This window comes from Mycobacterium appelbergii, from assembly GCF_032883035.1.
Taxonomy (GTDB): Bacteria; Actinomycetota; Actinomycetes; order Mycobacteriales; family Mycobacteriaceae; genus Mycobacterium; species Mycobacterium appelbergii.
The window spans coordinates 1-114989 of record NZ_JAMQTH010000018.1; the positions used below are offsets into that span (position 1 = coordinate 1).

The window sequence follows — 114989 nt, forward strand, 5'->3', positions numbered from 1 at the left end:
GTCATCAGGAGTGCCTTGCCCGAAGGTCTCCCGCGCCTTCGACCACGTCGAATAGAACCCGTCAAGCACACCCACGGATGAACCCTCTCTACGGGACCTCGACTGTCAACCCGAGTATTTCAACAGGCCGCGACCCAGTTGACGGCAATTCGCGCCGTATCAGGCGTCGCGCCGGTTCAGCACGACAGCGGCAGCCACGAACGCCGCGGCAACCACGGCGACGAAATACAGCAGCGAGCCCATCTCGCCCCACGGGGTCGAATACGCGGGGAACAGCCATTCCACACCGAGATACCGGAACATGTTCGCGAACGGCAGCCACGGCCCGATCGCGGGCCCGGAGCTGGGCATGTTGCCCAGTAGGGGTTCGGCGACCAGCGGCCACAACAGCAGCACCGCCACGGCCCCCGCGGCGACACGCAGCAGCGCCCCCACCGCAACGCCGAGCACCGCGGCAAGTGCGGCGTAGAGCGCGATGCCGCCCGCGACCCCCCAGACCGCAGGATTGGCCAGCGACAGCTGCGCACCGACCATCGGTTCGGCCACCAACCGGGCCACAATCACTGCGGCGATCACCATCAGCGCCGCACACAATGAGGAGAACGCCGCGGCCACCACGGCCTTCGCCACCAGCACGGCGGTCCGATTGGGTGTGGCCAGAAACGTGGTGCGGATCAGTCCGCTGCGGTACTCCCCGGTGACCGTCATCGACGCCAGGATCATCAGCACCGGCACCCCGAACACCGCCACCCCCAGCGCGGCCTTCTGCGGTGGCAGCGCACTCAACCCGTAGGCCGACCAGCCTTGCAGGGCCGCGATCCCGAAGCTGAGCACGGCCACCCCGACCACCGACCACAGCGCCGAGCGGGTGGTGGACAGCTTGATGCGCTCGGCGTCGAACACCGCGAGCGTGCTCACGACTGCGCCGCCCGGTAGTCGACGGCGTCATCGGTGAGCTTCAGATATGCCTCCTCCAGTGAGGCCTGCCGGGTACTCAGCTCGTGCAGGGTGATCGCATTACGCGCGGCCAGGTCCCCGATCACCTCGATGGCGACGCCACTGACCACCAACCCGGCCCCGTCCGGATCGGTATCGGTCTCCAGCCCCGCATCGGTGAGCACCTCGGTGAGCCTCTCCAACTGCGGGCTGCGTACCCGCACGACACCAGCGGACGAACCGCTGACGAACTCGGCGACCGTGGTGGACGTGATCAGCTTGCCCTGCCCGATCACCACCAGGCGGTCGGCGGTGTTGGCCATCTCGGCGAGCAGGTGGCTGGAGACGAACACCGTCCGCCCCTCCGCCGCCAGCGTGCGCATCAAGGTGCGAACCCAGTGGATGCCCTCGGGATCCAGACCGTTGACCGGCTCGTCGAACAGCAGCACCGGCGGATCCCCCAGCAGTGCCCCGGCGATGCCCAACCGCTGGCTCATGCCCAGCGACAAGGTTCCTGCGCTGCGCTCCGCAACGCTGGTCAACCCGACCATCTCCAGAACCTCGTCGACCCGCGCGGTGGCGATCCGGTTGGTGGCCGCGATCCAGCGCAGGTGGTTGCGGGCGGTGCGATTCGGATGGACCTGTCGCGCGTCGAGCAGCGCACCGACGGTGCGCAGCGGATCACGCAGATCCCGGTACCGCTTGCCGTCGATGGTGGCGGTTCCCGCCGTCGGATGATCCAGTCCCAGGATCAACCGCATGGTGGTGGTCTTGCCTGCGCCGTTGGGCCCGAGGAAGCCGGTCACCACGCCTGGGGAGACCGTGCAGGTCAGATCGTCCACGGCGCGGTGGGATCCGTACTGCTTCGTCAGCCCGGTGAGTTCGATCATCGTTCCCATGGTCTCAGGGACGTCGACCCTGCGCACAGACCGCAGATCCGCGCGTTTCGACGATCTCACCACAGTCCCGGCGGATGCTCACAGCGCGGGACTGGATGCCTGTGCCCAGAACCGTTTCGGGATGCGGCCGGCCCGGCGGGCCAGGTAACCGGCGGTGACGGCGGCCGACATGGCCGCGGCCATCGTCGGTGGATCGGCGGCGCGGGTCACCGCCGAGGCCAGCAGCACGGCGTCGCAACCCAGCTCCATCGCCAGCGCGGCGTCGCTGGCGGTGCCGATGCCGGCGTCGAGCACCACCGGGACGCCGGCCTGTTCGACGATCATCTCGATGTTGTGCGGGTTGGCGATCCCCAGCCCGGTGCCGATCGGCGAGCCCAGCGGCATCACCGCGGCGCAACCGGTGTCTTCGAGGCGACGGGCCAGCACCGGGTCGTCGTTGGTGTAGGGCAGCACGATGAACCCGTCGTCGACCAGCTGCTCGGCGGCCTTGACCAGTTCGATGGCGTCGGGCAGCAGGGTGCGTTCGTCGGCGATGACTTCCAGTTTGACCAGATCGGTGCCGAGCGCCTCACGGGCCAGCTGTGCGGTGAGCACAGCCTCCGCGGCACCCCGGCAGCCCGCGGTGTTGGGCAGCGCCGAAATGCCCAACCGGTTGAGCAACTCCAGCACGCCGGTGCCGGATTCGGCGTCGACGCGGCGCATCGCGACCGTCGTCAACTCGGTGCCCGAGGACACCAGCGCCTCTTCGAGCACCGCGAGGTTGGGCGCCCCGCCGGTGCCCATGATCAGCCGGGAACCGAACTCGCGGCCCCCGATCGACAGTTTCGAAACCCCGGTCGCCAAGCCTGAATCAGCCACCTTGCACCGCCGTCACCACTTCCACCCGGGCCCCGTCGACCAGGGCGGTGCGCTCCCATTCCGAACGCGGCAACACCGACCAGTCCAGCGCGACGGCGATGCCCTTGTCGGGAAAGCCGCGGTTGACCAACATCGTTTCGATGGTGGTCGTGTCCTCCAGCTCGACAGTTTCGTCGTTTACCGTGATGGTGATCATTTCGCTCCCACACTCACCTCGAGTTCCGCCGCGATCCGCTCAGCGGTCCACGGCGCCAATAGAAATCCGTTACGGCCATGCCCGGCTGCCACCAGTGTGTGGCTGTCGAGCCGCTCGACGATCGGTAACCCGTCCGGCGTCATGGGTCGCAGCCCGGCGGCCGCCTCGGCCAGCTCGTACTCACCCAGGGCGGGCATCACCGCACACGCGTCATCGAGCAGATCCCGCACGCCGGTGACCACCGGGGCGGTGTCGCGGCCGTGCTCGTACTGGGTGGCGCCCACCACCACGCCGTCGGGCCGCGGCACCAGGTATACCTGACGTCCGTGCACACGGGCCCGAATCACCCGTTGCGGCACCGGCATACAGCCCTTGCGCCACCGTAGCCGCAGCACTTCCCCTTTGACCGGGCGCACCGGCAGGCCTGGCCACAGCGTCGGTGCGTCGATGCCGTTGGCGATCACCACCTCGTCGGCCTCCACCTCGGTCAGCGCAGCGACCGGACCGGACCACCGCACGCTGAGCCGCTCACAGTGCGCCGCCAGGGCGTCGACCACTGCCCGGTTGTCGACCGCCAGCTCCGTGGTCGCCCGGAAGCCGTGCCGGATGCCCTGCGCCAGCAGTGGTTCCACCTCACGCGCGGCGGTCGTCGGTTCGACGGGGTGGCCCTGAGCCGCCAGCCAATCGGCGACGGTACGCAGGTCGGCGGCGTCTGCGCGGTCGACGGCGACGACCAGCGATTCCCGCGCCGTCACCACCTCTGCAGGCAGCCCGTCCAGAAACCCGGTGTGCCACAACCGCAGCGACTCCAAGCCCAGCTGCAGCAACCGCTCTTCACCGGGCCAGCCCTCGCTGTGTGGTGCCAGCATCCCGCCGGCCACCCACGACGCACCGCGTTCGCGTGTGCAGTGCAGCTGTACCGTCCAGCCGTCCAGCGCCGCCCGGCGGGCGATGGACAGCCCGATCACACCGCCGCCGACGACGGCCAGTGTTCGTGCCATTTCCGCTCCCTTCGCCGGCATGACCCGGATCAGGTGTGACGGTAAGGGCTGGTCCGTGCCCACTCTCAGCCCCCGGTCCCGGGACTCCCGCGTTGCCCATCCACCCTACTCGGAGCCCAACCGCTAGCGTCGCGGTGTGGAACAACCAGCCCGACGACTGCAGCGCGCGACGCTGTACCTGTGCACCGACGCCCGACGTAAACGTGGTGACCTGGCCGAATTCGCCGACGCCGCGCTTGCCGGCGGGGTGGACCTCATCCAGCTACGGGACAAAGGCTCGGCCGGTGAGCAGCAGTTCGGGCCGTTGGAGGCGCGCCAGGAACTGGAGGCTCTCGAGGTGCTGGCCGACGCGGCCCGCCGCCACGACGCGTTGCTGGCCGTCAACGACCGCGCCGACATCGCGTTCGCGGCCGGTGCCGATGTGCTGCACCTCGGCCAGGATGATCTCCCCCTCGAGGTGGCCCGCGGCATCATCGGTGCGCGCCCCGTGATCGGCCGGTCCACGCACGACGCCGCCCAGGTGTCCGCCGCCGTCGAGGAAGCGGTCGACTATTTCTGCGTGGGGCCGTGCTGGCCGACACCGACCAAGCCGGGCCGCACCGCACCCGGGCTGGATCTGGTCCGTGCCGCCGCCGCGCTCGAGACCGCGAAACCCTGGTTCGCGATCGGCGGCATCGACGCGCAACGGCTGCCCGAGGTGTTGGCGGCCGGGGCACGCCGCATCGTGGTGGTCCGGGCGATCACGGCCGCTGACGATCCGCGCGCCGCGGCCGCGGCACTCAAGGCCGCGCTTACTGCGAACGGTTGACGAGCAGCGGAATCGTGCCCGTCACCTCCCGCAGCCGCTGCCAGCTGGCCGCGAAACCGGGATGCAGCGGCAGCTCGGCCACCTGGTCCTCGGCCACCCAGCGCAGCTCGGCGCTCTCGCGGTTCGGGATGGTCTCCAGCAGTTCGGGCGCATCGGCGATGACGGTGGTGTAGGTCCACTGGGTGCCGCCCGAACCGACCACCTCGGCGGTGACGACGGTGGTCCTGACGGTGAGTTGCTCGGCGAGCAGGCCGGCTTCCTCGTGGGCTTCCCTGACCGCGGCCTGCTCGACGGTTTCGTGGCTGTCGCGGGCACCGCCGGGCAGTGCCCACGTGCCGCCCTGATGACTCCACGGCGCGCGATGCTGCAGCAGTACCGCGGCGGCTCCGTCCGGTCCCGGCGCCCGCAACAGCAGCCCGGCCGCGCCGTGACGGCCCCAGAATCTGGTACCGCTGTCCGACATCACCCAGCCGTCACCGTCACCACGCACTCGTACAGGATAGGGAAACAACGCGCCGAATCGTCGCGCCTCGATTCAGCGCGAGCCGTACCACCAACTCTTAGAATTTTTTTATAGAGTTGACGTAGCCGTATGACAGCCGAAAAGCACCGAAACTGATGAGGTCCGCGCGCAGGTGACTGTGGAGTTGGCACACCCCTCGACCGAGCCGCTCGCGTCCCGGTCGCCCACCACTCCTGCGCATCCCCGTTGGTGGTTCCTGTGGACCACACCGGGCCGCATCCTCACGATCGGGCTGGTCCTGTCGGCGCTCGTCATCGCCAGCGCATTCGCGACCTCAACCACGGTCAACGACCGCCAGCAGGCACTGACCACCGTGCTCAACCACACCGAACCGCTGGCGTTCGCGGCGGGACAGCTCTACACCACGCTGTCGGTCGCCGACGCCGCCGCCGCGACAGCATTCATCGCCGGTGCCGAACCCCGCGATGTGCGGCAGCGCTACGAGCAGGCCATCACCGACGCGTCGGTCGCCGTCACCCGGGCATCCAGTGGCTTGACCGACGAACAGCTGGTTCAGCTGCTCGGCCGGATCAACGCCCGGCTGGCGGTCTACACCGGTCTGGTGGAGACGGCGCGCACCAACAACCGGGCGGGCAACCCGGTCGGGTCGTCGTACCTGTCCGAGGCGTCGTCAATGATGCAGCTGCAGATCCTGCCCGACGCGCAACGCCTGTATGAACAGACCTCGGCGCGGGTGGATGCCGAAACCACCGCGTCCACCCGTATCCCGGCTCCCGTGATGCTCGTGGTGCTGGCGACGTTGTTGTTCGGGGCATTCGCCAACCGGTGGCTGGCGCGTCGAACGCGGCGCCGGGTGAACATCGGGTTCATCGCGGGCGGCCTGGCGGTGCTGATCATGTTGATCTGGGTGACCACCGCGTTGGTGATCTCGACGTCGGACAGCCGCAGCGCCAAGGACACCGCCGCCGAATCCCTCAAGACGGTGACCAACCTGGCGATCACCGCGCAGCAGGCACGCGCCGACGAGACGCTGGCGCTGATCCGCCGTGGTGACGAGAACGTCCGCAAGCAGTCCTACTACCAACGCATCGACATGATGCAGCAGCAGCTCGCGTCGTATCTGGCGCATGACACCGGAATCGACAAGAGCGACCTCACCGATGCCGAGGAACTGTTGACCAGATGGCGGGCCGCCGACGATCGCATCAACGCCTACATCGCCGTCGGCAACTACCAGGCCGCCACCCAGGTGGCCCTCGGTACCGCCGAGGACGATTCCACCCCGGCATTCGACAAACTCGATGAGGCACTGACCAAAGGCATCCAGGAGAGCCGCAGCCAATTGCGCAACGACATCCTCAACGCCCGCCGCGTGCTGTCCGGCGCGACGGTCGGCGCGGCCGCGCTCAGCATCGCTGCCGCGGTGGCGGTCGCACTCGGGTTGTGGCCGAGACTCAGTGAGTACAGGTGATTTCCATGATGAGGCGGCTCTGGGTGCTCGTGCTCGTGGTCGTGGCAGTGCTCGCGGGTTGCAGCCAGACCGCGCCGGCCCTGACGATCCCCGCGTTGACGCTGGCGCCGCCCACCCCGGCGGGCATGAAAGAACTCCCGCCCGAACCCGTGCAGGTGCCGCAACCCGACAACAACGACTGCAACCTCACCGCCAGCCTGCGCCCGTTCAACAACAAGGCCGAGGCCGAGGCCGCGGTGGCCAACATTCGTGAACGCGGGCGGCTGATCGTCGGGCTCGACATCGGCAGCAACCTGTTCTCATTCCGGGACCCGATCACCGGTCAGATCAACGGATTCGACGTCGATATCGCCGGCGAGGTGGCGCGCGACATCTTCGGCACGCCGTCACAGGTGGAGTACCGCATCCTGTCGTCGGCCGACCGGATCGACGCACTGCAGGACAATCGGGTCGACATCGTCGTCAAGACCATGACCATCACCTGCGAGCGCAAGAAGCTGGTCAATTTCTCCACGGTGTACCTGATGGCCAACCAACGCATCATGGCCCCGCGGGGTTCCGCCATCACCCAGACATCCGACCTGTCCGGGAAGCGGGTGTGTGTGGTCGACGGCACGACCTCGCTGCAGCGGATCCAACAGATCAGCCCGCCGCCGATCATCGTCTCCGTGGTCACCTGGGCCGACTGTCTGGTGGCGCTGCAGCAGCGACAGGCCGACGCAGTCAGCACCGACGACTCCATCCTGGCCGGGTTGGTGGCCCAGGATCCGTATATGCACATCGTGGGACCGAGCCTCAGCCAGGAGCCCTACGGGATCGGGGTGAACCTCGAGAACACCGGGCTGGTGCGCGTCGTCAACGCGACCCTGGAACGGATTCGCCGCGACGGTACCTGGAATACGCTGTACCGCAAGTGGTTGACGGTGCTGGGCCCCGCGCCTTCCCCTCCGGTCGCGAGGTACATCGACTGATGAGTGAAACTGAAGATCCCGACGAGGGTCCCGGCACCCAGCCAGCCAGCTTCGAAGAACTCGGCATGGATTCGACATCCACCATGCGGCCGATGGCCACCCAGGCCGTCTTCCGTCCCGAGTTCGACGATTCGGACGATACTTCGCTTCGCACCGGCGACACCGAACCGCATGACCACCCGACCATCGCGACCCGCATCGTGTCCCCGATCCGGCGGCTGGGCGGCGGGCTCGTGGAGATACCCCGTGTGCCCGAACGGGATCCACTGACCGCGTTGATGACCAATCCGGTGGTCGCCGAGTCGAAGCGGTTCTGCTGGAACTGCGGGAGACCGGTCGGCCGGTCCAGCCCGGAGGGTCGCGCACTCTCGGAAGGCTGGTGCCCGCACTGCGGTAGCGCGTATTCGTTTCTGCCGCAGCTCTCTCCGGGCGAGACCGTCGCCGACCAGTACGAGATCAAGGGCTGCATCGCCCACGGCGGACTGGGCTGGGTGTACCTGGCTTTCGACCACAACGTCAACGAACGACCGGTGGTGCTCAAAGGTCTGGTGCATTCCGGGGACGCCGAGGCGCAGGCCATCGCAATGGCCGAACGCCAGTTCCTCGCCGAGGTGACGCACCCCGGGATCGTGAAGATCTACAACTTCGTCGAACACGACGACAAGCACGGCAACCCGGTCGGCTACATCGTGATGGAGTACGTCGGAGGGACCTCCCTCAAGCAGGCCCGGCGGACCCGGCTGCCGGTGGCCGAGGCGATCGGTTACATGCTGGAAATCCTGCCTGCACTGGGTTACCTGCATTCGATCGGCCTGGCGTACAACGATCTCAAGCCGGACAACATCATGATCACCGAGGATCAGCTCAAGCTGATCGACCTGGGCGCGGTGTCACGGCTCAACTCCTACGGATACCTGTACGGCACACCGGGTTACCAGGCGCCGGAGATCGTGCGCACCGGGCCGACGGTGGCCACCGACATCTATACCGTGGGTCGAACGCTGGCGGCGTTGACGCTGAATCTGCGCACCCGCAAGGGTCGCTACGTCGACGGATTGCCGTCCGAGGATCCGGTGCTGACCACCTACGACTCGTTCGGCAGGTTGCTGTCGCGGGCTATCGATCCCGATCCCCGACGCCGGTTCGCCAGCACCGACGAGATGGCCTCACAGCTGCTCGGGGTGTTGCGCGAGGTAGTGGCCACCGACAGCGGCGTGCCGCGGTCCGGCCTGTCCACGGTGTTCAGCCCGTCCCGGTCGACGTTCGGGGTGGACCTGTTGGTGGCGCACACCGACGTTTATGTTGACGGCCAGGTGCATTCGGAGAAGCTGACCGCGCAGGAGATCGTCCGGGCACTCCCGGTGCCACTGGTCGACCGGACCGATGTGGGCGCGCCGATCCTGGCGGCCAGTGTGCTCAGCCAGCCCGTGCACACGCTGGACCAGCTACGCGCAGCACGTCACGGCGCGATCGATTCGGAGGGTGTCGACCTCGCCGAATCCGTCGAGTTGCCGTTGATGGAGGCGCGTGCCCTGCTCGATCTCGGCGACGTCGCCAAGGCCACCCGCAAGCTCGACGACCTTGCCGTACGCGTCGGCTGGCGCTGGCGACTCATCTGGTTCCGCGGGGTGGCCGAGATGCTGTCCGCCGACTATGACTCGGCGACAAAGCATTTCACCGAGGTACTGGACACCCTGCCCGGCGAATTGGCACCGAAGCTGGCGCTGGCCGCCACAGCAGAACTGGCAGGCACCGCCGACGAGCTCAAGTTCTACCGAACCGTGTGGAGCACCGACAACGGCGTCATCTCGGCCGGATTCGGTTTGGCCAGAGCGGAATCGGTCAGCGGTAACCGCGACGCGGCGGTACAGACCCTCGACAAAGTGCCGCCCACCTCACGGCATTTCACCACCGCCCGACTCACCAGCGCGGTGACGCTGCTCTCGGGGCGATCCACCAGCGAGATCACCGAACAGCACATCCGCGACGCTGCCCGCCGGGTCGAGGCCCTGCCCGACTCGGAGCCGCGGGTGTTGCAGATCAGGGCGCTGGTACTGGGCACCGCAATGGACTGGTTGGCCGACAACTCCGCCAGCAGCAATCACATCCTGGGTTTTCCCTTCACCGAGCACGGTCTCAAGCTCGGTGTCGAGTCCTCACTACGAGCCCTGGCCCGGGTGGCGCCCACCCAGTCACACCGCTACGCACTGGTCGACCTGGCCAACAGTGTGCGGCCCATGAGCACCTTCTGACATCCCGCGCGCTATGGGGTGACCACTTCGACACAGGCTTGGGCGATGGCCAGTTCTTCATTGGTCGGGACCACCAGCACCGTGATGGCCGAGTCCTCGGTCGAGATCCGCCGCGGCTCACGGGAAGCCGACGCGTTGAGGTCCTCGTCGATCTCGATGCCCAGCCCCGTCAGACCAGTCAGTGCATCACGGCGCACCGTGACGGCGTTCTCGCCGACCCCAGCGGTGAAGCTGATGACATCGGTACGCCCGAGCACGGCGAGATAGGCACCGACGTATTTGCGTAACCGGTGAATGTAGACGTCGTAGGCCAACTGCGCTGCCTCGTCACCGGATCCGATGAGCTCACGCAGTTTGCGGAAGTCGTTCTCACCACCTAGCCCGAGGACTCCGGAGCGCCGGTTGAGCATCGACTCGATCTCTTCCACGCTCATCTCCGCGGTGCGCCACAGGTAGCTGATGATGCCAGGGTCGATGTCACCGGAGCGGGTGCCCATCACCAGACCCTCCATCGGGGTCAACCCCATCGAGGTGTCAGCCGGCCGTCCACCGGCGATCGCCGAAGCCGACGCGCCGTTACCCAGGTGCAGCACAATCTGATTCAGCGATTCGTAGGGTTTGCCCAGAAACTCTGCGGCTTGCCGGCTGACGTACCCGTGTGAGGTGCCGTGGAAGCCGTAGCGACGGATCTTCCAGCGCTCGGCGAGTTCGCGGTCGATGGCATAGCTGGCCGCCGCGGCAGGCAGGTCGTGGAAGAAGGCGGTGTCGAACACAGCAATATGCGGCAGATCGGGCAGCAGCTTGCGGGCCACCTCGATACCCAGCACCGCAGGCGGGTTGTGCAGCGGCGCCAACGGTGAGAGCTCCTCGAGCTTGGTCACCAGCGCGTCATCGATCGGTGTCGGGCGGTAGAACGTCTTGCCGCCGTGCACCACCCGATGCCCCACCGCCACCAGTCCGAGGGTGTCCAGGTGCAGCCCGTCGGCGGCGAGGCTGTCGAACGCGGACCGTAGCGCGGCATCGTGATCGGCGATCGGCCCCTCACCGATCTGCTCGACAATCCCGTCAGCGAGGAACTCCCCCGTATCCGGCTTCACCACCGCGTATTTCAGTGAAGACGAGCCGGAATTGACCACCAATACGGTCATCGTCCTGCTCCTCGCGTGCGCATCATCGTCCTGCTCCTCGCGTGCGCATCATGAACGGCCCTGCGCCTGAATCGCGGTGATCGCCACGGTGTTGACGATGTCCTCGACAAGCGCGCCGCGCGAAAGGTCGTTGACCGGTTTGTTGAGCCCTTGCAGCACCGGGCCGATGGCGATTGCCCCGGCGCTGCGCTGTACGGCCTTGTAGGTGTTGTTGCCGGTGTTGAGGTCAGGGAAGATCAGCACGGTGGCCCGCCCCGCCACCTCGGAGTCGGGCATCTTGGTCGCGGCGACCGAGGGTTCCACCGCGGCGTCGTACTGGATGGGGCCTTCCACCATCAACTCAGGCTCCCGCTGTCGAACCAGTTCAGTTGCGGCCCTGACCTTGTCGACGTCCGCACCGGTGCCCGAGGTGCCGGTGGAGTACGACAGCATGGCGACCCGCGGATCGATGCCGAACTGTGCGGCGGTACGCGCCGAGGAGATGGCGATATCGGCAAGTTGCTCAGCGGTGGGATCGGGCACGATGGCGCAGTCGCCGTATGCCAGCACCCGATCCTCCAGGCACATCAGGAAGATGCTGGAGACCGTAGAAACTCCGGACATCGTCTTGATGATCTCGAACGCCGGGCGGACCGTGTGCGCGGTGGTGTGCGTGGCCCCCGAGACCATGCCGTCCACCATGTCGTTGTGCACCAGCATGGTGCCGAAGTAGGAGACGTCGTGGATGATCTCGCGGGCCTGCTCAACGGTCACGCCTTTGTGTTTACGCAGCTCCGAGTACTGCTGCGCGAACTGGTCGCACAGCTCGCTGGTCCGCGGGTTGAGTACTGCGGCCGCCGTCAGATCAAATCCGAGTTCTGCTGCTCTGGAACGGATCTGGGCTTCATCGCCGAGGATCGTCAGATCGGCGACGCCGCGCTGCAGCAGCCGGCCCGCGGCCTTGAGGATGCGGTCGTCGTCGCCTTCGGGCAGCACGATGTGCTTGCGGTCTGCGCGTGCCTGGTCCACAAGTTGGTAGGTGAACATCTGCGGTGTGGTCACCGCCGGTATCGGGATACTCAGTTGCGCCAGCAGGTCGGTGATGTCGACATGGTCGTCCATCAGAGCCAGCGCGGTGTCGATCTTGCGTCGCGATTTCGAGGTGACCCGCCCGCGGGTATTCGCCACCCGGCTGGCGGTCTCGAACGTGCCGTAACCGGTCGCCACGATCGGCAACCGCTGTCCCAGCCCGGACACCAGCGACGCGATGGCCGGGTGCAGTTCGAGCCCGCCGTTGAGGATGATCGTCGACAGCGACGGAAACCCTTCTGCGGCATGTGCGCTCACCACAGCCAGCACAACGTCGGACCGGTCGCCGGGGGTGATGACGGCAACGCCCTCAGTGAGCCTCTCCAGCACATGCTCGGCCGTCATACCGGCGACCAGCACGCCCATCACCTCACGGGGCAGCAACTCGGGATCACCGGCAACCACCGTGCCGTCGACCGCCGCCTGTAATTCGGCCACCGACGGCGCGACCAGCAGCGGCTCCTCGGGCAGCACATAGGCCGGCGGTCCGAGCGGTTTCAACGCCTCGGCGACCGCTGTGAGCTGTGCCGGGTCGCAGCGGTTGGCGACTACGGCGGCGGCATGGGCGTGCTGATTGGCCAGTTCGGCCAGGCACAACTCGACGACATGAACGACTTCGGTGGGGGTACGCTCGGCAGCCTTGACCGCCAGCACCACCGGGGCGCCGAGGTTCACCGCGATGCGGGCATTCATGCTCAGCTCGCTGGGATTGGCCACATCGGTGTAGTCGCTGCCGACGATGAGCACCGCGTCACACTGCGCCGCGACCCGGTGGAAGCGGTCGACGATATCGGCGATCGCCGCGTCGGGATCCTCGTGCACACGCTGATAGCTGACACCGACACAGTCCTCGTAGGGCAGCCCGGCCGTGGTGCCTGCCAGCAGCAGCTCCAGGATGTAATCCTGCCCTCCGTCCATCCGCGTGATCGGCCGGAACACCCCCACCCTCGGCACGGTGGCGGCCAGCCGGTGCAGTATCCCCAGCGCGATCGTCGACTTACCGGTGTCACCTTCGGGCGAGGCTATGTAGATCGCGGTCGCGATGTTCCCATCCGGCACCGCTACAGCATTCCTCATCCGGCTGGCGACTGCCAGATGCGGTGGTCAGGGCAGGTCTGCGAGCGCCGCGGCGAATTCGGTGCAGAACCAGTCCACATCTGCCATCGAGAACACCATCGGCGGCCGCACCTTCAGCACGTTGCCATGGCTTCCGCACACCGAGATGAGCACCCGCCGCTCGCGCATGGCATTGACCAGGTGATGAGCTCCGGCTCGGTCGGGCGATGCGGTGTGGCGGTCGGTGACCACCTCCACACCGAGGTACAGCCCGGATCCACGCACCTCGCCGATACGAGGGTGCTCCGCGACGAGTCGGCTGATCTCCTCCCGCAGCGCGCCGCCGATGCGGTCGGAGTTGGCCATCAGGTGCTCGTCCTCGATGACGTCGAGCACCGCGCCTGCCGCCGCCATCGACACCGGATTTCCGCCGAACGTGTTGAAGTAGGGCACGGCCGTCGCAAACGCTTCCAGCACCCCGGCGCGGGCGGCCATCGCCGCAACGGGCAACCCGTTGGCCATCGGTTTGCCCATGGTGACCAGGTCGGGCACCACACCGTGGCGCGCGAAACCCCACATCGCCTCACCGGTGCGGCCGAATCCTGGCTGCACCTCGTCGGCGAGGAAAACCCCGCCGGCCGCCCGCACCGCCGCGACCGCGGGCCCTAGCACCGAGGGATCCGGGTAGATGCCGTCAGAGGCGAAGATGGTGTCGACGATCAGGCAGCTCACCCCGTGACCGGTGGCTTGCAGGTCGGCGATCGCGTCCTGCACCCCGGCCAGGAACCGGGGAGCCACCTCGGCGCCACCGCGGTAGCTGTCCGGTGCCGACACCGTCCGCACGTGCGGCCCGATGGTGGCGGCACCACCGAGGGAGGGTGAAATCTCCGTCACCGCTTGGGTATTGCCGTGATAGGCGTCGGCGGTGACGATGACTCCCCGTGCTCCGGTGTGCATCTGGGCGACTCGGAGCGCGAGGTCGTTGGCCTCGGATCCGGTGCAGGCGTACATCACCTGATCAGGTCCGTCCGACCCCGAACCGGACAGGGACTCCAGCAGCCGTCGCGAGTAGTCCACAATGCCCTCGTGCAGATAGCGGGTGTGGGTGTTGAGCGTTTCCATCTGCCGGGTGACCGCGGCGATGACATGTGCGTTGCAATGCCCGACGCTGACGACGTTGTTGTAGGCGTCCAGGTAGCGCACACCGTCCGCGTCGAACAGATGGCTGCCAATGCCGCGGACCAGGTGCACCGGCCGTTCATAGAACAGCCGGTACGCCGGCCCCAGCACGCGGCCGCGGGCCTCGATCAGCGCTTGGGTGGCCGGGTCGGCCGATGGGCCGCCCAGGTAGCTGTTGGAATCCATGATGTTGGAAAACCCCATGCCGCTACACCTTTCACTGTCAGGCCCGCGACGCCTACTCAGCGCTCATGCGCCTCCTCAAGAACTGTCCGGCCCAGGTCGGAATACCGTTGCGGATCCTGGTATTTCAGGAACAACGCGAGCAGCACACCGCCGATCCCGACGATACCCACGACATATGGGATCGCGGTGAATATCCAGTCAGATGCAGCCGAACCGGCGGCGAAGGATGCGTTCTTGGCCAACAGGTAGATGACGTAGAGCATCCCGGCCCCGCCGAGCAGCGGCGCCAGGAACGTGGTGAACCAGTTGGCCGTTTCGGGGTGCTGCTTGTGCACGTGGAAGTACGAGATCACCGAGAATGCCGCCAGCGCTTGGACGATCATGATCGCGGTGGTACCGAGCAGTGCCATCAGGCCGTAGAGCCCGGTGTAAGGATCACGTCCGGTGACGTCGAAGAACAACACCACCACGGTGGCGAAACCGGTCTGCACGAATCCGGCGATATAGGGCGATCCGTGCCTGGGGTGGGTCGCACCGACGGTCCTGCGCATACCGGGGATCACGTTCTCACGCCCGAGGGCGTACAGGTAGCGGGCGGCGCAGTTGTGGAATGCCATCCCGCACGCGAATGAGCCGGTCATCAACAGGATCTTGAACAGGTCGACGGCCCACTGACCGAGATGCTCGTGCACCGGGTTGAAGAAGATGTTGCCCGCGGTGGCTGAATCCTGGGCCAGCGCAATCGCATTCTGCGGGCCGGTGCCGACGATGGCCAGCCATGACACCAGCACATAGAACACGCCGATCCCGACCACCGAGCAGATCACCGCGATCGGGATGATCTTCTTGGGGTTGCGGGACTCTTCGCCGTACATGGCGCTGGACTCGAAGCCGACCCAGGACCAGAACGCGAAGAACAGACCGACGCCTGCCGATCCGGCGACCGCGATCATGTTCCCGTCGGCACCGGTGACGGACTCGGACAAACTGTGAAACCCGTTGATCGGGTTGAGTGATCCGAGTGACCAACCCTGCGGGCCGCCGCCGGTGAAGACGACCGACAACGCCATCATCGCCAGCATGATGATCTCGGTGATCAGGAAGACCCCGAGCACCTTGGCGGCGAGGTTGATGTCGAAGTAGGTCAGCACCGCGTTGATCGCAAGCATCACCACCGCGAACACGATCCAGGGCACGTCGACATTGAAGAACGAGGTGAACAGGTCATTGCCGAAGAACGAGAAGATGCCGATGAGCGACGCCTCGAAGACCATGTACGCCAACGCGGTGAGCAATCCTGCGCCAAGACCGACGACGCGGCCCAGCCCGTGCGATATGTAGCCGTAGAAGGCGCCGGTCGCGGTGATGTGCTTGCTCATGGCGGCGTAGCCGATGGCGAACAGTGTCAGCACGATGGTCGCGACGAAGTATCCGGCGGGCGCGTAGGCGCCGTTACCGAACCCGACCGAGATCGGCACGTTGCCGACCATCGCGGTGATCGGGGCGGCGGTTGCCACCGCCATGAACAACACGCCGACCAATCCCACCGCGTTGGGTTTGAGGCGTGCGATGGCGGGCGGCGCCGCCGGAGGATCGATGATCTCGCTCATTGTGGTCCCATCTGAGGGCAACTCCCGGACCGATATCTGGTCTGGTCTTTGAACGTCGCCGACGGCGCTGTGGAGCGACGGTGGCAATTGTTACCTCGCCCAGATCGCCTGGTCAACTTGGGATTAGCTGCGATTTAACGGTTTCGTTTCCGTCATGTTTCGGATCCGGACCTTATGCAACAGCGAGGTAAAACCGGCTGATTTGGTCTGCCAGACGAGCCTTTTCGATGCAATCATCTGGTGGTCATGGAGGAGTCAGCAGGCGGCGCCGTCGCCGAGGATGTGCGTCGTCGGATCCTGTCTATGCTGGCTCAGGGCACGCTGCGGCCGGGCTCCCGGCTGGGTACCGAGAGGGAGATGGCCGAGACGTTCGCGGTGTCGCGGTCCACGCTGCGCAGCGCGCTGCTGCCGTTGAGCCAGGCGGGTGTGCTCGAACGGCGCACCGGGCGCTCCGGCGGCACCTTCGTACGGGCTGACTTGGTGGAGCGCGGCGCCGCCGAACTGGCGGGATTACCGGCCCGATTGCACAGTGGCGGGCACACCAGTGCCACCAGGGTATTGGCCACAGACCGCAGACCGGCCACCTCCGTCGAGGCGCAGGCGCTGGAGATTCCCGGGGGCACAGATATTTTCATCATCCGGCGGTTGCGCTATGCCGATGGAGTGCCGCTTTCTGTAGATCTGGCCTGCCTGGTGGCAGAGCAGATGGAGGACTTGCTTGAGCAGCCACTGGGTGGCTCGCTCTACGAACTGTTTCGGGTGCGGTACGGCTTGGCGCCGACCACCACGACAGAAACCATCGAGGTGGTCAGCGCCAGCCCGCGGGAGGCGCAGTGGCTGGGCATCGGTCACCGCAGACCGTTGGTCGCCATCACCCGGATCACCCGGGACAGCGCTGACCGGCCGTTCGAGTACGCCTACGACCTGTTCCGCGCCGACCGGATCCGGCTGACCGCCACCAGCCGCGGCGCCGCTGGTGCGGTGGCGCGGCTGGTGAGCAGCGCCTGAGATCAGCCGAGTTTGCGCAGCCGCGGTTCCAGATCCTTCTTGAACAGGTCGAGGAAGCGACGCTGATCGTGGCCCGGAGCGTGGAACACCAGGTGGTTCAGCCCCCACTTCACGTACTGCCCGACCTTTTCGACGGCCTCGTCCGGATCGGATGCGACGATCCAACGCTTGGCGACCTGTTCGATGGGCAGTGCGTCGGCGGCCTTCTCCATCTCGATCGGGTCGTCGATGCTGTGCTTCTGCTCGGCGGTCAGCGACAGCGGCGCCCAGAACCGGGTGTTCTCCAGGGCCAGCTTGGGGTCGGGATCGTAGGAGATCTTGATCTCGATCATCCGGTCGATGTCATCGGAGTTGCGGCCCGCGGCCTCGGCGCCCTCTTTCACGGCCGGGATGAGCTTGTCCTTGTAGAGTTCCTCACCCTTGCCCGAGGTGCAGATGAACCCGTCACCGGCCCGCCCCGCGTACTTGGCCACCACGGGTCCGCCTGCGGCGACGTACACCGGGATGCCGCCCTCTGGCACGTCATAGATCGAGGCGCCCCGGGTGTTGTAGTACTCGCCTTCGAAGTCCACGCGGTCGCCCAGCCACAGCTCGCGCATCAGCTTGACCGACTCCCGCAGCCGCGCGAATCGCTCCTTGAACTCCGGCCACTCGCCGATATAGCCGGTGGCGATCTCGTTGAGCGCCTCACCGGTGCCCACACCCAGGAAGATGCGGCCCGGGTACAGACAGCCCATCGTCGCGAAGGCCTGCGCAATCACCGCCGGGTTGTACCGGAAGGTCGGGGTGAGCACCGAGGTACCGAGCACCAGGCGCTCGGTCCGCTCGCCCACCGCGGTCATCCAGGCCAGCGAGAACGGCGCATGCCCGCCCTCGTGCCGCCACGGCTGGAAGTGGTCACTGACCGTCGCGCTGTCCATACCTGCCGCCTCAGCCAGCACTGCGAGCTCAACGAGCTCGCGCGGCGCGAATTGTTCGGCAGATGCCTTATAGCCCAGTTTCAATTCAGGTTTGAGATTAGCCACAGTGTCATTCCTACTCCAATGCCTACACTCGCGGCATGGCAGCAGCCCTGACCGCGATCACCGACCGTGTGCATTTCGCCCAGACCGACCTGGTCAATTGGACGTTGGTGACCGACGACGACGGCGTGATCCTGATCGACGCCGGGTTTCCCGGACAACGCGACGAGGTGCTGGGTTCGGTGCGCCGGCTCGGCTTCGGGATCGACGACATCCGCGCCGTCCTGCTCACCCATGCGCACATCGACCATCTCGGAACCGCCATCTGGTTCGCGAAAAACCATGGCACCCCGGTGTTCTGCCACACCGACGAGGTCGCCCACGCCAAACGCGACTATCTCGAGCAGGCCGCACCGGCTGACGTCATCCGCCACATCTGGCAGCCGCGGTGGTTGAGGTGGTCGGCCACGATCACCGCCAAGGGCGGGATGAACCATGCCGGGATACCCACCGCGCAAGAACTGACCACCGAGATCGCCACAGGGCTGCCGGGCAACCCGGTCGCTGTCCCCACCCCGGGGCATACCGGCGGGCACTGCTCGTTCCTGGTGGACGGCGTGCTTGTGAGCGGGGATGCGCTGGTGACCGGCCACCCCGTGTCGCGGCAGTCCGGGCCCCAGTTGCTGCCCGCGCTGTTCAATCACGACGACGACAGCTGTGTACGCAGCCTGGACGTGCTCGGCCTGGTGGATACCGAGGTGATGCTGCCCGGGCACGGACCGGTGTGGCGCGGATCGATCGCCGATGCTGCTCAGCGGGCGAGGACCCGGCACACGGCCTAACTGAGTACCCGGTAACCCAGCAGAAAGAACCCGGTCAGGCACAGGCCGCAGGCCAGCACGATGGTCGGCATGAGGACCATCTGGTCGAGTTCGTCGGGGTCGAGTTCCTCGTCGTCGTGCACCGATCCGAACAGCACACGGGCCACCGTGGTTGTGCGGAAGATGTGCATGCGGCGCCGCATGCTGTCGGAGTGCTCTCGGCGCCCGATGAACAGCCGCAGCGCCACACCGAGGCCGAACACCACCACAGCCGCTGCCAGTAGCAGCGAACCCACGAGTACCTGCAAACTCGGCAAACGCACCCCCACCGGTGTGAGACACCTTCGGGCCAGCCTATAGGCCGGATAGTCGGTGCAGCACCGGTAAGCGCATCACAGTCCCCACCGCTTCGCGAGCAGTTCGTGAGAACGCAACCGGTCATCATGACGGTGGGTGACCGAGGTGATGACGAGCTCATCGGCGCCGCTGACCCGCCGCAACGCCTCCAGCCGGTCCGCCACCTGATCCGGGTCACCGACGAACTGCGTTGCGGTGCGGTCTTTCACGACCGCGAGTTGGTCGTCGGTGAGCGGCGCGCAATCGTCGGGATCCGGATACGGCACAGCGCCGCCACCGGCGCGGATGGAATACACCCAGTGGCCGTAGCTCGACGCCAATCGACGTGCGGTGGCTTCGTCGTCGGCGACCACCACGTCGGCCGATACCACCACGTATGGCTCAGCTAGCTGTGCGGAGGGTGTGAAGCCGTTGCGGTACACCTCAATCGCCTCCAGCGCGGTAGCCGGCGTGATGTGGTAGCTGGCGACGAACGGCAATCCACGGGCAGCCGCGACGCGGGCACTCTGCCCCTTACTGCTGCCGAAGACCCATGGCCTCAGCCCCGCCCCCGCCCCGGGTACCGCTGTCCCGACCTCGAAACTGCCCTGCAGCATGGCGAGAATATCGTCGACCTGTTCGGCGAAATCCGGTGTGACAGCTTCTGGTTGCTGCAGTACCGCCGCCTGGGCACGCAGCCGAGGACTGCGCATCAGGGCACCGACATCGAACGGGACGGGAATCACCACACCGTCGATGTCATGCCACTCGCGGGGCGGTCCGGATTGGGCGCTATTCTTCCGGACGGCTTCTGCGCGCTTTTGCCCGGACCGGCCCACCCCCAGGTCGATACGCCCCGGATGGAATGCCGCCAGGGTGCCGAAGCTCTCCACCACGGCCACCGCGGTGGTATGTCCGAGTTGGACCGCCGCGGTTCCCACCCTGATCCGCTCGGTGGCGGCCGCAATCTGGCCCACCAGCACAGCGGGTGACGAACTGGCGACCGCCACAAAATGATGTTCGGCGACCCAATATCGTTGGTAACCCCAGCGTTCGGCATGTTGGGCCAGATCGACGGTGTTGCGCAACGCGGTCGCCGCGTCGCTGCCTGCGCTGATCGGGGCGAGGTCGAGGATCGACAGGGGCACGGTCATCGCAGCACTTTTTCGAAGGCGATCGGGAAGACCTCGCCCTCGGCGGCCAGCGGCTCGCTCAGCCGCGTGTATCCCGCCGACTCGTAGAGCGCCTCGGCCTCGGGCTGGAGATGGCCCGTGGTGAGATACACCCGTCGGTAACCGCGCCGGGCGATCTCAGTTTCCAGCTGCACCAGCAGCGCCTTGGCATATCCACGTTGGCGATGGCCGCTGTCGGTCCAGATGCGTTTGAGCTCGGCGGTGTCGGCGTCGAACCGCTGGAATGCCCCGCCGGTGACAGGGGCACCGTCGAGCAGACCGATGAGCAGGCCACCGCCCGGCGGCTCGAACTCGTGTGTCGGATGGCTGCGTAACCAGGCCAGCACCCTCTCCGCGGTGCCCCCATAGCGCCCCGAATACTCGATCGAGAGCTGTGCCAGTAGCGGCTCGGCCAGCGGGTCATCTTGGCCGACCGCCACGAACTGCACATCACTCACCACCGTATGTATACCCACACCAGCATCAACGCGGGCTGACTCGGCTTACCGCCTGGCAGGCTCATCGTGATTTGAATTCCGCCAAGGTCGCACAGAAGCCGCCTCGCTGACTCACGCGTTCGCTGTCCGTTGACCTGCTGAATGTTCGCCGTTCAGAAGCAGGTGAGACCGTCGACAATCCGGGCCCTCACGGGTCTTACATCGAGACTGGAGGTGTGAGCATGCTCGATTTCGTCGAATTGAGATACCGCACCAACCCGCGGCTCAGGGTTGTCTCGGTGTGGATCGGCGACACACCGACCCGAACCGCCCTCGACGCATACATCAGCGCGGACCGGCCGGAGCGCGGCGGCTTTACCGCAGACCTCGGCGAAGAGTGGCTCGACCACGATTTTCTCGAAGCCTCGTTTTACGGCGACCCGGGCCCGGTGCACAACATGGTCACCGCACTGGTCGAAGATCACGGGCTTCCGCGTGCGGTGGCCGACGAGGTGCTGAACGCATGCCGGGACCGCGGCCTGCGAACCGCGAACACCGTGGTCCTGTTGCGTCAGCACACCTACCGCGAGAGTGCGGGATCCCGCCGGGGGCTGGCCTTCGCCGGCACGTACGAGTACGAAGAACCGCTGCCCCAGACGGTGCTGACCGACCGCCACCTGTTCACCGGCATCACCTCCGCGCCGACGCTGGCCGATCTCAGGAGCTACGTCCTCGACGGCAGCCTCACGACAGACCTCGCGGACGCATTCACCGGCGAGGCAAGCGAGTTCGAGGTGTCGGCGCAGTACTACGGATATCGCCTACGTGATCCCGGGGACTCCCTGCCGGTGGACGAATTCTTCGCCCTGCCGATCGTCACCGACCGGATCGTCCTCGCCGCGGGCTCAGACGTCACCAACCGCTGCAGGCAGGTCGGGCTGGAATCCGTCAACGCGTTCATCAGCCTCGCCGCCGATCACCTCCGGCCCGCCTCGGTCGGCGCGGAACGCCGCTACGCCGGGCTGCGGTACCTCGGCATCGTGAACACGGTCATGTAGCTCAAGCGCCCCTTCCCACCAAAACTTGACACGTGTAAAGTTCGCCGCCATGGACAACATCAGGGGCAAGACCATCGCGATCACCGGCGCCGCGCGCGGTATCGGCTACGCCACCGCCAAGGCCCTGCTGGCCCGCGGTGCCCGTGTCGTCATCGGTGACCGTGACGTGGCCCTACAGGAATCGGCGGTCGTTGAGCTCACCAAGCTCGGCCAGGTCTCCGGCTACCCGCTCGACGTCACCGATCGGGAATCCTTCGCCACGTTCCTCGACAAGGCCCGCACCGACGGCGGCGGCCACATCGACGTCCTGATCAACAATGCCGGCGTGATGCCGATCGGCCCGTTCCTCGAGCAGAGCGAGCAGTCGATCCGCTCCTCGATCGAGGTCAACCTCTACGGCGTGCTGGCCGGCTGCCAGCTCGCGCTGCCCGACATGGTCAAGCGCCGCCGCGGCCACATCATCAACATCGCCTCACTGTCCGGGCTGATCGCGGTGCCCGGTCAGGTGGTCTACGTGGGCGCAAAGTACGCCGTCGTCGGGCTGTCCACCGCGCTGGCCGACGAGATGGCCCCGCACGGCGTGGAGGTCTCGGTGATCATGCCGCCGTTCACCAACACCGACCTGATCTCGGGCACCCAGTCCAGCGGTGCCCTCAAGCCGGTCGAGCCTGAGGACATCGCCGCCGCGATCGTCAAGACGCTCGACAAACCCAAGACGCACGTGTCGGTGCCGCCGCCGCTACGGTTCACCGCCCAGGCGGCCCAGATGCTGCCGCCGAAAGGCCGCCGGTGGCTCAACAAGAAGCTCGGCCTGGACCGGGTGTTCATGGAGTACGACACCGCCAAGCGCAAGAGTTACGAGGACCGCGCGCAGGCGGCACAGGGTGTCATCGAGTCGGACGGGAAGGCCTAACCCCGCCGGAATACGGGCCTATCCCCGCTACTTCTTGGTGCGTCGGCTGCCGCCGTGCCAGTCCTCCACGACGCCGGTGCCCCCGGGATCGACGCCGAAGCTCGCGAGCTGCGGCCGTTCGCGGAGGCTGCGCTTGAGCTCGGCGAAACCCGGAAACTCAGCAAGGCCCAGCACGTTGTCCCACAGCGGGCCCGCCTCCTCAGGTTTCGGGAGACGGCTGATCACCGGTCCGAAAAATGCCACTCCTGCGGGCGGGCGAAAGTGCAGGATGGGGGTGCCGACATCTTTTCCCGTCAGCGCGAGCGCTTCGTCGGTCTCCGCGCGCAGCAGCTCATCGAATCCGGTGTCGTCCAGCGCGGTCGCGAGCTCGGCAGGCAGGCCGGCCTCCGCCAGGATCGGCTCCAGAAACTCTCGCGTGCCCCGATCGGCTTCAGATTGCGGCCCGCGGTCGGGGGCGCTGTCGAATATCCGCCGTCCGATGGCCAGGTACAGCGGACCGACCGCTTCGCGCCCGTACTCGATTCTGGTACGGGCGGCAACGCGCAGCAACTTGAGCCCCGCGGTGTGTCCATCTTCATAGCCAGCCGGAAAATGGGTGTCATAGTCGATGTGTGCGTTAATCATTCGCAAGGAGATGAAACGCCAATCCACTGTGTAGTCACGTTGCTCGACGACCATGCGGACCCACTTGCTGGTCATCCAGGCGAACGGACAGACCGGGTCGAAGTAGAAGTCGAGATCAGCTCGGTGGTCTGTGCTCACGGGGTAACCCCTCTCCTGTCGTGCCTCCCTCGAGGAAGCGATGGATCTGCGGGACCGGTCCGCGAGGGGTCCGGTGAGCGCATTGGCCTCGCTCGCGTAGAACCCGCCGCTTCGCACCGACGTCGAGCGGATGCGAGACACCGAACGCCGGTGCCACATATGGCATCACGATGCGTTGCAGGATCACCCGGGACACTGTGCCATGTCTTTGAGTATTCAGCCCACCGCGGCGACGGCGGTCAGGATATCGGGCACTTCAGTGCGGGTCGTGTAGTTGGGGTGGACGTCGATCCACCGGATGGTGCCTGCGGCGTCCACGACGACGACCGTGGGCATCGGCAGGCTCTTACCGCCGTCGGCGTTGACCTCGGTGATGTCCAAGCCCAACTTGATCTGTGCGGCAACCGAATCGGGAGACGGTTCGGCCACAATCCCCAAGGCGGCGGCAATCTGATTGCCTGGATCTGAGGCCACCGAGTAGGTCAGCTCGTTGGACTGCGTGGTGGTCAGGGAGCCGTCCGGCTTCTGCGGGCTCACGGCGATCAACTCGAAGCCGCGCTCGGCGAGAGCGGGCACCAGTTCTGCCTCGTAGGCACGCAGGGCAATGTTGCAGTAGGGGCACCACCCTCCGCGGTAGAACACCACGACCGCCGGCCGCCCGGCCCGCAACGTGGTCAGCGATGTCGCGTCGCCACGGGCGTCGAGCAGGTCACCGTCGGGCATCGGGGTACCGGCGGCAACGACGCCAGACGGCACGCCTGCGGCATCCAGTGCGGCCTGATCGGCAGCGAAGGCGCTCTTGACCTCTGCAGGCAGCGCGTGCAAGGAACCGGCCGCCATTTCACGTACCTGCTCGCTGATAAGGGGTGTGTTCATGGATGTGGACGCCTCCGCGAAGTCGATTGGACTGATCACTCCACAAAACGCCTCTGTTTTTGGATTGTCAACTCCAAAATTGTTAAACTCGGCTGATGCTTACCCGGAAGGGCCAGGCCACCCGGGATCGCGTCGTGGCCACCGCGGCCACCCTGATGCACCAGCGCGGAGTCGCCGCAACCACCACCGAGGACGTCCAGGTGGCGGCCGGCGTCAGCGCCTCGCAGCTCTACCACTACTTCGGCGACAAGGCCTCGCTGACCCGTGCCGTCATCGGCTACCAGACCGAAGCGATCCTCGGCTTCCAGGTGCCCATGCTGGCCCGACTGGATTCCGTTGATGCACTGCGCAACTGGGCTGATGCCATTGTGGATATCCAGCGTGCCAACGACTTCCGCGGCGGATGCCCGCTGGGATCGCTGGCCAGCGAGCTTTCCGAAATTGACAGCGCGGCAAGAGAAGCCGTCGCCACCGGTTACCAACGGTGGCAGGACGCGATCCGCGACGGGCTGGTCGACATGCGCGAACGTGGCGAGCTCGTCGAGGCCGCCGACGTCGACGAGCTGGCCACGACGTTGTTGGCCACCCTGCAGGGCGCACTGCTGCTCGCCAAGGCGATGCGTGACGGCCGACCGCTGAAGACCGCGCTGCACACCGTGATCGATCACATCGCGACGTTCGCCGCCTAGTAGTCGATCGCCTCGATCAACGGCGACGGCTCATCCATCAGCGCCCAGAACCGGTCGCGGATCTTCACGGTCAGCGGTCCGGGAGCACCGTTGCCGATGGCCTCACCGTCCAGCGTGTTGATCGGGGTGACGCCGCCTGCGGTGGTGACGGCCATCAACTCGTCGGCGTCGTAGAGCTCGTGACTGGTGACATCACGCAGGGTCGCTTCGATGCCCATCGCGTCCGCGAGCTCGTACACGGTCTTACGGGTGATGCCGGGCAAGGCATTTCGTGACGGGGATGCCAATTTGCCGTCCTTGACGACGACGACGTTGAAGCCGGGCCCCTCAGCGACACAGTTGTCGGAGTCCAGCAGGATCGCGGTGCGCGCACCACGGTCCTTGGCCTCGAAGCTGGCCGCGGTGAGATCGCCCCACTGGTAGTTCTTGATGGTCGGATCGACGGTGTTACGCCCGGCACGGCGCACGTGGCGCGGCACGATCGCGGTGGTGCCGAAGATCTGCTCGGCCGGCGGGAAGGCCCACAGGTAGGGAATCGCGTAGATGTACACCTGGTGGGTCAACTTGGACAAGTCTTTCTCGCCCTTGCGTTTTCCGTAGCCGCGGGTGATGGTCAGGTTCACGAACGACTCCCGCAGCTGTGACATCGCCACACAGCGTTTGGTGGTATCGGCCAGTTCGTCCTTGCTCATCCCGGCGTCCAGGCGCAGTTTGGCCGCCCCGTCCAGCAGTCGGTCCAGGTGATCACCGAGCCGGAAGATGTTGCCGTGCCACACATGCGCGACGGTGTAGGTCACGTCGGAGTGGCCGAATCCGGTGTCGAAGATCGAGATCTTGGCGTCCTCGGCCGGCAGATACTCGCCCTCGATCCAGGCCACTCCCCCGGCGAACGGGCTGGAGGTGTCCAATTCGTAGTCGCTGTACTGGATCACCGAGCCCGCCGGGGTGTCCTCACGGATGGCAGCACCGGGCTCGACGGCGACGAGGTTACTGGTACCGAGATCTGTTGCAGTCATGGCGTTTTCCTTCGTATCCATATCAGAGGTTGTTGGTCTTGACGTATTGGGCGCCGGCCTCACCGCGGCGCAGACGTGACTTCAGCCCGGTCGTCCACCAGAGCGCCGCGATCACGACGACCCCGAGGAAGACCCACTTGTTGTTGGTGAACTGGGGCAGGAACAGCAGGGTGACGGCGACACCGAGGAACACCACCAGCGCGGTGAGGTAGAGCGGAAGCCGCCAACGGCCCAGATCGAAGGTGCCGGGTTCGCCTGTCGGGATGGTTCCCCTGCGGTATCCGACCAGGAGACCGATGGTCTGCAGGATGTAGACGAAGAAGAACAGCAGCGAGGCGATCCCGATGATGTAGTTGAAGGCCTTCTCGTTGACCAGGGCGGACAGCAGCAGAAGCGTTGACAGGCAACCCAATCCGATCACCGCGAAGGTCGGCGTCTTGCGGGTCGGTGACACATGGCGCCACAGGTGGGAGAACGGCAGCATGTTGTCTCGGGCCATCGAGTAGGCGAGCCGGGTGGCGACCAGGATGTTGGCCAGCAGGCAGGCCAGGATGTTGGTCAGCGCGATCGCGACGACGATCTTGGTGACGAGGGGTCCGGCCTGCTGAGTGATGATCTCCTCGATCGGCGCGGCACTGTTGGCCTCCACGGCGGCAACATCTTTGATCGCCAGCACATAGACGATGTACATCGCCAGCTCGATGACGATCGAGGTGACCAACGCGTAGAACATCGTCCTGGGCACGACGCGGCGGGCGTCCTTTGTCTCCTCGGCCACGTCGGCGCCGGATTCGACACCGATCAACCCGAAGAACGGTCCCAGCGCGGCGGCCAGCCAGGCCAGCAGGTAGGAATCCTTGTCTCCCGTTTCTCCCCCGGTGAACAGCACCGAGATCGGCTGGTGGTTCTCCGGTGCGGAGAAGGCGATGATCGCGATCAACGCGGTGGCGCCGACGGTGATGACGAGTTCCAGGCTGACGCCGATGTTGTTGACCATCGTCGCGAACCGGACGCCGTAGATGTTGATCAGCACGCAGACGAACACCACGGCGATGGCAAGCAGGATCTGGGTGCTCTGCGTCATGCTCCAGCCGAACAGTCCGCCGAGGTAGCCGGACAGAATGAAGCCCACGCCGGTCATCCCGCACACCCAGCCCATCAGTGCGATGAAGCCGGTGAACCAGGCCAGGTCGGGGCCGTTGATGCGGCTGATCCACTGGTAGGAGTAACCCGCCAGCGGCAACTTGGCCGTGAGGTCGGCGGCGATGAACGTCCACAGCGCGAACACCGCGCCCGCCAGCAGCAGTGTCCACACGAACGGGGCGCCTGCGGTGAAATAGCCGGCGCCGAAGCCGGTGAACACCGCCGTGGTGGCACTGATGGTGGCGAACCCGATGGCGAAGGACGCCAGCGTGCCGACCGAACGGTCGAGCTTTTGCGTGTAGCCCAATTCGGCGAGCTTGGCGTCCTCGGCGCCCAACGTCGGATCCGGTTTGGCCGAATGAGTGGGTGAGGCCGGGGCATCTAAGGCGTCGGTCATGATCTCTCCAGGTCAGGCGAACTCAGGAAACGCTTGATGTAAGGAAAGCGCCACCGGCCCGTCACCGGAAGTTCCCTCTTTTGATGTACTGATAACCCTGGATTATCAGTGCTGGGTGGCGGGCGCCACACTTTCCTCACCGTCGCCAAAACTCCATTGCTGCTGAACAAGCTTGATCAACGCATCCGCCTGCGGGCTCAGCGCGCCCGGATGCCACGCCAGCGCGACGTGGCTGCGAGGCCGGTCCACGATGGGCACGTAGACGATGCCGGGCCGGTCGTAGAACCGTGACACCGACGCCGTGGTGAAGCTGATGCCGAGTCCGCGCGCGATCGCCGTCGTCTCGGCCTCGTAGGTCGCCGCAACCGCCGCGATGTTCGGTGGCCGGTGCCCACGGACATCCATCGCCAGCCAGTAATCCCGCCACGGACCGGCAGTCAGGGGCGCGCACACGATCGGGTCGTCGAGCAACTCGCCGATCTCGAGTTCCCGGCGCCCGGCCAGGCGATGATCGCGCGGCAGGCAGGCCACCCACGATTCGGAGTCCAGGATCAGCATCCGGTGTTCGGGCAGATCGACCGGGGGACGGATCAACGCGACCTCGGTGCTGCCGCCCGCCAGTCCGGCCGTCGGGTCGGCGAAGTCGAACTCGATCGGCTCGACGCTGACGTCGGGATAGGCGTCCTCGAAGCGGCGCACGATCCGGAACAGCAGGTCGGCACCGGTTCCGATCAGATAGCCGAACCGCAGCCGGCCCTGCCGGGTCCCCGAGAGGGTGACCAGGTTCTCGACCACCGCATCGACACCGCTCAACGCCTGCTGCACCTGGGGCAGCCAGGCCGCACCGAGGTCTGTCAGTGCCACTTCACGGGTGTTGCGGTTGAGCAGCAACACCCCGAAGGCCTGCTCCAGCTGCTTGATGGATGTCGACAGCGCAGGCTGGGTGATGAACAGGCGCGCCGCCGCCCTGCGGTAGTTCAGTTCTTCACCCAGGACGGCGAAGTACCGCAGCTGACGCAGCGTTACCTCGGCCATGCCTGCGGGACTCTAACCGAACTCCAGGAGAGGATCACCCAGTCGATAACCCTCGATGGCGTCGAGATGCTCGAGCAGCTCGTCGTGGGTGAAGTTGTGCGCTGTGACCGTGCCGACGAATGCCACGTGAACCACTTCACCGTCCTCGGCCGCATCCAGCCACAGCGAGGTCACCGGCAGACCGTCGTCCACCTCGGCTCCGGACGGCTCGTAGAACCACACCGCGTAGTCGTCGTTGGACTCTTCCTCGTCAAATGTCCAGCCGCGCTCTGTGATTCGCTCGTCGAACTCGGCCAGGTCGGCGACCACGGCGTCCTGGATCTCCGACAGCTGCTCAACGACCTCCTCGGGGATCCAGCGTGAGTCCTGGGCGACCTGCCGCTTCTTGCGGCGGGCCTTTTTCGCGGCGCTCTGGCGGGACACGTGCTAGCCCAGCGCCTTGTCCAGGTCCGCGATCAGGTCCTCGGTGGATTCCAGTCCGATCGAGACGCGCACCACGCCGTCGCCGAGCCCGATGGCCGCGCGGCCCTCCGGCCCCATTGCCCGGTGGGTGGTGGTGGCCGGGTGGGTGACCAGGGACTTGGTATCGCCCAGATTGTTGGAGATGTCGATCAAACGCAGCTTGTCGAGCACCTCGAAGGCGCGCGCCTTCCCATCGGCGGCATCCAGTTCGAAGGTCACGACGGTGCCGCCGCCCCGCATCTGCCGCTTGGCCAGGTCGTGTTGCGGATGAGATTCCAGGAACGGGTAACGCACCCAGCGCACCGAGGAATGACCCTCCAGGAACTCCGCGACACGCTGCGCCGACCGGTTCGCGTAGTCCACCCGAACGGCAAGGGTCTCAAGGCCTTTGAGCAGGATCCAGGCATTGAAGGCACTGATCGCCGGCCCGGTGTGCCGCATCAGCTTCTGCACCGGGCCGTCGATGTATTCCTGGTCGCCCAGGATGGCCCCGCCCAGCACCCGACCCTGTCCGTCGATGTGCTTGGTGCCCGAATACACCACGACATCCGCTCCGAGCGGCATGCCCTGCTGCAGCAGCGGGGTGGCGAAGACGTTGTCCAACACCACTTTTGCACCGGCTGCGTGCGCGAGCTCGGATACGGCGGCAATGTCGACCAGTGACTGCATGGGGTTGGACGGGGTCTCGAAGAACACCGCCGTGGTCGGCACCGAAAGCGCCTCCTCCCACTGCGCGAGGTCTTCGCCGTCGACGAACACGGTCTCGACACCCCAGCGCGGCAGGATCTCGTTACACACCACGAAGCACGACCCGAACAGGCTGCGCGCGGCTACCAACCGGTCGCCGGCCCCGAGCAGCGCCCCGAGCGCGGTGAACACCGCGGCCATGCCGGTGGCGGTGGCAAAACACGCAGGCGCGTCTTCGATGAGCCGCAGCCGCTCCTCGAACATCGAGATCGTCGGATTGCCGTACCGGGAGTAGACGAACCGGTCGATTTCGCCGGTGAATGACTGCTCCGCGGCTTCAGCGGTCTCGTAGACATAGCCCGAGGTCAGGTACATCGCCTCGGCGGTTTCCTCGAAGCCCGATCGCAACAGGCCACCGCGCACACCGATGGTGGCCTGGCTGACGCCGGCAGGCAGCTCGGCGGGGACGCGAACCGAAGGGACTTCAGGCGAACTCATGACTGCACCTCAGCTCTGATCAACTCTGTACCCATGGCAGCCCGACCGCCTTCCAGCCGGTGTGGCCACGGTGCCTGCTCTCGTCGAGATTGCCTTCGAAACCGTCGAGCACGTTGTACGACGGCGCGATACCGGCCGCGGTCGCGGCTTCGGCGGCGCCGATGGATCTGTTGCCGGAGCGGCACAGGAACACCACCGGGCGGTCCGCCGGCCGCACGCCTGCTGCTACGAGGTCGTCGACAAACGCATCGTTATGACTACCGTCGGTGCGGCTCCACTCGATGTAGACCACGTCACGCTGCAGTGACGTCAGGTCGGGCACCCCGACAAAACGCCATTCCGCGTCGGTGCGACAGTCCACCAGCACGGCCTCGGGGTCTTCACTCAGAAGTTTCCAGGCCTCCTCAGGCGTGATATCACCTGCATAACTCACGGTCGTGAGTCTTTCACACCGGCACAGACCCGCCATGCGCCGTCCTCCCGCGCAAAGGTGGTCTCGACATTGACCGGAGTGTCGGGCGCCTTGTCGAAGTGGTAGACGACGGTGCCCGTCGCCCGATCGCCGTCGATCCGCACACCGGTCACGTCGTCGACGTAGCGGGCACCCTGCCTGGCCACCGAATCCCGTTGGCCGGCAATGAACTCGGCCTCGGTACCACGGTCGCCGGCGCAGGTGTAGTCGCTGAACTCGACGTAGTTCTCGCGCTGAATGGCGTCGTTCTGGCCGACCGCGGCGCGGCCCACCCGCTGCTCCTCGGACAGGCCGTCACCGCCGAACAGGTTGGCCAGCGCAATGCCGATCACCACGAGCACAATGATGACCAGCGCGGCAAGGAACGGCGCGAAGGTGGGCCGGTCCGGCCCCGGGTCGTCAGTCATCGTCTACCAGAGCTTGCGCAGCGCGGCGCCGACGCGGCGGGCCCGGTCGCGGGCCACGATCACATCCGGTGCGGTGGCCATGGCCACCCCGAGCCGCCGTCGGCTGTCGGATTCGTCCGGGCCACCGAACAGCCGAACATCACTCTCGGAGGTGGCGAGCGCCTCGGCCAGCACGGCCTTGACGTTGGGCTTCACGCCGTCGCCCGCCTCGGTGTCCCCGCCGCTGTAGGTGACTTCGGCCGCCGCAGGCGAAATCATGATGGTGTCCACGTCCAGGCCGAGGATCGCCCTGGCGTGCAATTCGAACTCCGAAAGCCGTTGTGAGCGCAGCGTGACCAGACCGCTGTCATGCGGCCGGACCCGGACATCGGAGAAGTACACGTCGTCACCGGCCACCAGCAGTTCGACACCGAACACGCCGCGCCCGCCCAGCGAGTTGACGATGCGAGCGGCGATCGATTTGGCGGCGTCCAACGCAGTGGGCGGCAGATGTTGCGGCTGCCAGGACTCCAGCACGTCGCCACCGGCATGCCGGTGGCCGATCGGCTCGCAGAACTGCACATTGGGCCCGGCCGGCCCGGTGGTGCGGATAGCCAGCAGGGTGATCTGGTGGTCCACTTCGACCACGGATTCGGCCAGCACCCGGTTGTGCGGGACGCGGCCCGCGGTGACCGCCCGCTCCCAGGCCGGCTCGACGTCGTCGGCCCGCAGGAGGACCGACTGCCCCTCCCGCAGCTCACCCACGACGGGCTTGACCAACAGCGGGTACCCGGCGTGGCCTGCCACCGCCGTCAGTTCCTCGACCGACCCGGCGAACCAGAACGGCACCGTCGGCAGGCCAAGTTCATCGGATGCCAGCCGGCGCAGGCCTTCGCGGTCCTGGCTGATCCGGATGGCCCGCGGTGTGGGCAGTACCTCGGTGTCGCCGCGTTCGGCCACCTCGATAAGCGCGTCGGCCGCGATGACCCCGGATTCGGAGACCACGTACTGCGGATTCTCCCGCTCGATGAGTGCGGCGAGTTCGTCGGCGTCGTTCATCTGGATCACCGCGGAGCGGTCCGCGACGCGGTGCGCCGGCGCGTAATACCGGTCGACCGCCACGACGGCGGCACCGAGGCGCTGGAACGCGAGCGCGAGCTCGCGGCTCAGTTCCCCGGAGCCGAGCAACAGCACGGCCTCGCGGGAATCCGCCGGCTCACTGTCCTGCGTCGGTTCCGGTTCCGGTTCCGGCGCAGGGTCCGGTTCGGATTCGTCATCGGCGGCTATGGCATCGTCCGCCGGCATCTCCGCAGGGTCATCCGGCCGGGCATCCTCAATCGATTCACTCATCGCGTCCCCAAGCCTGCCAGATCGTCATCCGACGCGATGGTCGATATAGCACCAACGCCAACTCTCCTCGGGTTCGGCAGAGCGCATGACGGGGTGACCACTGAGCTCGAAGTGCCTGGTGGCATGTTGGAGGGCGCTGGAGTCGCAGCAGCCCACGTGACCGCACGTCATGCACATCCGCAGGTGCGCCCAGCTACTCTCGCCGAGTTCCGCGCATTCCTGGCATCGCCCCGGGGTGAGCGGTTGCGGCTCGGCGACGTCAGCACGGAGGTGCTCACAGGATCGAGGTGTCGAGCTCTGCTCGCGCCGACGTGATCTCCTCAACATGTTGATCAAGGATAGGTACGGCACGCGGAGGAGGTCACGGGACGTGGGTGCATCACTGTTGGCGGCCCTGGTGGCATCGGTGCTGTTGGCCGCCGTGGCCCGCCGGTTCGACGTGTCCGCGCCGCTGGCGCTGGTGGTCGCCGGTCTGGCAGGCAGCGCAATCCCCGGGTTCGGCGGTGTTCACCTCGAGCCTGAGCTGGTGCTGTTCGTGATCCTGCCGCCGTTGCTGTGGTCGGCCGGGCTGGAGAGCAGTTACGTCGCGCTGCGCCGCAACATCCGCCCGATCGGGCTGCTCGCGGTCGGGCTGCCACTGGCCACGACGTTCGTGGTCGGATTGGTGGCCTTCCACACCGTGCCGGAGTTGACGATCGCCGCGGCGCTGACGCTCGGCGCGATCGTGGCGCCACCCGACGCGGTGTCGGCAACCGCCGTCGGTCGCAGGCTGGGCCTGCCGCGTCGCACCATGACGCTGCTGGGCGGGGAGAGCCTGCTCAACGACGCGACCGCGCTGACCGCGTACAAGGTGGCCCTTGCCGCGGCCATCGGCACGGCGTCCACCTGGGGCAGCGGGTTCGGCACATTCGCGCTGGCCGCGGTCGGCGGTGTGGTGGTCGGCGCCGTGATCGGCATGATCGTGCACTACATCCGATCGCGGCTCGACGATCCGCTGGTGGAGAGTGCCGTCGGGCTGGTGGCGCCGTTCTTCATCTACCTGCTGGCCGAGGAGGTGCACGGCTCCGGGGTGATCGCGGTCGTGGTGGCGGCGCTGCTGCTGGGTCAGCGTGAGGCTCAGGCCAGCTATGCCACCCGACTGCAGGACAAGGCGGTATGGAAGGCCCTGCAGCTGGTGCTGGAATCGTTCGCCTTCCTGTTGATCGGGCTGCAACTGCCGGAGGTGGTCCAAGAACTCACCGGGATCTCGGCGGCCACGCTCGCAAGCTCGTCGGCAGCGGTGCTCATCGCGGTGATCGGTGTGCGGATCATCTGGGTATACGCGTTCGTCTACCTGCCGTGGCTGATGTCCAAGCGGTTACGCGCGCGCGAACCCGCACCCGCGCGCGGCCAGGTGTTCATCCTCGCGTGGGCCGGAATGCGCGGTGTGGTGTCGCTCGCGGCGGCCTTCGCCGTGCCGGCAACGACACTGTCCGGCGAACCGTTCCCCGGCAGGCCACAACTGGTGTTCCTCACGTTCGTCGTGGTCGTCGGCACCCTGCTCTTGCACGGGCTGACGCTGCCGTGGTTCATCCGGGTGCTCGACGCACAGGGCAACGAGGCCCACAGCGATGCAATCGCGACGGCCGCAGCCCAGGACAAGGCGGCCAGGGCGGCCGCCGAGCGGCTGGACCAACTGCTCGCCGAACAGCCCGCCGATGCCGACGTGCCCGACCGCGCCGCCGAGGTACTGCGGGCCTGGAACACCCGGCGCCGCAACGCCGCCTGGGAACGGTTGGGCCGCGACGATGCCGACATCGGGGAGAGCCCGACTGCCGCCTTTCGGCGGATGCGCTTGGAAATGCTTGCAGCCGAGCGGGAAACGTTCATCGCCGAGCGCGATGCCGGGCACATCGACGACGAAGTGCTGCGGACGGTACTCCATGGGCTCGACCTGGAAGAGGCGACGCTGAACCGTGATTAAACGCTTGTCGTGGCTGGCTGTCCTCGTCGTGCTGGTCTCTGGCGCACTGTTGGGACTGCTGAGCGGTAGCGACGCGGGTTCGCAGTCACCGGTGGCGGTGCCGGCCGGTTCGGAATCGGTGCGGGCTGACAAGTTGCGCAGTGAGTTTCCCGGCGGGGACCGCGTGCCGGCGATCGTGGTGGTCACCCGGGTCGATCAGGGTGAACTGACCCCGGCGGATATCGACGCGACGGCGGCGGCGGGAGCACCCGTGCTGGTGTCCGATGACCGCAGAGCCGCGGTGGTCACCGTGCCGTTGGCAGCTGACATGTCCGGATTCGCCCTCAACGACGCCGTGCGCGACGTGCGCGCAACCATCAGCGACGGGTTGGGCGACGACCTGCGGGCCGAGGTCACCGGCGGCCCCGCATTCGGCGCCGATATCGCGAATTCCTTTGCCGGGGCCAATATCACGCTACTGGCGGTCACCGCGACGGTGGTGGCGCTGCTGCTGATCGTCACGTACCGCTCACCGGTGTTGTGGCTGGTTCCGCTGCTGGTGATCGCGTTCGCCGACCGGGTCGGTGCGGTAGTGGGCACCGCCGTGGCCTCGGGCCTGGGATTGAGCCCCGACGGGTCCACGTCCGGGATCACCAGCGTGCTGGTGTTCGGCGCGGGCACAAACTATGCGCTGCTGTTGATTTCGCGGTATCGCGAGGAATTGGGTCAGCATGCAGATCACCGCACCGCCCTGCGGGTGGCCGTGCGGGCGGCGGCACCGGCGATCCTGGCCAGTAACGCCACCGTGGTGCTCGCGCTGCTGACCCTGCTGTTCGCGTCGGCGCCGAGTAACCGCAGCCTCGGGGTGCAGGCCGCCTCCGGCCTGGTGGTCGCCGCGATCTTCGTGCTCGTGGTGTTGCCGCCGTTGCTGGCCCTGTGCGGCAAGCGACTGTTCTGGCCGTTCATCCCGCAGACCGGCGCGAAAGCCCTCACCGACAGTGGCATCTGGCACCGCATCGCCGACTCGGTGGCTCGCCGGCCCGGCCGCGTCGCGGCGGTGGCGATCGGTGGTCTGGCGGTGCTGTGCACCGGATTGCTCGCCACACCGATCGGGCTGTCGCAGACCGAACAGTTCCGGGTGCGGGCCGAATCGGTGACCGGCTACGAGACCCTGGCCGCTCACTTCCCCAGTGGTCTGACCGATCCCACCCGGGTCATCGCGGCGACCGGCGAGGCTGCCGCCGTGGGGCGCGCGATCAGCGACACCCCCGGTGTGGTGAGCGTTGCCCCGGCGGGTCGGTCCGAGACCGGGCTGACCCAGTGGTCAGTGGTGTTGAAAGCCTCACCGGCTTCGGCGGAGGCATTCAGAACCATTGACGCCCTGCGTGACTCGGTGCATGCGGCCGACCCTGATGCCGTGGTCGGCGGCTCGGATGCCCAGGCACGCGACGCCGCCGCTGCAGCGCAACGCGACCGTGTCGTGGTGATCCCGGCGATCTTGGCGGTGGTCCTCGCGGTGCTGTACCTGCTGCTGCGATCGGCGTTGGCGCCGCTCGTGCTGGTGGCGGTCACGGTGCTCAGCGCATTGGCCGCGCTGGGGCTGGGTGGCTGGGCCAGTGTGCACCTGTTCGGGTTTCCCGCACTCGACAACAGCACTCCGCTGTTCGCGTTCCTGTTCCTCGTGGCACTGGGCGTGGACTACACCATCTTCCTGGTGACCCGGGCCCGGGAGGAGACGCCCGGGTACGGCAACCGGGCTGGCATCGTCCGGGCGGTCTCTGCCACCGGTGCGGTCATCACGAGCGCAGGCATCGTGTTGGCTGCGGTGTTCTGCGTGCTCGGCGTGCTGCCCCTGATCGTGCTGACCCAACTGGGCATCATCGTCGGGTTGGGCATTCTGCTCGACACCTTCGTCGTGCGCACGGTGATCATCCCCGCGCTGTTCACGTTGATCGGGCCGCGGATCTGGTGGCCGGGACTGCAGGCTGAGCGCTAGCGTGACCACCGTGGAGATGACACTGCCGACCACGCTGGGCCAGCTCCGGGTTCAGGTCAGCGGTGACGGGCCGCCCGTGCTGTTCTGGCCCAGCCTGTTGATGACCGGCGGCATGTGGGCCGGACAGGCGCAGGAGTTCGGCCGCGACCACCAAGTGGTCCTGATCGACCCACCCGGCCACGGTGGCAGTGAAAAACTCACCGCAGCATTCAGTTTCGCCGATTGTGCGCAATGCGTCGCCGACATCCTCGATGGTCTGGACATTGCCCGCGCGCACTTCGTCGGCAATTCGTGGGGCGGCATGATCGGCGGCACCTTTGCCGCGCTGCATCCCGAGCGCATCAATCGGGCGGTACTGATGAACTGCACCGCCTCGGCGGCCGGTCGACGGCAACGCCTCGAATACGGACTGTTGTTGCGCGCGGCCAAACTGCTCGGCGGCATCCGGGGGCCGCTCACCCGGGAGGTGCTCAAGGCTTTTCTGGGGCCGACCACATTTCGCAGCCGGCCCGAGGTGGTGGCGTTCGTCCGGGACGCGGCCCGACGTGTCGACGTGGCATCCAGCACCTGGGCCGTGACGAGCGTGGTGCCACAGCGGCCGGATCAGCGCGCCCTGCTGTCCCGGATTCGGACACCGGTGCTGGTGGTCGCGGGTGCCGAGGACGCGACGTTCCCGCTCGCCGAGACGATCGCCATGGCCGACGCCATCCCGGCCGCCGAAATTGCGGTGGCCGATGGCGTCGCGCATCTGGCCGCATTGGAGAATCCAACCCTCGTCAACACGTTGATCAGGGAGTTCTTCGCACGCGGGTAGCGTCGAGGCATGACAGGGGCCACCACGCTGCCGCCGCTGCACATGCGGCGCAACACTTTCGACCCCACCCCGGAACTGCGGGAGATCCGCGAGACCGAGGGTGTGCGCACCGTCGTCAACGCTTTCGGCATGCAGGTGTATCTCGTCACCCGCCACGATGACGTGAAAACCGTGCTCTCCGATCACGAGCGGTTCTCCAACAGCCGCCCGCCCGGGTACATCTTCCCCGGCGCCCCGGAGATCACCCAGGAGGAACAGTCCAGCGCTCGGGCCGGCAACCTGCTGGGCCTCGATCCGCCCGAACATCAGCGGCTGCGCCGGATGCTGACGCCGGAATTCACCATTCGCCGCATCAAACGGCTGGAGCCGCGCATCGTCGAGATCGTCGACGCGCACCTCGACGCGATGGCCTCGGCAGGCCCGCCCGCCGACCTGGTGGCCGACTTCGCGCTTCCCATCCCGTCGCTGGTGATCTGCGAACTGCTCGGGGTGCCGTATGAGGACCGTGACGACTTCCAGCAGCGCTCGGCACGCCAACTCGATCTGTCGTCGCCGATGGCGGAAAGGATTGCACTGCAACGGCAGGGCCGTGACTACATGCTCGGGCTCGTCAAGCGGGCGCGTCTTGACGCGGGTGAGGACATCCTGGGCATGCTGGTGCGCGAACACGGCGACGAGTTGACCGACGACGAACTGGTCGGAGTTGCCGGGCTGCTGCTGTTGGCCGGGCATGAGACCACGTCGAACATGCTGGGCCTTGGCGCCCTGGCGCTGCTTCGGCATCCCGATCAGCTCGCCGCGGTGCGCGACGACCCGGATGCCGTCGGCCCCGCCATCGAGGAGCTGCTGCGCTGGCTGTCGATCGTGCAGAACGCGATCCCGCGGATCACCACCACCGACGTCGAGATCGCCGGGGTCACGATCCCGGCCGGTGAATTGGTATTCGCCTCACTGCCCGCGGGCAACCGCGACCCGAATTTCGTCGAGCAGCCCGACGTCCTCGACATCCGCCGCGGCGCCCCGGGACATCTGGCCTTCGGCCACGGTGTGCACCACTGCCTGGGCGCCCCGCTGGCCCGGATGGAGATGCGTATCGCGTTCCCGGCATTGCTGCGCCGGTTCCCATCCCTGACGCTCGCGGAACCCTTCGAAGCAGTGCAATACCGGTCTTTTCACTTCATCTACGGGCTCAAATCATTGGCGGTAACGTGGTGACGGCCATGAAAGTAGAAGCGGATCACGACGCCTGCATCGCATCGGGGAACTGCGTGATGACCTCCGACGTCATCTTCGACCAGGACGAGGACGGTGTCGTCGAAGTCCTTGTCGACGAGGTTCCCGACGATCAGATCGACCAGGCGCGCCAAGCCGTCAAGCTGTGCCCCGCATCGGCGTTGAAGCTCACCGGGGAATGAAGTCGCGCAGCACCATTCAGAATGGTGGCGGTTCGTAGTTGTCGGCGAGCCAGGCTTGGTATTGGCGTTCGATTGCGATGTCGGTGTTGAGTTCGCTGCGTAACCGCCGTTCGGCGATGATGCGGTCGCGTCGGTCCTGCTCGCGGGTTTGGCGGCGGGTCGGCATCATCGCGCCGCGATTCGGGCCCCCGGCCGGCGGTTCGGAGAGGTTCAGTTCTCCGGTCGGGGTCGCCAGCGTGGGGAACATACCGGCGCCGTGGGGTTCTGTGACGTAGACGTGTCCGGTAGGTGCGGTGAATTCCACTGTGCCATCCGGCAATTGACGATCCGTCCAGCCGACACAAAAGGTCTTCACCAAGTGATGGGACCGGCAGTAGAGCTTGCCGTTCGACGGATGCGTCGGGCCGTGCGGATACGGCACGGTGTGGTCAATGTCCGACACCTGGACAGGGGCGTCACAGCCAGGGAACCGGCACGTGAGATCCCGCCATCGAATGAACTCCGAAAGCGCCACCGAGGGCCGGTAGCCCGGTTCGCCGGGTTCATTCGGTTCGGCGGGTACCGGCAGTGGCTTGAGTTTGGCTGTAGCCGTGAGGTCCCGCACGCTCTGGGCAGGCAGGATCCCATGACCGGGTAGATACCCCGGATCATCCGAGGCGCCGTCGAGGGTGGCCTGATCGGCAAGGATGTGAATCACCGCGGCGTTCGCCGCTGCACGCTTCTGCGCTGCGGGGCAGTCCGGTAAGCCACACAGGCAAGGCAACTGGGCTTCCAGCCGGGCCAACGGACCCAAGGCATCCGCGCGGCGCTGCTCATGAGTCCGCGGATCGTTCTCACACACCGTGTTCGCCAGGGCATCGAGGCGCTGATGGAACGCGGCGCCATCGGCGGCGTGGACGTTGGCCCACAGCGACGTCATACCAGGGCTGCTCGGCTCGACCTGAACGAACCGCTCCGCATCCACACTGGGCGGCACCCGTACGCCATTCGGATCCAGTTTGGCGATCCACTGATCCACCCGGTCCCGCAGTTTGGGCTCCGACAACCGCATCCAGGAGTGGGCCCGGCGGGCCAACTCCGCATCCAGCGCAGGCCAGACCACCCCATCCACGATCCCGGTGCGGGCAATGATCGTGCACACCACCCGATAGTCGATATCCCCAGCGGCGAACCGTGCCGCAACCAAGGGCAGCTTGTCCCGCAGCACACGGGCGTGGTGAATCTGAGTCCCGGCCCGGCCCCTGCTGATCCGTAACGCCGCCGACACCTCGGCGGCCACCGCCTCGAACGGATCGGTGGTCCAGAAGATCGTCTCCGCCAGTTCGAGTTCCCGGCGAGTGTCCAACGCCCCGGTCGCGGCCAACCGGCCCGCGATCGCCGCCGATTCCGCACGCGCCGCGGCACTGATCCTGTCGATCAGCCCCGCATCGGAATCGTCTTCGAACACGTGTTCGATTATGCCACGCCCCACTGACACGCGGGGCGGTTTCGATCCTGAGCTATTCGGAATCCGCTCGATCGCCCGGCAGGTCGATCACCCCGGCACGGGCCAGCAGCAGCAGGCTGACCACCAGAACCCAGCACGGGAACACCAGCGTCAGCCACATGGTGACATCGCTGCCCAACAGCAACAGCACTGCGACAAGGTAGGTCACCCCGACCAGCCACCGCGGCATCAGGCCGGTCTTGAGCCAGATCGTGGCCAACGAGATCATGAACACCGCCGCCATTCGCAGCGCATAGGTCTTGGAGATGGTCAACAACAACATCTGCCCGAACGTCGCCACGTCCGAATGCATGAGGGCACCGCTACGTTCCAGACCGGCACCCACACCCGAAGCGACGAACATCATCGCCAGAAACAGCAACCCGCTGCCGATGAACACCGACGAGAAGAACTTGTCCTCATAGCGCCCGAGACCGTCGCGCACCACGCCCATGAACCACAGGAAGCAAATGCCCGCGAACGGCATGAGGATCGCGGCAACTTTGAGTTTGGCGCTTCCAGCACTGAGCCACTGGGACCCCGGTTCAGCCCCCTCCGGCAGCGCAGAATGAATCAGAAACAACGCCGTACCGAACAACAGCGCGAACAGGACACCGGCGAAAGCCGCGGCACGCGGCGTCGACAGGCGGTGCAGGTGCGGTTGGACCACCGCGCCATCGTGACACGCCTCAGGGTTGTCCGGGAAGCAATCTGATCATCAGGCCGTTGGCCTCGGCCAGCAGATTCTCATCCGAATCGCGGAGCTCGGCATTCACGAAGGCCTTGCGGCCCTCGGTTTCCCGCACCCAGCCGCGCGCGGTCAGCACGGTGTCGATCGGAGTCACCTTGCGGTACTCGACATGCAGGAATGCGGTGCGGCTGATCGGCCGGCCCGCGGCGTGGATGACCATGCCGAACACCGAATCGAACAGCAACGGCAGGACTCCGCCGTGCACCGCGTAGTTACCGCCCACATGGAAACGGCTGAACTGCACATGCAGTTCGACGCCGTCGGGCTCAAATTTCGACATCGTCCACGGCGGCATCAGCAGGCTGCCCGCGCCCGGCAGGCTCGGCACCCGGTTGGCCGGGCCTACCCCTTCGCCCGCCTCGTACGGGTCGAGCAGTTTGACGAGTTCCTCGACCCGGTCGGCCGCCTCGTCCCAGGTGTCACTGTCCGGGTCCGCCGACACTGCCAGATCCTGGGCGCGGCGCATCGCGGTGAGGAAGCGGGCGAATCCGGGACCCGGGTCCGCTGCCTCGAATACCGGGAATCCCCCGTGCTGTTCGTCGGTCACCTTGGGGCCAGCACGTCACGCCGCACAATCGTCTGATCCCGGCCCGGACCGACGCCGATGCAGGAAACATGTGCTCCCGCAAGCTCTTCCAGACGCATCACATAGTCACGCGCCTTGGCGGGCAGATCGTCGAACTCGCGCGCGGTGGAGATGTCCTCCCACCAGCCCGGTAGCTCCTCGTAGATCGGCTCGGCGCGGGCGATGTCGGACTGCGTCATCGGCATGTCGTCGGTGCGTTTGCCGTCCACGCGGTATCCGACGCACACGGGCACGGTCTCCAGGCTGGAGAGCACGTCGAGCTTGGTCAGGAAGTAGTCGGTGATCCCGTTGACGCGCGTGGCGTAGCGGGCGATGACGGCGTCGAACCAGCCGCAGCGCCTGGCCCGGCCCGTGGTGACCCCGACCTCGCCGCCGGTCTTGGCCAGGTAAGCCCCGTGTTCGTCGAACAGTTCGGTGGGGAACGGTCCGGAGCCGACGCGGGTGGTGTAGGCCTTGAGAATTCCCAGCACGGTGGTGATCCGGGTGGGTCCGATTCCGGAGCCGACCGAGGCGCCGCCTGCGGTGGGGTTCGACGATGTCACGAACGGATAGGTGCCGTGGTCGACGTCGAGCAGGGTGCCCTGCGAGCCCTCCAGCAGCACGGTCTCCCCGGCCTCCAGCGCCGTGTTCAGCAGCAGCCGGGCATCGGCGATGCGGTGCTTGAAACCCTCGGCCTGGGCGAGCAGGTTCTCCACCACCTCGCCCACTTCCAGCGCCTTGCGGTTGTAGATCTTGACCAGCACCTGGTTTTTGAATTCCAGTGCGGCTTCAACCTTTTCGGCCAACTGCGCCTCGTCGAGCACATCGGCGACCCGGATCCCGATACGGGCGATCTTGTCCTGATAGCAGGGCCCGATGCCGCGGCCGGTGGTGCCGATCTTCTTGCTGCCTGCGTACCGCTCGACGACCTTGTCGATCGCGACGTGATACGGCATCAGCAGATGCGCGTCGGCGGAGATCAGCAGGGCCGAGGTGTCCACCCCGCGCTCTTCGAGCCCCTTGAGCTCGGTGAGCAGCACGCCGGGATCGACCACCACACCGTTGCCGATGACGTTGGTGACACCGGGCGTCAGGATGCCCGAGGGTATGAGGTGCAGTGCGAAGTTCTCCCCGGTCGGCAACACGACGGTATGTCCCGCGTTGTTACCGCCCTGGTAGCGAACGACCCACTGCACGCGGCCACCGAGTAGATCGGTGGCCTTACCTTTGCCCTCATCGCCCCATTGGGCGCCGATGAGCACGATTGCCGGCATGGCGTAATCTCCCGCCTGTCTCCGCACCTAAAGTGGTGCAGCCGGTAGGCCACCTTATCCCAGCCCACGCGAGGAGCACACATTGTCCGCACGCGTCGTGGTGTTCGGTGGGCAGCGGGTGGCGCGCCCACTGCGCGGACTGCCCGTGGTCGGCCTCGATGAGGTCCCCGACCAGCGCCGGGTGGTGGTGACGGGGCCTGTGGCCGATCTGGCCGCGGTGCTGACCGCGTTGCTGCGGGCCGACCGGCTCGACGTCGAGGTCGCCCACGCCACCACCGGCTGGTCTGCGCGGCGCGCACTGGGCGCCGCGGCGCAGCGGGTGCCGTTGATCCGCGACGAAACCGGGACGGTGATCGTCTCGTCGGCCGAATGGCGAGGTTGCGACGGCGACGCGCTGCACGGCGAGGCCGTCATCGACGATCACGTGCTGTTCGACGGCGAGGTGCCGGGCGTGCGCGTGGAGCCCACGCTGAACATGCCGGGGCTGCGTGCCACCGTCCTCACCGACCGCGGTCGGCCACGCGGTTGGGCGACCGGGCGCGCCGCCCAACTGGGCACTCCCCGCGCCGCGGTGACGCGCGACGGGGTGGCCACGGCGCGGCCGGTGCGGCGGTCGACGTTCTATCGGCACACCGAAGGCTGGCTGCGCGTCGGCTGATCTGCGGAGCTGGTTTGCAGGGATAGCCGGTAGCGTCGAATCGTGAACATCCGCCCACTGCATCAATCGGTACGGCCGAGCCCGGTCTTCCTGGCTGTCGTCGCCCTCACCGCGGTGGGCGGGGTGATCGCCTGGATGGCCGCAGACACCGTCCGGCCGCTGTCCTATGTCGGGGTGTTCATCCTGGTGATCGCCGGTTGGCTGGTGTCGCTGTGCCTGCACGAATTCGGCCACGCCTATACCGCGTGGCGCTTCGGCGATCACGATGTCGCCGTGCGGGGCTACCTGACGTTGAATCCGCTGAAGTATTCGCATCCACTGCTGTCGCTGGGGCTGCCGGTGCTGTTCATCGCGCTCGGCGGCATCGGCCTGCCCGGCGGGGCGGTGTATGTGCGCACCTCGTGGATGACCGCGCGCCAGAAAACCCTGGTGAGCCTGGCCGGTCCGACCGCCAATCTGGTGTTGGCGGTGCTGCTGCTGACCGTGACCCGGCTGTTCTACGACCCCGAGCACGGAGTGTTCTGGGCGGGCGTGGCGTTCCTGGGCTTTCTGCAGGTGACCGCGCTGATCCTGAACCTGCTGCCGATCCCCGGGCTGGACGGTTACGGCGCGTTGGAGCCACACCTGAGCCCGGACACGCAGCGCGCGCTGGAACCGGTCAAACAGTGGGGCTTCTTCATCCTGTTGATCCTGCTGATCGCCCCGGCACTCAACCGCTGGTTCTTCGGGGTCGTCTACTGGTTCTTCGACTTGTCCGGCGTGTCGAGCTACCTCGTGCAGATCGGCAGTCAGCTGACCCGATTCTGGTCCGCCTGGCTGTAGGCACCCTTGCAACATATGCGACTTTACGCATATATTGCCGGTATGGGCGCAGGCCACGATCACAGTCATCCCGCGGATATCCGCGTCAGCAGGATGCTCATCGCCGCCGCCATCCTGTCCACGTTCTTCGTCGTCGAGCTGGTCACCGCGTTGATGATCAATTCGATTGCGCTGCTGGCCGATGCCGGGCACATGCTGACCGACCTGGTGGCGATGTTCATGGGGTTGACGGCGGTACTGCTGGCCCGCCGGGGCAGTGCCTCACCGGCACGCACGTACGGCTGGCACCGCGCCGAGGTGTTCACCGCGGTGGCCAACGCCGTGCTGCTGCTCGGCGTCGCGGGGTTTGTCCTCTACGAAGCCTTCGAACGGCTCGGACACGCGCCCGAGGTCCCCGGTTGGCCGATGATCATCGTCGCGCTCGCCGGATTGGTGGCCAACGCGATCGTGGTGCTGATGCTGCGCGCCCACGCCGAGAACAGCCTGGCGATCAAGGGCGCCTACATGGAGGTCGTCGCCGACACCGTCGGCAGCATCGGCGTCCTGATCGCGGGCATCGTCACCGTCACCACGCAGTGGCCCTACGCCGACGTGGTGGTGGCAGTCCTTGTCGCGCTGTGGGTGCTGCCGCGGGCCATCGCGTTGGCGCGGGCGGCGCTACGCATCCTGTCGGAGTCCTCCCCCGCCCACATCGACGTCGAGAAACTGCGCACCGCGCTGTGCGGAGTGGACGGCGTCACGGGCGTGCACGATCTGCACGTGTGGACTCTGGTGCCGGGTAAAGACATGGTCACCGCACATCTGACCAGCAGCACCGACGCCGCAGGGGTGCTCGACCGGGCACGGGCCGTGCTGACGGCGCACGGCCTCGACCATGCTACCGTCCAGGTCGAGCCGCCGGGCACCGGCGGTGACTGCACGTGCCAGGCGAACTGGTAGCGCTACAGCCCGAACTCGGCCCGCGCTGACGGATCGCAGTCGTCGAGCAGATCCAGGCAGCGTTGGAACTCGTCGGTTTCGCCGATGTCGCCGGCGGCCTTGGCCAGCGCGGCCACACAGCGCAGGAAGCCCTGATTCGGCTCGTGCCGGAACGGCACCGGGCCGAATCCCTTCCACCCGTTGCGTCGCAACTGGTCCAGCCCGCGGTGGTAACCGGTCCGGGCGTATGCGTAGGCGGTCACAGCCTTGTCGTCATCCAGTGCGCCCTCGGCCAGCACGGCCCACGCGATCGACGCCGACGGATGCGCGGCGGCGACCACCGCGGGTTTCTCACCCGAGGCCAACTCTTCTTCTGCCGCAGGGTCACCGGGAAGAAACACCGGCTCCGGTCCAAGCAGATCACCCATCCGTGTCATCCGCCTATTGTGCACGGCCGGTGCTACGTCACCGCGGCCGACGGAGCACCAGCCCTGGCCCGCCTTGCCCAGCGGCGGTGCCGAGACAGAAACCGTCGCCGTCGGGAACGCGGCGGTCGACGGCGATCACGCCATTGACCAGCACGAAGTCAATTCCGTCGGGGGCGGCAGGGGTCTCGAAGGTGGCCCGCTCCGCGACGGCCCGGTCGTCGAAGACGACGACGTCCGCCCAACTACCGGCCCGCAGGACTCCGCGGTCGGCCAGGTTCAGGATGCCGGCAGGCACTGCGGTCATCTTGCGCAGCGCCGTCTCCAGCGGCAGTGTCTGTTTCTCCCTGACGTAGCTGCCCAGCACCTTGGGGAACGCGCCGTAGCTGCGTGGGTGACATGGCGCCAGCCATGCCTGGTTGAAACCGTCGGTGCAGACGGCCAGATACGGCAGGGACAGGTAACGCCGGACAGCGTCGTCGCTGGTGCTCAGGTCGGTGCCCATGACGGCATCGCCGCGTTCGTCGGGCAGCATCTCGAGTATCAGTTCGGCGACCGCCTCGGGGCTGGCTTCGAGGCCTCGTTCGATCAGGATTCGCGCGAGCGATGCGCCCTTCCAGTGGCGCTCCTGGCGGTCGGTCCAGTCGAACACCACGACCAGCTCACCGTCTCCCCCGTGGTAGCGGGTGATCCGGTCGACGATCGCGGCCTTGATCCGCTGCCGGTGTTCTGGATCCCGCAGGTAGGTCCCGATCAATGTTTCCCTGCCGGCCGCCAGGTGCTCACCGGGAATGAAGATGGACGGATTCCACCCGAAGTACGGGTAGGGATACTGGTCGCCTGCCACATCGATGCCGTCGGCCCGGGCCGCTTCGATCGCACCGATCACCGCATCGGTCTTCCACCAATTGCATGCGCCATCCGACTTGAGGTGCGAAAGTTGCACCCGCGCACCGGATTCCCGGCCGATACGGATTCCTTCCTCAACGGCTGCGAGTAGCTCATCGCCCTCACTGCGCATATGACTGGTGTACAGACCGCCGTGCGCCGCCACGACTGCGGCACATTCGATCAGTTCGACGGTGCGCGAGGACAGCCCGGGAATGTACTCCAGGCCGGTTGACATGCCGAACGCACCATCGGTCATCGCCCTGTCGATCACCGACTTCATGGCATCGAGTTGTGCTACCGAAAGCTCTTGCAGTCCAGCGGGGATCGCGCACACATTGCGGACATACCCGTGGCCGACCAGTGTCGCGAAGTTGACCGCCGGGGGATGCAGGTCCAGGCGGGGCAGCAGTTCGCCCGGCTCCATCTCCGACATTCCGCAGTTGCCGGCAAGCACGGTGGTGATGCCCTGCATGAGGTAGTTCTTGAACAGCAGGTGCCGAGGGTCTGCGAACAGGTCGAGATCGGTATGGGTGTGAATGTCGATGAAACCCGGACACGCGACGCGACCGCCCGCCTCGATGACCTCGGTCGTGGAATCGACGAGAGCTTCGACCTCGCCACGGCTTCCGACGTGGGCGATCCTGCCGTCCCGGATCGCCACCGCCTCGGCGTACGGACGATCCGGGTCCATGGTGATCACTCTCGCGTCGAGCACGGCGATGGAGGCGGGATGGGAAGTGGGCATATGTGTTCCTACTCAGTGTGTTTCGCGGTCGAGTTGCGCGGCAGGCAGACCAAGCTGCTCCGCGGTGAACCTGGCGAGCACCCGGCGGGCCGTGTGCTCGGACATATCGCTGTAGCCCAGAGCATTTCGGACTGCCAGGCTTTCAGAGATGGCGACGTAGCGCTCGCACACTTCGGCGACGGGTGCCACCGGCGTGAACGTGCCGTCCTCGACGCCCGCGGTGAACACCGCGAGCACGGCGTCCGCCCACCGGCGCGACATGCGCACACACTCGTCGAGGAAGGCCGGGTGCCTCCGCACCCGGCCCCAGACCTCCAGCCACAGCAGGTATTCCTCGAAGGTGCCCTGGTCGCCGGGGATGCTGAGCTCAAGTAGGTGACGCACGTGTTCGAGGGTGCTGACGTTTTCGTCGAGCAGACGTTGCAGCGTGGCATGCAACTGATCGCCGGCCCAGCGGAACGCCGCGAGCAGCGCCTCGTCCTTGCTTCTGAAGTAATAGTGAATGCTCGCGCTGGAAACTCCCGCCTCGCCGGCGATATCGGCAATCCTGGTCGCCTCGATACCGCGCTGCGCCATGATCCGGCAGGCGGCGATCCGGATCCTGTCCTCGGGGCTACCCGGGTCCGGTACCCGGTCGGCGCGGATGTGCCCGTGCTGTTTCCACAGCCCGGACAACCGCTGTAGCAGCGCGGCGTCGTCGCCGCCGGACTTGACGATCTCCTCGATGCGTCGCGTCATCCGCCAGGCCCGCCGGTAGTCCAGGCCCAGCGCGCCTGCCACGCGGTTCGGGCGGACCTTGCCGACAGAATCCAGCACGATCACGACGGCGTCCAACCACGTCGCGAGTGGCACGGGCGAGCCGGCGAAGGGTGTCGCCGATGCCGGATAGACGTGGGCGCCGCAACTGTCGCAGGCGTAGGCCCGCCGGCGTGAGATGCGATGGAACGTGCGGTGAGCCGAACAGCGCCGACAGAAAGCGGATTGTCCGTCGGGGGCCGCCACGACGCTCCAGAGCAGGGACAGCGCGGCGTCTTCCTTCCCGGCATCGGAAACCGGCCGCCCCATACTTGCTTCTACAGACATCTTTGCTCTTCCAAATCCCCGCAAATACAAGGAAATACATCCCTTGACATCGCTAATTGCGAATGAAATTGTTTCTTACACCAAAGATATACCTTCAGAAACATTGGAGAAACATTGATGGCGGCGCCGTTTCGAGACGACCTCCGGAGCGCGCCCGCGGCCTGGACGAGCGACCAGTCCCCGGCCGCCCGCTTCATCACCGGGCTCACGTGGGATCAGCTGCCCCGCACGGTGATCGACCGGGCCGTCATGTGTCTGACGGACACCCTCGCAGCGATGCTCGCGGGCCGGTCGTCGCGCTCCGCGGGTATCGCCGATGACCTCGCGCACGCCTGGTGGCCGGCCGGGCCTGCGACCTCGATCGTCAGCGGCAACCCGCTGGGGGTCGGCGGTGCGGCCTTCACCAACGCGGTCGCGGCGAACGCCGTCGACGTCGACGACTGCGGCATCTACACCTGGGGCCATCCCGGAGCCCAGGTAGTCCCGGCCGCGTTGGCGCTGGCCGAGGACAAACGCCTCAGCGGCCGCGAGCTGATCACCGCGATCGTCGTCGGCTACGAGATCGCCTTCCGGGCCGGCCGCTGCGTCAACCACGACCAGAGCACGGTGCATTCGGCACAGCGCACCTACCGGGCCTGCGGGTCATGGGGGTCGGTGGCCTGCGCCGCGCTCGCGTCCCACGTGCTGGGCCTCGACGAGGTGACCACCCGCCACGCCCTCGGCATCGCGGAGTACGACTCCCCGGACCTGCCGATGATGCGTGCGATCGACACCCCCGGCATGGTCAAGCACGGCGTCGGCTTCGGCGCCCTCACCGGGCTGCTGGCCGCAGAACTGGCCCGGCGCGGGTTCACCGGAATCGAGCCGAGCCTGGATCTGGAGGAATTCCGTTCCTACACCGATGATTTGGGTAGCGACTACTACCTGCCCCGGGGGATCACCTGGAAGCGGTTCTCCAGCTGCGCCTGGACCCATCCCGCACTGCTGGCGATCGAGAAGCTGCGCGCGGCGCATCCGCTGTCGCCGGAAGCCATCGCCCGCGTGGTCGTCGAGGCCTACCCCGACGCCGCACGGCTGGGCACGCGCCTGCCCGAGACCACCGAAGAAGCACAGTTCAACCTGGCCTGGCCGGTGGCGGCCCTGCTGGTCGACGGTCGCGTCGGTCCCGTACAAATGGCCGATTCACGGCTGGGCTCATCAGAGATCGCCGCGATGTGTGGTCGGATCGAGGTGGTGGTGTCCGACGAGCTGACCCGCCGTTACTACCTGTCGGAGATCAACGACCCGGACGGCAGTGACTCGGCCTCGGTCACGATCACCCTGACCGACGGCACGGTGTTGTCGTCGGGCCGGATCGATCACGTTCTCTATCCTGATCCCGGCTGGACTCGGAACGAGATGGGCGACAAGTTCTCCTGGCTGGCCGCCGGCCAGTTGGAGTCCGCCGCGACGCCCCGCTTGCTGGCGGCGCTGGCGGAGATCGAATCCGCCGACGACAGCTCCGTGTTCATGCGGGATCTGGCTGCGTCCCTGCTACCGGTTGGAGCACTCTGATGACAGCAGCACCGAAGCGCCGCCGATGGGCGTTTCCCAGCGTGGTGGCGATCCTGCTCCTGCTCAGCGGCTGCGCGCTGGCCTCTGACCCGCCCGCCCCGGAAGTGGGCGGCCAGACCGGCGCGGCACCCACGTCCGCGATGCCTGCAGCCGACCCCGCGCTGGCCGGCCTGCTGCCCGAGCGGATCACGTCGGCCGGGGTGATCCGGGTGGCCAGCAACATTCCGTACCCGCCGTGGGAGATGTACACGACCGACGGCGGCCAGCAGCCCACCGGCATCGACTACGACCTCTCCCAGGCACTGGCGGCCAAGCTCGGCGTGCGGGCGACCTTCGACCAGACAGCGTTCGACAGCATGATTCCCGCCGTGATGGCAGGCAAGGCCGACATCGTGATGGCGGGTCTGTTCGACACCCCCACGCGCCGCGAGTCACTCAACTTCCTCGACTATGCCGAGGACGGCTACTCCCTACTGGTCGCCAAGGGCAACCCGGAAGGACTCAAAGACGTCACCGACCTGTCCGGGAAAACCGTTGCGGCGCAGAGCTCCACGTCGGAAGAGGCTGCGATCCGCAGGCTCAGTGAGCGTTTCCAGAGCCAGGGCAAGCCGGGCGTCACGGCATTGTCGTTCCCCGGTGACAGTGAGGCGTTCCTGGCCATCAAGAGCGGCAAGGCGGTCGCCCGCGTGCAGGCCAACTCCGCTGCCGCTTACGCGGCCAAGACATTTGAGGACGGGCAGACGTTCGAATTGGTGAACGCGCCGTCGATCACCGCAGAATTCGGCGGCATGGAAGGTATCGGCGTCCCCAAATCAGAGCCCGAACTGCTGACGGCGTTGCAGAAAGCCCTGCAGTCGCTGATGGATGACGGGACCTACCTGCAGATCCTGACCAAGTACGGCGTCGAGAGCATCGCGCTCGACCAGGCGGAGATCAACCAGGGGACCGTCTAGTGACCGTGGCGCCGACCGACACCGCCTCCGAAATCACCAGGAAGCGGCCAGATCCCGTCGCGGTGGTGCCCGTTCGCCGATACGGCCGATGGGCGGCGGTGGCGCTGGTCGCCTACGTGCTGTGCGCGCTGGGTTGGTCATTGTGGCACAACCCGAACCTCGACGTCGCCTCGATGCGGCAGTATCTGTTCGCGCCCTCGATCCTGCACGGGGTCGCGGTCACCGTCGAACTCACCGTGGTGTCCATGCTCATCGGCGTCGTCGGTGGGGTGCTGCTCGCGGTCATGCGGCTCTCCGACAATCGCGTGTTGTCCGGTGTCGCCTGGGGCTACATCTGGTTTTTCCGGGGCACCCCGCTGCTCGTCCAGATCATCTTCTGGGGGTTTCTGGGCGCGCTGTACCCCAAGCTGTTCCTCGGCATCCCGCTGACCGGCATCGTGTTCGGTTCCGTGCCGACCAACGCGGTGATGGGCGCGGCCACCGCGGCGGTGCTGGCGCTGGCCACCAACGAGGCCGCCTACTGCGCCGAACTGGTGCGGGCGGCGATCATCTCGGTCGACGGCGGCCAGCGTGAGGCGGCCATGTCGCTTGGCCTGTCCTCGGCGCGGCGGATGAGGTTCGTCGTCCTGCCCCAGGCGATGCGGGTGCTGATCCCGACGCTCGGCAACGAGGCGATCTCGATGCTCAAGATGACCGCACTGGTCTCGGTCATCTCCGGGCGGGACCTGATGACCAGCGTCCAGCAGATCTACCAGCAGAACTTCAAGATCATGCCGCTGCTGGCCGTGGCGTCGCTGTGGTACCTGCTGCTCACATCGGTCATGAGCGTCGGCCAGCATTACCTGGAACGGCACTTCAGCCGCGGGTTCGGCGCCGCCGCGTCGCCGGTCTCCAACCGCCGGACGCGACGGCGCGCCGCCAACCGGGCCGATCTCCCGCCGACCACCACACCGGAGCCGGTTCGCGCTGCCCCCGAGACGATGGTGCGCGCCGAGCAGGTCTGGAAATGGTTCGGCGCGACAGACGTACTGCAGGGCGTGGACCTCACGGTCCGGGCCCGGGAGACACTCGTGCTGCTCGGCCCGTCCGGCAGCGGCAAGTCGACCCTGTTGCGCTGCGTCAACGCGCTGGAACGGATCGACTCCGGCCTGCTGGAGGTCGACGGCCGCCGGGTGGGGCTGCGCCTTGACGGTGACCGGCTCCACGAGATGACCGAAGCCGAGCTCTGCAGGCAACGGACCCGGATCGGCATGGTGTTCCAGCGGTTCAACCTGTTTCCGCACATGACCGCGCTGGACAACGTGACCCTCGGACCGCGGCGCGTGCTCGGCATCTCCCGCGAACAGGCCGAGTCCGAGGCCGAGCAGCTGCTGACCCGGGTCGGCCTGCGCGAGAAACTCGACGCCTACCCGGGTCAGCTGTCGGGCGGCCAGCAGCAGCGGGTGGCCATCGCTCGCGCCCTGGCGATGAAGCCGCAGGTGATGCTGTTCGACGAACCCACCTCCGCACTGGATCCCGAGCTCGTGGGCGAAGTGCTCGACGTCATGAAAGGTCTTGCCCGTCAAGGCATGACGATGATCGTGGCCACCCACGAGATCGGGTTCGCCAAAGAGGCCGCCGATACCGTCGCGATGCTCGACGGAGGCGTGATCATCGAGTCGGGACCGCCGGGAGAGTGCCTGGTGGCACCGAAGGAAGAGCGCACCAAGGCCTTCCTGTCCAAAGTCCTCGGCTGAGGTATCCGCGGCGGCCGGCCTGCCCGTCACCCACCACAGCAGCTTTTTCAGGAGGTCGTCAACAGTGCCCGAGGTCATCGTCGTCGGAGCCGGCGTCATGGGTGCGTCCACCGCGTTTCACCTTGCCGAGCGGGGCACGCGATCCGTCGCCGTCCTCGACGCACGGCATGCCGGTGAAGGCATGAGCAGCCGCTCGTCCGCGCTGGTCCGCATGCACTACACCTTCGAACCGGAGGTACGCCTGGCGGTCGACAGCCTCGCCCACTTCCGCGAGTGGCCCGCACGGATGGGGCGGCCGCCGGTTTTCCACGAGTGTGGCTTCGTGCGCATCGTGCCGCCGGCCGAGGCAGACCGGCTCCGCGAGAACGTCCGGATGCAGCAGGCCTGTGGAGCCGAGGCCGAGGTCATCACCGCCGACGACGTGCTCGAGCTCGAACCGCGTTGGTGTGTCGACGACGTGGTGGCAGCCGCCTACGAACCTCGGGCCGGCTTCGGTGACGGCGCCGTCGTGGCCGGCGACTTCTTGTCCCGGGCGCGTGAACTGGGTGTCGATTACCGCCCCAACACGCCCGTGCGCTCGCTGCTTCTCGGGGACGACGGCCGGGTCCGCGGAGTATGCACCGACGACGGTGACATCACCGCCGATGTCGTCATCCTCGCCACCGGCGTGTGGACCCGGCCCCTGCTCGCAGGCATCGGCGTCGATCTGCCGATCGAGGCGGAATATCACGAGGTGGCGGCGCTACGGGGCGCGCCACAGGAACACCTCGCCCGCACCGCGTGCATCGACTCGGGCACCCGCACCTACTTCCGCCCCGAACCGGCAGGCGGCCTGCTGCTCGGCGACTTCGTCGGCCCGCGCGACGGGGTCGACCCGGACGACTTCCCGCAGGTCCCACGCAATCAGAGCGTGCTCGAGATGGTGGGGCGGGCCGCACGACGCGTGCCCGCCCTGGCCGAGGCGGGCATCTCCCGCGGAGTGACGGGCGTCTACGACATGTCGCCGGACGCCCGGCCGATCCTGGGCCCGGTGTCCGGTGTCGACGGGCTGCTCGTTGCCGCCGGGTTCTCGGGGATGGGCTTCAAGATCTGCCCGGCGGTCGGACGCGCGCTCGCCGAGTTGGCCCTCGACGAGCCGCAAACGGTGGACATCTCCGCGTTCACACCGGACCGGTTTGCCGAAGGCAACTTGATCGACCCGCCCTACGCCTACACCGACGACTGATCCCGGTGGCGCTACCTGTTCCCGGTGCTCAGATAAGCTCCACCGGTAGCGACGTACGGGAGGACCGCACCAGGGATGTCGAACCCATCGGGGCCGGACGAGAACAACAGGCCGGACCAATCAGAAGAACAGCTCGACGCGCCCACCGAGTGGGTCCCGGTAGACCCGGAGTCGGAACCCGCAACCGAGATCTTCTCCTCACCGACCGCGATGACCGAGGCGGTGCAGCAGCAACCCGAGGACCGTCGTTTCACCGCACCCTCGAGCTTTGACGGGTCGACCCAGAAGATCGACATGCCGCCGGACCCGGAAACCGAGGTGTTCGCCCCGCCTACGTCACCGCCGTCGCCACCCAAAAACGCTGCGCCGCAGGTCATTCCCGCACGTGACGATGCGCCGCTGGCAGCACAGGCGGCACCACGACGCAGTTGGGGGTGGGTGATCGCGGTGGTTCTGGTCATCGCGGCCCTCGTGGCGATCGCGGTGCTGGGCACCGTCCTGCTCACCCGCGACTCCTCGGCGGCCGCGTCCCACGAAGACGAGGTTCGCGGGACGATCCAGAACTTCGACAGCGCGATCCAGCGGGGTGATCTCGCAGCGTTGCGGTCCATCACCTGTGGCAGTACCCGCGAAAGCTACGTCAACTACGACCAGCACGCCTGGGACGAAACCCATTCCCGGGTGGCCGCAGCCAAGCAATACCCAGTGGTGGCCAGCATCGACCAGGTGGTCGTCAACGGCGACCACGCCGAAGCCAACGTGACGACGTTCATGGCGTTCGCGCCTCAGACACGTTCGACGCGCAGCTTCGACCTGCAGTTCCGTGACGATCAGTGGAAGATCTGCCTGGTTCCCATCGGTTAGCCGCCGGTCACGCTACGGCCTGCGCTGTGCAGGTCGTTGCAGGCTTCCACGACCCGCTCGCTCATCGATGCCTCGGCCTTCTTGAGGTAGCTGCGTGGGTCATAGGCTTTTTTGTTGCCCACCTCGCCGTCGATCTTGAGCACCCCGTCGTAATTGGCAAACATATGGGCGGCCAGCGGCCGGGTGAACGCGTACTGCGTGTCGGTGTCGACGTTCATCTTCACCACCCCGTATTTGAGTGAGTCCTCGATCTCGGACTTCAGCGAGCCAGACCCGCCGTGGAAGACGAAGTCGAAAGGCTTTGCCCCGTCGGCCAATCCGAGCTTCGCCGCGGCGACCTGCTGTCCCTGCGCCAGCACCTCCGGCTTCAGCACCACATTGCCCGGCTTGTACACCCCGTGCACGTTGCCGAACGTCGCCGCCAGCAGGTACCTGCCGTGCTCACCGGCCCCCAGCGCGTCGATCGTCTTCTCGAAATCCTCTGAGCTGGTGTAGAGCTTCTCGTTGATCTCGGCCTCGACGCCGTCCTCTTCACCGCCGACCACGCCGATCTCGACCTCGAGGACGATCTTGGCGTCTGCCGCGATCTTCAGCAGTTCCCGCGCGATCGTGAGGTTCTCGTCGATCGGCACTGCCGACCCGTCCCACATGTGCGACTGGAACAACGGGTTACGGCCCGCGGCCACCCGCTCGGCCGAGATCGCCAGCAGCGGCCGCACGTAGGTGTCCAGCTTGTCCTTCGGACAGTGATCGGTGTGCAGGGCCACTGTGACCGGATACTTCTCGGCGATGACGTGGGCGAACTCAGCCAACGCGACCGCGCCGGTCACCATGTCCTTGACGCCGAGACCCGAAGCGAACTCCGCTCCACCCGTCGAGAACTGGATGATGCCGTCGCTGCCCGCGTCGGCGAATCCCTTGATGGCGGCGTTGAGGCTCTCCGAACCCACACAGTTGATGGCCGGGAACGCAAACGAATGCTCTTTGGCCCTGGCCAGCATCTCGGCATAGACCTCGGGGGTGGCGATGGGCATGACAATTCCTCTCGGCATTCCTGCCCGGCGGTTCCGCCGGGCAACATCTCAACAAGTGTCGGGGTGCTAGACGGTCAGCACCATCCGGTAGTGCGCCTTGCCGGTGTCCATGGCCTCGAAGGCCTCGGCAGCTTGGGCGAGCGGTCGTTCCTCGACGATCGGTCGCACACCCGTCAGCAGCGCGAAGTGCATGGTCTCCTCGACGTCGCGTGCAGTGCCCGACGGATGACCGATGACCGACAGCCCGGAGTTGATCAGGTCGAGCGGGCTGACCGGCAGGTTCTCGGGCGTGACGCCCACGGTGACCAGTTCACCCTCGGCCCTCAGACCGGCGACGGTGGCCGCCATCGCCTGCGAGCTCGCCGCGGTTGCCAGCACCACGGCCGCCCCGCCGAGCCGCCGGAGCTCGGCGGCGACGTCGGCGGCAGTCGAGTCGATGTAGTGATGTGCACCCAGTTCCTTGACGTCGGCCTCCCTGGCCGCGCCACGGGCGATCGCGACGGTCTCGAACCCCATCGCGCGGGCGAACTGGATCCCGAGGTGGCCCAAACCACCGATCCCCAGCACCGCGACCAGATCCCCGGCCTTGGCGCGCGTCCTGCGCAGCCCGTTGAATGTCGTGACACCCGCGCAGCCCATCGGGGCCGCCTCGACGAACGACAGGCCGTCGGGGATCGCAGCCAGAGCCGTTGCAGGCGCGACCACGGATTCGGCGTATCCACCCGGATAATGCCAGCTCGGCACCTGCATCCGCTCGCACTGCATGAAGTAACCGCGGCGGCACGGCACACACCGGTTGCAGTTGCCGCCGAACCAGCCGACGGCCACCCGATCGCCGACCGCGAAGTCCTCGACACCGTCGCCGACCTCCGCCACCGTGCCCGCGAGCTCGTGCCCGAGGGTCAGCGGCCACTGGAGCCCGGGAAAGTGGCCGGCGTGAAACTCCCGGTCCGTCCCGCAAACCCCACATGCTGCCACCGCGATCCGAACGTGATCCCTTGGCGGCGAATTGGTTTCAACGTCGGCCAGGGTGAGTGGCGCGCCGGCGGCCGCGACGTGGACGGCTTTGTGCGTTGGCATGTGTCGACCCTAATACCGAAGCCCTCGGTTGGGGGACCGGCGAACGGATTCCGGTTCATCCAGTCCACGCCGGTATCTTGGGGTGCCATGACCACTACCAATCTGGCACTCATGCCGGATTTCATGGATCCGCTGCACCTCATCGGATCCTTCGGCACCTGGGCGCTGGTCGGCATCCTCGTCGTCGTCTTCGTCGAGTCCGGGGTGCTGTTCCCGATCCTGCCCGGCGACTCGCTGCTGTTCGTCGCCGGGATGCTGGCCGCGGGAACGGCCGCGCAAGGTGAAGCGGTCACCGCCAACTTCCAACTCTGGCAACTGCTGCTGTTCATCCCGATCGCGGCGATCCTCGGCGGCCAGGTCGGGTACTTCATCGGGCGCACAATCGGCACCTCGATGTTCAAACCCGACGCCCGCGTCCTCAAACAGAAGTACCTCGACGAGGCTCATGCCTTCTTCGAGCAGCGCGGCCCGTTCGCGATCGTCATCGCACGTTTCGTGCCGATCGTGCGGACCCTAGCGCCGATCACCGCAGGTGCAGCGCAGATGCGCTACGCGGCATTCACCTTCTTCAACGTGCTGGGCGCGTTGGTGTGGGGTGTCGGTCTGGTGCTGCTCGGTTACTGGTTGGGCAGCTTCGAGATCATCCAGAAGCTCCTGGAACCGATCTTTATCCTGATCGTGCTGGCCTCGGTCGCCCCGATGGCCTGGGAGTGGTACAAACGGCGCCGGGCAGCCAAGCGGGCCGCCGAGCAGGCGTCCTAACCGAGCCCGAGGGCGGCGGCCAGCTCCCGTAGTGCCGGGCGCGGGTCGGCTGTCGGGGTCTCCCCCAGTGCCTGCACCACCACGTGGTCGGCGCCGGCGTCCAGGTGTGCGGTGACCGCAGCCGCTGCCCGCTCGGCAGATCCCATGCCGACCAGGCCGCGCGCCACCCGGTCGGACCCGCCGCGCACCAGATCCGACTCGTCGAAACCCTGGCGCAGCCACGAATTCCGGTAATTCGGCAGGCCGCTGTACACCTCAAGATGACTGTGCGCGCGGGACAGCTGATCGGCATCGTCACCGCCGATGGCCACTGCCTGCTCCGATACCACCCACCGGTCCGGACCGAGGATGTCGCGGGTGGTCCCGGTGTGTTCCGGGGTGACCAGGTACGGGTGGGCGCCGTCGGCGTGGGTACCGGACAGCTCGATCATCTTCGGACCGAGCGCGGCCAGCAATCGCGGCGGCCGGCCGACGCCCGGCTCGATCTGCTCGGGCACCGCGGCCATGCGCTCCAGGTAGCTGCGCATCGTGGCCAGCGGCTTGGCATAGGTGCCGCCCAGCGCGTGTTCGACGAGCGGCCCGTGGCTGACGCCGAGCCCGAGCACAAACCGTCCCGGGTACAGCGCGGTCAGCGTGCGCGCACCGGATTCCGCGGCCGAGGGCACCCGCACATGGATGTTGGCGATGCCGGTCCCGACGACGAGGCGCTCGGTCGCAGCCAGGAAGGCCGCCGACTCGGTCAGGCATTCCTTGCCTGCGACCTCGGGCAGGAACAGCGATCCGTAGCCCATCGCCTCGATGTCGCGGGCCACGTTCTGGGCATCGGGCATGGACCAGGTGTCGCTGGCCCACCACACGCCGATACGGGCGGGGAAATCAATCCGTGCACGGTCTGTCACCGGGTACTCCTCAATTCGCTGGGCTCATGGTGTTCGTGATGGATGCGTCCGCCGATATCGTCCAACGGGCGTCCGCTGCCACCCCATCGCTGGGCGATGATCTGTGCCGCGATCGACACCGCGGTCTCCTCCGGCGTCCGCGCGCCGAGGTCGAGGCCGATAGGGCTGGACAACCGGGCCAGTTCGGCCTCGGTCAAACCCGCATCGCGCAGCCGGGCCATGCGGTCGTCGTGCGTGCGTCGTGACCCCATCGCCCCGATATAGCCGATGTCGGGAAGCCGCAGCGCCACTTCGAGCAACGGCACATCGAACTTCGGATCGTGGGTGAGCAGGCAGACGACGGTGCGCCCGTCGATGGCACCCGCGGCGGCCTGTTCGGTCAGGTAACGGTTGGGCCAGTCGACGACGACTTCGTCGGCGGTCGGGAAACGTGCCGGGGTGGCGAACACCGGGCGGGCATCGCACACCGTGACCCGGTAGCCCAGCAGTGACCCCTGGCGCGCCACCGCGGCCGCGAAGTCGATGGCTCCGAAGACCAGCATCCGCGGCCGCGGGGCGAAACTCGCGACGAAGACCTCCATGCCTTCGCCGCGACGCTCGCCGTCGGGTCCGTACGTCAGCACCTCGCTCCGGCCGGTGTCCAGAAGTCCGCGGGCATCGTCGGTCACCGCGGCATCCGCACGGGCCGACCCGAGCGTGCCGGTCGCGGCCTCGGTGCGGAGCACCAGCCGACGCCCCACCCGATCCTGGTCCGGATGGGCGATCACGGTCGCCGTCGCCGCGGGCCGATGCGCCTCGATGTCGTCGACCAAGGCGCCGAGTTCAGGGAGCGTCCGCTGCGAGACGGGCTCGACGAACACGTCGAGCACGCCGCCACAGGTCAGCCCCACCGCGAACGCGTCGTCATCACTGACGCCGTAGCGCTGCAGCACCGGCACGCCCTGAGCGATCACCTCGGTGGCGAGTTCGTATACCGCACCCTCGACGCAGCCGCCCGACACCGAGCCGCTGACCGTGCCGTCGGGTGCCACCATCATCGCGGCCCCTGCGGGTCGCGGCGCGGACCGGAACGTCCGGACCACGGTCGCCATACCTGCCGTGCCACCGCCACGCCAGACCGCCGACAGATCGTTCAGCACGTCACGCAAGGGTGTGTGCGGCTTCCATCAGCATCCAGCCCGACAGCTGCACCGAGAGATCGCGTTCAGGTACCGCCGATGCATTGACCGCGCCCTCGACGAACTCGGCCTCCTTGCCGACCGCCTGGGGGATCTCGGCTTCGCGATCCCAGAACGGGCCGAACAGCGGCAGCTCATCGACGTTCTGCCGGTAATCCCATGCCGACTGCGCAGAGCGCAGCACCAGCGACCTGGCGGTGTCCCGGGCAGTCGCATCGTCGGGCGTGTCGCCCGGCAACGTGCTGGCCACCAAGGCCAGATAGCGCACCAGGATGGCGTTGAACAGACCACCGTCGCCGCCGCCTGCGCCCTTGATCACACCGTCGGTGGCCATCTCCTTGTCGACCGCGGCGACCAGTCGGCGCACCCGCTCGGCGTGGCGGGCGTCCTGGGTGCGCACCGCGAGCTCGACCTCAAGCCCGAGGACCACGCCCTGGCAGTAGGTGTACTGCGCGCGCACCATCGAGCCGGCCTTGATCCCGTCGAACACCAGGAACGTCTCGGGGTCGATCAGTGTCTCGTCGATCCAGTCCGCCATCTGCTGTGCCCGGCGCAACCGGTCGTCATAGCGGGCCAGGAAAATCCCGGCCGGACCGTTGGCCGGTGCATTGAAGAACTGGTCCTGCTTGCGCCACGGGATGCCACCACCGTCCTCGGGGACCCAGGCGCTGACGAACTGCTCACAGAGCTTCTTGAGTGCGCCGGGCTTCTCCACACCGGCCAGCCGCCCGGCCCGTTCGAGCGCGAGCGCCAGCCAGGCCATGTCGTCGTAATAGTCGTTGGTCCATCCGGTGTTACGCAGCCAGTGCGCCCGGATCTGGCGCTCGATCCTGAGTTTCCGCTCCGGCTGCGGGTCGCGCAGCTGCGCATCGACCAGACAGTCCAGCAGGTGTGACTGCCACCAGTAGTGCCACGTGCCGAACATGCGGTACTTCCTGGCGGACGGCCAGGCCACCACGCCGAGTTGAGTGCCCGGCAAACCCCAGAGTTTCTTCAGATGTCGTTGGGTGATCGCAGCTTCGGCGCTGGCCGCACGGTTGGCCCATAGCTGATCCATGGTGTCGATCCTGCCTTACCAGGCCGCCGAAATGTCGGCATGTCGGGCGATCCAGGCATGCATTGCGATGCCTGCGGCAACCCCTGCGTTGATACTTCGGGTCGAGCCGAACTGGGCGATCGACACCGTCAGCGCCGCGCCGGCCTGGGCTTCCTGGGTGATGCCTGGCCCCTCCTGGCCGAAGATGAGCAGGCATTTCCGCGGCAACTCGATCTGCTCCAGGCGAACCGAACCAGGGACGTTGTCGACCGCGACGACGGTCAGCCCGGCGTCGGCGGCGAAGGACAGCAGTTCGGCCGTGGTGTCGTGGTGGGTCAGACGCTGGTAGCGGTCGGTGACCATGGCGCCCCGCCGGTTCCAGCGCCTGCGCCCGACGATGTGGACGGTGTCGACGGCGAATGCATTGGCGGTGCGCACCACCGCACCGATGTTCGCGTCGTTGCCGAAGTTCTCGATCGCGATGTGCAGAGGGTGCCGTCGTCGGTCGATGTCGATGATGATCGCTTCCCGCGTCCAGTACCGGTACTGGTCAACAACATTGCGGGTGTCACCGTCGCGCAACAACTGCGGGTCATAGCGCGGGTCATCCGGCAGCGGACCCTGCCAGGGCCCGACACCCGGGCTCTCACCCCACTCGGTCGGGCCTGCGGTATCAGTCATCGGTGGTCCACAGCGCGGCGTGGGTACCGATCACCGACACCGACGCGTACAGCAGCGCGGCGTTCATCTCGCCCTGCGTGCACAACGACGCACGCACGTTCACCGCATCCCGCGACGCCTCGGGCAGCACCAGTACCGACGAGCCGTACACCGAACAGGCGTGGCTGAGCCCCGGTGGGGGCAGTGTCGGTGCGGCCACCACCATCAGCGGGCCGCCGCGCTTGGCCGAATCGTCGCGGTACCGTGCGGCCAGACCGTCGATTTCCAGCCCGAGCAGCATGTAGCCGTTGCCGGTGAAGGCGTCGGGGACCCCCAGTGCCGCGGGCGACAGTTGGGCACCGTCGGCGCTGAACGCGTCCACACTCGTCGACTTCACGGTCAGCCCGGTGTCGTTGACGTTGGTGGGCAGCACGCCGACCGGGAATGCCGCGGCATAAGCGACGGTGGTTCCGGCGATCCGTTCTCTCGGGGAGTACGCGTAGATACCGCGAACCTGACTCTGATCGCGCAGCGGCCCCAGACACACTGTGCCGGTGAGCTTGTCGGGCGCAGTGGCGGCCAGGGGGTTGAGGCCGAGGCTGGTCACCCCGGAGCAGCCGCCGATGGCGTTCGCCTCGATCGGGTGCGCCAGCGCACCGTACAGGCCGAACCGGATGTCCTCCGGTTTGGCGTGCGCCTCGCCTGCGACCGACGCGTCCACGTCGATGAGCACACGCTCGGATTCGAACCGCAGGTTGGACACGGTGACATGCCAGCCGAGGATGTCCAGCGCATTGCCGATGGGGCCGGTCAGCGCCTCGTAGGTGCGGCCCGGATCGCGGTCTGACGAACATGATGTGGTGACGACGAGGATGATCGCCGTCACCGCCGCGATCAGCGCCCGCACCGGATCTCAGGTGCTACGTCAGGTTCTTCCACGGCCCGTCCCTACTACTTTCGTGATGGCGCGCACCAGCTTTCGCGGAACCATCCGGCTTCCGGCGGTCAGCACCTTGTACTGCAGACCGGGCACCACGACAACCTCGCCCTTGGCCACACCGGCCAGGCATTCGCGCACCACGTCATCGACCTGCAGCCACATGAACGACGGCGTCTTGGCCATGTCGATACCGGCGCGGGCATGAAATTCGGTGTGTACGAAGCCCGGGCACAGGGCGTGCAAACCGACCCCGGTGCCGCGCAGGCCGTTGGACAACCCCTCGGTGAAGGAGACCACCCAGGCCTTGGACGCCGAGTACGTCGAGCCCCGGCCCGACACCAACCCGGCCACGCTGGCCACATTGATGACGGTGCCGGTGCCCGCCTCGATCATCGCGGGCAACGCGGCGTGCGTCAGTTCCATCACCGCGGTCACGTTGACGTCCAATTGAGCCTGCAGCTGCGCGAATTCAGCGGTCCAGAAGTCTCCGGAGGTGGCGAACCCGGCATTGTTCACCAACACCCGCACTCCGGGACGCAGCCGGTCGGCAACTTTGGCGCGGTCGGTGGCCACCGCGAGGTCAGCCGGCAGTACCTCGACTCCGATACCGGCCTCATGGCGCAGTTCGGCGGCGAGCAGTTCGAGCCGGGCAACGTCACGTGCCACGAGTACCAGGTCATAGCCATCACGCGCATACCGACGGGCGAATCCTTCGCCCAAACCGGAAGTCGGTCCGGTGATCAGGGCGACGGGACGGGACACGTCCTAGAGGGTACTGAACGGTCTGGGGCGTCCGACTACCGCTGGTAGTGCGGTGCCTGACGTCCGTTGCGCGCCGGCGGCGGCCGACGCATCGAGTCGGAGCGGCCGGGCTCCTGACGGGGCTGCGTGTAGCGACTCACGTCGGCACGACCGGGCGGAACGTCTGCGCGCCCGGGTGGCAGCTCCCGGCGACCGGCCGGGGTGGGCGCCAGCGGGCGACTCGGAGAACCGGAGCGACGCGCCAGCGCGGGCTGGTTGGGCTGGCCCGCGGGGGCCGCAGCGCCGTTCGGCGGCACCGGTGGCAGCACCCGCAGGAGGTCGTTGAACTGCCGCACGGTCCGCAGACCCTCGTCCCACTGCGCACGCGTGCTGGTGACCGGCATGCTGACCAGCGTCCAGTGCTGCTCGTTCCACATGATCTCGGCGCAGTCCGGGGCGGTGTGCGCGAACGTCACCATCCGGCGGTCGCAGGCGCGCCGCGCCGCGTCGAGATTGGTGGAGTACACCATCCGCGGACCGATCGCGCCGAGCAGCCAGATGTCGTTCTCCCGCGGCTCCTTGATGCCTTTGAGCCGCAGGTCGACGACGACGTTGGTGCCGACCTTGCGGTGCAGCGCGATGACCGTGGCCACCTCGTCGATGTCGAAGATGAACACCGCCTCGCCACGGATCTGGCCGAGTACGACGTTCTTGGCTGTGACGTCGCCGACGGTCGACATCACCCCACGCTTCCAGCGTTTGAGGATCTCGCCCGACTCATGCTCGTAGTCGAAACCGTGCGACTTCGCCCACGATTTGCGGCGCCGTCCCAACCCACGTCGACGGTCGATGTCGACGTACAGCAACACGCCCGCACCCACGAAACAGAGTGCGGACAGCGTGAACCAGAGCGGGACCATCGTCCCTAGCCTACTTGTTGGTACGCCAGATTCCCGAACTCTATGAGGTCACAACCCGATTACCAGTTATTCAGCTCGCTGCTGCCGCGGTTCTTCCAGGTATCTCACAATCGCGTTCGTCAGGCCCCGCCGCGCCAGGTCCAGGTCAGAATAGGTGCCGAGCTGCCGCTCCGAGGTGATGCCACGCATGGCGCCCGGGATGAACGACGCGACCTCACGCACGCGCTCCGGGTCCACCTCGAGATCGGCGAAGGCGTTCTGGCAGGTCTCCAGCCAACCCCGACCCCAGGACTGCAGCTCCGCGGCCGTCCGGGGATAGAGCCGTTCGAGTTCGGCGCGATCCCGCGGCAGCGCTGCCCGCAGGTTTTCGATGGCCCGCGAATCGCTGGCGGTGAGCCCGTCGTAGAGCATGTCGATGATGCCTGCGACGCGCCCGCGCAGCGGCACGCCGGGATCGCGGCGGTCCAGCATGCCCGCCCGACGTTCGGCCGTGCGGTGCAGGACCGCGGCCCACAGTCCGTCGATGTCGCCGAACTGGTATTTCACCGCTCCCCAGGTGGCGCCGATCTGCTTGGCGATCCGGTTGGCCGACACCGCGCCCGGGTCGCCGGTGGCCAATGCCTTGAGCGCCGCATCCAACATGTTTTCCCGGGTGGCCAGTCCGCGGCGATTGGTGCGCCGCACGGTGGCCTCGGTCATCTTGGAGAGATTACCCCGGTTTCACAGAACCCTCTTCCAAAGTTTCACAGATCCTCCTACGATTCGCGTCATGGCAAAACCTCCACTGTCGATGAAACCGACGGGATGGTTCCAAGTCGCATGGTCAGACGAGATCGGTGTCGGCGACGTACACGCGATGAAGTACTTCGGCGAGGAGATGGTCGCCTGGCGTTCGGAGTCCGGCCAGGTGACGGTGATGAACGCCTACTGCGAGCATCTCGGCGCGCACCTGGGATTCGGCGGCCACGTGGTGGGCGAGGTCATCCAATGCCCGTTTCACGGCTGGCAGTGGAACTCCGAGGGCCGCAACGTCTGCATCCCGTATCAGGACCGGCCCAACCGGGGCCGGCGGATGACGACCTACCCCGTCGCCGAGCGCAACGAGGCCGTCTACATCTGGCACGACGTCGAAGGCCGAGAACCGTTCTTCGATGCCCCTGACGTGTTCGCGTCGTTCGGCGACGGCCGCAGCGCCGCCGACTACTACCCCCAGCAGCGGCTGTATCGCGGAGGACTGGAACTGCATCCGCAGTACGTGCTGGAGAACGGCGTCGACTTCGCGCACTTCAAGTTCGTCCACCAGACGCCGATCGTGCCGGTATTCACCCGGCACGACTTCACCGCGCCGGTGTCCTACGTCGACTTCACCATCACCTTCGAGGGTGATGAGAACCAGACGATCGACGACGTGCGCAGCGGTGTCGAGGCCATCAACGGCGGTCTGGGCATCGCAGTGACCAAGAGCTGGGGCATGATCGACAACCGGACCATCTCGGCGGTCACGCCCGTCGACGAGTCCACCTCCGACGTCCGGTTCATGGTCTACATCGGCCGGACCCCCGGGAAGGACACTCCCCGCGCGGCTACCAAGGCAGCCGAATTCGGCGACGAGGTCATCCGCCAGTTCACCCAGGACATCCACATCTGGTCCCACCAGCGCTACTCCGATCCGCCGGCGCTGTCCACCGCCGAATACGAAGGCTTCACCGCAATTCGCAAGTGGGCCATGCAGTTCTATCCGGACGTCCATCAAGCACAAGGAGTGAGTCTGTGAGCCGAATTCGCGTATTCCAGGTCGCCACCGGCAATGTCGGCACCGAGATGATCAAACGCATCGTCCTGCGCGACGATCTGGAGTTGGTCGGACTGCATTGCTACACACCGGAAAAGGTCGGCCGAGACGCCGGTGAGATCGCCGGTATCGATCCGATCGGGGTGACGGCCACCGGATCGGTCGACGACATCATCGCGGCGCACCCCGACGTATTGACGTTCCACGGTGTCTTTCCGGATGAGGACCTCTACGTGAAAGTCCTTGAGGCAGGCATCAACATCGTCACCACCGCCGACTGGATCACCGGCTGGCACCGCGACACCAACCACCCGCATCCGTCCGGGAGACCGGTCACCCAGGTCCTGGCGGAAGCGGCCGCGCGTGGTGGTTCCACGTTCTACGGCACCGGCATGAACCCCGGCGTCAACCAGATCCTGGGCGTGGTGTGCTCGGCCGATGTCGCCGAGATCGAGAACGTCACCACGATCGAATCCGTCGACGTGTCATGCCATCACAGCAAGGACACGTGGATCGAGGTCGGCTACGGCCTACCCGTAGACGATCCGTCGATCGGCGGGAAACTGGAGAAGTACACCCGGGTGTTCGCCGACAGCGTGCTGATGATGGCCGACTGCTTCGGGCTCGAACTCGACGAGGTGAAGTTCAGCTACGAACTCGGGGCGTGCACGAAAGACGTCGACCTGGGCTGGTACAAACTGCCCAAGGGCTCACTGGGCGGCAACTACATCAAATACCAGGGCATGGTCGACGGTGTCCCGCGCGTCGAAACCCACCTCGAATGGCAGATGACTCCGCACACCGACCCCAGTTGGGACATCAAGGGCTGCTACATCACCCAGATCAAGGGCGACCCGTGCGTCTACAACAAACACATGATCTTCCCGAAACCCGGTGTGGACCTGTCCAATCCGGACAACTTCGCCTCGATCGGCATGACCGTGACCGGGCTGCCCGCACTCAACGCGATCGCGTCGGTCGTGGCAGCGCCGCCCGGATTGTTGACGAGCGCCGACGTGCCGCTGCGAGGTTTCGCCGGCCGGTTCGCGATTTAATTTCGCCCACGCGCCGAAACGGCATTCCAGCAGAGAAAGTGCGAGTGGACGCCTGCTGGAATGCCGTTTCGGCGGGAAATCAGGCCAGGACCAGGCCCTCGCCATCAGCGCTGAGGTTGACCGGCACCACGTCGCCGTCGTGCACCTCACCGGCCAGCAGCTGCTTCGCGAGCTGATCGCCGATGGCCTGCTGCACCAGACGACGCAGCGGGCGGGCACCGTAGAGCGGGTCGAAACCACGCTCGGCGAGCCACTTCTTGGCGGGCAACGACACCTCGAGGGTGAGCCGGCGCTGAGCCAGCCGCTTGGCCAACTGCTGTAGCTGGATATCGACGATGTGCACCAGCTCCTCGGGATTGAGCCCGTCGAAGATGATCACGTCGTCGAGGCGGTTGATGAACTCCGGCTTGAACGCCGCCCGCACCGCCGCCATCACCTGCTCCTCAGTACCGCCTGCGCCCAGGTTGGACGTCAGGATGAGGATGGTGTTGCGGAAGTCGACCGTGCGGCCCTGGCCGTCGGTCAGCCTGCCCTCGTCGAGCACCTGCAGCAGCACGTCGAACACGTCCGGGTGCGCCTTCTCGATCTCGTCGAACAGCACCACCGTGTACGGGCGCCTGCGGACCGCCTCGGTCAGCTGACCTCCCTGGTCGTAGCCGATGTAGCCGGGAGGCGCGCCGACCAGGCGGGCCACCGAGTGCTTCTCGCCGTACTCGCTCATGTCGATGCGAACCATGGCCCGTTCGTCGTCGAACAGGAACTCCGCCAGCGCCTTGGCCAGCTCGGTCTTACCGACACCGGTCGGGCCCAGGAACATGAACGAGCCCGTCGGCCGGTTCGGATCGGCCACGCCGGCGCGACTGCGGCGCACCGCATCCGACACCGCGGTGACCGCCGTCTTCTGACCGACGACGCGCTTGCCCAGCTCCTCCTCCATGCGCAGCAGCTTGGCGGTCTCCCCTTCGAGCATCCGCCCGGCCGGGATACCGGTCCACGCCTCCACCACCTCGGCGATGTCGTCCGGCCCGACTTCCTCTTTGAGCATGACGTTCTCGCGGGCTTCGGCCACGGGCAGCGCCGACTCGAGCTTCTTCTCGACCTCGGGGATGCGCCCGTAGCGCAGCTCGGAGGCCTTGGCCAGATCGCCGTCGCGCTCGGCCCGGTCGGCCTCGCCGCGCAGCGTGTCCAGCTGCTCCTTGAGCTCGCGGACCACGTCGATCGCGCTCTTCTCGTTCTGCCAGCGCGTGGTCAGCTCGGCCAGCTTCTCCTTGTAGTCGGCCAATTCCGCGCGGAGCTTCTCCAACCGCTCCTTGGAAGCCTCGTCCTCTTCCTTCTCCAGCGCCATCTCCTCGATCTCGAGACGGCGGACGAGCCGCTCCACCTCGTCGATCTCGACGGGCCGGGAGTCGATCTCCATCCGCAGGCGGGACGCCGACTCATCGACCAGGTCGATGGCTTTGTCCGGCAGGAAGCGGCTGGTGATGTAACGGTCAGACAAGGTGGCTGCCGCCACCAACGCCGAGTCGGTGATGCGCACGCCGTGGTGCACCTCGTAACGGTCCTTGAGGCCGCGCAGGATGCCGACAGTGTCCTCCACCGACGGTTCCCCGACCAGCACCTGCTGGAAGCGGCGTTCCAGGGCGGCGTCCTTCTCGATGTACTTGCGGTACTCGTCCAGCGTCGTCGCGCCGACCAGGCGCAGTTCACCGCGGGCCAGCATCGGCTTGATCATGTTGCCCGCGTCCATCGCCGACTCGCCGGTCGCGCCGGCGCCCACGATGGTGTGCAGCTCGTCGATGAACGTGATGACCTGTCCGGCCGAGTTCTTGATGTCGTCGAGGACCGCCTTGAGCCGTTCCTCGAATTCACCGCGGTACTTGGCACCGGCCACCATCGACCCCAGATCCAGGGAGATGACGCTCTTGTCCCGCAGGCTTTCCGGAACGTCGCCGGCGATGATGCGCTGGGCCAGACCTTCCACGATCGCGGTCTTGCCGACACCGGGCTCACCGATCAGCACCGGGTTGTTCTTGGTGCGGCGGCTCAACACCTGCACGACGCGACGAATCTCGTTGTCGCGCCCGATGACCGGGTCGAGCTTGCCTTCCCGCGCCGCGGCGGTCAGATCGGTCGAGTACTTTTCCAGGGCCTGATAGGTGCCCTCGGGATCGGCGCTGGTGACGCGGGCACTGCCGCGCACCTTGACGAACGCCTCACGTAACGCCTCCGGCGACGCACCGTGCCCGGCCAGCAGTTTGGCGGTATCGGAATCGCCGGTCGCGAGGCCGACCATCAGGTGTTCGGTGGAGACGTATTCGTCGTCCATCTCGGTGGCCAGCTGCTGGGCCGTGGTGATCGCCGCGAGCGATTCCCGGCTGAGCTGAGGTTGTGAGCTTGCGCCACTGGCGCTCGGCAGCTGGTCGAGCAACCGCTGCGCCTCGGCGCGGATGCTCGCGGGATCGACACCGACGGCCTCCAGTAGCGGTGCGGCAATGCCATCGTTCTGAGTGAGCAGTGCCATCAACAGGTGGGCGGGACGGATCTCCGGGTTGCCTGCGGAACTGGCCGCCTGCAACGCCGAGGTCAGCGCCGCCTGAGTCTTGGTCGTCGGGTTGAACGAGTCCACGACACCTCCCTTTTTCGTGTAGAGAAAATGCTTGTCGTGATGTTCAACGTAGTCAAGGTTGAGTCTGTTCCGCTCAACTTTAACTTTTTCCGTCGATTGTGCGATTTGGCACTCGCGGCACACCGCCAATAGGCGTACGCACCGCCTGACAGGCGTCGCACCAGGCAAATTTGGTGTGGTTGGGGTCCACCCACTCTGCTAGCTTCAGGCAGACGGGAGGAGGTCGCCAATCCATGAGCCTGTTCGATACCTACGGGGACTTCATGCAGAAGTTCGGCGGGGCGCTCGAAACGGTCGGTCCGTTCCTGGGCCCGATGGGCTTTCCCCTTGCCGAAGCGGGTAGCGCAATAACCGGCATCGCTTCAACGATCGACACCATCGAGGAGCAAGGGGTTGACGGGCTATGGAACGCCGCCTCCCAGGTCGCAGAGGGCGCGAGCGTCGTCGAGTTCTTTTTGTCAAAATCTAAGGTCGGCGGTACGACCATTATTTCCGGTGGGTTGAAGACAATCCAGGGTATGCAGGCCGCATGCGGAGGCACCAATGCACCCGAAATGGCTGACGGCTACAGCGAAAGTGCGCAGCGCTTCAATCTCATCGCGGACCACTTCGAGAAGGCTATTCCCGATGATAACTGGACAGGAACTGCATCGGAAGCGTACGCGGACGCGAATGCAAGCCAAACGAAACGCTCGCGCACGATGCCGGATATCGATCTCGATGTAGTCATGGCAGTGACAATGGAAGCAAACCAACTCAGAGCCACGAGACGCATTCTTAACGACTCGGCAACTGTCATGGGTAACGCGATTGCCCCCGCAATCGCGTTGAGATCCTTCGGCAGATATGGAAAATTATTCTCCCTAGACCTAGAGGCCTCGGTTACAGGTTCGTGCTTGGCGGGTTGTTTCCTGCATATGAAGCATCTAACGGATGCGGCCGAGAAGGCCAGTAAGTCCATAGACAACGCGGCGCGTCTATATCAGGCGATAGCCGACGAATGCTATCCGACCCAGATGTGAGGAGCCACATGACATCACCGGGCGGCGAATTACGACTCAGCCCGCACCTTTTGCATAAGCTGGCCACGATGCATGGCGACGCCGCTGCGCTAGTAGCTGAAGCTATCCCACTAACCGATAGAACGGCGGCCTCTATTCTGAAAAGCCATGGGCCGGCTTGCCTCTCAACTTCTACCGCTGCCGAGAAGGCTGCGTCAGCACGCAAGAACGCATGCATCGCAATCCAAACGATGTCGGAAGCCCACGAACAGAATCTCAATACTGCCGCCGCGAAGTATGCCGGAACAGATCGGGAAGGACACGACCGCATCCATAACTCGATGCCTCCTCGCTAACGATGTCCGACAATTGGGAAGCTTTCGACGACGACGGCGCGTCACACCACGGCGCGCTTGGGCCCAATATGCCCGCCGAGGACGATCATCACACTGGTCTCGACGCGCTTTACGGCTACATGCCGGTGGACCATGTAGAAGTGCGCTACTCGGACCTCGACGCGCTTGATGGCCACGCAGCTGAAGCTGCATCGATCCTCGGCGATGACGTATTAGCAGTCCGGACTGCGACAACCGCGGAAGAAAGCCCTCCGGATCTGCAATTTGTCGCAACAAATCCGACCCAGACCGTCACGGTCGTCGCACTTCTCAACGGCATGGTGCACCGAGTCGATCTGTCGGCCCGCGTCGGGTCCGAGATGACAGAGTCGGAACTCGCCGACGAGATTTTGGCAGTATCCGAAGTGGCTGCCGCAAAAGGACGGTCCAATCAGTATGAACTCGTATACGAGTTAATGCGCGTTCAGGGGCAAGATCGCGACGCCATCCGCGAACTGCTTGAGAGCACGATGCACTTGCCCACACCCTCCGACGCAGTCACGACAGAAGCAGAGTTCAATTTGCGGCGCTTACGCGATAGATGATCGCTGCCTTTCATTCAGTTTCGACTTACATTCGGTTCGTGTGCCCGAAACGCTGAATTGATTCAGTCGGCCCACCAATCGCCAAACGGTCGTATAGATAGTGGGCGAACGCGGTGGCCAAAATCAAATTCTGCAGGAGGCTCGATACGGGCTGCGCGCATTCCAGCGTGTAGTCATAGAAGTCATTGATCATATCGACATATCGCCATTCTCGCTGCACCGAGGCGATAATTTGCCCTGTCGACCCGTAGATGGGTTCATTGACCTTTGCAAATCGGCTGCTGGGATCAATGCAAACTCGGGTTTTTCCTAACACATGGGGGCCCAACTCCAAAGACATATCCATACGTGACGACCGTAAGCTCTGCCAAAACGTGTTGGTTCTCCGTAGGCGCCCCAGTTCCTGGCCTACGTTGTCGGTGATTCCGAGGCTGTCCTTGCTACCGGAGCCCCCGAAACGGGTGAAATACAGCGTGGGGACTTCCGGCTGGATTAGCAGGGCAAAACTAATTGTCGCTACATCCCGGTCGACGAGCCGCACTTTCGAAACCGAACGAATAACCGCGAGCTGGTTACTACAGCCGTCTTCGACTGAACAGGCGATATCGATATCGGCACGTTGAGGAATCGCACGAAATCGGAGAACGCGCTGGCTCAGCGGATATCCTGTCTGCTCAGTCGCAGGAACTGAGAACCCAGGCTCATGAGGGGCGGACCGCCCCGCCGCGACATCACCAGTCCATTGCCGGCCGTCGAAATACCGCAGTTGCCCGCGGTCCCAGGGGTCGGTGTACCACCCAGGCTGTACGTTTGGCGTCTCGGCGTTGTTGATCGACTTACCCTTTCGTCTCGACAAGGCTAACCAGTTGCACCCCCCGGACATTGCATCTGTTCAATACCGCTCAATACTGTCTCGGTCCACACCCTCGGTTCGACCGTGGCAAAGGGTGCGCATCCGTAGTTGCCGCAGCCGAATACTTCGTAACTCAGCTGCGGTTGGCTCGTCAGGCACAATCAGCCCGGTGCACATAGCCGTCGTCGCCGCGTCTGCCCCCAGCCATATGTACCCACATCTGGCGATGGTCCGCGAACTGGTCGAACGCGGTCACCACGTCAGTTATGTGGTGAGCAGCCACATGGCGTGGTTGGCCCGCCCGACCGGCGCGGACCTGATCGAATGCACCTCGGTGCTGCCCGGCGCACCCGGCGCACCCGCCGCGTGGGACGAGGACGACCCGGTGACGGGCATGCGGATGTTTCTCGACGAGGCCATCCAGGTACTCCCCCAACTGCACACCGCCCTGGACCGGGACCGGCCCGACATCGTGCTCTACGACGTCGGCGGCATGGCCGGTCCGGTGGCCGCCGAGCGTTGGGGGGTGCCGTCGGCCCAGTTGTCACCGTGTGAAGTCGCCTGGGACGGCTATCACGAGGACATGGCCGAGGTGCTGGACCCGATCATGAACAGCCCCAGCGGTACGGCCTATCGCCGGGCCCTCGACGACTGGCTGTCCGGTGCCCGGAGTTCGCTGACCTTTGACGAGGTGACCGGCGCGCCACGGCACTGCCTGGCACTGATTCCGCGGGCCATGCAACGCCACGCCGACCGTGTCGATGACCGGTACCGCTTCGTCGGGCCGTGCATCGATCCCCGTCGGGAAGACCCGCGCGACTGGACGCCGCCTGCCGGTGACGGCCCGTTGGCCCTGCTCGCTTTCGGCACCGCCTATACACAACGGGCAGATGTCTACCGCAATGTCATTGCCGCGCTCGACGGTTCAGGGTGGCGACTGGTGCTGGCGACCGGCCGGGCGCACGCGGATGATCTCGGGCCGGTGCCGCCCTGGGTGCAGTTGCGCGACACCGTGCCCCAACCCGCGGTCCTGCGACTGGCCGACTGCTTCATCACCCACGCCGGCATGGGGTCCTGCACCGAGGGGCTGTGGTACGGCGTGCCGATGGTGGCCATTCCCCAGGCCGTCGACCAGCCCGCCAACGCCGCCCAGTTGGAATCGATCGGCGCCGGCAGGTACCTGCGGCCCCACCTGCCTGGCCCGGACGAGATCCGTGACGCCGTGCTCGGCCTGACGTCTGATCCTCAGGTCAGCGTCCATCTCAACGCCATTCGCGACGCTGTCCGTGCCGATGGCGGCCCGGGTCACGCGGCCGACGCGGTGGAGGATGTGGCGGACGCGGACTAGGTTCCCAACGGGTCGACAATACGAAACCGCGGTGCCAGGAACGGACGGCCAGGCTACGGTCTAGGAATGTCCGAATCCGGCTTCGGTGATTTCGAATTCGAACGGAAGTTCTTCGTCCGGGAACTGCCCGCCGTGGCGGCATCGGATCCCACGCCGGTCCTGATCGTGCAGTCCTACCTGTTCGCCGCCGATGGATACGCGGTGCGCGTCCGGGTGCAGGGACCGGCGCCGGCCGAGTTGGACGCGCCTGCCGGCGAGCTCGTCGAGGCATTGGGCGACGAATCGATCGGGACCATGACCGCCAAGGGTCCCGCCGTCGGGGGGACCCGCTACGAGGCTGAGCGGGAACTGGATCCGCTGATCGCCGGGCAGATCGTGCGCCGCGGCGAGCACGTGGTCACCAAGGTCCGATATTCGATCTGGCTGGGCGAGGACGGGTGGATCATCGACCGGTTCCTCGCAGACAACGCTCCGTTGTTGCTCTCCGAGGTCGAACGCGGCGGCCCCGTGGTCGATCTGGCGATACCCAGCTTCTGTGCCACCGAAGTGTCGGACGACGACCGGTTCCGCAACGAATCTCTGGCGCACCAACCGTTCGGCATCTGGGCGCACGAGTACCGGCGCGAACTCGACCTGCTCGGTCCCACGTTCATCGACAACCTGGGCCGAAACCAGTTCGAAGACACCTGATGCCAGTGACGAATAAGGAGCGCAATGTCGGGTAGTTGGGGCTCGGTGCTGACCGAGCTCATCCCACTGGCACTGGTGGTCGCGCTGTCGCCGCTGTCGATCATTCCGGCGGTCCTGGTGTTGCACACCCCGCGCCCACGGCCCACGGGGCTGGCGTTCCTGGCCGGCTGGCTGCTGGGCATGGCGGCGCTCACCACGATCTTCCTCGAGGTGTCCAATCTGCTCGGCCGCCTCGACAAGCCGCCGACGTGGGCCTCCTGGCTGCGCATCGTGATCGGCACCGCCCTCATCGTCTTCGGCATCTATCGCTGGCTCACCCGGGCGAAATCCGAACACAGCCCGGGCTGGATGCAGAAGCTCAGCACCCTCACGCCGCCGCGGGCAGCGGCCGCCGGGGCGGTGTTGACCGTGCTCAACCCGAAAGTGCTGTTCATCTGCGCTGCAGCGGGTTTGGCCATCGGCACGGCGGGTATCGGTCAGCCCGGCGTGTGGCTGGCGGTCATCTACTACGTCGTGGCAGCGGGGTCGACGGTGGCGCTGCCGATCCTGGCCTATGCCGTGTCGGGAGACCGGCTGACGGCAGCGCTGACCCGGCTGAAGGACTGGATGGAAGAGAATCACGCGGTGCTGGTTGCCGGCATTCTCGTGGTGATCGGGCTGTTGGTGTTGTACAAGGGAATTCACGCCCTGTAGGTGCCCTCGACGGGAACGTCGCCCATCAGTTCGGCGATGTCGGTGGGTATCGGCGGAATGGGTTCGCGCCGCACCCCGGTCCGGGGCGACCACACCAGGTTGACCTGCAGCTGCGGGTCGAGATCGGGGTGGTCCGAACGGATGTGGGCGCCCCGCGTCTCCCGCCTTTCCAGCGCGCATTCCAGCGTCGCCCTGGCGGCCAGCACGGCGGACCGAAGATCGAAGGCGTGCGCGAGGTCCCGGTATCCGCCGATGTCGGTGTGCACGCCGACATCGGCCATCTGTGCACCGATCACCTCGAGTGCCGCCAACCCGGCCCGCAGTCCCGCCTCATCCCGGACGACGCCTGCGTGTTCGGTCATCAGATTGCGCACCGCCCGTTGCAACGCGCGGACGTTGTGGCTGCCGTCTGCGGCGAGCAACCGGTCGACGTCGGCCTCGGCGAGCCGGATCGCCGCAGGCGACCGCCGCTGGCTGATGAGCCTCGCCGAATACTCGGCCGCGGCTTGCCCGGTGATCCGCCCGCAGACAAGAAGCGCGGTCAGAAAGTTTCCGCCCAAGGGGTTTGCGCCGTGCAATCCGCTGGCGGCCTCGCCGGTGACATACAGCCCCTCGATATCGGTGCCATGGTCTTCCGGCCGGGTCCAGACCCCGCCCAGCGAGCGGTGAGCGGTCGGCGCAACCTCGATCGGGTCACGCGTCACATCGAGCTTCTGCAGGCCGAGTAGAGCCTGGTAGACCCGGGGTAGCCGCGTGAGGACGGTCTCGGCGGGCAGGTGGGACAGGTCCAGCCACACCCCGCCGGTCTGGGTTCCGCGGCCGTGTTTGATCTCGTTGTAGGAAGCCAGCGCGACGGTGTCACGGCTGGACTTCTCCATCCGCTGCGGGTCGTAGCGCGTCATGAATCGCTCGCCGAGGTTGTTCAGCAGGATGGCGCCCTCCTCGCGCGCCGACTCGCTGACCAGAATGCCCGCCACCGGCTCGGGGGTGAGCAGCCCGGCGGGGTGGAACTGCACCAGTTCGGGGTCGCGCAACCGGGCACCCGCCTCGGCGGCGAGGCGAAAGGAGTCGCCGGTGTTCTCGTCACGGCGGGCCGACGTCCGCCGCCAGATCCGGGTGTGCCCGCCGGTGGCCAAGATCACGGCATCGGCATGCACGAGGTAGCGCGTGCCGTCGACAAGGTCGAAACCGTAGGCACCGAAGACGGTCCCGTTGTTCACCAGAATCGTGGTGATGTAGAGGTTTGTCAGGACGGGGATGGCGAGCCGCTCCGCGTGCTCGCGGAGCACGCGGTGGACGTGTGCCGCCGTGTTCTCCCCGGCGTGGGCCGTGCGCGGACGGGCGTGAGCGTCGAATTGGCGCTGGGCGATCCTGCCGTCGTCCTGGCGGTCGAAGCTCATGCCGTAGCGCTCGAGGTCGTGGATTCCCTGCGCAGCGTTCCTGGTCACCAACTGCACGGTTCGTGGGTCGGCCAGCAGTTGACTTTCCGAGAGCGTATCCGCCGCATGCTGTTCCCACGTGTCGGCCGGGTCGGTGGTGGCCAGCGCCGCGCTGATCCCGCCGGTGGACATGACGGTCCCGGGCTCTTCGGTGGACACCGGACGCTTGCTCACCGCCGTCACCGCGATGCCGGCCTCGGCGACCTCGATGGCTGCGCGCAATCCGGACGCACCGGCTCCGACGACGAGAACGGAGGTGGCGAGCTGGCGTTCGCGCGGGGGCATGGACTCTCCTGTGACAGACCGGTGGTTATAAGTACTCGACCGGGTCGTGTCGCGGTTTGTGACATTGCCGGTAGATTTTTTCTCAAGCCGTGCACATCCGTGCCGTCCAGTCGTGCCAGGAGTCGCCGCATGAGTGCCAGCCCGCTGCCCAATCTGGTCGGCAGGCAGCGTGAGTGCACATTGCTCGCCGACGTGCCGAGCGGGCTGCGTCAAGGCGATTCCGCGGTCTGGGTGATTCGCGGCGAGGCGGGTATCGGGAAATCGGCGCTGCTGGAGTACGTGGCGGCCCAGGCTTCCGACTTGACCGTCACCAGGGCGCGCGGCATCGAGGCCGACATGGAACTGGCCTATGCGAGCCTGCACCAACTGTGCGCGCCGTTCTTCGGCGAGATCGATGCGCTGCCGGAACCGCAGCGCGATGCACTGCGGGTCGCGTTCGGGATGGCCGCCGGTGATCCTCCTGACCGTTTCCTGGTAGGCCTCGCGGTGTTGACCCTGCTCACCCGGGCGTCGGAAACACGACCGGTGCTGGTCGTGATCGACGATGCCCAGTGGCTGGATCAGGTGTCGCTGCAGACCCTGGAGTTCGTGGCCCGGCGCCTGCTGGCCGAGGCGGTCGCGATGGTGTTCGCGGTACGCGATCCTGAGGGACAAGGCGTACTGGAAGCGTTGCCGGAGTTGAGAATCGGCGGTCTCGACCCTGCCGCCGCCGGTGAGCTGCTGGAGGCCGCGGTGGACGGGCGCCTGGAGAAGCGGGTCAGGGACCGGCTGGTGGCCGAGACACACGGAAACCCGCTTGCACTGTTGGAGCTCTACCGCGGCCGCAGCGCCGCCGAACTGGCGTACGGCCTGGACTCGGCGTCGCTGCATGGCACGGGTTCGGTGTCACGCCGCGTGGAGCGGGGCTTCGCGCAGCGCATCGACTCGCTGCCTGCGCCGACCCGAACACTGCTGTTGATCGCCGCCGCCGAGCCGGTCGGCGATGCCCGGCTGTTGCTGCGCGCCGCCGCCGCGATGAACGTCACCCCCGATGCCGCACCCGCCAAGGCGGCCGGATTGATCGAATTCGGTGAGTCCGTGCGGTTTCGCCACCCGCTCGTACGCTCGGCGGTCTACCACCGCGCCGCGCCGGAAGCGCGCCGGGCGGTGCACCGGGCGCTGGCAACGGTCACCGACCCGGTACTGGACCCCGATCGCCGGGCCTGGCAGGCGGCACAGGCAGCCGAGGGTCCGGACGAGGAGGTCGCGGCGGCGCTGGACCGCGCGGCGGGCCGGGCACGGCAACGCGGCGGCATGGCCGCTGAGGCGGTCCTGGCCGAACGCTCCGCCGAACTGACACCAGACCTGTGGCAGCGGGGACGGCGAGCCCTCGCGGCCGCCGAGGCGCACTTCTCGGCCGCCGCTCCGGACCGCGCCACAGAGCTGGCCTCGCTGGCGGACCTGTGCCCGCTGAGCCCGTTGGACCGCGCCCACCTGGCACGGCTACGTGCCCGGATCCTGTTCGCCCGCAGCAGAAGCGACGAGGCAGCACCCCTACTGTTGGACGCTGCCGCACAATTCACGGCCACCGAATCACCCTTGGCGCGTGAGACCTACCTCGAGGCGATCAGCGCAACCGTGTTCGCCGGCCGGGTGCACGGCCCGTCCGGCGCCAGGGCCGCGGCAGTCGCGGCCCGCGCCTCGGGCGCCCCACCGTCGCACTCCGATGCCGCCGACCTGCTGCTGGACGGAGTGGCCGCGCTGCTCGCGGACGGATACGAAGCCGGTGTCCCGGTGCTGCGCCGGGCCTTCGAGCCATTCGCGCACGAGGAACTCAGCAGCCGGGAGGCGACGCTGCGGTGGCTGCTACTCGTACCGGTCGCACTGGAATCGTTCATCCACTACGGCTGGGATCTGCCCGCCTGGGACACGTTCGCGACCCGCGCGGTGCGACTGGCCCGCGATATCGGCGCCCTCGGGGTGCTGCCTCCCGCCTTGATCTACCTCGGTGGGGTGTACATCCACTACGGCGACTTCGCCACCGCCACCCGCATGATCGAGGAGGCCGACGCGATCTCGGCCGCCACCGGCAACGCGTCGCACAGCTACGCCGCGCTCGTGCTGGCGGCCTGGCGCGGCGAGGAGGACGCCGCGGCGAGCATCATCGCCGAGGCCAAAGCCCGTGCCGCACAGCGCGGGGAGGTTTCGTTGCTGGGAGCCAGCGGCTACATCGAAGGCGTGCTGTACAACGGGCTGGCGCGCTACGACATGGCTCTGACCGCCGCCCGCGCCGGTATCGACCACGACGGGTTCAACTTCACCGGCCTGTCGCTGGTCGAACACGTCGAAGCCGCAACCCGGTGCGGCGAGCTCGAGGCGGCGCGGGCCTCGCTGGCCCGGCTGGTCGAGCTCACCGATGCGGCCGACTCCGGGTGGGCTCGCGGGGTCAGCGCCCGCAGCCGGGCACTGCTCACCGATGGTGACGAGGCGGACGCCCTGTACCGCACCGCGATCGAGGAACTCGGCCGTGACCGCGTGGTGGTGGAGGTGGCGCGTACCCACCTGCTGTACGGGGAATGGCTGCGCCGGACACGTCGGCGTGCGGCGGCTCGGGATCAGCTCCGGAAGGCCCACGAGATGTTCGACGGCATGGGGGCCACGGCGTTCGCCGAGCGCGCCCGGCGCGAACTGCTGGCCACCGGTGAGCACGTGCGGGCCCGCGATACGCAGCCGTCGAACAGCCTGACGCCGCAGGAGTCCCAGATCGCTGCCCTGGCAGCCGACGGGATGACGAACCCGAAGATCGGTGCGGAGCTGTTCATCAGCCCGCACACCGTGGAGTGGCATCTGCGGAAGGTGTACTCGAAGCTCGGCATCAACTCGCGCCGGGATCTGCCGGTTGCGCTGGCGGCAACCCCGGGTTAGTCGGTCTCCTCCCACCGGTGCGTGGGATTCTGCGGCCCCGTGGTGCCCGGTGCCCACGGACTCCACCACGGACTTCCGGGGCGCGGTGGACGGCACGTGGGATCGACAGTGAAGGTATCGCCCGCAATGGGCGCCGCCTAGCACAAGGAGTCCCACCGATGTCCGCGCCGAGTCCCCAGACGACGACACCGACCAGGCCGTCCGACGACCTGGAGCGCGCACTCGACATCTTCCTGACCCACCGCCCGCAACTGTTCGGCATCGCCTACCGGGTGACCGGCAACGTCTGCGAGGCTGAGGATCTGATGCAGGACGCATGGCTGCGCTGGCAGCGCACCGACCGCACCAGGGTGCAGAACCCCGCCGCCTTCCTGACCACGACCACCACCAACCTCGCGATCAATCTCATCCAGTCCGCTCGGCACCGCCACGAGTCCCCGACAGCGTCGCCGTTGGACGACATTGTCGATTCCGACGGGAATCCCGCGCTGCGCGCCGAGCAGGCTGCGGCGGCCGAGGAGGTCCTTGCACTGCTCATGGCGAGGTTGAACGCCGGCGAGCTGGCTGCCTACGTGCTGCGGAAGGGTTTCGACTACCCGTACGTCGACCTCGCCGACCTGCTTCGAACCAGCGCCGCGAATGTGCGTCAACTGGTCCGCCGGGCCCAGACGCGCCTGGACACCGACCAGCGGCGGGCACCTGTTGCGGTGGAGGCACACCGCCTACTCAACACCGCGTTCTCGGCGGCCCGCACCGGTGACCTCGAGGACCTCGAACGACTGCTCGCCACGGACAGCGCGGGCCGGCGCGCTTCCCCACAAGCCGCCTGACAGCGAATCCGGAGTCCAAACCGGACAGGCGATCACCCGCACCCGCCAGTATCGTCTCCCTGGAAAACATGGAGCCAACGAGTGCAGAGCCGGGACGTCTACTCGGCCGCCGTCACGAATGCGCGACCCTCGACACCCTCATCGCGGGGGTCAAGGGCGGTCACAGCGCGTCCTTGGTCCTGCGCGGTGAGGCCGGTATCGGCAAGACCGCGTTGCTGGAGTACGCGCGGCACCACGCATCCGGATGCCGCGTGGCGCGTGTCACGGGCATCGAGGCCGAGGCCGAACTCGCCTTCGGTGGGCTTCACCAACTGTGCGCACCGTTGCGCGGCCACTTCGATCACCTTCCGGGCCCCCAACGCGCGGCGCTCGAGACCGCGTTCGGACTGAGCGCCGGAAGCCCTCCCGACCGCTTCCTCGTCGGGCTGGCAGTGCTCACCCTGTTGGCTGACGTGGCCGAGGATCAGCCGCTGGTGTGTCTGGTCGACGACGCCCAGTGGCTGGACCAGATCTCAGCTCAGACACTGGCCTTCGTCGCCCGTCGCTTGCTGGCGGAGCGCGTGGCGCTGCTGTTTGCCGTGCGCAGTCCCCTCCGCGCAGATGCGTTGCAGGATCTGTCCCATCTCGAGGTCGAGGGCCTGGGCGATCACGACGCCCGGACACTGCTGGCCTCGACCGCCCCGGGGCGTGTGGACGACCGCGTCCGCGACCGGGTGCTGGCCGAGGCCCGCGGGAATCCGCTCGCGCTGCTGGAACTTCCCCGTGAACTGACGGCAGCACAACTGGTCGCCGACGACGGCCGGCTGGACGATCAACCCCTGGCCAATCAGATCGAGAAGGGCTTCCTGCGACGGCTACGGTCGCTGTCTGCCGAGACCCAACGCCTGGTGCTGCTCGCCGCGGCCGAGCCCGTCGGGGATATGGCATTGCTGCGGCGTGCCGCCGCCCGGTGGGGCATCGACGTGGAGGCCGCCGGCGCCGAAGCGCAGGCAGCCGAGTTGGTGACCGCCCGCACGATGGTCCGGTTCCGGCACCCGCTGGTGCGTTCGGCCGCATACCGATCGGCGTCGGCCTCCGAACGGCAGTCGGCGCATCAGGCACTGGCCGAGGCAACCGATGCCGAACGTGATCCCGAGCGTCGGGCATGGCATCTGGCCGGCGCGGCCGGAGTTCCGGATGAGGGTGTCGCAGCGGGCCTGGAACGCGCCGCCGCACGTGCCCACGCCCGCGGCGGGGTGGCCGCTGCGGCCGCATTCCTCAGCCGGGCTGCCGAACTCACGCCCGATCCGGCGCGGCGCGGTTCCCGCTCGCTGGCTGCGGCTCAGGCGAAGACCCAGGCCGGCGAGTTCGGTGACGCGCTGGAATTGCTCGACGCCGTCCGGCTGCAGCCCTTGGACGAGCGCGAGCGCAGCGTGGCCGAACTGCTCCGTGGACAGGTCCTGTTCTCCTCCCGAAGTGCGAGCGCGGGCCTGCCGCTGCTGCTCGACGCCGCCAAGAAGCTCGAGTCACTGGACCCCGTGCTGGCGACAGAGACCTACCGCGACGCGATGTACGCAGCCCTCACCGCCGGCCGGCTGCCCGGCGACACCGGCGTGGAGCAGGTCGCGACCGCCATCTTGGCGATGCCCCGCCCGTCGGATCCGTCTCGGTCGGAGTTGCTCCTTGAGGGACTGTCCCGGGCTGTGGTCGACGGATACGCCGCCGGGGTGCCCCTGGTACAGCGTGGCCTGGCGGCGTACCGGACCGGGGAGATCTCGTCCGACGAAGGACTCGGCTGGCTGCCGCTCGCGTGCCGATTGGCGCACAACATCTGGGAATTCGACGACTGGTCGGTCCTGTCGGCGACCCTGGTCAAACTGGTCGGTGACGCCGGGGCGCTCGGTGTCCTTCCATCGGCGCTGTTGCTGCGGCTGTCGAATCGGGTTTATGCCGGGGACCTGGCCGCCGCGGACTCGCTGGCCGCACAAGCAGCGACATTGGGCGAGGTGACGGGCAGCAGCTTCTTTGCGCACTACGGCGCCTTGGTGGTGGCCCCATGGCGCGGAAATGAAGCCGAAACTCGGCGGGTGATCGACGTGATCGCCCACGACCTGCTGTTGCGCGGTGAAGGCAAGGTCCTGACGGCGACCGAGTGGGCGGCGGCCGTGCTCTACAACGGACTCGGTCGCTACGAAGAGGCGTTCGCGGCCGCTCAACGCGGCTTCGCCTACCCGCAGGAGTTCGGCCTGTCGACCTGGTCCGCGGTCGAGTTGATCGAGGCCGCAGCACGACTCGGCCGTCCGGGCGACGCGACAGGGGCGGTGCGCCACATCGAGGGTATGGCCGCCGCGAGCGGAACGGACTGGGCACTGGGGACTGCCGCATATGTTCGCGCACTGATGAGCGAAGGCGACATCGCGGAAAAATACTACCAGCGGGCGATCGAACAGCTCGAGCGCACCGAGGTCCGAATGCTCACTGCGCGAGCACATCTGGTGTACGGAGAATGGCTTCGGGGCGAGCATCGACGGACCGACGCGCGGCAGCGGCTGGGCCGCGCACACGACTCACTGACCGCCATGGGAGCGGCCGGGTTCGCCGAGCGGGCGCGCCGCGAACTCGCCGCCACGGGGGTGGCGACGACGAGCGGGCCGAGTACCGACACCGGTGCAATGCTGACACCGCAGGAAATGCAGATCGCCCGGCTGGCGGCTGACGGGCTGACCAACCCCGAGATCGGGACCCGCCTGTTCCTCAGCGCGCACACCGTCGAGTGGCACCTGCGGAAGGTGTTCACCAAACTCGGTATCCGGTCCCGCAGGGATATCAAAGCGGTGCTCACCAGCGAGTCACCCGCGTCGTCATAGCCGGTTTGGTGATCGGCCCGACGGGATGGCCCGGGATAGCATCGACGAAAAACGAAGGGGACGATAATCGACAACACCGTTCCGCCCAGCGCACCCCCAGGCTGGTTCACCGATCCATGGAATGGTCGGCAACTCCGGTACTTTGACGGCACGCAATGGACGGGCCATACCTCACCTGGCGCCTCACCCAGTCCGCCTGCGACACAATTCGCACCCCCGCTGGAGAAGTCCGGTTACCCGTTCGGCGAGCAGACCCTGGTGCTACGGCCCATCGCCGACAGACACGACCACAACATCGAATGTGCGGTGGAAAACGCCAGCGGCAAATGCCTCGCCATCATGCGACCACGGACACAACTATCTCCAATCACTCGGGCGACTGACGATCTGGAGTTCGAGATCGTCCGCCCCGATTACGCGGCCCTGCTGTACCTCACCCGTTACGGGGGCAACAGCGGGCACGTCGTACAGATTCGCGATCACGCCGGAATCGACCTTGGCCGGTTACGTCAAAGCAACTCGTTCTGGCAGCAAGTCCGGACTCAACGCATGGACCTGGCAATCGAGTTCGGCAATCAGCATCTCGGACACACCGAAGTCGGTACCAGTGCCTTCAAGAGAACCAACGCGGAAGTCCATGAACCGGTCTACGACGCTGCGGGCACCGCCGTCGCCCACATCGACCGGCAGTGGCACATGCGCACCGGATCACTACACCCTCAATTCGACTACATGCTTGCCTGCTCCGCGCCGACCACACATCCGCTGCCCACTCTGACGCTGGTCGTTGCATTCACGCACTACATCTACGACAAGCTCATGACGGGTGGCCCGTTACGAAGCCAGGGTTGGACGTGGTGGCGCAATTGAACGGAACCACTGCACATGAGTCACTTCGCGCGCGGTAGCCTTCGCTGCGAAGCTAACTGCCTCGGCGCACGCCGGCGTCGACCAGAGTCGGGACTACTGCCACGTGAATACACATGATCCGGATGATGAGTCATTCGATGCCGGCGACGGCTTGGACGCGTTGCACTTCGACGCTCCGGCGATTGCTGACGACGACACCGGACTCGATGCCCTGGCGGGCTTGGGAACACACGACAACGGTTACGACGATGGTCTCGGCGACGGCCTCGCGGCCATTGACGGGCCGGAGCCCGAGCCTGAAGACGCAGAGCAGATCCCCGTGGTTCAGGCGGTGAACCCGCCCGGCACCGTGACTGTGACGGCCTACCTCAGCGGCGCGGTCGCGCAGGTCGACCTCGACCCGAAAGTGACCACCCTCACCGAATCTCAACTCGCCGAAGAGATCCGGTTCGTCGCCGAGGTCGCCGCAAAGAAGGCGACGGCGGTCGTGCATGTCGGAGTGGTAGATATGCTCGTCGACCAGGGGATGGACTTGCGCGAGGCCCGCGACTTCGTGGAAACTCACATGCCGTTTTCCACGCCGGAGGCGGCCGTCGAGGCCCAACTGGCGCTCATCGCGCGGCACACCGAGCAGGAAGACCAGCCGGGCTGATTTCCACGAAGCGGACCATCTCACACCAGCCCAGAATTGGCGTGCAAGACCGTGTTTAGCCGCTGTTAGGCTCATTTCGACGAAAGGGCTGAACGGCGATGAGCTTTTTGAGCGCTGCACAAAGGGTCAGCGATGCGCTCGACAACCCGGTGTTGGACAAACTCGGCAAGGCCAACACTGTGTGGTCCGCGAAATCCAATGACGACGGCCGGAAAAACAACGCCAATCCCAACCAGACTCTGGACGCTGTCGGGGTAGGTGCGGACGCGATCGGCACAGTCCAGATGCTGCTGCCGAGGGCTCTCGGTACTCCGATAATTTCGGCCGGCCTGCTGGCGATCCAAGGAATGACCCTCACGTGTGGAGTCGGCGACCCGGACAGTGGCGACCGGTTCGGGCAAGGCGCAGCGCAGTTCAGCGAGGTCGGCCAAACACTCGAATCGGCGATTCCCGGCGACAGTTGGCAAGGGAGCGCCTCGCAGGCTTACGCGGCCCAGGACTCCAAGCAACAGGATCGTGCCCGCGCCATCCAGGAAGCCGACATGGCGGTGGAAGCGGTTGTGCACGATCAAGCCAAGCAGGTCAACCAGACACGCACTTTCCTCGACGTCGCCGCGACTGTCCTCGGCTACGCCGTGGTGCCTGCCATGATCGCGAGGGCGTTCGGCCCTCCGGGAGTGGCGATCGCAATCGGGATTGAAATCGGAGCTGTCGCTGGGTCGGTCCCCCCGAGCGCCGCGGCGATGGGGGTGATGTCTGCGAACTCGACGATGAATGCCGCGAAGATCGCGCAGGCGATGAACAAGTACACCAAGGTGTCATCGAGCTGAACGAAGGAAATCCGTATGTCCGATCTCCTGAAGGTCCACACCACGCACGTACGCGACTTGTCGGAGCGACAAAATCAGGCCGCGAGCCAGGTCGCAAGCGCGTCGGGCACGCCCCAAGGGGTTCCCGATTCCGTGGCGGTCAATCACGGCCTCGTATGTGGAGCTGCCATCACCGCTCTGACAATGGCCTTGGCTGCCCGCACCCAAGCGTGCGCTCGGATGCAGCACGCTTCGACTGATCTGTCGCAGAAACTCAATATCGCGGCATCCCGATACGACCAGGCAGATGCCAAGCTCAGCGGCAAACTCAACGCCACGATGCACCCCGGCTGATCCGGCTATGACGCGGGCAGCCCCAGGTCCTCTGCATCGGCGGTGAGGTACCGCGTCACCGTCGGCGCGATCAGTCGCACCGCCTCATCGCGGGTCACGGCGGCCAACGGGGGCACGGCCATCACGTAGCGCAGCATCGCGGTACCGACGAGGGTCGTGGCCGCCAACATCGCCCGCAGCCGGGCCTGCTCGACATCTCCCCCGAGTGCGCCGGACACCGCGGCCAGCACGTAGTCCTGCATGAAGGCCCGGAAGGATTCGTTGGCGTCGGAGTTCGAGGTGGCGGACTGCAGCATCGCCCGCATGCTGGCGCCGGTGTCGGCCGCTTCCCAGATGTCCAGATACGTGCGCACCACCCGGGTGCCCACCTCCTCGGGCGGCCCCTCGATCGCGGCCACCAGCACCGCGGGGTCGATGATCAGTTGCAGCGATTCCCGGAACAGATCGGCTTTCGACCCGAAGAGGTACAGCACCATCGACGGGTCGACGTGGGCGTCCCCGGCGATCGCCCGCAGCGTCGTCTTCTCGTAGCCGTCCGCGGCGAATCGCTGTTTCGCGGCGGCCAGCACAGTGTCCCTGGAGACGGGATCGCCCTGCCTTCGCCCTCGCTTTTTGACTGTCTGCGCAGGTAAGGCCATGCATCGACACTATCATTTCAATAGATGTTGAAATAAATCGCGGACAGCGCTACTCTCAGCGCAACAGGTAATTCAACAGTTGATGAAAAGGTGGCGTCATGACTGCAACCGCGCTCCCCACCCCGGCCCGCCAGGTGGTGCCTGTACACCGTCCACCGGCAGCACTACGGGCCACCGGAATCATCGCGGTGCTCGCGGTGGCCATCGCGATCGTGGCGGTCGCGTTCGCCCTACCCGCGTCCCGCTCCAAGCCTCACAACGTCCCCATCGGCGCCGCCGGACCACAGGCCGCCAGCAGCCAGGTCGCCGAACGGCTGGAACAGCAGGCGCCCGGAGCGTTCGCCGTCACCTACTACCCGGGTGAGGCAGCGTTGCGTGACGCCATCCACAACCGGACCGTCTACGGCGGCGTCGCATTCGGACCCGAGGGTCCCACCCTGTTGACCGCCACCGGCGGCAGCCCGGCCGTCGCGCAATTGCTGAACCAGGTAGGCGCAGGCATCGCCGCACACCGCGGCCTGACCCTGCACACCGAGGATCTCGCCCCGCTGCCCGCCGCCGACCCGCGGGGCGCCGGACTGGCCGCGTCCGCACTGCCGATCACGCTGGCGGGGATGCTGCCTGCGATCGCCCTGGTGTTCGCCCTCAGACGCGAAGTGTGGACTCGACTGGGTGCCGCCGTCGTATTCGCCGCGGTCGCCGGCACCACCATCGCCGCGTTGCTGTACTACGTCTTCGGTTCCATCGACACGAACCTGTGGGGCGTTGCTGCGGGCCTGACCCTTGGGGTGGGCGCGGCAGGCCTGCTCATGCTCGGACTGGGCTCACTGTTCGGGAAGGCCGGGTTGGCTGTCGGCGCGCTGCTGGCCCTGCTGGTGGGCAACCCGCTGTCCGGGCTGACCGCCGCACCGGAAATGCTGCCGAGCGGTTGGGGACAGCTCGGCCAGCTGCTCCCCCAGGGCGCGACCGCCACGTTGCTGCGGTCCACCGCATACTTCGGCGGCAGCGGCGCCACCACCGCAGTCATCGTGCTCAGTTTCTGGGTGATCGTCGGGGCGACACTGGTGGTAGTTGCCGCTCTGCGACAGCCCGGGCGCGCACGCGCATAGAATGCGCCCCCGTGGGGCTCGATGACCGTGACGCGCTGCTGGTGCTGCGTGATGCCGTCGACCCACAACGCGGGTCCGACGCCCTGATCCGCGATTTCTACACCCACTGGTTCGCCACCGACCTGTCCGCCCGAGACCTGTTCCCACCGGACATGGACCGTCAGCGCAACATCTTCGCCACCACGATGACCTGGCTGTTCGGGGAGCTCATCGCCCAGCGCGCCGAGGAACCGGTGGCGTTCCTGGCCCAGCTGGGCCGGGATCACCGCAAATACGGTGTGACAGAACATCATTACGACACGATGCGGGACGCGCTCTACACCACGCTGCGCACTCACCTCGACGCGAACTGGAATCAGCGGCTCGCCGAGACCGCGCACGACGTGGTTGCGCTGGTCATCGGGGTGATGCGCGGGGCGGCCGATGCCGAGCAGTCCCCGGCGTACTGCGACGGCACCGTCATCGAGCACAACAAGGTCACCCGCGACGTATCGGTCATCCGGCTGCAACTCGACCAACCGCTCTTCTACCACCCGGGCCAGTACGTCACCGTCCAGGTACCGCAGTGGCCACGCCGCTGGCGCTATCTGAGCCCGGCCATCCCGGCCGACCGCTCCGGTGGCATTGAATTCCATGTCCGATCGGTCACCGGCGGCATGGTCAGCACGGCGATCGTCGCCGAAACCCGGCCCGGCGACCGATGGCGGATGTCCAGCCCCCACGGCGCCATGCAGGTCGACCGCGGCGGCGAAGACGTGCTGATGGTCGCGGGCAGCACCGGGCTGGCGCCATTGCGCACGCTCATCATGGACATGACGCTGCACGGGGTGAACCCGCGGGTGCACCTGTTCTTCGGCGGACGGTATCCGTGTGACCTCTATGACCTGAAAACGCTGTGGCAGATCGCTGCGACCAACCCCTGGTTATCGGTGACGCCGGTGTCCGAATACAGCAGCGATCCACCTTGGGCGGCCGACTATCCCGACGTCCAACCACCCCGTGGACTGCACGTCCGCCAGACCGGACGACTGCCCGAAGTGGTGACCCGGTATGGCAATTGGGGTGACCGCCAGATCTTGATCTGCGGCGGACCGGAGATGGTCACGGCGACAAAGTCCGCGCTGATCGACAAGGGCGCGCCCGCCGAACGGATCCAGCACGACCCCCTGACGGACTGACTCGTATGGGTGTCACCACCGCGACCGCGTGACAGACTTGCGCCATGGCCGACTACCAACCTGTCACCCTGCATGACCCGTCGTCATCGCTGACCGCGACGTATGTTCCCGTCGCGGGAATGGTCTGCACATCACTGGCCGACGACGGCGTCGAGTTCCTGGGGCAGCGCCGCGGGTTACAGGCCTACATCACCACCGGCAAGACGATGGGCATCCCGATCCTCTACCCGTGGGCAAACAGGTTGAGCGCCAGCAAGTACGGCATCAACGGTGCGGTGGTCACCCTGACCCCCGGTGTCGCCGGGGTGCGCAGCGACGAGCATGGCGTGCCGATCCATGGCGTGCTGGGCGCCAATCCCGGCTGGCTCGTCATCGAACAGTCCGAGAACAAACTGGTGGCGATCCTGGACTGGGGCGGGCGACCCCGCCTGCTCGCGACGTTTCCCTTCCCGCACATCCTGACCATGACCGTGACGCTGGCCGACCGCACGCTCACCGTGGACACCACCGTGATGCCGTCCACGGCAGCCTCGGTGCCCCTGTGTTACGGCTACCATCCGTATTTCAAGATCCCGGGTGTGGCACGGGAGGAGTGGCAGCTGGAAACCCCGACCATGCGATATCTGCCCGTGGACAACTGGGGTATCCCGACCGGGGAGACGCAGGAGTGGGCCGGCGGAGCCGAGCCGCTGAAGACAACCGAGCTGGACCACGGCTTCGACCAGGTCCGCGATGGTTCGACGTTCGCGATCGCCGGCGGCGATCGGCGCATCGAGGTGAAGTTCAGCAGGGGCTACGGCGCCGCGCAGATTTTCGCGCCGCACAGCGACGACGTCGTCTGCATCGAACCGATGGCTGCACCGACCGACGCGCTACGACGGGGCAACTACCCCATTGCGGTTCCCGGCAAGCCCGAGACCAGTACCTACTCGATCAAGGTCAGTTAGCGGCGGCTGTGACCAGTCCCTGGAACACCACCGCAGCCGAGACCGCTCCGGGATCAGGTGTCCCGATCGCCCGTTCGCCGAGGTAGGCGGCCCGACCGCGCACAGCGATGCGATCGGCGGTCGCCGCTGCCCCTTCCTCCGCGGCGCGATGCGCCTCACGGATGGCATCCGGCAGCGGCGCACCGGCTTCGAGTTGGCTACGCAGACTGCGGGTTGCGGGCAGCACGGCGTCGAGCAGAGTGTTGTCTCCTTCGCTCGCCCCGCCGAGCTCGCCAATGGCCGACCAGGCCTCCTCGAGCGCGTGCAGCAGGGCCCATTGATCGAATACGTCCGCACCTTCCAATGCCTTGCCTGCACGCCGGAGGGCGCCTGCCCACAGGGCACCGCTCGTTCCACCGGTCGTTTTCCGCAGCACGGACGCCGCGGTGAGCAGTGTCTGCGACGGGGACGAACATTTTTGCGCAGCAAGTTCTTTCGCGATCGCCCGGAATCCACTTTCCATGTTCACGCCGTGATCCGCGTCGCCGACAGCGGCGTCGAGTTCTGTCAGCCGCGGGCATGCTTCGGCCAGGAGATCTGCGGTGGCACTCATCCAGATTGCCATCAGGTCGGCTGGGAGGGTGGTGGCGGACAACGGTTCTCCTACCATGCGATGGCCGGGGTACGAACGGGCGCATCCCAGAGGTCAACGAGGTCGTCGTCGACGGGAACGATGGACACAGACAGCCCGGTCATGTCGAGGCTGGTGACATAGCTGCCGACGAGGTGTCGGACCGGCTCCATCCTGCGTCGCTGCAGCGCCGTGACGACGTCACTGTGGAACAGATACTGCTCCCCGACGGGAGTGCCGCCGAGGCCATTCGTGAAAACCAACAGCCGTGCGCCCGCGCTCAATCCGAGATCGGACACGAGCACGTCGACGAGCTCGTCGGCTTGCTCGCGCGCCGGTTTCCGGGGCTGTCTGCGTCTCCCCCGCTCACCATGTATGCCCACGCCGAACTCAACCTCGCCCCTGGACAGTTCGAAGGTCGGCCCGTCTGCCATCGGTGGTGTGCACGCGGAGGTGGCGACGGCAATGCTGCGGGAACTGTCGGCCACACGCTGCGCAAGCGCGGCCGTGGCGGCCAAGGTGTACCCGGCCGCCGCGGCGGCGCCGGCAATCTTCTCCACGAAGACCGTGCCCGCGGTTCCGCGCCGGCCCGGTCCATCGCCCGACGCCGGTAGCGACGCGTCCTCGGCCACCACAACTGTGGCGTGTTCGATTCCACGGTCCTCTGCGTCTTCGGCGGCAAGCCGGAAGTTGAGCACATCACCGGTGTAGTTCTTGACGATGAGCAGAACGCCGCCGCCTACGTCGGCCACCGACATCGCCGTGCTGATCTGGTCGGACGACGGCGCCGCATAAACATCACCGAGAACAGCAGCAGCGAGCATCCCCTCGCCGACAAAACCAGCATGAAGAGGTTCGTGACCTGACCCACCGCCCGATACACACGCCACCGTCCCCACCGGCAGCGGTTGTCGTCGACAGCACAGCATCGAATCGAAGTCCGCGACAATAAGATTGGAATGCGCCGACACCAATCCTGCCAGCATCTGCCGAACGTAGTCCCGTGGGTCGTTGATGGTGCGTTTCATGCCCGTCCTTGTCGCACGAAGCGGCCCGGGCGGAACGCGGTGGTGAGTAGCGTGGAGGTACCGACCCGAGCCAACTCAGCGGCAGCCTCGCCGAACGCCGGCGCCATCTTGAACCCGTGGCCGGAGAAGCCACCGAGTATCCAGATATTGTCCTGCCCGGGAACGGATCCCACCACGGGCGCATCGTCGACAGTGTAGCCGTCCATGTAGGTTTCCACGCGAGACGGTTGCGGAGTCAGGCCTGCGAGGAAAGTCGCGAGGCCCCGTCCAACTGCGGTGATCTGATCTCGGTTCACCGTGCCATCGAGCCGGTCAGGGTCGACGACCACGTCCGAAGGACCGAAATCTGGATACGACTGGTGTATACCTACTTTCACCGTCGAACCGTCGAGTGTCGGGAAACCGAACAGCAGACCGTTCGGAGATTGACGCATGAATACCGGGCTATTGTCCGGCAGGTACTGCTCCGGATCTGAGACGGCGTGCCACGCCAGCTGGACTCGATGCGGAACCACGTGACCGCTCAGCGTAGGCATCATTGCGGTCATCCATGGTCCCACTGTCAAGACGACCTGCGCCACCGTCCAGACACGCTCGCCGGCATGAATTCTCACCTTCCCTTGGTGTGGTGTGATCGCGTCGATACGGGTATCGGTGACGATGTGCGCACCGTGTTGCCGGGCTGCCCGGGCTGCGGCGGTGACCGCCCGTTCAGGCCTGATGAATCCGGCATGCGGGTCGACGACTCCCACTTCGTCAGAATGCAGCAGATGCTGTGGGTACCGGGCTTGCAGCTCGGTGTGGTCGAGGAACTCGTGCGGCAGACCGTACTGGTCACATCCCTTGATTACCTGGGTGATCGCCGAACTGTGGGGTGATCCGATCGTCAGACCGGAGGTCAGTCTGAGCAACTCGACCGCAGCCTCGCCTTCGAGCTCGCGCCACAGCTCGAGTGAGCGCTGCAGGAATGGAATGTACTGTGGTCCCTCGACATAGGCGGTGCGAAAGATCCGTGACTCACCACCGGCCGCCGATTTGTCGTGACCGATCGAGAACTGCTCGAAGCCGATGACGTCCACGCCGGCCCGCGCCAGCTGCCAGAGTGTCATCGAGCCGATCGTGCCGATGCCGATGACGGCAACCTCAGCATCCATGGGTGTCTGCTTTCGTGTTAGAAGGTGTGCGATGTGGTCGGCACGCGACCGTCAGTGCCTGGCCACGGCCGCGGGCGAGTCGATACCGTCTGGCTCCGCGGCCGCTGCCTCCTGCAAGGCGAGGTCCCTGGTCTCCGGTGCCAGCTTGGCAGTAGCGACGATCCCGAGCGCCAGGACTATCACAGCGAGCAGCATCGTCTGCCGAGTTCCCAAGTGGGTCAGCGAAACCGGAAGCAGAAAGGTGCCGACCGCTGCGCCGATACGACTCATCGCGGCCGCGAAGCCGACGCCGGTCGCACGAAAATCGGTGGGAAAGAGTTCAGCCGGATATACATGGCAGAGTGTGCCCGCCGCCGAGATTGCGAAAGCGTAGATCGCGAAGCATCCGACAATCAACGCAGCGTTCGGCGAGGCGAAGACGGCCAGTGGCAGCAGCGCCAGGCCCATCACGACAAAGGACCAGAGGGTGAAGCCACGACGGGAGAGGCGATCCATCACGATCACCCCGACAATCCCGCCGACCAACTGAAACAGATTCATGATCAGGCCGCCGGTGAATCCGTCACCCAGACCGACTGCCGACAGAACGGTGGGCGCGAAGGTGAACAAGGCGAAATACGGCAGAACCTGACAGAACCAGAACACCGACGCGAAGATCGTGCGTCGCCGCCATTGCCTGGTGAAGAGAACGAGCAAGCGAGCGGACCGGCGGGAATGCGCAGCCGTATCTGCGGTTTCGCCGATCACGACATGTTCGCCGAAGTACTTGTCCAGAACGCGACGCGCCTCGTCGGCACGGCCGTGCGCCGCCAGCCACCGCGGCGACTCGGGGGCACCCAGGCGTAGCAGCAGAACGAGGAACGCCGGGACGGCACCGCTGGCAAGCATCCAGCGCCACGAATCCTCGCCAAGGAAGTCGCGCAGGAAGTACCCGATGACGAAAGCCACGACGAAGCCGACCGTCCACGTCGTATTCAATGTCGCGAGCAGCGTTCCCCGATGCTTGCGCGGGAGGAACTCCGACAAGAGGGTGGCCCCGATGGCGTAGTCGATACCCATCGCCACTCCAAGGATCAGGCGGATCGCGAACAGCTGCCACGGCTCATCGGCGACAAGATGCAGCAAGGAGCCGACCACGAAGATCATCAGATCGATGACATACATCGTTTGGCGTCCGACCCGGTCGATGATCGGGCCGAAGACCAGGCTGCCGAGAAACAAGCCGATCAGCGCGCCGGCACCGATCAATCCGAACCACAGATCGGATAAGCCCCGTTGCTGCGCGTAAACGGCGAGCGCGATGCCAACTATCCCCAAAATATAACCGTCACAAAACAATCCACCAGCGGTGAAGGTGGTGACACGGAGATGGAAGCGCGACAGAGGCACGTCATCGAGCGAGACGGCCTTTACTTCATTGCTCATATTTCTCCCCAAGATCGGGCACGGTGCCCTTGGTGGAGAACATTGAAGCTTGATGCGGCAACGGCCGTCCAATACCTGTTTCCCGCTAAGCCGATAGGTTTGGCATATAGCTCACGGCGGCGCTAGCCGGGCGCGGGTTCGGTGGCCAGATCCTTGAGTGCCTCGAAGTACGGTGACGGGCGATTTGTTGCCTGGGCCAAACACAACGTCGTCGACGGCGCGGGCGGGTGAAGGGGGCGGTATACCGTCCCGGGCAACCTCAGTGGAGAGACACAGGACGGGACGATGCCGATTCCGAGCCCGCAGGCGACCAGACCCAGCAACACCTGGTCGTCGTCAGGTTCGAACCTGATACGAGGGCTGAACCCCGCCGCGGTACAGGCGCTCGTCACCGCGTCGGTGTAATCGGGATTTCGGCGACGCGGCAGTAACAGCAGATCCTGACCCTCCAGTTCCGCCATGTCCACCGCATCGTTCTTCGCAAGGGGATGATCGATCGGAAGCACCGCGACGAAGGGCTGGACCTCGATCGGGTACAGGTGCAATCCTTCGATTTTCCGTCCGCCAGCCGTCCTGAGCACGCCGATATCCAGCTCACCCCGTTGGATTCGGTGTATCTGGTCGGCAGGGTCCACGGATTCGATGAGCAATGCCACACCGGGATTCGCCGCCCTGAACTTGGGCACGATCCTCGGCAGGAGCTCGGAGAAGCCCGAGGTCACGCTGGCAAGGCGCAGCGGCCTGGCGATCGAATCCATCGCCGCGCCCGCGGCAATCCGTTGCATGTCCCACGCGCCGGCAAGGATTCGTCGGGCCTCCTCGAGCAATACGCGGCCCGTATCGGTCAAGACCACCCGCCGCGGCGTACGTTCGAACAGTTGCACACCGAGTTCGGTTTCCAATTGGGAGATCTGCTGGCTTAGTGGGGGCTGCGAGATGTGCAGTACTTTGGCGGCTTGGGTGAAGCTGAGTTCTTCGGCAACCGCTACGAAATAGCGCAGATGTCGGAGCTCCATGACCGCTTAGCGACGCCGGCGATTGGCGCCAGGTTGCCAGAGGACGACGGCCTTCGACGCCACTGACACGTCGCGGTGTTGAGAGGCCGCCCTCAGCTGCTCCACCTGCTGGCTCAGCTCGGAGACCCGGGCGCGCAGGGCGTCGACCTGATTGGTGAGTTCGATGATGCGTTTGATGCCGGCAAGGTTGACGCCTTCGTCCTGCGAGAGCCGCTGCACTTCGCGGAGCAGGTCGACGTCGCGCTCCGAATAGCGCCGCCCGCCACCGGAACTGCGTTGCGGGCTGACCAGACCGAGCCGGTCATAGGTACGCAGCGTCTGTGCATGCATACCGGCCAGCTCGGCGGCCACCGAGATCAGGAACGTCCGGGCGTCGTCTTTTCGCGAGCTCATACGTTGCCCGCCCATCCGGCCCGTGGATCAAAGCCCGTGGCGCGTTCGGCTTTCGCGTAGGCCTCGAGAGCCTCGGCCGCTTCACCTTCCAGGTTCGGCGGCACCGCCACCTTCACGGTGACCAGCAGGTCGCCGTGGCCGCCGGAGCGTTTCGGCACGCCCCGTCCACGCACCCGCAGGATTCGTCCGTCCGAGGTGCCCTTCGGCACCCGGACACCGACCTTGCCGTCCAGTGTCGGCACTGAAAGTGTTGTGCCGAGCGCCAACTCGTGAAAGCTCACCGGCACACTGACGGTCAGGTCGTCGCCGTCGCGGCCAAACACTTTGTCGGGGCGCACATGCACGGTGACATAGAGATCACCGGACGGTGCGCCGCGCAGCCCCGCCTCGCCCTGTCCGGCCAATCGGATACGTTGGCCGTCCTCGACGCCCGGCGGGATCCGCACGTTGATCGTGCGGGTCCGCGTGGTGACGCCCGTGCCCTGGCACTCACTGCAGGGATGCTCGATGATCGAGCCGCTCCCCCGGCACTCCGTGCAGGGTTCAGAGAAACCGAACGCGCCCTGGTTGCGGCTCACCACCCCGGAACCGTTGCAGTTCGGGCACACTTTCGGGCTGGTGCCCGGACGTGCGCCGCTGCCATGGCAATTGGTGCACGGCGCCGGGCTGGTCAGCCGCAGTGGCATGGCCACGCCCTTGGTGGCCTCCAGGAACGACAGCTCGGTTTCGGTTTCCAGGTCGTTGCCCCGGCGGGGCCTGCTCGGCCGCGGTTGAGCACCGCGCCCGAACAGGCCGCCGAACAGGTCACCGATGTTGGCGCCGCCGCTCTGGCCCGCCGCGTCGAAGAGGTCGCCCAGGTTGAACTCGGCACCGTCGGAGCCGAATCCACCACTGAAGTTCCCGCCACCGTCGTTGAATCGACGGCCGAAACCTCCGCCGGCGAACAGTCGGCGGGTCTCGTCATACTCCTTGCGCTTCGCGGGGTCCGACAAAACACTGTTTGCCTCGGACACCGCCTTGAACCGCTCTGCGGCGCCGGCTTCAGAGTTCCGGTCAGGGTGCAGTTCGGACGCGAGTTTCCGGTAGGCCTTCTTGATTTCGTCGGCGCTGGCGTCAGAGGAGACGCCGAGCTCCTTGTAGAAGTCCTTCTCGACCCATTCGCGTTGGGCCATGCTGCGCCACCTCCTTACCTCGTCGCTCTGGTTATCTGTCTAACTGTCTGATTCTGCGTCCTGGGCACCGGCGTCGTCCGCGTTATCCGCGGGTTCGCCCGCGCTTTCGGTCTCCGGCACGGTGTCGACGACACCGACCATCGCGTGGCGGACCACCTGTTCGCCCACCTTGTAACCACGGCGCATCACGTTCCCGACCACGGGATGTGTGCCGTCGCCCTCATGCTGTACGGCTTCGTGCAGCGACGGGTCGAACTCGTCGCCCTCCTCACCGAAAGCGGTGACTCCCAGCCCTTCCAGTGCGCCGACAAGCTTGTCGGCCACCGACCTGAGCGGACCGGATTCCAGATCGCCGTGGTTGCGGGCCCGGTCCAGGTCATCGAGGACACCCAGGAGCTGGCTGACCACAGTGGCCTTGGTCCGGTCGGCGATGGCCTGCTGGTCACGCAGTGAGCGCTTGCGGTAGTTGTCGTACTCCGCCTTGACCCGCTGCAAGGTGGCCTTCAGTTCGGCGACCTCGTCGCTATCGCCTGCCGATTCCGGCGCGGCCGCCGCCGCCGGCCCACCAGGGGCCGGCGTCGGCTCAGGTTCATCCGCTCCTTGCGGGCGCGGGCGAACCTCGCCAGTGTCGGGATCGATGCGCCGCTTGTCGGTGATGGTCACCGGCTCGTGCGAATCGCTTTCACTCACTTGTTCTCCCGCTCATCGTCGTCGACAACTTCGGCGTCAACCACATCGTCGTCGGAGCTGGTGGAGCCGTCGCCGCCACCGGCGGCCTGCTCGGACTGGGTGGCCTCGTAGATGGCCTGACCCAACCCCTGGCTCTCCTGGCCCAGCTTCTCCATCGCGGCCTTGATCGCGGAGATGTCGTTACCGGCCAGTGCCGACTTGGCATCGGCGACCGCGGCATCGACCTTGGTCAAGGTGTCCTCGGGAACCTTCGATCCGCCCTCGGCTTCACGCTGCTCGGAGACGAATTTCTCCGTCTGGTAGACCAGCGACTCGGCCTGGTTGCGAACGTCGGCTTCCTCGCGACGCTTGCGGTCCTCGTCGGCGTGCGCCTCGGCATCCTTGATCATCCGGTCGATCTCCTCCTTGGACAGGCCGGAGCCTTCCTGGATCTTGATCGTGTTTTCCTTGCCGGTGCCCTTGTCCTTGGCGGTGACGTGCACGATGCCGTTGGCGTCGATGTCGAAGGTGACCTCGATCTGCGGGACACCACGCGGGGCCGGCGGGATTCCGGTCAGCTCGAAGGAGCCGAGCAGCTTGTTGTGCGAAGCGATCTCACGCTCACCCTGGAACACCTGGATCTGCACCGACGGCTGATTGTCGTCGGCCGTGGTGAAGGTCTCCGACCGCTTGGTGGGGATCGTGGTGTTGCGCTCGATGAGCTTGGTCATCACGCCACCCTTGGTCTCGATACCCAGGGACAACGGCGTGACGTCCAGCAGCAGAACATCTTTCACCTCACCCTTGAGCACGCCGGCCTGCAGCGCAGCGCCCACCGCGACAACCTCATCCGGGTTGACGCCCTTGTTGGGCTCCTTGCCGCCGGTCATTTCCTTGACCAGCTCGGAGACCGCGGGCATGCGGGTGGAGCCACCGACCAGCACCACGTGGTCGATCTCGGACACCGAGATACCGGCGTCCTTGATCACCGACTGGAACGGCTTACGGCTGCGGTCCAGCAGGTCCTGGGTGATCTTCTGGAACTCGGCACGGGTCAGCTGCTCGTCGAGGAACAACGGGTTCTTGTCCGCGTCCACGGTGATGTAGGGCAGGTTGATCGAGGTGCTCTGCGACGAGCTGAGTTCGATCTTGGCCTTCTCGGCGGCTTCACGCAGCCGCTGCATGGCCATCTTGTCCTTGGTCAGGTCGATGCCCGAGGTGTTCTTGAACTTGTCGACCAGCCATTCGACGATCCGGTCATCCCAGTCGTCGCCACCGAGGTGGTTGTCGCCCGACGTCGCGCGGACCTCGACGACACCGTCGCCGATCTCCAGCAGCGAGACGTCGAAGGTACCGCCACCCAGGTCGAACACCAGGATGGTCTGTTCCTTGCTGCCCTTGTCCAGGCCGTAGGCCAGTGCGGCCGCAGTGGGCTCGTTGACGATGCGCAGCACGTTGAGTCCGGCGATCTGGCCGGATTCCTTCGTCGCCTGACGCTGGGCGTCGTTGAAGTACGCGGGCACGGTGATCACCGCGTCGGTGATGTCCTCGCCGAGGTAGGCCTCGGCATCGCGCTTGAGCTTCATCAGCACGCGGGCGCTGATCTCCTGCGCGGTGTAGTCCTTACCGTCGATCTCCACTGACCAGTCGGTGCCCATGTGACGCTTGACCGACCGGATGGTCCGGTCGACGTTGGTCACCGCCTGGTTTTTCGCGGGCTGACCGACCAGCACCTCACCGTTGCGCGCGAACGCGACGACGGACGGGGTGGTTCGGGAGCCCTCGGAGTTGGCGACGACGACGGGGTCGCCACCTTCCAGAACCGCCACGACGGAGTTGGTGGTCCCGAGGTCGATACCGACCGCACGAGCCATGGTGTTGCCTCCTGTAGACATATAGGGGTCTGAGCGGACTGCGCTCAAGCCTGCTCCGGTCGACTATAGGTTGTCAACCCAGACTTGAGTCTATGTCACTCAAGGTTGTTGTCGATCACGTCAACGACAGGTACCCGCGTTTTGTTCCCGGGCCTCGCTTTTTAACCCCCCGTGCGCCGAGATCAACGAAAGGGCTGCTCACCGCGCCTGACCGCGACCATTGTGTTGATCTGGGTGAGGTTTCCCGCATCCGCAGGTGTTGCCGATCCGTAGTGACGGCTGCAGCAGTCGGGCTCCGCCCTCGGTCGCACTCTCAAGCAATCGGCTGAGTGCGTGGTGGGCGATGCGCTCGACGGGTTGCAGGGCAGCGGTGAGGCGGAACTGCCCGAAGTCGGTCTCCCGGCCGTCGAAGCTGACCACCCGGATATCGGCGGGTACCTCCAGCCCCGTGTCGATAACGGCGCGGATGGTGGCGGCGGCCTGTCCGTATGTCCCCACCACGAATCCACGAGGGCGGTGGTCGGAGGCGTGCAGACACTCGCTGACCGCCGCGTAGGCACCGGCGGGCGTCAGGTCGGTGCGGATCAGCCGAAGCCCTTCGCCGATGACGGAGGCGACGCCGGTGAACCGCTGCTCCACGGTCTCGCGATCGCCGTGACCGACATCGGCCGCGGTGAATCCGCCGACGAAGGCGATGTCGCTGCACGTGTGCTCATCGACCAGGTGCCGGGCGATGAGTGCTCCGGCGTGCACGTGATCCACGCCCACGATCTCTGCGTCCACATCCCCACGGATGTTGTGCATCCAGACAACCGGGATGCGTTCCCGCCGGCACAGGTCCGCCGTTTCCGGTGCATTCGCGGCTCCGATCACCACTAGGCCGTCGATCCCGACTTCGGCGAACGCAGCGGCGAATTCGAGCTCACGCTCCGGGTCGTAACCGGTGTTGCCGATCATCGTCAGGTGTCCGCGCGCCCGGGCCTCCACCTCGATCCGCCCGACGAATTCGCCGAACAGCGGCAGGGTCAGATCCGGGACGAGCAGACCGATCTGCTGCCAGCGCCGCGGGCGACGCAACGCCCGTGCCCGCAGGTCTGGGCGATAGTTCAACTCGTCGATCGCGCTGATCACCCTGGCCCGCAACGATTCTGACACCGGCCGCGGGCCGTTGTTGAGCACGTAACTCACCACTGCCGTCGACGTACCTGCACGCCTGGCCACATCGGCCGATGTCGCACGCTTCCCACCCACTCGTGGACCCTGCGCCCGCTCAACACACGCTCACCAGGATTTGAATCACGGCGATTGTGACGGTTTCGCGATCTCTGTCCGTCAATACGCTAATCGATTAGATCCGTTACCAGGAGGTCCCATGGCGTTCGTACGCCTTTCCGGCGTCACCTATCTCGACCCTGAACTCGCCCACGACAGTTACGTCCTGTTCACCGGTGCTGATTCGGTGACACGTCTCATCGACCTCAACGGCACCGTGGTGCACGAGTGGCCGTATGCCGGGGTGCCACCGCGAATCCTGGACCCGGCGCTCAACGACGGCCGCGTCGGCGATGTCGGGGTCCAACTGTCCGACAGCGGTGACGCCCGCGGTGGCATTTATGCCAATGGCACGATCGGACAGCTCAATTGGGACGGCGAGCGGGTGTGGGAATGGGGGCGGCAGGCGCCGGGCGGCGCTGCCCGGCAGAACCACGACTGGGAACTACTGCCCAACGGGAACCGGTTGATCCTGGTCACGGCTCCACGAGTGGTGCCCGGCCTGGGCGACCATGTGATCGGCGATCAGGGCCTCTATGAGGTCACGCCCGACGGCGAGATCGTGTGGCAGTGGTTCGCGGGAGATCATCTCGACGAGTTCGGGTTCTCCGAGGCCGGCTGGGCGGCGCTGCGCGAAACCGTCGCCCGCGACCCGGAGGATCCGTGGGGTTATCTCGAAATGAACAGCGCAAAGTCGCTGGGCCAGAACCGTTGGCATGTCGAGGATCCCGGCACCGCGTTTCAGCCCGACAATATCCTGGTCAGCTTCCGCAAGGCCAACATCGTCGCCCTCATCGACAAGGCGACCGGAGCCCTCGCGTGGCGGCTGGGGCCGTACTACGCCGCTGAGGCGGGAGCACAGCATCAGCGGATCAACGCGCACAAGGTGCCCCGCCCGCTCGATCAGACCTCGGGGCAACACAATCCGCACATGATTGCGCCGCACCTTCCCGGCGCAGGCAACATCCTGGTGTTCGACAATCAGGGCGGGGCCGGCTACCCGCCGGCAGCGGTCGGCATCTACGCCGGTTCGCGGGTGCTCGAGGTCGACCCGGTCTCCCGAGAAATCGTCTGGCAGTACACGGCCGAGGATTCCGGACTTCCGCCGTGGACCTTCTTCAGTTCGTTCGTGAGCAATGCGCAGCGACTGCCCAACGGCAACACCCTGATCACAGAGGGGATGCAGGGGCGAATTTTCCAAGTGACAGCCGACGGCGATGTGGTCTGGGAGTATCACAGCCCGTACCAGGGCTACGGCGTGGCCGGCGAACCCGAGGTCAAACAGGCCAGGGTGCCCGGCGTCGACCGGCTCACCCTGACGGCGCTGGTGTATCGGGCGCAGGCGGTCCCGTTCGAGTGGGCACCCGTAGGCACTCCACGGCTGCCGCTCCGACATGTCGACCTGCGCAACGGCCCCTCATGACAACCCAAGCACGAGCGGTCGATTCCGCATCACCGGCGCCAACACCGCCCGCCGAGGAGGGCCGGTTGCCGTGGCTGCGGTCGACGATCGCCCGGTTGGGGCCACTGGGCTGGACGGTCGGCGGATTGGTACTCGCATCGGCGGTGTGGTCGGCGGTGGTGGCATCCGGGCGGTTTCCGCGACAACTGTTCCCGAGCGTCCCGGAGATCCTCTCAGCCGGGCGCACACTGTGGACCGACGGACTGCTGACCGACGACATCGTCGCCAGCTTGAGCAGGGCCGCAGTCGGTTTCGCCATCGGCGGCGCCCTCGGCATCGCGGTGGCGGTCTTCACCGCAACCACCGGCGCGGGCCGTAAGCTGCTGCAGCCCGTGCTGCGGGTGTTCTCACCGATCCCGACGATCGGCCTGGTGCCGCTGGCCATCCTGTGGTTCGGATTGGGTGAGAACAGCAAGATACTCGTCATCGCGCTCGGCGTTTTCGTGCCGGTCTGGATCAACAGTCATGCCGGGCTCGCGAGCACACCAATCGACTATCTGAAGGCCGCACGCTGCCTGGGTGCGGGGCGTTGGCAGACGCTGCGCCACGTGGTGCTGCCCGAAGCGGTCCCGGACATCGCCTCCGGTCTTCGGGTCGGCGCCGCGATGGCCTTCGTGCTGATCGTCGTCGCCGAGATGACTGGCACCACAGCAGGTATCGGCTACCGGATCTATCAGGCACAACTGTTCTCCCAGGCCGACCGGCTCATTTTCTGCCTGATCATCCTGGGCATCATCGGCGCGGTCTGCGACCTGCTCGTCAACTCGATCACCTCCCCGTTCACCCGCTGGGCCCAGGAGGAACGCTGAGATGGCCATTACCACCCACGACCTCGTCGTGCAGTTTCCGGGCAAGAGGGATCCCACCCTCAAGAGCATCTCGATGACCATCGCCGACGGGTCGTTCACGGTGCTTGTCGGGGCGTCCGGCAGCGGCAAATCGACGCTGCTGCATTGCCTGGCAGGCCTCCTCACACCGACATCCGGCACCGTGACCGACAACGGGGAACCGGTCACCGCGCCCCACCCGCGCCGGGGCGTGGCCTTCCAGCGCGATGTGCTCTTCCCGTGGATGAGCGTCGCCGACAACATCGAGTTCGCATTGGCAGCCCGACATTTGGCCAAACGTGAGCGCCGCGCGAGGATCGACGAGCTGCTTGAACTGGTCGGACTGCGCGACGAGGTCGGCAGGCAACGGCCCACCGAATTGTCCGGCGGTATGCGGCAACGGGTGAGCATCGCCCGCGTGCTGGCGGGCGAACCGTCGGTGATGCTCATGGACGAACCGTTCGCGTCGCTCGACGCGCTCACGCGCCTGCGAATGCAGGACCTGCTGATCGACCTGTGGACGCGACTGAATCGCACGATCGTCTTCGTCACGCACGACATCGATGAGGCGATACGGCTCGGTGACTCCGTCAGCGTGCTGCGCGACGGGCAGATCGTCGATCACATCACCAACCCGCTGGACCGGCCACGACCGGCGGACGCACTCGCAGACCAGCCGGGGTACAGCGACATTCGCAAAACCCTGCACCACCAACTCGGCATCGACCACGCCGCGCTCTGACCGCGATCACAAAGGACTGAATCAATCGTGAAGACCACTCTTCGGCGGCTCCTGCCCGCCGCACTGACCGCTGTCATGCTCGCCGCGGCGGCCTCCGGTTGCACAAGCTCAGGCACCGGGAACCCCGACGAGCTGACGGTGGGTTTCGTGGTGGATCCCTCGTGGGCGCAGATCCCCGTCGCCGCCGATACGGGCCTGTTCGGTAAGCACAACGTGCATGTGAACGTGGTGAACTTCTCCTCGGGCGTCGAAGCACTGCAGGCCGTCGCGGCCGGCCAGGTCGACATCACCACCGCCGCGGATGTCCCGACCGCTGCTGCCCTCACCCGGACACCGTCCTTGCGCATCGTCGCTGACGGGTCCCGGTGGGAGGGTTCACGGATCGTGGCCCGTCGAAGCGCGGGGGTCAACACCATCACCGACCTCGCCGGTAAATCAATCGGCACTCCGCTGGGGACCAGTGCCGCCTATTACATCTCGAATGCGCTCGCGCAGAACAACATCAAGGCGAATCTGGTTCAGGTTTCGCCGTCGGCCATGGTCACCGCGGCCACCCAGCGCAACGTCGATGCAGTGTCCATCTTCCAGCCGTACCAGGCGCAGACGATCGCGGCGCTCGGCACGGACGCGGTCGAGTTGAGCGGCGGCAGCTACAACCAGCACAGCCTGTTCTTGGCCGGACCGTCGGCCATTTCCGGCAAGGGCGAGGCGATCAGGGCGTTCTTTGCCGCCCTTGACGATGCCGGAGCCGCACTGTCCCAACAGGACAGCGCCGCCGTCGCCGCGGTCGCAAAGGCCACCACGCTGGATCCTGAACTGCTGCGCACCGTGCTCACCGAGTTCGACTTCACCATCCAACTCAATCCCGACCTCGCGACGGAACTCACCGCACTCGGCGACTGGGCCAAGAGCCAGAAGTCCATCGAACCCACAGCCCAACTGCCCGATTACGCACAGTTTCTCGACGGCCAGTTCTTGGCGTCGGCGCAACAGCATTAACGCCTGAGCGCGCGCCGGGCACGGACACACGCCGACCGGCCCGTGTGCCGACACCGTACTGAGGGACAAGACCGGCGTTGTTTTGTCCCTGGCTGCAGTCTCGGTGATTCTGGCATCGCCGGACGGTCACATATGCCCGGAAACGCGGGACAGCTGTGACTGATGTGGCGCTGCAACATCACGTCCACAATTACTTCCACTTGACTTAGTTCATATTGGAAGTAAATTGTGGGCTGCACCACACACCCCTTTCTGGAGGTCACACAGTGTCAAGTGATGTTGCTTCGTCCCGCCCGGTCTCCACCGACGTGGATTTCACCCGGTCCGGCGTATCCCGATTCCCCAACCGCGACCTCGGCGTCCCGCGGTTCGGCTGCGAGGTGGGCGTCCCCCTCGCCGAACAGAAGGAGCTCGGCCACAACCGCTGGCACCCCGACATTCCACCGTTGCACCACCTGGGCCCCGGCGAGGAAGTCATCCTCGAGGCGGGCGGCTACGACGATTACCAGCTGCAGGATGTCGACGACGACCAGGACATCCGCGACTTCGACCTGACCCGCACCCACCCGATGGCGGGTCCCATCTACGTCGACGGCGCGCAACCCGGCGATCTGCTGGTGGTGGATGTGCTCGATGTGCTGCCGCTGTCAGGCATCGGCTACTCCAACATCCTGCCCGGCATGGGCGGACCACTGGCCAGTTGGTTCCCTGACGGCTTCAAGACCGTGTGGGACCTGCACGGCCTGTTCGCCACCAGCAGGCAGATACCCGGGGTCGAGATTCCCGCGATCAGTCACCCCGGCGTGATCGGCGTGGCACCGTCGCACGAACTGCTCGCGATGTGGAACGAGCGCGAGGATCCGCTGATCGCCGATGGCCTCGCCGCGCCACGCGCCGACGCCACGTCGACCGCGGTGCTGCGCACCCTGGAAGGCGAGGAATGGGAACGTGTCGCGGCGACCGCGGCCCGGACCGTCCCACCACGGGAGAACGGCGGCAACCTCGACATCAAGAACCTCTCGCGCGGTTCACGGGTGTACTTCCCGGTGTTCGTTGAAGGTGCCCTGTTCTCCACCGGCGACTTCCACTTCTCCGAGGGCGACGGCGAGATCACCTGGAACGCCATCGAAATGGACGGCGTCGGCTGGTTCCGGTTCAACCTCATCAAGGGCGGCATGGCGAAGTACGGGGTGCGGACGCCGATGCTGCGGCCCTCCCCGGTGGACCCGAACCTGGGCACCCGGTACCTGTCGTTCACCGGTCTGTCGGCCCGCGGCCGGGAGCAGAAGTACATCGACGCGACGATGGCCGCCGTCGACGCCGTCGAGCAGGCGATCGACTATCTGGGCAAGTTCGACTACACCCCTGAGCAGGCCTACACGATCATCAGTGTGGCGCCATGTGAGATGCACGTCGGAGGCATTGTCGACATCCCGAATGCCGCTGTGACGCTGAAGATTCCGCTCGACATCTTCGACAAGGACATCCTGCCCAGGTAGGACTGGCCGACGGCAGAAAGCGATCGCAGATGAGCAATGTCGGTTTGTTCTACGTCGGTGCCGTCCTCATCATCAACGGCATCATGCTGCTGGGGCGGATCACGCCCAGGGCCGCCGCCCCGATGAACCTGTTCGTCGGTGGCATGCAGGTGGTGATCCCGACCATCCTGCTCACCACGGCCGATGGTGACCCCACGGTGATCGCGGGCGCGTCCGGTCTGTATCTGTTCGGGTTCACCTACCTGTGGGTGGGGATCAACGCGGTCACCGATTGGCCCCCGGAGGGGCTGGGCTGGTTCTCGCTGTTCGTTGCGGTCGCCGCGCTCGGCTACGCGGCGCACACCTGGGGTGAGGGTGGCCGGATCTTCGTGGTGATCTGGCTGTCCTGGAGTGTGCTCTGGCTGCTGTTCTTCCTGGTCCTGGGACTCGGTCGAACGGAACTGACGCAGTTCACCGGAGCGGTGGCCGTCACGGAGGGCGTTCTCACCGCAGCCGTGCCTGCGGGCCTGACCCTTGCCGGCCTGTGGAGTGATTCGGCGGTGGCGGCACTGGTGGCCGCCGTGCTCGGGGTCGGTCTGCTGGTGGTGCTCTGGCTGCTCACCCGTAGGCCGTCACCTCAGGCCGAGGCGTACAAGAAGTCTTCTCTCGGCGCCGCCACCTGATCGCGATGATGTGCCCGGAGTCGGATCGGCTTCGGGCACATCGTCGTTGGTCCTGCTCCGGCCGGGCTATCCGCTCAATTTTCCCAACAACGCACTGAATGCCCACATTTCGGCGGACGTCAGTGGCGAGAACACTTCCTGGAGCGCCGCGGACACCGACGGGGCGAGCGCCCGGTGCTTTTCGACTCCACGCTCGCTGAGCCGGACCATCATGCGCCGCCGGTCATAGGAATCCAGCGTCCGGTACACCAGCGCGGCGTCGACGAGCCGGTCGACGGTACGGGTCAGGCTCGGCCCGGGTATGAGGGTGAGCGCAGAAACCGAACTCATGGCGGCTTCCTCCACCGCGGCGAGGTGGTCGATCACCCTCCACTGATCCAGCGTCAGGTCCGAACCCTCGAGAGCGTCGCGCACCGCGCGGCGCAGCAACCCGGCCACTCGATCGACAGCCAGCGCATCGACGAGGTGAGTCGCATTGTCGCTGCCGACCGGCGTCATATGCGCATCCCTTGCTGTATTTCCTTGCGAACGGAATACTTCCAGATGAATATTACTCTGGTCGCCCGCCCAGCGGGCGCCAAGGAGGCATGGCGATGGCGCAGGACTACCGCATCGGTCTTGTCATCCCCCTGCGCGGCCCCGGCGGGATCTACGGTCCCTCCTGCGAAGCGGTGGCCAAACTGGCCGCCGCCACGCTCAACGCCAATGGCGGTATCGCCGCCCGGGAAGTCGGGATCGAGGTCATCGACGCGGGCCTGCCCGCGGCCGAACTGCACGATGAGGTCAACCGGCTGATCACGGCCAATCGGATCCACGCGGTGACCGGGTGGCACATCTCGACCGTCCGCGAGCACCTCGCGCCCGTGGTGGCCAACCGGATCCCCTACGTCTACACCTCCCTGTACGAAGGCGGCGAATCCCGGCCGGGCATCATCTGCTCGGGCGAGACTCCGGAGCTGCAGATCGGTCCGGCACTGCGGTGGCTGCGCGAGAACACCGGCGTTCGCCGCTGGGCGGTCGTCGGCGCCAACTATGTCTGGCCGCGCCGTACGGTGCCGGCAATCCGGGCCTACTGCCACGAATTCGGACTGACCCTCGCCGACGAGATCTATGTCGACTACGGCACCACCGACTATTCCCGCGTGCTCCCCCGTCTCGAGCGCAGCGGTGCGCAGGGCATCATCATGCTGCTGGTCGGACGGGACGCGGTGGCCTTCAACCGGGCGTTCAGCGCGCGCGGGCTGCATGAGCAGATCCTGCGCTTCAGCCCGTTGATGGAAGAGAACATGCTGCTGGCCAGCGGGGCGCATGCGACGGCCAACCTGTATGTCGCCGCCAGCTACTTCCAGAATCTCGTCACGGCCAGTGCACAGGACTTCATGTCCGATTACGTCCACCGGTACGGTCCGAAAGCCCCGCCACTCAACAATGCCGCGGAGTCCTGCTACGAGGGCGTGATGACGCTGGGCGCGCTGACGGCGGCCGCCGACTCCACCGATCTCGACGACGTGGTGCGGCATTGCGGCGACGTGAGTTACGAGGGCCCGCGCGGCTCCGTGCACGCCAGCGAGGGGCTGATGCACCAGGACGTGCATATCGCGATGGCGGACTGCTACGAGTTCGATGTCGTTGCCACCCTCTGAGACTGCCGATCACCCGCGTCCAGCGCCGTAAAGGCGAACGATGACGTCCATGGACTCCGACACCAGAGTCGACGAGATCGCCCCCGATGGCTACGCCGCGATGTCCGGCGCGTCATGACCCGGTCGCCTCACCCCGCTGGTTAGCCTATGCGCGTGGAGGCGCGGCTACTGGTGTCAGGCCTGCTGGCAGCGGGTATGTTGCTGGCCGGCTGCCAGTCCAGCATCGAGGGCACACCCGTCACCAGCTCCCGGTCCCCGACCGAGCCCAGCTTCCCGACGGCCCGGCCCACCCGGTCCAGCCCCGCCCCGCCGCCTGCCCCGCCACGCACCTCGGCGACCACGCCGCCGGCCGGCGCCACCCCGCTTGAGCCGCAGGACGGCTATGTCTTCATCCAGACCAAATCCGGCAAGACCCGCTGCCAACTGTCGAAAGAGGATGTCGGCTGCGAGTCCGACTTCACCGATGCACCGGACATCGACGGCACGCCGGCCAACGGGGTGAGGCTCACCGCCGATGGCGAAATAAGTTGGGTACTGGGAAATCTCGGTGACATCCCGGCAGTCACACTGGACTACCGCAGCTATCGCGCGCTGGGCTGGACGATCGAGGCGAGCAGTGACGGCACCCGGTTCACCAACGACGCCAGTGGCCACGGGATGGTGGTGGCTGTTCAAGGCGTGGAAACCTTCTAGAGTTGCAGCATGACCGCAGCTCAGCGGGAACGTGCCGCACTCGTCGAAACCATGCGCGCCGCAGGCCCGGACGCGCCCACGCTGTGTGAGGGTTGGAAAGCACGCGATCTCGCCGCCCACCTCGTCGTCCGCGAGCGCAGGCTGGATGCGTCGGCGGGCATCCTGGTGCCACAGCTCGCCGGCTACACCGCCCGGGTTCAGGATCAGGTGACCGCTGCGACCGATTGGCCCGACCTGGTGGACAAGATCGCCTCGGGTCCCCCGCTGTATTCGCCGTTCAAACTGCTGGATCCGCTGGTCAACGTCGCCGAGATGTTCATCCACAACGAGGATGTGCGACGAGCCCAATCTACCTGGGAGCCAAGGGCCCTCGATCACGACACGATCAAGGCGCTGGCCCGTCAGATTCCGATGATGGCCAGGATGACGATGTCGAAATCTCCGGCGCGGGTGACACTGACCACGCCCGAGGGCAAGACCCTGGCCACCGTCGGCAACGGCGCGCCGGTGACGATCTGTGGGGAGCCGGGCGAACTGTTGCTGTTCGTCGCAGGCCGGGGACCCGCGCACATCACATTCACCGGGGACGACGACGCCGTGGCTGCGGTACGGGATGCGCCGCGCGGCGTCTGAGCGGCTCCGCCGTTAGGCTGGGTTCCGTGGACTTCCGTGTATTCGTCGAACCCCAGCAAGGCGCCACCTACTCCGATCAACTTGCGGTGGCCCGCACCGCGGAGAGTTCGGGGTATTCCGCATTCTTCCGGTCCGACCACTATGTGGCGATGAGCGGCGACGGACTGCCGGGCCCCACCGACTCCTGGGTGACACTGGCCGGTATCGCGCGGGAGACCTCGTCGATCCGGCTCGGCACGATGGTCACCTCGGCCACCTTCCGCTATCCGGGACCGCTGGCGATCTCGGTCGCACAGGTCGATGAAATGAGCGGCGGCCGTGTCGAATTGGGCCTCGGCGCGGGCTGGTTCGAGGAAGAGCACCAGGCCTACGCCATACCGTTCCCGCCGCTGGGCGAGCGCTTCGACCGGCTCACCGAGCAGCTGCGCATCCTCACCGGGCTGTGGACCACGCCCGTCGGGCAGACCTTCGACTTCTCCGGGAAGCACTACACGGTCGTGAACTCACCGGGGCTGCCCAAGCCCGCACAGACACCGCATCCGCCGATCATCATCGGCGGGCAGGGCGCCAAGCGCACACCGGCGCTGGCCGCCGAATTCGCCTCCGAGTTCAACGTCCCGTTCGTGCCACTCGACGCCCTCACGACGCAGTTCGAGCGGGTGGCCGCGGCGCTGTCCGACGCGGGCAGGCCGGCAGATTCACTGACGTATTCGGCGGCGTTCGTCCTGTGCGCGGGTCGCGACGAGGCCGAGATCGCCAAGCGGGCAGCCGCCATCAACCGTGAGGTCGACGAACTGCGCAGCAATTCACCCCTGGTCGGAACGCCGACGGAGATCGTCGACAAGCTGGGCCCGTTCATCGAGGCCGGTGTACAGCGGGTCTACCTGCAGTTGCTCGACATGGCCGATCTCGATCAGGTGGAGTTCTTCGCCGGCGAGGTCATCAGCCAATTGAGCTGATCCGACCCGGCACATCCGCCCCCACTAGGATCGGCCCGTGACGTCTGACGATGACCATGGGCAAGCACCTGAGCAGCCCTGGCATCACTCGACGCCCGCGGTGCTCGGGGCCAGCGTGGCCGCTCTGACCGTGATCGCACTGGTGGTCTGGGGTGTGGTGACGTTGACCAGCGGCGGGAATCCCGAAGAGGCGCCGATCAACTTCATCGACCCCTCCCGCTCGTCGACGTCATCGGCGAGGTCGACGACCACCACCACGACCTCGACCATCACCAGCACACGGCCGCCGTTGACCACGGAGTTCGGGTTGCCCAGCGACACCTCGGAGACGTCCGGATCGTCCACGTCGTCAACCTCGGAGACCTCGACGACGTCGAGTTCATCGACACCGCCGACCACCACGACCGACAGCAGCGACGAGACCACCGGGAGAGCCACCACCACCCGCAACCGGCCACGCACCAACGTGACACGCACGTTGTATCCGGCGCCGGGCAACTGACTGCGCCTACTATCTGACCGCGTGGCGAACAACTACTCCGACGACGACGAGCCCACCCAGTACGCCAGCAGCTATGGCGAGTACGGCGGATACTCCGAATCGCCGACGAGCGAGATTCCACCCGCGCCGGAACCCACTCCCTGGTACCGCAAACCTGCCGCCCTGCTGGGACTGGGCGCGCTCGGCGCAGTCGTCGCAGCGCTGGTCATTTATGAGTTGGTCCAGTTGTTCTCCTCTGACGACTCGACGCCCGCGACCACGACGACCACTTCGTCCACCACGGTGACGACCACCACCTCGGCAGCGCAGACGACAGCGCCGGTGGCCCCGCCGCCGACCCACACGGTCACCGAGACCACGGTGCCGCCGACGACCACCACGCCTCCACCGACCACCACGACGACCACAGAAGCCACCACGACGACCACGACGACCGAGCCGACGACCACGGTCAGCACCAGCACGGTCACCGAGACGACGACGGTTCCGGCGCCTGAGGGTGGCCAGTAACGTCGTTCAGCGGCCAGTTATCTCACGCGAGAACGGATTTGACGTGCGGCCACTCACGCCGGCGGTGAGGTAGTCGGCGTCGGTTCAGGCTCGGGTGTGGGTTCGACCGTCTGTGTGGGCTCCGGTGCCTGGGTGGGCTCCTGCGTCGGTTCCACGGTGGGCTCGGGGGCCTGAGTGGGCTCGGGGGCCTGAGTCGGCTCGGGGGTCTGCGTGGGTTCCGGTGTCGGCGAAGGAGTTTGCGTCGGCGTGGGCGGGACGAACGTCGGCAGCGGCAACTGTGGAATCGGCAGTTGCGGTATCGGCAGTTGAGGAATCGGTGGCAGCACCGGGGCCGGCGCGGCGGGCCGCGGCGCGGGGGCGGGGGCCGGGGCAACCTGTCGCGGAGCAGGAGCACGCACCACCCGCGGCGGTGGCGCGGCCTGCGCCCGCTGGACCACCCGCGGCGCGGCAGCTGCCTGCGGCGCACCTGCCTGAGGTGCGGCGGCCTGCGCCGGGACCGACGGGTCACGCACCACGACGGTCCGGGTGGGCGGCGCGGGCAGTGCCTGGGCCAGCGGCGACTCGGCAGGCATCGGCTGCGGCCCGCCCGAAGCCGAGGAGCCGGTGGCCGCAGGAGCGTCGATCATGTCGGCGCGTGCGGAGAGCACCAGGCCGACGGTCCCCACCACCGCCAGGAACGCCGCGGCGTAGGCCAGCACACCCCCGCGCCGGTACCACGGCACACTCGGCGTGGCAGGAACGTCCGGCGCGACCTCGGTGAACACGAACTCGGGCCGGGCCGCGTCCTCGGAGACGGCTTCGGGCACGAACTCGGCGACCTCGGCCACGGGGCCTTCCGCCGACCACGCCAGTGCCAGCGGAGCCGCCTGGGTCGTGGCCCACGGTCCGGTGGCGGGCGGAGCAGGGGTGATCGCCTGCCGGGTGGCGGTCTCGTCGACACCGGCGCGCCGCGCCAGCAGCGCTGCCCCGATTGCCGCGATCACCTGCGACTGCGGGACCGTGGTGACGGCAGTCCGGAAAGCTTCCGAAAGCCTTTGGGTGACAATGGGTATGCGGGCTCCCCCGCCGACGGTGACGAGTGCTGCCAGCTCGGCAGGATGTATACCGTTGCGGCGCAGCAGATCCTGCAGTGCATCGATCACTCCGCCGAGTGGTTCGGTGACGATGGTCTCCAGTTCGCCGCGGGTCAGCCTGATCGTGCTGCCGGGCACGGGGCCGACGAGGCTGGTGGCGGCTTGATAGCTCAACCGTTCCTTGGCGGTGCGGCACTGCTCGCGCAGCCGGGTCAGTGCGGCCACTGCGGCGGTGCCCGACGGTTCGGTGTCAAGGTTGGCCAGGACGTGCCGGAGCACTTCCTGGTCGATGAGGTCACCGGAGAACTCGTCGTAACGCACGGTCTGCCCGACGGTCGCGAACCCGGCGCCTGCGTCGGCCAGGGTGAGATAGGTGCCGGTCGCACCAAAGTCACACAGCGCGACCACACCACGAGCCGGTAGACCAGGATGCGCCTGAACCGCCGTCAGCGCCGCCACTGCGTCGGAAACCACCCGCGTCCCGGGCATCACCGCCCGTGCGGCATCGAAGGCTGCCGGCCGCCAGTGCGCGGGAACCGCCACCACGGAGACCTCGGGGCGCTGGACCGGGCTCGCGGTGCGGGTCAACTGCTCCACCGTCTGCGCCAGCAGTTGCTCACCGCGATAGGCCGATCCGTCGGCCGCGACCACCGGCACCGGATCGCCGACGCGCTCCACGAAGCCGCTGATGACCGTCCCCTGACCGGACAGCGGGAGCACCGCACGCCGCACGACCGGGGCCTGGTCGGCGATCGCCACCACATTGGTCGTCCCGATCGACAACCCCAGGCAAACACGCATACCTGTATGTCGGCCGACACCGCCGATTCGTTAGGCGTCAGCGCTGACGGGTCGCATAGTCGGCGACCATGGCCTCCGCACTGCGTACCGCGGCCCGGCAGGCACGGGTGGTGAAAGGGTCGTTCAGCGGATGTTCGGCCCGTCTGCGCCACCGTTGTGCGGCGGCGAACGCCGCCCTGGGACCGTCATAAGGAGTATCGGGTTGCAGCCCGAGCCGACTGGCGGGATCGGTGCCCGAACCCCCGATGATGCGACGCAGCGAGGCCATCTCGTCATCGTTGAGCGTGGTCGGGCGCGACCGAAGTTGGCTCAGCAACCGCAGCTCCTCGAACGCGTGCGTGTCGGCCAGCAGCGGATCGATGTCAGCGAGGATGTAGGGGGTGGCGTACAGCGGGTTGTGCTGGACGAACTGGCGCAGCGACAACAGCGCCGTATGGGCTTTGAGCAGGTCCGACCGTTGCGCGAACTGCTGGTCGATGACATCACGCAACGCGATCAGGCCGCTGCGTTCGAGCAGTTCGTCGGCCAGCGCTACCGAATCGGACACCCCGGCGCGCAACACCGCGATCGAGATCCTGATGCCGAACATGCCGAACCGGTCCAGCAGCGCGGCCCTGGTGGCCGCGTCCACGGGCAACGAACTGTCCTCACGGACGAATCGGTCCACCGAGAGCATCGCCTTGGCGAGTTCGGCGGCGTCGACCCCGGCCAGCTTCTCCAGCGCGACGAACTCACTCTGGCGCAGGGTGCGGGCGGTCAGTGCGAGCAGACCCGACACCGGCACCACCGCCTGGCAGATACCGGTCTTGTCCATCTCCGCGGTGAACCGCTTGGCCACGTCGTTCGCCGACATCATCGCGTCGATGCGGCCCGCGCCGATCTCGTCGGCCCGCGAGGCCACCCCGATGACACCGAGCGCACCCGACGATCCGCCGACGAGCTCGCCGATCTGTTTGAGCAGCGCGATGTCGGCCGCGTTGAGGGTGCGCAACAAGAACACCACCGCGTCGACGCGCGGCACCCCGTCCTCGGGGACCAGCAGCCGGTGCGTGCGTTCGGAGACATCCCGCGACAGCGACGAGGTGCCCGGGGTGTCGATGATCGTGGTGTCGATGAGCTCGGCGGCAGGCCACTCCACGTCGAGATCCACCACGTCGACCGGGTCCAGGCCGGCAAAACTGAACGTCAACCCCCGGTCATGTGGATCGCGCCCGATCGGCACATTCGACCGCCTGCCGCCGCGGTGGTTGGCGGTCACCTTCGGGGTCGGGCCATGGCGGAACCAGGTGACGATGCGGGTGGCCTCGGTGGCGTCGGTGGGGGCGATGTCCTCCCCGACCAGCGCATTCACCAAGGTGGACTTCCCGGCCTTGAGCGTGCCTGCCAACGCGATCCGGATGGGCTGGTTGAGCCGACGGCCGATGCGGTCGAGCTCGTTGTGCACGTCGGGGCGGTTCCGGTAGGCCGGGTCGCCCTGATACGCCCGGATGGTGCCACCGAGAATCGTGCGCACCTGATCGCCCGTGCTCACGTTGCGGAGTC

Annotated in this window: 112 protein-coding genes and 1 pseudogene; 53 read left to right on the top strand and 60 right to left on the bottom strand. The window is 66.5% G+C overall.

Annotated elements, in window-relative coordinates:
* Positions 1-159: 159 nt before the first annotated feature.
* From M1247_RS31390 to thiO, 5 genes are all read right to left on the bottom strand, one after another.
* A complete protein-coding gene (locus tag M1247_RS31390; RefSeq protein ID WP_317160341.1) occupies positions 160-918 on the bottom strand; it encodes an ABC transporter permease in 759 nt (252 codons plus the stop codon).
* Positions 915-1826, bottom strand: a complete 912-nt coding sequence (locus M1247_RS31395) for an ABC transporter ATP-binding protein (protein ID WP_317160342.1) — start codon at positions 1824-1826, stop codon at positions 915-917. The genes M1247_RS31390 and M1247_RS31395 overlap by 4 nt, the downstream gene beginning before the upstream one ends.
* 87 nt (positions 1827-1913) lie before the next feature.
* Positions 1914-2678: a thiazole synthase gene (thiG, locus tag M1247_RS31400; protein ID WP_317160500.1), complete on the bottom strand. Its 765-nt coding sequence runs from the start codon at positions 2676-2678 to the stop codon at positions 1914-1916.
* 7 nt (positions 2679-2685) lie between these two features.
* Positions 2686-2889 carry a sulfur carrier protein ThiS gene (thiS, locus tag M1247_RS31405; RefSeq protein ID WP_317160343.1) on the bottom strand — a complete coding sequence of 68 codons (204 nt, stop codon included), beginning with the start codon at positions 2887-2889 and terminating at the stop codon, positions 2686-2688.
* Positions 2886-3890 (bottom strand): glycine oxidase ThiO, encoded by a 1005-nt coding sequence (thiO, locus tag M1247_RS31410; RefSeq protein ID WP_317160344.1) that lies wholly within the window; start codon positions 3888-3890, stop codon positions 2886-2888. Before thiO ends, thiS begins: the two co-directional genes overlap by 4 nt.
* A gap of 136 nt (positions 3891-4026) precedes the next feature.
* Between thiO and thiE the strand changes: the two genes are divergently transcribed.
* On the top strand, positions 4027-4698 hold the full coding sequence (gene thiE, locus M1247_RS31415; RefSeq protein WP_410506973.1) for a thiamine phosphate synthase: 672 nt from the start codon (positions 4027-4029) through the stop codon (positions 4696-4698).
* Here the strand turns inward: thiE and M1247_RS31420 are convergent.
* Complete coding sequence (locus tag M1247_RS31420; RefSeq protein ID WP_317160345.1) at positions 4682-5188, bottom strand: NUDIX hydrolase; 507 nt, start codon at positions 5186-5188, stop codon at positions 4682-4684. The two genes, thiE and M1247_RS31420, sit on opposite strands and share 17 nt — an antisense overlap.
* Positions 5189-5333: 145 nt before the next feature.
* On the opposite strand from M1247_RS31420, the gene glnX reads away from it, so the two are divergent.
* The 3 genes from glnX to M1247_RS31435 are packed head-to-tail and all read left to right on the top strand — an operon-like array spanning position 5334 to position 9876.
* Entirely contained in the window at positions 5334-6653 is a 1320-nt protein-coding gene (gene glnX / locus M1247_RS31425; protein WP_317160346.1) for a protein kinase G-activating protein GlnX, read from the top strand.
* 5 nt (positions 6654-6658) lie between these two features.
* Positions 6659-7624: a glutamate ABC transporter substrate-binding protein gene (locus tag M1247_RS31430; protein ID WP_317160347.1), complete on the top strand. Its 966-nt coding sequence runs from the start codon at positions 6659-6661 to the stop codon at positions 7622-7624.
* The gene (locus M1247_RS31435; RefSeq protein WP_317160348.1) at positions 7624-9876 is read left to right on the top strand and encodes a serine/threonine-protein kinase PknG; all 2253 of its coding nucleotides are present in this window, start codon (positions 7624-7626) and stop codon (positions 9874-9876) included. The genes M1247_RS31430 and M1247_RS31435 overlap by 1 nt, the downstream gene beginning before the upstream one ends.
* A gap of 11 nt (positions 9877-9887) precedes the next feature.
* On the opposite strand, the gene M1247_RS31440 is transcribed toward M1247_RS31435, so the two are convergent.
* The 4 genes from M1247_RS31440 to M1247_RS31455 are packed head-to-tail and all read right to left on the bottom strand — an operon-like array spanning position 9888 to position 16123.
* Positions 9888-11024, bottom strand: coding sequence for an acetate kinase (locus M1247_RS31440; protein WP_317160349.1), 1137 nt, complete (start codon positions 11022-11024; stop codon positions 9888-9890).
* Positions 11025-11072: 48 nt separating this feature from the next.
* A complete protein-coding gene (gene pta, locus M1247_RS31445; protein WP_317160350.1) occupies positions 11073-13151 on the bottom strand; it encodes a phosphate acetyltransferase in 2079 nt (692 codons plus the stop codon).
* A 45-nt stretch (positions 13152-13196) separates the two neighbouring features.
* Positions 13197-14531, bottom strand: a complete 1335-nt coding sequence (locus M1247_RS31450; RefSeq protein WP_317160351.1) for an aspartate aminotransferase family protein — start codon at positions 14529-14531, stop codon at positions 13197-13199.
* A gap of 38 nt (positions 14532-14569) precedes the next feature.
* Complete coding sequence (locus M1247_RS31455) at positions 14570-16123, bottom strand: APC family permease (RefSeq protein ID WP_317160352.1); 1554 nt, start codon at positions 16121-16123, stop codon at positions 14570-14572.
* A gap of 246 nt (positions 16124-16369) precedes the next feature.
* Here M1247_RS31455 and M1247_RS31460 point away from each other — a divergent pair, with 246 nt between their 5' ends.
* On the top strand, positions 16370-17131 hold the full coding sequence (locus M1247_RS31460) for a GntR family transcriptional regulator (RefSeq protein ID WP_317160353.1): 762 nt from the start codon (positions 16370-16372) through the stop codon (positions 17129-17131).
* 2 nt (positions 17132-17133) lie between these two features.
* Here M1247_RS31460 and fgd read toward each other — a convergent pair whose 3' ends face one another.
* Positions 17134-18156, bottom strand: coding sequence for a glucose-6-phosphate dehydrogenase (coenzyme-F420) (gene fgd / locus M1247_RS31465; protein WP_317160354.1), 1023 nt, complete (start codon positions 18154-18156; stop codon positions 17134-17136).
* Positions 18157-18191: 35 nt separating this feature from the next.
* On the opposite strand from fgd, the gene M1247_RS31470 reads away from it, so the two are divergent.
* The gene (locus M1247_RS31470) at positions 18192-18935 is read left to right on the top strand and encodes an MBL fold metallo-hydrolase (protein WP_317160355.1); all 744 of its coding nucleotides are present in this window, start codon (positions 18192-18194) and stop codon (positions 18933-18935) included.
* Here M1247_RS31470 and M1247_RS31475 read toward each other — a convergent pair.
* From M1247_RS31475 to M1247_RS31485, 3 genes are all read right to left on the bottom strand, one after another.
* A complete protein-coding gene (locus M1247_RS31475; RefSeq protein ID WP_317160356.1) occupies positions 18932-19243 on the bottom strand; it encodes a hypothetical protein in 312 nt (103 codons plus the stop codon). The two genes, M1247_RS31470 and M1247_RS31475, sit on opposite strands and share 4 nt — an antisense overlap.
* A 63-nt stretch (positions 19244-19306) precedes the next feature.
* A complete protein-coding gene (locus tag M1247_RS31480; RefSeq protein WP_317160357.1) occupies positions 19307-20404 on the bottom strand; it encodes an LLM class flavin-dependent oxidoreductase in 1098 nt (365 codons plus the stop codon).
* Entirely contained in the window at positions 20401-20880 is a 480-nt protein-coding gene (locus tag M1247_RS31485) for a GNAT family N-acetyltransferase (RefSeq protein ID WP_317160358.1), read from the bottom strand. Before M1247_RS31485 ends, M1247_RS31480 begins: the two co-directional genes overlap by 4 nt.
* A gap of 221 nt (positions 20881-21101) precedes the next feature.
* Here M1247_RS31485 and M1247_RS31490 point away from each other — a divergent pair, with 221 nt between their 5' ends.
* Both M1247_RS31490 and M1247_RS31495 read left to right on the top strand, forming a co-directional pair.
* Positions 21102-21917: an immunity 22 family protein gene (locus M1247_RS31490; RefSeq protein ID WP_317160502.1), complete on the top strand. Its 816-nt coding sequence runs from the start codon at positions 21102-21104 to the stop codon at positions 21915-21917.
* Positions 21918-21966: 49 nt separating this feature from the next.
* Positions 21967-22830, top strand: coding sequence for an SDR family oxidoreductase (locus tag M1247_RS31495; RefSeq protein ID WP_317160359.1), 864 nt, complete (start codon positions 21967-21969; stop codon positions 22828-22830).
* A gap of 27 nt (positions 22831-22857) precedes the next feature.
* Here M1247_RS31495 and M1247_RS31500 read toward each other — a convergent pair whose 3' ends face one another.
* Positions 22858-23592: a mycothiol-dependent nitroreductase Rv2466c family protein gene (locus M1247_RS31500; protein ID WP_410506974.1), complete on the bottom strand. Its 735-nt coding sequence runs from the start codon at positions 23590-23592 to the stop codon at positions 22858-22860.
* A gap of 216 nt (positions 23593-23808) precedes the next feature.
* A complete protein-coding gene (locus tag M1247_RS31505) occupies positions 23809-24468 on the bottom strand; it encodes a peroxiredoxin-like family protein (protein WP_317160360.1) in 660 nt (219 codons plus the stop codon).
* Positions 24469-24563: 95 nt separating this feature from the next.
* Here M1247_RS31505 and M1247_RS31510 point away from each other — a divergent pair, with 95 nt between their 5' ends.
* Positions 24564-25157 carry a TetR/AcrR family transcriptional regulator gene (locus tag M1247_RS31510; RefSeq protein WP_317160361.1) on the top strand — a complete coding sequence of 198 codons (594 nt, stop codon included), beginning with the start codon at positions 24564-24566 and terminating at the stop codon, positions 25155-25157.
* Here M1247_RS31510 and M1247_RS31515 read toward each other — a convergent pair.
* The 9 genes from M1247_RS31515 to M1247_RS31555 form a co-directional block, all read right to left on the bottom strand.
* The gene (locus M1247_RS31515) at positions 25154-26173 is read right to left on the bottom strand and encodes an aminotransferase class IV (protein ID WP_317160362.1); all 1020 of its coding nucleotides are present in this window, start codon (positions 26171-26173) and stop codon (positions 25154-25156) included. The two genes, M1247_RS31510 and M1247_RS31515, sit on opposite strands and share 4 nt — an antisense overlap.
* 22 nt (positions 26174-26195) lie before the next feature.
* Positions 26196-27713, bottom strand: coding sequence for an APC family permease (locus tag M1247_RS31520; RefSeq protein WP_317160363.1), 1518 nt, complete (start codon positions 27711-27713; stop codon positions 26196-26198).
* A 105-nt stretch (positions 27714-27818) separates the two neighbouring features.
* On the bottom strand, positions 27819-28748 hold the full coding sequence (locus M1247_RS31525; protein ID WP_317160364.1) for a LysR family transcriptional regulator: 930 nt from the start codon (positions 28746-28748) through the stop codon (positions 27819-27821).
* 12 nt (positions 28749-28760) lie between these two features.
* On the bottom strand, positions 28761-29171 hold the full coding sequence (locus M1247_RS31530; protein ID WP_317160365.1) for a hypothetical protein: 411 nt from the start codon (positions 29169-29171) through the stop codon (positions 28761-28763).
* Positions 29172-29174: 3 nt separating this feature from the next.
* Positions 29175-30395, bottom strand: coding sequence for an O-succinylhomoserine sulfhydrylase (locus M1247_RS31535; RefSeq protein WP_317160366.1), 1221 nt, complete (start codon positions 30393-30395; stop codon positions 29175-29177).
* Positions 30396-30414: 19 nt separating this feature from the next.
* On the bottom strand, positions 30415-30828 hold the full coding sequence (locus M1247_RS31540) for a rhodanese-like domain-containing protein (RefSeq protein WP_317160367.1): 414 nt from the start codon (positions 30826-30828) through the stop codon (positions 30415-30417).
* Positions 30825-31274, bottom strand: coding sequence for an Rv0361 family membrane protein (locus M1247_RS31545; protein ID WP_317160368.1), 450 nt, complete (start codon positions 31272-31274; stop codon positions 30825-30827). Before M1247_RS31545 ends, M1247_RS31540 begins: the two co-directional genes overlap by 4 nt.
* A 3-nt stretch (positions 31275-31277) precedes the next feature.
* Positions 31278-32603 (bottom strand): formate-dependent phosphoribosylglycinamide formyltransferase, encoded by a 1326-nt coding sequence (gene purT / locus M1247_RS31550; protein WP_317160369.1) that lies wholly within the window; start codon positions 32601-32603, stop codon positions 31278-31280.
* A 24-nt stretch (positions 32604-32627) separates the two neighbouring features.
* Positions 32628-32930, bottom strand: coding sequence for a UBP-type zinc finger domain-containing protein (locus M1247_RS31555; RefSeq protein WP_317160370.1), 303 nt, complete (start codon positions 32928-32930; stop codon positions 32628-32630).
* A 43-nt stretch (positions 32931-32973) separates the two neighbouring features.
* Between M1247_RS31555 and M1247_RS31560 the strand changes: the two genes are divergently transcribed.
* Genes M1247_RS31560 through M1247_RS31580 form a run of 5 tightly spaced genes read left to right on the top strand, consistent with a single transcriptional unit; the run spans position 32974 to position 38770 of the window.
* The gene (locus tag M1247_RS31560) at positions 32974-34566 is read left to right on the top strand and encodes a Na+/H+ antiporter (RefSeq protein ID WP_317160371.1); all 1593 of its coding nucleotides are present in this window, start codon (positions 32974-32976) and stop codon (positions 34564-34566) included.
* On the top strand, positions 34559-36541 hold the full coding sequence (locus tag M1247_RS31565; protein WP_317160372.1) for an MMPL family transporter: 1983 nt from the start codon (positions 34559-34561) through the stop codon (positions 36539-36541). The genes M1247_RS31560 and M1247_RS31565 overlap by 8 nt, the downstream gene beginning before the upstream one ends.
* A gap of 16 nt (positions 36542-36557) precedes the next feature.
* Positions 36558-37355: an alpha/beta fold hydrolase gene (locus tag M1247_RS31570; RefSeq protein WP_317160504.1), complete on the top strand. Its 798-nt coding sequence runs from the start codon at positions 36558-36560 to the stop codon at positions 37353-37355.
* A gap of 9 nt (positions 37356-37364) precedes the next feature.
* A complete protein-coding gene (locus M1247_RS31575; protein WP_317160373.1) occupies positions 37365-38570 on the top strand; it encodes a cytochrome P450 in 1206 nt (401 codons plus the stop codon).
* A 5-nt stretch (positions 38571-38575) separates the two neighbouring features.
* Complete coding sequence (locus M1247_RS31580) at positions 38576-38770, top strand: ferredoxin (RefSeq protein ID WP_317160374.1); 195 nt, start codon at positions 38576-38578, stop codon at positions 38768-38770.
* Between the two features lie 16 nt (positions 38771-38786).
* On the opposite strand, the gene M1247_RS31585 is transcribed toward M1247_RS31580, so the two are convergent.
* Genes M1247_RS31585 through M1247_RS31600 form a run of 4 tightly spaced genes read right to left on the bottom strand, consistent with a single transcriptional unit; the run spans position 38787 to position 42846 of the window.
* Positions 38787-40217 carry an HNH endonuclease signature motif containing protein gene (locus tag M1247_RS31585; protein ID WP_317160375.1) on the bottom strand — a complete coding sequence of 477 codons (1431 nt, stop codon included), beginning with the start codon at positions 40215-40217 and terminating at the stop codon, positions 38787-38789.
* Between the two features lie 52 nt (positions 40218-40269).
* Positions 40270-40926, bottom strand: a complete 657-nt coding sequence (locus tag M1247_RS31590) for a hypothetical protein (RefSeq protein ID WP_317160376.1) — start codon at positions 40924-40926, stop codon at positions 40270-40272.
* A 19-nt stretch (positions 40927-40945) separates the two neighbouring features.
* Positions 40946-41554 (bottom strand): PaaI family thioesterase, encoded by a 609-nt coding sequence (locus M1247_RS31595; protein ID WP_317160377.1) that lies wholly within the window; start codon positions 41552-41554, stop codon positions 40946-40948.
* Positions 41551-42846, bottom strand: coding sequence for an adenylosuccinate synthase (locus tag M1247_RS31600; RefSeq protein ID WP_317160378.1), 1296 nt, complete (start codon positions 42844-42846; stop codon positions 41551-41553). Before M1247_RS31600 ends, M1247_RS31595 begins: the two co-directional genes overlap by 4 nt.
* An 82-nt stretch (positions 42847-42928) precedes the next feature.
* On the opposite strand from M1247_RS31600, the gene M1247_RS31605 reads away from it, so the two are divergent.
* The 3 genes from M1247_RS31605 to M1247_RS31615 are packed head-to-tail and all read left to right on the top strand — an operon-like array spanning position 42929 to position 45265.
* The gene (locus tag M1247_RS31605; protein ID WP_317160379.1) at positions 42929-43504 is read left to right on the top strand and encodes a hypothetical protein; all 576 of its coding nucleotides are present in this window, start codon (positions 42929-42931) and stop codon (positions 43502-43504) included.
* 42 nt (positions 43505-43546) lie between these two features.
* A complete protein-coding gene (locus tag M1247_RS31610; protein ID WP_317160380.1) occupies positions 43547-44326 on the top strand; it encodes a site-2 protease family protein in 780 nt (259 codons plus the stop codon).
* Between the two features lie 42 nt (positions 44327-44368).
* The gene (locus M1247_RS31615; RefSeq protein WP_317160505.1) at positions 44369-45265 is read left to right on the top strand and encodes a cation diffusion facilitator family transporter; all 897 of its coding nucleotides are present in this window, start codon (positions 44369-44371) and stop codon (positions 45263-45265) included.
* Positions 45266-45267: 2 nt separating this feature from the next.
* Here M1247_RS31615 and M1247_RS31620 read toward each other — a convergent pair whose 3' ends face one another.
* The 3 genes from M1247_RS31620 to M1247_RS31630 are packed head-to-tail and all read right to left on the bottom strand — an operon-like array spanning position 45268 to position 48388.
* Positions 45268-45681 carry a DUF3151 domain-containing protein gene (locus tag M1247_RS31620; RefSeq protein ID WP_317160381.1) on the bottom strand — a complete coding sequence of 138 codons (414 nt, stop codon included), beginning with the start codon at positions 45679-45681 and terminating at the stop codon, positions 45268-45270.
* Positions 45682-45709: 28 nt separating this feature from the next.
* Positions 45710-47305, bottom strand: a complete 1596-nt coding sequence (locus M1247_RS31625; protein WP_317160382.1) for an N-acyl-D-amino-acid deacylase family protein — start codon at positions 47303-47305, stop codon at positions 45710-45712.
* A 12-nt stretch (positions 47306-47317) separates the two neighbouring features.
* Positions 47318-48388: a TetR/AcrR family transcriptional regulator gene (locus tag M1247_RS31630; RefSeq protein ID WP_317160383.1), complete on the bottom strand. Its 1071-nt coding sequence runs from the start codon at positions 48386-48388 to the stop codon at positions 47318-47320.
* Positions 48389-48505: 117 nt separating this feature from the next.
* Here M1247_RS31630 and M1247_RS31635 point away from each other — a divergent pair, with 117 nt between their 5' ends.
* The 5 genes from M1247_RS31635 to M1247_RS31655 all read left to right on the top strand — a co-directional run bounded on the left by M1247_RS31635 (position 48506) and on the right by M1247_RS31655 (position 54720).
* Positions 48506-49942, top strand: coding sequence for an MmgE/PrpD family protein (locus M1247_RS31635; protein WP_317160384.1), 1437 nt, complete (start codon positions 48506-48508; stop codon positions 49940-49942).
* Positions 49942-50895 carry an ABC transporter substrate-binding protein gene (locus tag M1247_RS31640; protein ID WP_317160385.1) on the top strand — a complete coding sequence of 318 codons (954 nt, stop codon included), beginning with the start codon at positions 49942-49944 and terminating at the stop codon, positions 50893-50895. Before M1247_RS31635 ends, M1247_RS31640 begins: the two co-directional genes overlap by 1 nt.
* Positions 50895-52631 (top strand): amino acid ABC transporter permease/ATP-binding protein, encoded by a 1737-nt coding sequence (locus M1247_RS31645; protein ID WP_317160386.1) that lies wholly within the window; start codon positions 50895-50897, stop codon positions 52629-52631. Before M1247_RS31640 ends, M1247_RS31645 begins: the two co-directional genes overlap by 1 nt.
* Positions 52632-52695: 64 nt before the next feature.
* Positions 52696-53856: an NAD(P)/FAD-dependent oxidoreductase gene (locus M1247_RS31650; protein WP_317160387.1), complete on the top strand. Its 1161-nt coding sequence runs from the start codon at positions 52696-52698 to the stop codon at positions 53854-53856.
* Positions 53857-53931: 75 nt separating this feature from the next.
* Positions 53932-54720, top strand: coding sequence for an Rv0361 family membrane protein (locus M1247_RS31655; RefSeq protein ID WP_317160388.1), 789 nt, complete (start codon positions 53932-53934; stop codon positions 54718-54720).
* On the opposite strand, the gene fbaA is transcribed toward M1247_RS31655, so the two are convergent.
* Both fbaA and M1247_RS31665 read right to left on the bottom strand, forming a co-directional pair.
* Positions 54717-55754 (bottom strand): class II fructose-bisphosphate aldolase, encoded by a 1038-nt coding sequence (fbaA, locus tag M1247_RS31660; protein ID WP_317160389.1) that lies wholly within the window; start codon positions 55752-55754, stop codon positions 54717-54719. The genes M1247_RS31655 and fbaA overlap by 4 nt on opposite strands.
* Before the next feature lie 66 nt (positions 55755-55820).
* Positions 55821-56834, bottom strand: a complete 1014-nt coding sequence (locus M1247_RS31665; RefSeq protein WP_317160390.1) for an alcohol dehydrogenase catalytic domain-containing protein — start codon at positions 56832-56834, stop codon at positions 55821-55823.
* Positions 56835-56921: 87 nt separating this feature from the next.
* Here M1247_RS31665 and M1247_RS31670 point away from each other — a divergent pair, with 87 nt between their 5' ends.
* A complete protein-coding gene (locus M1247_RS31670) occupies positions 56922-57596 on the top strand; it encodes a DedA family protein (protein WP_317160391.1) in 675 nt (224 codons plus the stop codon).
* Here the strand turns inward: M1247_RS31670 and M1247_RS31675 are convergent.
* The 8 genes from M1247_RS31675 to M1247_RS31710 form a co-directional block, all read right to left on the bottom strand.
* Positions 57593-58495: an LLM class F420-dependent oxidoreductase gene (locus M1247_RS31675; RefSeq protein WP_317160392.1), complete on the bottom strand. Its 903-nt coding sequence runs from the start codon at positions 58493-58495 to the stop codon at positions 57593-57595. The genes M1247_RS31670 and M1247_RS31675 overlap by 4 nt on opposite strands.
* Complete coding sequence (locus M1247_RS31680; RefSeq protein WP_317160393.1) at positions 58492-59643, bottom strand: XdhC family protein; 1152 nt, start codon at positions 59641-59643, stop codon at positions 58492-58494. Before M1247_RS31680 ends, M1247_RS31675 begins: the two co-directional genes overlap by 4 nt.
* Positions 59636-60730 (bottom strand): glycoside hydrolase family 76 protein, encoded by a 1095-nt coding sequence (locus M1247_RS31685; RefSeq protein ID WP_317160394.1) that lies wholly within the window; start codon positions 60728-60730, stop codon positions 59636-59638. Before M1247_RS31685 ends, M1247_RS31680 begins: the two co-directional genes overlap by 8 nt.
* A 15-nt stretch (positions 60731-60745) precedes the next feature.
* Positions 60746-61390: a TrmH family RNA methyltransferase gene (locus M1247_RS31690; RefSeq protein ID WP_317160395.1), complete on the bottom strand. Its 645-nt coding sequence runs from the start codon at positions 61388-61390 to the stop codon at positions 60746-60748.
* A complete protein-coding gene (locus M1247_RS31695) occupies positions 61383-62276 on the bottom strand; it encodes a hypothetical protein (protein ID WP_317160396.1) in 894 nt (297 codons plus the stop codon). The genes M1247_RS31690 and M1247_RS31695 overlap by 8 nt, the downstream gene beginning before the upstream one ends.
* Before the next feature lie 18 nt (positions 62277-62294).
* A complete protein-coding gene (locus M1247_RS31700) occupies positions 62295-63071 on the bottom strand; it encodes an SDR family NAD(P)-dependent oxidoreductase (RefSeq protein WP_317160397.1) in 777 nt (258 codons plus the stop codon).
* A 35-nt stretch (positions 63072-63106) separates the two neighbouring features.
* A complete protein-coding gene (ttfA, locus tag M1247_RS31705) occupies positions 63107-63970 on the bottom strand; it encodes a trehalose monomycolate transport factor TtfA (protein ID WP_317160398.1) in 864 nt (287 codons plus the stop codon).
* A gap of 66 nt (positions 63971-64036) precedes the next feature.
* Positions 64037-64669 carry a TetR/AcrR family transcriptional regulator gene (locus tag M1247_RS31710; RefSeq protein WP_317160399.1) on the bottom strand — a complete coding sequence of 211 codons (633 nt, stop codon included), beginning with the start codon at positions 64667-64669 and terminating at the stop codon, positions 64037-64039.
* 70 nt (positions 64670-64739) lie between these two features.
* On the opposite strand from M1247_RS31710, the gene M1247_RS31715 reads away from it, so the two are divergent.
* On the top strand, positions 64740-65744 hold the full coding sequence (locus tag M1247_RS31715) for an aromatic ring-hydroxylating dioxygenase subunit alpha (RefSeq protein WP_317160400.1): 1005 nt from the start codon (positions 64740-64742) through the stop codon (positions 65742-65744).
* A 47-nt stretch (positions 65745-65791) separates the two neighbouring features.
* Positions 65792-66817, top strand: a complete 1026-nt coding sequence (locus M1247_RS31720; RefSeq protein ID WP_317160506.1) for an NAD(P)H-dependent amine dehydrogenase family protein — start codon at positions 65792-65794, stop codon at positions 66815-66817.
* Between the two features lie 79 nt (positions 66818-66896).
* Here the strand turns inward: M1247_RS31720 and clpB are convergent, their stop codons facing one another.
* Entirely contained in the window at positions 66897-69443 is a 2547-nt protein-coding gene (clpB, locus tag M1247_RS31725) for an ATP-dependent chaperone ClpB (RefSeq protein ID WP_317160401.1), read from the bottom strand.
* A 233-nt stretch (positions 69444-69676) separates the two neighbouring features.
* Here clpB and M1247_RS31730 point away from each other — a divergent pair, with 233 nt between their 5' ends.
* From M1247_RS31730 to M1247_RS31735, 3 genes are read left to right on the top strand one after another with little or no spacing between them, the layout of a single operon-like run.
* Complete coding sequence (locus M1247_RS31730) at positions 69677-70465, top strand: EspA/EspE family type VII secretion system effector (RefSeq protein WP_317160402.1); 789 nt, start codon at positions 69677-69679, stop codon at positions 70463-70465.
* Positions 70466-70473: 8 nt separating this feature from the next.
* A complete protein-coding gene (locus M1247_RS36490; RefSeq protein WP_410506975.1) occupies positions 70474-70800 on the top strand; it encodes a type VII secretion target in 327 nt (108 codons plus the stop codon).
* 2 nt (positions 70801-70802) lie between these two features.
* Entirely contained in the window at positions 70803-71384 is a 582-nt protein-coding gene (locus M1247_RS31735) for a hypothetical protein (protein WP_317160403.1), read from the top strand.
* A gap of 25 nt (positions 71385-71409) precedes the next feature.
* Here the strand turns inward: M1247_RS31735 and M1247_RS31740 are convergent, their stop codons facing one another.
* Entirely contained in the window at positions 71410-72240 is an 831-nt protein-coding gene (locus M1247_RS31740; RefSeq protein WP_317160404.1) for a DUF2510 domain-containing protein, read from the bottom strand.
* Positions 72241-72406: 166 nt separating this feature from the next.
* Here M1247_RS31740 and M1247_RS31745 point away from each other — a divergent pair, with 166 nt between their 5' ends.
* The 3 genes from M1247_RS31745 to M1247_RS31755 all read left to right on the top strand — a co-directional run bounded on the left by M1247_RS31745 (position 72407) and on the right by M1247_RS31755 (position 74968).
* Positions 72407-73585, top strand: coding sequence for a macrolide family glycosyltransferase (locus tag M1247_RS31745; RefSeq protein ID WP_317160405.1), 1179 nt, complete (start codon positions 72407-72409; stop codon positions 73583-73585).
* Between the two features lie 66 nt (positions 73586-73651).
* The gene (locus M1247_RS31750) at positions 73652-74275 is read left to right on the top strand and encodes a CYTH domain-containing protein (protein WP_317160406.1); all 624 of its coding nucleotides are present in this window, start codon (positions 73652-73654) and stop codon (positions 74273-74275) included.
* Positions 74276-74299: 24 nt separating this feature from the next.
* Complete coding sequence (locus M1247_RS31755) at positions 74300-74968, top strand: GAP family protein (protein WP_317160407.1); 669 nt, start codon at positions 74300-74302, stop codon at positions 74966-74968.
* Here the strand turns inward: M1247_RS31755 and M1247_RS31760 are convergent.
* Positions 74956-76692, bottom strand: a complete 1737-nt coding sequence (locus tag M1247_RS31760) for an FAD-binding protein (protein WP_317160408.1) — start codon at positions 76690-76692, stop codon at positions 74956-74958. The genes M1247_RS31755 and M1247_RS31760 overlap by 13 nt on opposite strands.
* Positions 76693-76821: 129 nt before the next feature.
* Between M1247_RS31760 and M1247_RS31765 the strand changes: the two genes are divergently transcribed.
* From M1247_RS31765 to M1247_RS31795, 8 genes and pseudogenes are all read left to right on the top strand, one after another.
* Positions 76822-79596, top strand: a complete 2775-nt coding sequence (locus M1247_RS31765; protein WP_317160409.1) for a helix-turn-helix transcriptional regulator — start codon at positions 76822-76824, stop codon at positions 79594-79596.
* Between the two features lie 158 nt (positions 79597-79754).
* Positions 79755-80426: a sigma-70 family RNA polymerase sigma factor gene (locus M1247_RS31770; RefSeq protein WP_317160410.1), complete on the top strand. Its 672-nt coding sequence runs from the start codon at positions 79755-79757 to the stop codon at positions 80424-80426.
* 68 nt (positions 80427-80494) lie between these two features.
* A complete protein-coding gene (locus M1247_RS31775) occupies positions 80495-83272 on the top strand; it encodes a helix-turn-helix transcriptional regulator (protein ID WP_317160411.1) in 2778 nt (925 codons plus the stop codon).
* A gap of 66 nt (positions 83273-83338) precedes the next feature.
* A pseudogene (locus M1247_RS36495) lies at positions 83339-83455 on the top strand (DUF2510 domain-containing protein); the annotation flags it as partial.
* A gap of 75 nt (positions 83456-83530) precedes the next feature.
* Entirely contained in the window at positions 83531-84142 is a 612-nt protein-coding gene (locus tag M1247_RS31780; RefSeq protein ID WP_317160412.1) for a hypothetical protein, read from the top strand.
* A 103-nt stretch (positions 84143-84245) separates the two neighbouring features.
* Entirely contained in the window at positions 84246-84794 is a 549-nt protein-coding gene (locus M1247_RS31785; RefSeq protein WP_317160413.1) for a hypothetical protein, read from the top strand.
* Between the two features lie 98 nt (positions 84795-84892).
* A complete protein-coding gene (locus M1247_RS31790; RefSeq protein WP_317160414.1) occupies positions 84893-85624 on the top strand; it encodes an EspA/EspE family type VII secretion system effector in 732 nt (243 codons plus the stop codon).
* A gap of 15 nt (positions 85625-85639) precedes the next feature.
* Positions 85640-85957 (top strand): ESX-1 secretion-associated protein, encoded by a 318-nt coding sequence (locus M1247_RS31795; RefSeq protein WP_317160415.1) that lies wholly within the window; start codon positions 85640-85642, stop codon positions 85955-85957.
* Positions 85958-85962: 5 nt separating this feature from the next.
* Here the strand turns inward: M1247_RS31795 and M1247_RS31800 are convergent, their stop codons facing one another.
* Positions 85963-86595, bottom strand: coding sequence for a TetR/AcrR family transcriptional regulator (locus M1247_RS31800; protein ID WP_317160416.1), 633 nt, complete (start codon positions 86593-86595; stop codon positions 85963-85965).
* Between the two features lie 98 nt (positions 86596-86693).
* Between M1247_RS31800 and M1247_RS31805 the strand changes: the two genes are divergently transcribed.
* The 3 genes from M1247_RS31805 to M1247_RS31815 are packed head-to-tail and all read left to right on the top strand — an operon-like array spanning position 86694 to position 89829.
* A complete protein-coding gene (locus M1247_RS31805) occupies positions 86694-87704 on the top strand; it encodes an ABC transporter permease (RefSeq protein ID WP_317160417.1) in 1011 nt (336 codons plus the stop codon).
* An 11-nt stretch (positions 87705-87715) separates the two neighbouring features.
* Positions 87716-88882: an FAD-binding oxidoreductase gene (locus tag M1247_RS31810; protein WP_317160418.1), complete on the top strand. Its 1167-nt coding sequence runs from the start codon at positions 87716-87718 to the stop codon at positions 88880-88882.
* 44 nt (positions 88883-88926) lie between these two features.
* Positions 88927-89829, top strand: coding sequence for an aldose 1-epimerase (locus M1247_RS31815; protein ID WP_317160419.1), 903 nt, complete (start codon positions 88927-88929; stop codon positions 89827-89829).
* Here M1247_RS31815 and dhaL read toward each other — a convergent pair.
* The 10 genes from dhaL to M1247_RS31865 all read right to left on the bottom strand — a co-directional run bounded on the left by dhaL (position 89822) and on the right by M1247_RS31865 (position 100421).
* Positions 89822-90463, bottom strand: coding sequence for a dihydroxyacetone kinase subunit DhaL (gene dhaL, locus M1247_RS31820; RefSeq protein ID WP_317160420.1), 642 nt, complete (start codon positions 90461-90463; stop codon positions 89822-89824). The two genes, M1247_RS31815 and dhaL, sit on opposite strands and share 8 nt — an antisense overlap.
* 8 nt (positions 90464-90471) lie before the next feature.
* Positions 90472-91467 (bottom strand): dihydroxyacetone kinase subunit DhaK, encoded by a 996-nt coding sequence (locus M1247_RS31825; RefSeq protein WP_317160421.1) that lies wholly within the window; start codon positions 91465-91467, stop codon positions 90472-90474.
* Positions 91464-92621 carry an N-methyl-L-tryptophan oxidase gene (gene solA / locus M1247_RS31830; RefSeq protein WP_317160422.1) on the bottom strand — a complete coding sequence of 386 codons (1158 nt, stop codon included), beginning with the start codon at positions 92619-92621 and terminating at the stop codon, positions 91464-91466. Before solA ends, M1247_RS31825 begins: the two co-directional genes overlap by 4 nt.
* Before the next feature lie 51 nt (positions 92622-92672).
* Positions 92673-94118, bottom strand: a complete 1446-nt coding sequence (locus M1247_RS31835) for an MFS transporter (protein WP_317160423.1) — start codon at positions 94116-94118, stop codon at positions 92673-92675.
* Positions 94119-94168: 50 nt separating this feature from the next.
* Positions 94169-95062 carry a LysR family transcriptional regulator gene (locus tag M1247_RS31840; RefSeq protein ID WP_317160424.1) on the bottom strand — a complete coding sequence of 298 codons (894 nt, stop codon included), beginning with the start codon at positions 95060-95062 and terminating at the stop codon, positions 94169-94171.
* 6 nt (positions 95063-95068) lie between these two features.
* Complete coding sequence (locus M1247_RS31845) at positions 95069-95455, bottom strand: heat shock protein transcriptional repressor HspR (RefSeq protein ID WP_317160425.1); 387 nt, start codon at positions 95453-95455, stop codon at positions 95069-95071.
* Positions 95452-96627, bottom strand: coding sequence for a molecular chaperone DnaJ (gene dnaJ, locus M1247_RS31850; RefSeq protein WP_317160426.1), 1176 nt, complete (start codon positions 96625-96627; stop codon positions 95452-95454). The genes M1247_RS31845 and dnaJ overlap by 4 nt, the downstream gene beginning before the upstream one ends.
* Positions 96628-96666: 39 nt before the next feature.
* Positions 96667-97317 carry a nucleotide exchange factor GrpE gene (gene grpE, locus M1247_RS31855; RefSeq protein ID WP_317160427.1) on the bottom strand — a complete coding sequence of 217 codons (651 nt, stop codon included), beginning with the start codon at positions 97315-97317 and terminating at the stop codon, positions 96667-96669.
* Positions 97314-99170 carry a molecular chaperone DnaK gene (gene dnaK, locus M1247_RS31860; RefSeq protein ID WP_317160428.1) on the bottom strand — a complete coding sequence of 619 codons (1857 nt, stop codon included), beginning with the start codon at positions 99168-99170 and terminating at the stop codon, positions 97314-97316. The genes grpE and dnaK overlap by 4 nt, the downstream gene beginning before the upstream one ends.
* 198 nt (positions 99171-99368) lie before the next feature.
* Positions 99369-100421 (bottom strand): LacI family DNA-binding transcriptional regulator, encoded by a 1053-nt coding sequence (locus tag M1247_RS31865; protein ID WP_317160429.1) that lies wholly within the window; start codon positions 100419-100421, stop codon positions 99369-99371.
* A 121-nt stretch (positions 100422-100542) separates the two neighbouring features.
* On the opposite strand from M1247_RS31865, the gene M1247_RS31870 reads away from it, so the two are divergent.
* The 6 genes from M1247_RS31870 (at position 100543) to M1247_RS31895 (ending at position 106633) form a co-directional block, all read left to right on the top strand.
* Positions 100543-101865 carry an aryl-sulfate sulfotransferase gene (locus M1247_RS31870; RefSeq protein ID WP_317160430.1) on the top strand — a complete coding sequence of 441 codons (1323 nt, stop codon included), beginning with the start codon at positions 100543-100545 and terminating at the stop codon, positions 101863-101865.
* A complete protein-coding gene (locus tag M1247_RS31875; protein ID WP_317160431.1) occupies positions 101862-102713 on the top strand; it encodes an ABC transporter permease in 852 nt (283 codons plus the stop codon). The genes M1247_RS31870 and M1247_RS31875 overlap by 4 nt, the downstream gene beginning before the upstream one ends.
* A 1-nt stretch (position 102714) precedes the next feature.
* Positions 102715-103473 (top strand): ABC transporter ATP-binding protein, encoded by a 759-nt coding sequence (locus M1247_RS31880; RefSeq protein ID WP_317160432.1) that lies wholly within the window; start codon positions 102715-102717, stop codon positions 103471-103473.
* 27 nt (positions 103474-103500) lie between these two features.
* Entirely contained in the window at positions 103501-104472 is a 972-nt protein-coding gene (locus tag M1247_RS31885) for an ABC transporter substrate-binding protein (RefSeq protein ID WP_317160433.1), read from the top strand.
* Positions 104473-104738: 266 nt separating this feature from the next.
* Positions 104739-105971 (top strand): acetamidase/formamidase family protein, encoded by a 1233-nt coding sequence (locus M1247_RS31890; protein WP_317160434.1) that lies wholly within the window; start codon positions 104739-104741, stop codon positions 105969-105971.
* A 29-nt stretch (positions 105972-106000) separates the two neighbouring features.
* A complete protein-coding gene (locus M1247_RS31895) occupies positions 106001-106633 on the top strand; it encodes an AmiS/UreI family transporter (RefSeq protein WP_317160435.1) in 633 nt (210 codons plus the stop codon).
* A gap of 66 nt (positions 106634-106699) precedes the next feature.
* On the opposite strand, the gene M1247_RS31900 is transcribed toward M1247_RS31895, so the two are convergent.
* Positions 106700-107131 (bottom strand): MarR family winged helix-turn-helix transcriptional regulator, encoded by a 432-nt coding sequence (locus tag M1247_RS31900; protein WP_317160436.1) that lies wholly within the window; start codon positions 107129-107131, stop codon positions 106700-106702.
* 89 nt (positions 107132-107220) lie between these two features.
* Between M1247_RS31900 and M1247_RS31905 the strand changes: the two genes are divergently transcribed.
* From M1247_RS31905 to M1247_RS31920, 4 genes are all read left to right on the top strand, one after another.
* Entirely contained in the window at positions 107221-108276 is a 1056-nt protein-coding gene (locus M1247_RS31905) for a substrate-binding domain-containing protein (RefSeq protein WP_317160437.1), read from the top strand.
* Positions 108277-108429: 153 nt separating this feature from the next.
* A complete protein-coding gene (locus M1247_RS31910) occupies positions 108430-108969 on the top strand; it encodes a hypothetical protein (RefSeq protein ID WP_317160438.1) in 540 nt (179 codons plus the stop codon).
* A gap of 9 nt (positions 108970-108978) precedes the next feature.
* Entirely contained in the window at positions 108979-109602 is a 624-nt protein-coding gene (locus M1247_RS31915; protein ID WP_317160439.1) for a TIGR03085 family metal-binding protein, read from the top strand.
* Between the two features lie 26 nt (positions 109603-109628).
* Entirely contained in the window at positions 109629-110561 is a 933-nt protein-coding gene (locus tag M1247_RS31920) for an LLM class F420-dependent oxidoreductase (RefSeq protein WP_317160440.1), read from the top strand.
* A gap of 84 nt (positions 110562-110645) precedes the next feature.
* Here the strand turns inward: M1247_RS31920 and M1247_RS31925 are convergent, their stop codons facing one another.
* Positions 110646-111038 carry a hypothetical protein gene (locus M1247_RS31925; RefSeq protein ID WP_317160441.1) on the bottom strand — a complete coding sequence of 131 codons (393 nt, stop codon included), beginning with the start codon at positions 111036-111038 and terminating at the stop codon, positions 110646-110648.
* A gap of 46 nt (positions 111039-111084) precedes the next feature.
* Between M1247_RS31925 and M1247_RS31930 the strand changes: the two genes are divergently transcribed.
* Entirely contained in the window at positions 111085-111573 is a 489-nt protein-coding gene (locus M1247_RS31930; protein ID WP_317160442.1) for a hypothetical protein, read from the top strand.
* A 53-nt stretch (positions 111574-111626) separates the two neighbouring features.
* On the opposite strand, the gene M1247_RS31935 is transcribed toward M1247_RS31930, so the two are convergent.
* Together M1247_RS31935 and M1247_RS31940 are read right to left on the bottom strand one after the other, a co-directional pair.
* Positions 111627-113447, bottom strand: coding sequence for an Hsp70 family protein (locus M1247_RS31935; RefSeq protein ID WP_317160443.1), 1821 nt, complete (start codon positions 113445-113447; stop codon positions 111627-111629).
* Positions 113448-113484: 37 nt separating this feature from the next.
* A complete protein-coding gene (locus M1247_RS31940; protein ID WP_317160444.1) occupies positions 113485-114978 on the bottom strand; it encodes a dynamin family protein in 1494 nt (497 codons plus the stop codon).
* Positions 114979-114989: the final 11 nt, after the last annotated feature.

What these genes read in the sequence shown, in the direction of transcription:
- M1247_RS31775 (WP_317160411.1), top strand. Translation starts at nt 80,495, where the DNA reads ATGGAGCCAACGAGTGCAGAGCCGGGACGTCTACTCGGCCGCCGTCAC.
- M1247_RS31905 (WP_317160437.1), top strand. Translation starts at nt 107,221, where the DNA reads ATGGCGATGGCGCAGGACTACCGCATCGGTCTTGTCATCCCCCTGCGC.
- M1247_RS31580 (WP_317160374.1), top strand. Translation starts at nt 38,576, where the DNA reads ATGAAAGTAGAAGCGGATCACGACGCCTGCATCGCATCGGGGAACTGC.
- M1247_RS31510 (WP_317160361.1), top strand. Translation starts at nt 24,564, where the DNA reads ATGCTTACCCGGAAGGGCCAGGCCACCCGGGATCGCGTCGTGGCCACC.
- M1247_RS31730 (WP_317160402.1), top strand. Translation starts at nt 69,677, where the DNA reads ATGAGCCTGTTCGATACCTACGGGGACTTCATGCAGAAGTTCGGCGGG.
- M1247_RS31915 (WP_317160439.1), top strand. Translation starts at nt 108,979, where the DNA reads ATGACCGCAGCTCAGCGGGAACGTGCCGCACTCGTCGAAACCATGCGC.
- purT (WP_317160369.1), bottom strand. Translation starts at nt 32,603, where the DNA reads ATGAGTGAATCGATTGAGGATGCCCGGCCGGATGACCCTGCGGAGATG.
- M1247_RS31870 (WP_317160430.1), top strand. Translation starts at nt 100,543, where the DNA reads ATGGCGTTCGTACGCCTTTCCGGCGTCACCTATCTCGACCCTGAACTC.
- M1247_RS31495 (WP_317160359.1), top strand. Translation starts at nt 21,967, where the DNA reads ATGGACAACATCAGGGGCAAGACCATCGCGATCACCGGCGCCGCGCGC.
- M1247_RS31520 (WP_317160363.1), bottom strand. Translation starts at nt 27,713, where the DNA reads ATGACCGACGCCTTAGATGCCCCGGCCTCACCCACTCATTCGGCCAAA.
- M1247_RS31845 (WP_317160425.1), bottom strand. Translation starts at nt 95,455, where the DNA reads ATGAGCTCGCGAAAAGACGACGCCCGGACGTTCCTGATCTCGGTGGCC.
- M1247_RS36490 (WP_410506975.1), top strand. Translation starts at nt 70,474, where the DNA reads ATGACATCACCGGGCGGCGAATTACGACTCAGCCCGCACCTTTTGCAT.
- M1247_RS31815 (WP_317160419.1), top strand. Translation starts at nt 88,927, where the DNA reads ATGGCCGACTACCAACCTGTCACCCTGCATGACCCGTCGTCATCGCTG.
- M1247_RS31755 (WP_317160407.1), top strand. Translation starts at nt 74,300, where the DNA reads ATGTCGGGTAGTTGGGGCTCGGTGCTGACCGAGCTCATCCCACTGGCA.
- thiS (WP_317160343.1), bottom strand. Translation starts at nt 2,889, where the DNA reads ATGATCACCATCACGGTAAACGACGAAACTGTCGAGCTGGAGGACACG.
- M1247_RS31895 (WP_317160435.1), top strand. Translation starts at nt 106,001, where the DNA reads ATGAGCAATGTCGGTTTGTTCTACGTCGGTGCCGTCCTCATCATCAAC.
- M1247_RS31790 (WP_317160414.1), top strand. Translation starts at nt 84,893, where the DNA reads ATGAGCTTTTTGAGCGCTGCACAAAGGGTCAGCGATGCGCTCGACAAC.
- M1247_RS31875 (WP_317160431.1), top strand. Translation starts at nt 101,862, where the DNA reads ATGACAACCCAAGCACGAGCGGTCGATTCCGCATCACCGGCGCCAACA.
- M1247_RS31395 (WP_317160342.1), bottom strand. Translation starts at nt 1,826, where the DNA reads ATGATCGAACTCACCGGGCTGACGAAGCAGTACGGATCCCACCGCGCC.
- M1247_RS31555 (WP_317160370.1), bottom strand. Translation starts at nt 32,930, where the DNA reads ATGTTGAGGAGATCACGTCGGCGCGAGCAGAGCTCGACACCTCGATCC.
- M1247_RS31430 (WP_317160347.1), top strand. Translation starts at nt 6,659, where the DNA reads ATGATGAGGCGGCTCTGGGTGCTCGTGCTCGTGGTCGTGGCAGTGCTC.
- M1247_RS31525 (WP_317160364.1), bottom strand. Translation starts at nt 28,748, where the DNA reads ATGGCCGAGGTAACGCTGCGTCAGCTGCGGTACTTCGCCGTCCTGGGT.
- M1247_RS31625 (WP_317160382.1), bottom strand. Translation starts at nt 47,305, where the DNA reads ATGCCCACTTCCCATCCCGCCTCCATCGCCGTGCTCGACGCGAGAGTG.
- solA (WP_317160422.1), bottom strand. Translation starts at nt 92,621, where the DNA reads ATGGATGCTGAGGTTGCCGTCATCGGCATCGGCACGATCGGCTCGATG.
- M1247_RS31470 (WP_317160355.1), top strand. Translation starts at nt 18,192, where the DNA reads ATGGCAGCAGCCCTGACCGCGATCACCGACCGTGTGCATTTCGCCCAG.
- M1247_RS31615 (WP_317160505.1), top strand. Translation starts at nt 44,369, where the DNA reads ATGGGCGCAGGCCACGATCACAGTCATCCCGCGGATATCCGCGTCAGC.
- M1247_RS31760 (WP_317160408.1), bottom strand. Translation starts at nt 76,692, where the DNA reads ATGCCCCCGCGCGAACGCCAGCTCGCCACCTCCGTTCTCGTCGTCGGA.
- M1247_RS31460 (WP_317160353.1), top strand. Translation starts at nt 16,370, where the DNA reads ATGGAGGAGTCAGCAGGCGGCGCCGTCGCCGAGGATGTGCGTCGTCGG.
- M1247_RS31490 (WP_317160502.1), top strand. Translation starts at nt 21,102, where the DNA reads ATGCTCGATTTCGTCGAATTGAGATACCGCACCAACCCGCGGCTCAGG.
- M1247_RS31665 (WP_317160390.1), bottom strand. Translation starts at nt 56,834, where the DNA reads ATGCCAACGCACAAAGCCGTCCACGTCGCGGCCGCCGGCGCGCCACTC.
- M1247_RS31735 (WP_317160403.1), top strand. Translation starts at nt 70,803, where the DNA reads ATGTCCGACAATTGGGAAGCTTTCGACGACGACGGCGCGTCACACCAC.
- M1247_RS31455 (WP_317160352.1), bottom strand. Translation starts at nt 16,123, where the DNA reads ATGAGCGAGATCATCGATCCTCCGGCGGCGCCGCCCGCCATCGCACGC.
- M1247_RS31450 (WP_317160351.1), bottom strand. Translation starts at nt 14,531, where the DNA reads ATGGGGTTTTCCAACATCATGGATTCCAACAGCTACCTGGGCGGCCCA.
- M1247_RS31545 (WP_317160368.1), bottom strand. Translation starts at nt 31,274, where the DNA reads ATGACTGACGACCCGGGGCCGGACCGGCCCACCTTCGCGCCGTTCCTT.
- M1247_RS31620 (WP_317160381.1), bottom strand. Translation starts at nt 45,681, where the DNA reads ATGACACGGATGGGTGATCTGCTTGGACCGGAGCCGGTGTTTCTTCCC.
- M1247_RS31765 (WP_317160409.1), top strand. Translation starts at nt 76,822, where the DNA reads ATGAGTGCCAGCCCGCTGCCCAATCTGGTCGGCAGGCAGCGTGAGTGC.
- M1247_RS31720 (WP_317160506.1), top strand. Translation starts at nt 65,792, where the DNA reads ATGATCAAACGCATCGTCCTGCGCGACGATCTGGAGTTGGTCGGACTG.
- fbaA (WP_317160389.1), bottom strand. Translation starts at nt 55,754, where the DNA reads ATGCCCATCGCCACCCCCGAGGTCTATGCCGAGATGCTGGCCAGGGCC.
- thiO (WP_317160344.1), bottom strand. Translation starts at nt 3,890, where the DNA reads ATGGCACGAACACTGGCCGTCGTCGGCGGCGGTGTGATCGGGCTGTCC.
- M1247_RS31535 (WP_317160366.1), bottom strand. Translation starts at nt 30,395, where the DNA reads ATGAGTTCGCCTGAAGTCCCTTCGGTTCGCGTCCCCGCCGAGCTGCCT.
- M1247_RS31635 (WP_317160384.1), top strand. Translation starts at nt 48,506, where the DNA reads ATGGCGGCGCCGTTTCGAGACGACCTCCGGAGCGCGCCCGCGGCCTGG.
- M1247_RS31655 (WP_317160388.1), top strand. Translation starts at nt 53,932, where the DNA reads ATGTCGAACCCATCGGGGCCGGACGAGAACAACAGGCCGGACCAATCA.
- M1247_RS31805 (WP_317160417.1), top strand. Translation starts at nt 86,694, where the DNA reads ATGACTGCAACCGCGCTCCCCACCCCGGCCCGCCAGGTGGTGCCTGTA.
- M1247_RS31505 (WP_317160360.1), bottom strand. Translation starts at nt 24,468, where the DNA reads ATGAACACACCCCTTATCAGCGAGCAGGTACGTGAAATGGCGGCCGGT.
- M1247_RS31795 (WP_317160415.1), top strand. Translation starts at nt 85,640, where the DNA reads ATGTCCGATCTCCTGAAGGTCCACACCACGCACGTACGCGACTTGTCG.
- M1247_RS31690 (WP_317160395.1), bottom strand. Translation starts at nt 61,390, where the DNA reads ATGACTGATACCGCAGGCCCGACCGAGTGGGGTGAGAGCCCGGGTGTC.
- M1247_RS31570 (WP_317160504.1), top strand. Translation starts at nt 36,558, where the DNA reads ATGACACTGCCGACCACGCTGGGCCAGCTCCGGGTTCAGGTCAGCGGT.
- M1247_RS31715 (WP_317160400.1), top strand. Translation starts at nt 64,740, where the DNA reads ATGGCAAAACCTCCACTGTCGATGAAACCGACGGGATGGTTCCAAGTC.
- dnaJ (WP_317160426.1), bottom strand. Translation starts at nt 96,627, where the DNA reads ATGGCCCAACGCGAATGGGTCGAGAAGGACTTCTACAAGGAGCTCGGC.
- M1247_RS31710 (WP_317160399.1), bottom strand. Translation starts at nt 64,669, where the DNA reads ATGACCGAGGCCACCGTGCGGCGCACCAATCGCCGCGGACTGGCCACC.
- M1247_RS31630 (WP_317160383.1), bottom strand. Translation starts at nt 48,388, where the DNA reads ATGTCTGTAGAAGCAAGTATGGGGCGGCCGGTTTCCGATGCCGGGAAG.
- M1247_RS31935 (WP_317160443.1), bottom strand. Translation starts at nt 113,447, where the DNA reads ATGCGTGTTTGCCTGGGGTTGTCGATCGGGACGACCAATGTGGTGGCG.
- M1247_RS31480 (WP_317160357.1), bottom strand. Translation starts at nt 20,404, where the DNA reads ATGACCGTGCCCCTGTCGATCCTCGACCTCGCCCCGATCAGCGCAGGC.
- M1247_RS31435 (WP_317160348.1), top strand. Translation starts at nt 7,624, where the DNA reads ATGAGTGAAACTGAAGATCCCGACGAGGGTCCCGGCACCCAGCCAGCC.
- M1247_RS31685 (WP_317160394.1), bottom strand. Translation starts at nt 60,730, where the DNA reads ATGGATCAGCTATGGGCCAACCGTGCGGCCAGCGCCGAAGCTGCGATC.
- M1247_RS31670 (WP_317160391.1), top strand. Translation starts at nt 56,922, where the DNA reads ATGACCACTACCAATCTGGCACTCATGCCGGATTTCATGGATCCGCTG.
- M1247_RS31750 (WP_317160406.1), top strand. Translation starts at nt 73,652, where the DNA reads ATGTCCGAATCCGGCTTCGGTGATTTCGAATTCGAACGGAAGTTCTTC.
- M1247_RS31640 (WP_317160385.1), top strand. Translation starts at nt 49,942, where the DNA reads ATGACAGCAGCACCGAAGCGCCGCCGATGGGCGTTTCCCAGCGTGGTG.
- M1247_RS31515 (WP_317160362.1), bottom strand. Translation starts at nt 26,173, where the DNA reads ATGACTGCAACAGATCTCGGTACCAGTAACCTCGTCGCCGTCGAGCCC.
- M1247_RS31770 (WP_317160410.1), top strand. Translation starts at nt 79,755, where the DNA reads ATGTCCGCGCCGAGTCCCCAGACGACGACACCGACCAGGCCGTCCGAC.
- M1247_RS31840 (WP_317160424.1), bottom strand. Translation starts at nt 95,062, where the DNA reads ATGGAGCTCCGACATCTGCGCTATTTCGTAGCGGTTGCCGAAGAACTC.
- M1247_RS31800 (WP_317160416.1), bottom strand. Translation starts at nt 86,595, where the DNA reads ATGGCCTTACCTGCGCAGACAGTCAAAAAGCGAGGGCGAAGGCAGGGC.
- dnaK (WP_317160428.1), bottom strand. Translation starts at nt 99,170, where the DNA reads ATGGCTCGTGCGGTCGGTATCGACCTCGGGACCACCAACTCCGTCGTG.
- M1247_RS31440 (WP_317160349.1), bottom strand. Translation starts at nt 11,024, where the DNA reads ATGACCGTATTGGTGGTCAATTCCGGCTCGTCTTCACTGAAATACGCG.
- M1247_RS31600 (WP_317160378.1), bottom strand. Translation starts at nt 42,846, where the DNA reads ATGCCGGCAATCGTGCTCATCGGCGCCCAATGGGGCGATGAGGGCAAA.
- M1247_RS31575 (WP_317160373.1), top strand. Translation starts at nt 37,365, where the DNA reads ATGACAGGGGCCACCACGCTGCCGCCGCTGCACATGCGGCGCAACACT.
- M1247_RS31880 (WP_317160432.1), top strand. Translation starts at nt 102,715, where the DNA reads ATGGCCATTACCACCCACGACCTCGTCGTGCAGTTTCCGGGCAAGAGG.
- M1247_RS31900 (WP_317160436.1), bottom strand. Translation starts at nt 107,131, where the DNA reads ATGACGCCGGTCGGCAGCGACAATGCGACTCACCTCGTCGATGCGCTG.
- ttfA (WP_317160398.1), bottom strand. Translation starts at nt 63,970, where the DNA reads ATGGTCCCGCTCTGGTTCACGCTGTCCGCACTCTGTTTCGTGGGTGCG.
- M1247_RS31825 (WP_317160421.1), bottom strand. Translation starts at nt 91,467, where the DNA reads ATGAAACGCACCATCAACGACCCACGGGACTACGTTCGGCAGATGCTG.